This is a genomic window from Stenotrophomonas maltophilia group sp. msm4 (assembly GCF_032025605.1).
Lineage (GTDB): Bacteria > Pseudomonadota > Gammaproteobacteria > Xanthomonadales > Xanthomonadaceae > Stenotrophomonas > Stenotrophomonas sepilia.
The window spans coordinates 761,764-863,206 of sequence record NZ_JAVSKK010000003.1 but is presented as its reverse complement, the minus strand read 5'-3'; the positions used below and the strand labels follow the sequence as shown (position 1 = coordinate 863,206).

The following is a 101,443-nucleotide window of genomic DNA, read 5'->3' as shown; positions in this document are numbered from 1 at the left end:
GGCTGCTTTTCGTCAGCCGGGCATGGCTCGGCTCTGCAGGTCTGCAGTGGGCTCTCGTTATGCATGCCCCACCTCAATGCGTGATGTCGTCATGCGCCAGATCGCCCGGGCGGATGGTCGGCGGCGTGGTGAAGGTGTGCGCCGGTGCCGGCGATGGCAGCGTCCACTCCAGCCCGCGCGCGCCTTCCCAGCTGCGTGCTTCGGCCTTCTCACCATTGCGCAGCGAGGACAGCAGGATCGCGGCCATCATGAACGGCGTGACGAACATGCCGAACGCACCGATCGAGCTGATCAGGTTCCAGTCGGCAAACGCTACGCTGTAGTCCGGAATGCGACGCGGCATGCCGGCCAGGCCGAGGAAGTGCTGCGGGAAGAACAGCAGGTTGACGAACACGATCGACCACCAGAAGTGCACCTTGGCCCACTTCTCGCTGTACATGCGCCCGGTCCACTTCGGCCACCAGTAATACACCGCCGCGATCAGCGCGAACACCGCGCCGGTCACCAGCACGTAGTGGAAATGCGCAACCACGAAGTAGGTGTCGTGGTACTGGAAGTCGGCCGCCACGATCGCCAGCATCAGGCCGGAGAAGCCACCGATGGTGAACAGGATGACGAAGGCCACCGACCACAGCATCGGCGCCTCGAACGTCAGCGAGCCCCGCCACATGGTGCTGACCCAGTTGAACACCTTCACGCCGGTCGGGATCGAGATCAGCATGGTGGCGAACATGAAGTAGATCTCGCCGCCCAGCGGCATGCCCACGGTGAACATGTGGTGGGCCCAGACGATGAACGACAGGAACGCGATCGCGGCGGTGGCGTACACCATCGCCTGGTAGCCGAACAGCGGCTTGCGGCTGAAGGTCGGGATGATCTCGCTGACCACGCCGAAGGCGGGCAGGATCATGATGTAGACCTCGGGATGGCCGAAGAACCAGAAGATGTGCTGGTACATCACCGGGTCACCGCCACCGGCGGCGTTGAAGAAACTGGTGCCGAAGAACTTGTCGGTCAGCAGCATGGTCACCGCACCGGCCAGCACCGGCATCACCGCGATCAGCAGGAAGGCGGTGATCAGCCAGGCCCAGCAGAAGATCGGCATCTTCAGCAGGTCGATGCCCGGCGCGCGCATGTTCAGCACGGTGGCGATGATGTTGATCGCACCCATGATCGAGCTGATGCCGGCCACGTGGATGGCGAACACGCTGAAGGCCACGTTGTAGCCGCCCTGCAGCGACAGCGGCGGATACAGCGTCCAGCCACCGGCCGGTGCACCACCCGGCAGGAACAGCGTCAGCAGCAGCAGGCTGAAGGCCACCGGCAGCAGCCAGAACGACCAGTTGTTCATGCGCGGCAGCGCCATGTCCGGCGCACCGATCTGCAGCGGGATCATCCAGTTGGCCAGGCCGACGAACGCCGGCATCACGCCGCCGAAGATCATCACCAGCGCATGCACGGTGGTCATCTGGTTGAAGAACTCGGGCTTGACGAACTGCAGGCCCGGCTGCGCCAGCTCGGCGCGGATCACCACGCTCATCGCCGCACCGACGATGAACATGATGAAGCTGAAACCCAGGTACAGCGTGCCGATGTCCTTGTGGTTGGTCGAGAAGAACCAACGCTCGAAGAAGCTCTGGTGGTGATGGTGATCGTCGTGCCCAACTGCCGAGTGCGCCATTGCAAAACACCTCTCAGAATCGGTTGTCACCGCGGCCGCGAGCGGCCGCGGGCTTTACATCACGCGCCGCTGGCCGCAACCGCAGGTGCGCGGCCGGCTTCGGCAGCAGCAGGTGCCGCCGGTGCTTCGCCCGCAGGGGCAGCCGGTTCTGCAGGTGCCGCAGGGGGGGCGGGTTCGGCAGCCGGCGCCGGCTTGCGCTGCGCCAGCCACTGTTTGAAGTCCTCCTTGGACACCGCCTCGACCACGATCGGCATGAAGCCGTGGTCCTTGCCGCACAGCTCGGCGCACTGCCCGCGATACACCCCGGGCTGCTCGATGCTGGTCCAGGCTTCGTTGATGAAGCCGGGGATGGCGTCCTGCTTCCAGCCCAGCGCCGGTACCCACCAGGCGTGGATCACGTCGTCGGAGGTGATGACGAAACGCACCTTGGTATCGACCGGCAACACCAGCCGGTTGTCGACGTCCAGCAGGTAGTGCGGATGGCTTTCGCGGGTCGGCACGATGCCACTTTGCCGCACGCGGTCGGACTCGCGGTCCAGGCGGCTGGTGAAGGTGACGTTCTCGCCGAGGTATTCGTACTTCCACATCCACTGGTAGCCGGTGACCTTGACCGTCATCTCGGCATCGCGGGTGTCGTACATCTTGATCAGGTTGGCCGTGGCCGGCCACGCCATCACGATCAGGATGATCACCGGGATCACCGTCCAGATGATCTCGGCCTTGGTGTTATGGCTGAAGGTGGCGGCGACTGCGCCCTTGGATTTGCGGAACTTGAAGATGGCGTAGGCCATCGCCCCGAACACGATGACGCCGATCACCGTGCAGATGATCAACGACAGGTTGTTCGATTCCCAAGCCAGGCGCGAGGTCTGGGTCACCCCCTTGCCCATGTTCAGCTGCCACGGCTTGGGATCGGCCGCCTGGGCCCAGGCCGACGCCGGAATCAGTCCCCCGGTCGCCAGCATCGCGGCGACCGCGTTCACGCACTTCGTGCCCCACCTGCTGCTTTGCTTCATTGCCTAGACCCTTAGCGTCGTCGGTTGCCGCCATCGCTGGCGGCGAGCAAGCTTTCAAGTGTCTCTGCGAGCGTCTGGCGTTCGGCCGGCGCGAGGAAACTCCCCACCTCCACCTGCCGGCCGCTGGATGCCAGCCGGACCCTCTCATCGTCGGTGAGCAGGCGCACCCAGTGCGGGTGGGCCCGGAACACCGGCGATCCACCGGGTACGGGGATGACCTCCACGTACGCCGTCACTACCCGGATCTCCTCCTGCCGTTCACCGCTGCGCCACAAGGCACGCAGCGCCGCTGCCAGCACCAGGCTGTACAGCAGCGCGAACAGGGGGGCGAATGCATTGCCGGCCCACCACCCGAGGGCGGACACCAGCCACATCGCACCCGACAACACGGTGAACAACAGGACGAACTGCCGGGCATCGAGCGCCCGTGGGGGACGCAGCCGCAGCTGCGTACCTGACCCATCCGGAGCTGGAAGCACCTCGATCATGTCGCAACCGCGTTCCTGCCGCGGGAAACGTCTCGATGGTAGCCCCGCCCTCTCGCAGGTAGCAAGGGTGCATTCACACATTTTCCGATGCTGCAACACAGCATGAGGTCGGCGGCACGAATGACGAATTCAGCACAAATTTTTCCGGGTTTGCTGAACACGCCGAATCCACCACGGTTAATAGCTATCAGCCCTTCATGAAGGTGTCTGCGGGGCACTTCCGGAACCCGCAAAAATGATTAAAATCGCCAAGTTTTCCACTGGCCGGACCGGCATGAACGCACCTTCCTCCCTCCCTGCCGCCCACGACGCCCCGCGTCCGGGCGCGCTGCTGTCGCCGGAACTGCCGGCGCCCCCCAACCCGTTCCGCCAGGCCATCACCGATGCCTGGTTGAAGGACGAGGCCAACCACGTCCGCGAGCTGCTGGCGCAGGCGCGCCTGCCCGCCGAGGAACAGGCCAGGGTGCAGGCGCTGGCCGCCGACCTGGTCGGCCGCGTGCGCGTGCGTGCCAAGGACCAGGGCGCGATCGAAGCCTTCATGCGCCAGTACGACCTGGGCAGCGAAGAAGGCGTGCTGCTGATGTGCGTGGCCGAGGCCCTGCTGCGCATTCCGGACCAGGACACTGCCGACAAGCTGATCCGCGACAAGCTGGCCGATGCCGACTGGGAAAAGCACCTGGGTGGCAGCGACTCGGTGCTGGTCAATGCCTCCACCTGGGGCCTGATGCTGACCGGCAAGCTGGTGCAGATGAACGACGCCACGCGCGCCGATGCGCCCAGCGCATTCAAGCGCCTGGTCGGCCGCGTCGGTGAGCCGGTGGTGCGCCTGGCCGTGCGCCAGGCGATGAAGATCATGGGCCACCAGTTCGTCATGGGCCGCACCATCAGCGAAGCGCTGGCGCGCTCGCACAAGGGCGACAACGCCAGCTACCGCTACTCGTTCGACATGCTCGGCGAAGGCGCGCTGACCATGAAGGACGCGCTGCGCTATCTGGAAGACTACCGTCGTGCGATCCACGCCATCGGCGGCGATCACAAGGCCCGCGGTGGCCGTCCGGACGGCGACGTCAACAACGCTCCGGGCATCTCGATCAAGCTGTCGGCGCTGTACCCCCGCTACGAGCACGCCAAGCGCGAGCGCGTGCTGAAGGACCTGGTGCCGGGCGTGCTGGAACTGGCACAGCTGGCCAAGAGCTACGGCATCGGCTGCACCGTCGACGCCGAAGAGTCCGACCGCCTGGAACTGTCGCTGGACATCATCGAGCAGGTGTTCTCCGACGCCTCGCTGGCTGGCTGGGATGGCTTCGGTGTGGTCGTACAGGCCTACCAGAAGCGCACGCCGTACACGATCGACCACCTGGCCGACATGGCACGCCGTGCCGGTCGCCGCCTTCAGGTGCGCCTGGTCAAGGGCGCCTACTGGGATGCCGAGATCAAGCGTGCGCAGATCGAAGGCTACCCGGGCTACCCGGTGTTCACCCGCAAGCAGAACACCGACGTGTCCTACCTGGCCTGCGCCAAGCGGCTGTTCACCCATGCGGACGCGATCTACCCGATGTTCGCCACGCACAACGCGCACACGATCGCGGCCGTGCGCAGCATCGCCAACGGCGGCGTGTACGAGCACCAGAAGCTGCACGGCATGGGCGACGACCTGTACGCCGAAGTGGTGCCGGCCGACCGCTTGAACCTGCCCTGCCGCGTGTACGCCCCGGTCGGTTCGCACGAAGACCTGCTGCCGTACCTGGTGCGCCGCCTGCTGGAAAACGGCGCCAACTCCAGCTTCGTCAACCGCATCACCGACGAGCGCGTGCCGATCGCCGACCTGATCCGCGATCCGGTCGAGATGGTCGCCTCGTTCGAATCGATTCCGCATCCCAAGATCCCGCTGCCGGTTGACCTGCTGCGCAGCCAGAACCACGACAGGAAGAACTCCATGGGCGCCAACCTCGCCAACGACAACGAACTGCGCGCCCTGGCCGAGCAGCTCAACGCCGCCGTGAAGCCGTGGCAGGCCTCGCCGCTGGTACCGGGTGCCAACCCGGCCGGCGCCGCGCTGCCGGTGACCAACCCGGCCGACACCCGCGAGGTGGTCGGCCAGTGGCTGGCCGCCGATGCCGCCACCGTGCAGAAGGCCCTGGCCAACGCCGTGGCTGCGCAGCCGGCCTGGAACCGCACCCCGGCCGCCAGCCGCGCCGCCATCCTCGAGCACGCTGCCGACCAGCTGGAAGCGCGCATGCCGGAGTTCATGGCGCTGTGCGTGAAGGAAGCCGGCAAGAGCCTGCCCGACAGCATCGCCGAAGTGCGCGAAGCCGTGGATTTCCTGCGCTACTACGCCAAGCAGGCGCGCGAGCAGTTCAGCCACGCCGAGAAGCTGCCCAGCCCGACCGGTGAATCCAACGAGCTGCAGCTGCACGGCCGCGGCGTGTTCGTCTGCATCAGCCCGTGGAACTTCCCGCTGGCGATCTTCCTGGGCCAGGTCGCCGCTGCTCTGGCCGCCGGCAACAGCGTCATCGCCAAGCCGGCCGAGCAGACAAACCTGATCGGCTACTACGCGGTGAAGCTGCTGCACGATGCCGGCGTACCGGCCGAGGTGGTGCAGTTCCTGCCGGGCGACGGCGCCACCGTGGGTGCGGCGCTGACCGCCGACCCGCGCGTGGCCGGCGTGGCCTTCACCGGCTCCACCGAGACCGCCCGTGCGATCAACCGTGCGATGGCCGCGCGTGACGCCGCCATCGGCGTGCTGATCGCCGAGACCGGTGGCCAGAACGCCTTCATCGCCGACTCCTCGGCGCTGCCGGAACAGCTGGTCAAGGACGCGATCGGTTCGGCCTTCACCTCCGCCGGCCAGCGTTGCTCGGCCGCGCGCGTGCTGTTCGTGCAGGACGACATCGCCGACAAGGTGATGACCATGCTGGCCGGCGCGATGAAGGAGCTGAAGGTTGGCAACCCGGGCCTGCTGTCTACCGACGTCGGCCCGGTGATCGATGCCGACGCGCTGAAGATCCTGCAGGACCACGCCGAGCGCATGGACCGCGAAGCGCGCCTGATCGCCGCCGCCGAGCTGTCCGCCGAAGCCGCCAATGGCACCTTCTTCGCACCGCGCGCGTATGAACTGAAGGACCTGGGCCAGCTGCAGAAGGAAGTCTTCGGTCCGGTTCTGCACGTGTTCCGCTGGAAGGGCGACCAGCTCGACGCGGTGATCGACCAGATCAACGCCACCGGCTACGGCCTGACCCTGGGCGTGCATTCGCGCATCGACGAGACCGTTGACCGCATCAGCAACGGCGTCCATGTCGGCAACGTGTACGTCAACCGCAACCAGATCGGCGCGGTGGTCGGCGTGCAGCCGTTCGGCGGCCAGGGCCTGTCCGGCACCGGCCCGAAGGCCGGCGGCCCGCACTACCTGCTGCGCTTTGCCACCGAAAAGACGGTGACGGTGAACACCACCGCCGCCGGCGGCAACGCCTCGCTGCTGACCCTGGGCGACTGATCGCCTGCTTGGTGCGGCAAACAAGAAACCCCGCGAATGCGGGGTTTTTTGTGCTTTGCTTCCTGTAGAGCCGAGCCCACGCTCGGCTTTTCCGGCACAGCCGAGCGTGGGCTCGGCGCTACAGAGGCAGGGTCACACTGAACCGGTTGTCCGCCCGCTTCGCCAGCTCACGCTGTACGCGCGCGATGCGCGTCTCCAGATCGCCTTCCAGCAGCACGTATTCGACGCCCCGCGCCTGCAGCTCGCGCACGTACCACGCATGCTGCTGCGCCCGGAATGCTTCGCCCACCCGTGTGCCGTCCTGATCGAACGGAATATCCGGCGCGCACACGAACAGCAGGTCATATGGCCGCAATGCAGCCTGCCGCAGTGCCTCCGGCGCCGTACCAGACATCCAGCCGCTGTAGCCCAGCGTCACCAGCGGCGTGGTATCGCAGAACAGCCAGCGATGCGCCCGCCGCGCGCCCTCGTCTTCATGCTGCGGCTGGGTCATTGCGATGCGAAGCAGATCATCCGGCATCAGGTCGCCGCCCTGCTGCTCCCAGAGCGTGCGGCCATACTCCGGCACCCAGGCGGTCTGCAGGCGCTCGGCCATCACCCGCGCCAGCGTGGTCTTGCCACTGGACTCGCCACCAATGAAGGCCACGCGCTGCACGTATCCGGCGTACACCTCCGGTGCGAGACCATGGCGGTGCGCATGCGGATCGGCGCGCAGCTGGGTGCCACACGCCTGCCCGACGTCCAATGCGCGTTCGAGCCGCTCATGGCGTACCGGCGCACCGAAGTGCGTGGCCAGCGCCTGCGCGAAGCCGTCACCGTAGTCCTCGCCGGTGAATACCGCCTGCACCGGGCCACCAAACAGGTGCTGGCACAGCCAGGCGGTGAACTCGCGCTGCACGTGCTCGCTGTCGCTGTCGTGCGGCAACACGCGTGGCGGCACGCCATGTTCGGCACACAGCGCTGCCAACCGCGCATCATCCAGCACCGCCACCGTTGCCCGGGGGAAGCGCGCACGCAACCAGCGTTCGCGGCGAGCAGCGCTGTAACCGGCAAAACCCGGCTGCGACCAGCCGATCACCAGCAACTGCCGGCAGCGCGTGGCGGCGAAGTCGATCAGGCGTTCGTGGCCGAGGTGCAGCGGGCAGAACTTGCCCACCACCAACCCCCGCGCGACGCGCTCAGGCGGCGGCATCGGCTGCCTTGGCCTCGGTCCGCATCAGATGGCGCCAATGGCGCAGGGCGACCAGCGCGTTTATCCAGAAACCGATGTAGAGGATCGAGGTCAGATGCAGGCCACGGCTGTAGTACAGCGGCACTGCCACGGTGTTCACCAGCAGCCACACCCACCACGATTCCAGCTTGCGCCGCATCATCAGGATCTGCGCGATCACGCTCAGCACCAGCACCGCCGAATCGATGTAAGGCGCATAGGCGTTGGTCAGTCGGGTCAGCATCCAGCCGTAGCCGAACGTGGCCACCATCGCCAGCGGCGCCAGCCAGGCCCACGCACGCGGCCGCAGCGCAGTGATCGGCAGCGGCGCGCCATGGTCGCCGCGCAGCCACTGCCACCAGCCCAGCACGCTGATGGCGATGAAGAAGAACTGCAGCACCATGTCCGCATACAGGTGCGAGCGCTCGAACACGGCCGCAAACAATGCGCAGCCGACGATGCCCAGCCACCAGGTGTGCACGTTGTTGCGACCAGCCAGCAGGATCGAGCCGGCGACGGCGATATTGGCGGCCAGCTCCAGCTGGAAGTTCGGGTCGGACAGGTTCATCGCACCATTGTCGCGTAGATCCACGTCCTGCGTCGTCGGACCCGTAGATCCATGCCATGCGTGGATACCCTCCGCAAAAAGAAAGCCCCGCTTGCGCGGGGCTCTCCTCGTACTGCTTCAGGCAATCGCCCGAATCAGAACTTGTACTGCATCGACGCCGCCAGCACGTCGCCGCTCACCTTGTACTTGCCGGTCACGGTGTTGGCAGTGGCCGAGGTCGAGGTGATGTTCGGATCCTTGGTGAACAGGTGGGTGTAACCCACGCTGTATTCCATCTTGTCCGAAGCGGCGTAGGTCAGGCCCAGCGACAGCCACTTGCGGGTGGTGTCCGGCACGCGCACGTCACGGTGGGCGTCGGTGGTCGGGGTCTGGTCGTACGCCAGGCCGCCACGCAGGGTCAGCTTGTCGTTCACGCGGAAATCGGTACCGATCGACGCGAAGGTGGTGTCGCGGTAGTGGAACGGCAGCACGCTGTCCGGCTGGTTGGAGTCATAGTCGACGGTGACCTGGTCGAACTTGCTCCACGCCGTGCGCGTGACCTCGGCCATGATCTGCCACTGGTCGTTCACGCGGTGGGTGAAGCCCACGGTGGCGCTGGCCGGCAGGGTGATGGTGGCGCGGCCGTTGCTGTCGATGAAGGTACCCGGGGCGGCAGTGGCCAGGAAGGCGGCAGCGTTCTGCGGGATGGTGAAGTCGGCCTTGCCGTCGGTGATCTTGTGCTCGACCTTCGAGCGGTAGCTGAAGGCGATGTTGGTGCCTTCCACCGGGGTGACCGTCATGCCCAGGGTGTAGCCGACCGACACTTCGTCGCCCTTGATGCGCAGGTAGCCATCGGCGGTGCCCGGCGAGAAGCCGAGCTGGGCGGCCTGGCGTGCAGCGGCCTGCGACGCCGCCGCAGCCTGGGCTGCGGTGCCGCCTGCAGCCAGCACACGCGCCGCAGCGGTGCGCTGGGCCGTGGCGTTGATCGCGGTGCCGGTATCGACAGCGCTGGTCAGGTCGACGTTCAGGCGCTCGGCGAACACCGAAGCACCGAACGACAGGTACGGGTTGACGTCATAGGAGAACGCCACGCCCAGGTCGATGGCCTGCAGCTCGGTCTTGACGCCGTTGTAGCGGCCGACCCAGTCGCGGTCGTATTCGGTCTTGAAACCGAACGGCACGGTCAGCGAAGCACCGAAGTGCATGTTGTCGTTCTCGCCGAACGGCACGTGGAAGTACGCGGCCGGAACCGGGGCGATCATGCCGGCGTCGCCGCCGTTGCCACCGGAAATCGGCGCGCCGTTGCCGTACTGGCCCTGGCCGCGGAACTTGGCGCCGAAGCTGATGGCGCTGACGTCGCCCTGGACCAGGGTGCCGTCGAGCAGGCGCATGGAGGCCGGGTTGGTGGCGATGACCGAGGCGTCACCTTCGGTCGAGGTGGAGCCGGCGAACGCGCGGCCCAGGCCCTTGGCGCTGTTTTCCTTCAGCTGGAAGGCGGCAGCATTGGCATCGGCGGCGGCCAGCGCACCGGCAACGCCGACGGCCAGCAGGGTCAGTCGGGCAATGGTGGAAGCGGTTTGCATCGTAGTTCTCTCTCTCCGGTAAGCGGTGATGGTGCTCTGAGTGCGCCTGCGCCCGCCGGGTCCTGGGACCCATCGGAGCGCGCCGGATTCCCCTCCCGACATACGACGCCGTATGCGAGTATTACCCAGACCTGTTAATGAAACAATAACAGCGCAGGCGGTTTTTTCGTCTCAAAAGCTGAACAGGACCATCCCCACCGAAAGTGGCCGCACGCTAGGCTATTGGCATGTTCGTCTCGCTCCCGTCCCGCAAGAAGGCGGCCCTGCGCTGGGCCACGCCCGTGCTGTTCGCGTCATTGTGGCTGGCATTCCTGTGGTCGATCTCGCGTCCGGACGATGCCCGCGGCAGCCTCTGGCTGGACTGGGGCGCCCTGTCCACCGGTCTGACCCACCCGCTGGACTGGTGGGCGACCCTGCAGGACGGCAGCGTGCTGCGCCTGTTCACCGCCCTGTTCCTGCACGCCGACTGGTCACATCTGCTGGGCAACCTGGTGTTCCTGCTGATCTTCGGCCTGCCCGCCGAGCGGGTGCTGGGGCCGTGGCGGCTGCTGCTGCTGTTCCTGGTCGGCGGCGCAGTGTCGAACCTGGTCGCGATCTACACCATGGGCAGCCCGGACCAGATCATCATCGGCGCCAGCGGCGCGGTGTCGGCCCTGATCGGCGCCTATCTGGCCCTGTTCCCGGGCGCGCGGCTGGGCGTGGTGATCCCGCTCGGCCTGTTCCTGGAGTTCGTGCGCGCCCCGGCGTACCTGCTGATCGGCGTCTGGGCGGCGCTGCAAGTGGTGTTCGCCCACATCGGCCCAAGCTTCGGCATGGTGGCCTGGTGGGCGCACATCGGCGGCTTCGTGTTCGGCGTCGTGTACGGGGTCTATGTACGCGCCGCGATCGCGCGCCGCCTGCGCAAGCGGCACGGCTTCTGATCCAGGTAGAGCCGGCCGCTGGCCGGCTCCACGCTCACCCGCTCGTTCGTAGACCAGGAATCAAGGCTTGGCCGGCACAGGAGCGGGCTTGGCTTCCGGCGTGCTGTCTGCCTTCGGTTCGACCTTCGCCTCCGGCTTGGCTTCGGGCTTCACCGCAGCGGCCTTCGCGGCCTTGGCGGCATCCGCCTTCGCGGCCTCGGCCTTCAACCGTGCGGCCACCGAACCGGGGTTCTTCAGCTCGGCCAGCGCGTCGTTGATCGGGCCGTCGCCCGGCAGCACCGCACCGGCGTGGTAGCCCTCGGTGCCTTCGTCATCGCCGCGCAGATGGCCCGGCAGTGTCGCTTCGCTGTAATCGCTCAGGCTGGCCGGCAGGGCATCCTCCGCCGGAGTGGCGGCGGGCTTCAACTCAACATCCGGCACGATGCCGGTGGCCTGGATCGACTTGCCGCTGGGCGTGTAGTAGCGCGCGGTGGTCAGCTTCACCGAATCGCCGTTGTCCAGCGGCAGCACGGTCTGCACCGAGCCCTTGCCGAAGGTGCGGCTGCCCACCACGCGTGCGCGCTTGTTGTCGCGCAGCGCGCCAGCCAGCACTTCCGAGGCGCTGGCCGAACCGGCATCGGCCAGTACCACCACCGGTGCGCCCTTCAGCAGGTCGCCCGGGGTCGCGTCGAACCGGGCATCGCTGATGCTGATGCGGCCACGGGTGCTGACGATGTTGCCCTTGTCGAGCAGATCGTCGGCGACCTGCACGGCGGCCGTCAGCAGGCCACCCGGGTTGCTGCGCAGATCCAGCACCAGGCCCTTGAGCTGGCCACCGGACTGCTTCTGCAGCTGCTGCACGTGCTTCTGGAAGTCCGAGCCAGTATCGGCCTGGAAGGTGCTCAGGCGGATATAGCCATAGCCCGGCTCGAGCAGGCGGCTGCGCACGCTGGTCACGCGGATGGTCTGGCGGGTCAAGCTGACATCGAACGGCTTCGGCTTGCCGTCACGCACGATGGTCAGCACCACCTTGCTGCCGGCCGGGCCGCGCAGCGGTTCACTCGCATCGATCGCGCTGATCGGCTTGCCGTCGATGGCGATGATCAAATCGCCGGCAAGGATGCCGGCCTTGGCTGCCGGCGTGTCGTCGATCGGCGCGATCACCTTCATGCTGGCGTTGTCCGGCTGCTGCTGCAGCTCCACGCCGATGCCCTCGTAGGCACCGTTGGCCTGCTCGTCGAAGGCCTGCGCGTCTTCCTTGTTGAAGTAGGTGCTGTGCGGATCAAGGTCGAGCAGCAGGCCACGCACGGCTGACTGCATCAGCTTCTTGTCATCGACCGGGTCGACATAGGCGGCGCGCACCGCGTTGTACACGGCCACGAAACGGCGGATTTCCTCCAGCGGCACCTTCGAGGTCACCGCCTCCTCGCTGTTCGCTGCCTGCCCGCTGGTTTCCTGGCTTGGGGCGGGCGCGGTCTGCTGCGCCCAGGACAGCGCTGGCAACAGGGCCAGCAAGAGGGTGGCGGTACGGGCTGCGCGCATGGATCACTCCTGTCGACGGTGGCATGGTGCCCAAGGCACATGCACCGATTATGCGCGAAGCACAGCTAAATTCCCGTTGAATCCGGACCGCATCCGGCGGGCCAGGATTCAGCGCCGCTGCAGCCAGCTGTCCGGGTTGACCGGCTGCCCGCCACGGCGCAGCTCGAAGTACAGCGCGGTGACGCCCTGGCCGCCGGAATTGCCGACCTTGGCCACGGCATCGCCGCGGCTGACCCGCGCGCCAGCATCCTTCAGCAGGGTGTCGTTATGCGCGTAAAGGCTCATGTAGCCGTTGCCGTGGTCGACGATCAGGATCATGCCGTAGCCGGTCATCCAGTCGGAGAACACCACGGTGCCATCGGCCACGGCCGTGACCGTGCTGCCGGCTGGCGCGCCGATCAGCACACCGCTGCTGGTGCGCCCATCGGGCAGCTTGCCGCCATAGCGGGCCAGCAGGTTGCCGGACAACGGCCAACCCAGGCCGCCGACCTTCGGCGCCGGTGCCGACGCCACCGCAGGTGGAACCTTGGTGGGCGGCGGTGGACGGCCCTGCGCGGCGGCCTGGCGTGCGGCGCGCTCGGCAGCGGCTTTCTCGGCGGCGGCCCGGCGTGCAGCGGCGCGCCGCTCGGCTTCGGCCCGCGCGGCAGCGGCACGCAGGTTGGCCAGCAGCGTTTCCAGTGCTTTGGCGTCCTGGCCCAATGCCTGTTCCTTCTCGCGCTGGTCCTTGAAGCGCTCTTCCAGCGAGGCAACGGTCTTTGCGCGATCGCGGCGGTCCGCTTCCAGGGCGGCTGCCTGCTGTTTCTGGTCCTGCTGCGTCCCCTGCAGCTTCTGCTTGCGCTCGGCGATCTGCGCCTGCAGCGCTTCCAGTTCCTTCAGGTCGGCGGTCAGCGTGGTGATCCGCTGCGCACGCTCGCGCTGCAGGTAGCGATGGTAGGCCAGGGCGCGGTTGGCATCGGCCACCGTGTCCTGCGACAGCAGCAGCTTCAGCGGTGCGTGGTTGCCCAGCTGATACGCCGCGCGCAACAGCCCGGCCAGTTCGCGGTGCTGCTGGGCCAGGTTGCCCTGCAGCGTGCTGCGGCGCTGCTCGGCTTCGGCGAGGGCGCGGCCCTGCTCGCGCAGCGCGGCTTCCGTCTGCGCAAGTGCACGACCGGTGCGGGCTACCTTCTCGTCGGCCTCGCGCAGCTGCCGCGACGCCTGCCCGCGCTGGCCCTCGATCTGCCGTCGCTCCTGCGCCACGCCCTTCAGTTCGGTACGCAGTTTCTGCAGCTTGCGCTCGGTCTCGCGGGTGGTCTGCGCACCGCTGGGCAGCGGCAGGGCCAGCGCCAACGCCAGCCCCAGCAGCAGGCAGCGACCGCCGCGGGCAGCGGCGATGTGATGTCGGCGTGATGGGAAGGCGTTGTCGCGCAAGGGCTTTCCAGTGACTTCAGGCAGTTGCGGGGGCTACCGGGGAATGGTGACATCTCCGCACGCGGCCTGCCAGCCGCACATCCATCGAGGTCGCCATGAAAACTCTTTCCATTCCGCTGCTGTTGGGCGTACTGCTGGCCACCGGGCCGGTCTGTGCGCAGGAGAACATCAGCAAGGTCAACGGCAGCATCAGCGCCGAACCCGGGCAACGCTACGGCAAGCTGGACACCGTCAACGGCGGCATCCGCGTCGGCGAGGGCGTCGAGACCGGCAGCATCGACACCGTCAACGGCGGGGTGAAGGTCGCCGACCGCGCGCGCACCGGCAAGATCGAAACGGTCAACGGTGGTGTGCGCCTGGGTCGTGAAGTGATCGCCAGTGGCGGCGTCAGCACCGTCAACGGCAGCATCTTCACCGATCGCGGCAGCCAGATCGAAGGCGGCGTCGAGACCGTCAACGGCGGCATCGGCCTGGTCGAGAGCCGCGTCGGCAAGGACGTGGAGACCGTCAATGGTGACATCACCGTCGGTATCGGTTCGCAGGTCAGCGGCGGTGTGCATGTGCGCAAGCCGAACTTCAGTGTCTCGCTGACCGCCAGCCGCAAGCCGCGCGTGATCATCGGCCCGAATGCGGTGGTCACCGGCCCCCTGCAGTTCGAACGCGAAGTGGTGCTGTACGTGCATCGCTCCGCTCGCATCGGCCCGGTGACCGGTGCCGAGCCAATCCCGTTCGACACCGATACCGCCCCGGCGGACTGAACCCGCCGGACCTGCCGGTTCGGTAATACTCACTGTTACCGGTCGCGCATCAGGTGCGGCCGCCCTTTGTTCTCCAGGAATCGACGATGCCCCGCAAACTCCTCCTGTGCCTGGCCGCCGCGGCCGCGCTCAGTGCCTGCAAAGGCGAAAACACGCCCGCCGCCGCGCCGGCCACCGACACCGCTGCGGCGAAGCCGGCCGCCCATTCGTTCTCCCCGGAGATCAATGCCGGCGACTTCGCCGAGATGGTCAAGACGCTGGCCTCGGATGAGTTCGAAGGCCGCGCGCCGGGCAGCAAGGGCGAAGAGCTGACGGTCAACTACATCCGCGACCAGATGCAGCGCATCGGCCTGCAGCCCGGCAACGGCGACAGCTGGTTCCAGGATGTGCCGATGACCGAGACCACGGCCGACGAATCGACCGTGCTGAAGATCACCCAGGGCGGCAAGACCACCGAGCTGAAGTTCGGCACCGACATGGTGGTGGGTACCCGCACCGGCCAGGCCGAGGTAAAGGTCGATGCCAGCGACCTGGTGTTCGTCGGCTATGGCGTCGATGCGCCGGAGCAGAAGTGGAACGATTACGCCGGCCAGGACTGGAAAGGCAAGACGGTCGTCATGTTCGTCAACGACCCGGGCTTCCACGTCGAGGACGAGAAGCTGTTCGACGGCAAGCGCATGACCTACTACGGCCGCTGGACCTACAAGTTCGAGGAAGCCGCGCGCAAGGGCGCCGCTGCTGCACTGATCGTGCACGACACCGCCGGCGCCTCCTACGGCTGGGACGTGGTGAAGAACTCCTGGGCGGGCCCGCAGTACGACCTGCCGGCCAAGGATGACCCGGAAGCGCGCATTCCGGTGCAGGGCTGGCTGAGCGCCGACGCGGCCAAGGCACTGTTCGCCGGTGCCGGCCTGGACCTGGCGCAGGCCTACAAGGACGCCAGCAAGCGCGGTTTCAAGCCGGTGCCGCTGAAGGCCACCGCTGCGGTCGACCTGAAGAGCCAGATCGCACAGAAGCAGTCGCGCAACGTGGTGGGTGTGCTGCCGGGTAGCAAGCGCGCTGACGAGGCGGTGCTGTACATGGCGCACTGGGATCACCTGGGCAAGCATGAGGGCGAGACCGGCGACAACATCTACAACGGCGCCGTCGATAATGCGACCGGCGTCGCCGGTATTCTCGAAGTGGCCGAAGCCATGGCCCACCAGGACCCGAAGCCGGAGCGTTCGGTGGTGTTCCTGGCCGTGACCCTGGAAGAATCCGGCCTGCTGGGTTCGAAGTACTACGTCGCCCACCCGACCTTCCCGCTGGACAAGATCGCCGGCGTGATCAACATCGATGCCATGTCGGTGGCTGGCCGTGCCAAGGACGTGACCGTCACCGGGTTCGGCAGCTCGGAGCTGGAGGACATCCTCAAGCCGTTGGCCGCCGCCCAGGACCGTACGCTGCACGGTGAGACCTCGGTGCAAAGCGGCTTCTACTTCCGCTCGGATCACTTCAACTTCGCCAAGGCCGGTGTGCCAGCCCTGTACGCCGATGGCGGCGAGGACCTGCGCGAGGGTGGCGTGGAAGCGGGCCGCAAGGCCGCGGCGGACTACGGCGCCAACCGCTACCATGGCCCGAAGGACGAGTTCGACGCCGCCACCTGGAAGCTGGATGGCACCGTCGAAGACCTGCAGCTGATGTACGGCGTGGGCAAGGAACTGGCCGGTGGTGATCGTTGGCCGAACTGGTATGCAGGCAACCCGTTCAAGGCGGCCCGCGACGCGATGATGAAGGACAAGGCTTCGGCCAAGTAAAGTCGGGTCATGCTCGACTGAGGACTGTTGAGAGCAGAGCGGGGGCCCCCCCCGGGGGCGGGGGTTTTTTTTTGGGGGGGGGGGGGGGGGGGGGGGGGGGGGCGGGACACGCTGCAAGTACTTCCCTGTAAGCTCGATGGCGCCTTGCTCGTGTGCGCTGTCCTGCGCACACTGCAAGACCGGGGTTGGGCGTCCTGCCCAACCCGCCCGAGGCATGCCTCGGGCCCATGGCGCCAACGGTCCCGCCACCCCACCCCGGCCCGACCCAGCGCGTAGCAACACCGAGCCATGACCCGCTGTTGCTGTTGCTGTTGCTGTTGCTGTTGCTGTTGCTGTTGATTTCACAGCAGTCGCGGCCGCAGGCCGCGCGGACCACTCACAGATGCCGCAGTTCCTGCTTCAGCGTCGCCACGCACCGGCGGCTGACTTCCAGCGGCTGCTTGCCATGCCGCAATACCGCCTGCACCTGCCCGCCCGAGCCCCGACGCAGCTCCACCAGCTCGTGGCGTGCCACCAGGCAGTTGCGATGGATGCGGATGAAACGACTGGCGAACTCTTCTTCCAGCGACTTCAGCGATTCCTCGATCAGGTCCTCGCCGCGCGCGTGGTGCACCACCACGTACTTCTCCTCGGCCTGCAGGTAGTGGATATCGTCCAGCGGAATCAGGCGCAGGCTGCCGCGCAGGCGTGCGCACAGCACGCTGCGTGCCTGCTGCCCGCTGTGCTCCTGTGGCCGGCCACCGCGGCCGGCCAGGAACGTGCGCGCACGCGCGATCGCCGCCGCCAACCGTTCGGCACGCACTGGCTTCATCAGGTAGTCGATCGCTGCGGCCTCGAACGCCGACAGCGCATGCGCATCGTAGGCGGTGCAGAACACCACCGCTGGCCGGGGTTCGAAGCTGGCCAGGTGGCGGGCCGCTTCCAGGCCATCCAGCCCGGGCATCGCGATATCCAGCAGGACCAGGTCCGGCTGCAGCTCCGCGCACGCATGCAGGGCCTGCTCACCGTTGCCGGCCTCGGCCACCACGTCCACGCCGTCCTGTGCCGCCAACAGGCTGCGCAGGCGCTCGCGCGCCAGCGGTTCGTCGTCGGCGATGACTACCCTCACGATCGTTCCCTCACTGGATCGGCACTGTCACCTGGCAGGCATAGTAGCCCTCGCTCCAGCCAGCCGTCATCCGCGCGGCGCTGCCGAAGCGCCAGGCCAGCCGATGGCCGATGCTGTGCTGGGCATGGCCGGCGCCGCGTGCCAGCGCCAGCCCCGGCGCCTGCGGATCGGGTGCCGGGTTGCGTACGCGGATCTGCAGCTCATTGCCCTCGCGCGCCAGCTGCAGTTCGATGGTGCCGCCGTCGGGCAGGCGCGAGATGCCATGCAGCACGGCATTTTCCACCAGCGGCTGCAGTACCAGCCTTGGCAAGGGCAGGTCCCATGGCAGCGGCTCGTCGCGCTGCCAACGCACCTGCAGGCGTTCGCCCAGGCGCAGCGATTCGATCGACAGGTAGCGCTCTGCCAGTTCGCATTCGTCGCGCAGGGTGGAATCGCCCTCGCCCGCCCCCAGCGCGGCACGGAACAGATCGGACAGGTCCAGCACCGCGCGCTCGGCGACTGCCGGGTCACGATGCAGCAGGCTGGCGATCAGGTTCATGCTGTTGAACAGGAAATGCGGGCGGATACGCGCCTGCAGCGCGTCGGCCTGCGCGCGCGCGTTGGCCTGCACCTGCGCGGCCCAGCGATCGCTTACGTAGAAGTAGCGCAGCGCCAGCGCGGCGATCAGCGCCGTAGTTGCCGCGCTGCCGAGGGTGAAACGCCAGAAGCTGATGCCACTGGCGAAGTTGTCGCCCAGCACCGCGTACAGCGCGTGCACGATGCCGGCGCAGACCACCGCGATCAGGGTGGCCAGCACGGTCGCCGCAATGGCGCCCAGCACCGGCGGCAGCCGCGACAGGGTCTGCCGCAGCATGCACAGGCTGGCGGTCACCGCCAGCGCCAGCCACAGCGCGAATCCGCTGGCCGACAGCAGTTCGCCGAAGGTCCAGTGACGGCTGCCGTCCGGCGCCAGCGCCAGTACCACCACCACCAGCTCGGCCAGGCCGAGCATCGCCGCCAGCCGTGGCAGGCGGCACAGTTCCGGCATCCACGGCGGTGTGCTGGCCGGCGACATGGCTCAGGCGGCGCCCAGGCGTTCCTGCAGCCAGTCACCCAGTGCCTGGATCTCCTCGGCACAGACCTGGTGAGCCATCGGGTAACTGTGCCACGCCACATCCAGGCCCAGCGTACGCAGCGTCTGCGCGCTGTGCGCGGCGACGGCCTGCGGGATCACCGGGTCGCCACTGCCATGGGCCATGAACACCGGCACCTGCACCGCGCCGTCAACACGCGTGGCGCTGTCGGCTTCGGGCAGATAGGTGGACAGCGCGATCAGGCCGGCCAGTGGCGCGGTACGCGAGAGCGCGGCCGTCAGGATGATCGCCCCACCCTGCGAGAAGCCTGCCAGGAAGATCTTCTCCGGCGCGATGCCGCGCTCGATCTCGCGCGCGATCAGTGCGTCCAGATGCACCACCGATTCCTGCACGCCGGCCATGTCGGCGCGCGAACGGAAGTCCATGCCCACGATGTCGTACCAGCCGCGCATCGGCACGCCGTTGTTGATCGTGATCGGCCGCACGGGTGCGTGCGGGAACACGAAGCGCAGCGCCGGCCAGTGCGGCCGCACCAGTTCCGGCACGATCGACGCGAAATCATGGCCGTCGGCGCCGAGGCCGTGCAACCAGATCACCGACCACTGCGGCGAGGCGCCGGTTTCCTGTTCCACCGTTTGCAGCATGATGCGGCTCCTTCAAGTTCGAGCCGCATTATGCCGCTGGCGCGGGGCAATCAGTACAGCGGCGGTTGCTCGGCCGCTTCCCGCCGCAGCTGCGCGGCGCGTACCAGCACCGGTGGCGGAATGTTCTCTTCCGGAATATCGAGCAGGCCGAGGCGATGCAGGAAAGCACCGGGGCCGCGCGAGGAGGTCAGCGCCACCACCGGAACGGCCAGAACCATGCCGATCACCACCGGCGCCATCCAGGCCGCCAGCGACGGCGATACCGCCCAGGCCAGCACGCCCATGAAGGCGCCGAACACACCCAAGCCACCGTAGCCACGGATCAACGCCATCCACGAGATGCCGCCGTCGTCACGCTGCTGCGCGTCCCAGCCGGAATCGCGCCCGGACAACACTTCGGCCACGCCGCGTGACTGCACGTACATCACCACCGGCGCCATCAGCGCGGCGAGCACGGTTTCCACCAGCATCGATACGAAGGCACGGATCGGACCGCCACAACCGCGGCGGTCGACCGGGTCCAGCAGCATTGCCAGGTAGCCGAGCACCTTGGGCAGCAGCAGCACCGCCATGGTGGCGGCGAACAGGCGCACCACCTGCTCTTCATCCTGTGCGCGCCAGTACACGCTGGGCGACAGGTGCAGCAGGGCGTTGAAATCGATGCCTTCCTGGAACAGCGGGATGGCGATGCCGATCAGCATCAGCATGGCCCACATCGGTGCGGTGAAATAGTGGCCGATGCCGATCAGCATGTGCGTGCGGCTGATCCAGTGCAGCCCGCGGCTGCCGACCACCTTGCCGTGCTGCAGGTTGCCCTGGCACCAGCGACGGTCGCGCACCAGCAGGTCGGTCAGCGTCGGCGGGCCTTCCTCGTAACTGCCACCGAGGTAGGGCACCATGTGCGCGGCCCAGCCGCCACGACGCATCAGCGCCGCTTCGACGAAATCGTGGCTGAGCACGTGGCCGCCGAACGGCTTGCGCCCCGGCAGCGCCGGCAGGCCGGCGTGGTCGGCGAAGGCACGGGTACGGATGATGGCGTTGTGGCCCCAGTAATTGCTCTCGGCACCGTGCCACCAGGCCACGCCGCGGGCGATCACCGGCCCGTACACGCGGCCACCGAACTGCTGCATGCGCGCGAACAGGGTGCGGCCGCCGATCACCGACGGCAGGGTCTGGATCAGTCCGACGTCGGCGTTGTGTTCCATGCCGGCCACCAGGCGCACGATGCTGTCGCCGGTCATCAGGCTGTCGGCATCAAGGATCAGCATCTGCGGATAGGCACCGCCGAAGCGGCGGACCCAGTCAGCGATGTTGCCGGCCTTGCGCCCGCTGTTGTCACCACGTCGACGATAGAACAGGCGCGTCTGCCCCTCCGGCACACGCTCGCGCAGCTCGGCGAACACCTGTTCCTCGGCAGCGGCAATGTCCTCGCGGCGGGTGTCGCTGAGCACGAAGAAGTCGAAGCGGTCGAGCTGGCCGGTGGCCGCCACCGACTCGTAGATCGCCTGCAGGCCGGCCAGCAGGCGGCGCGGGTCTTCGTTGTAGGTCGGCATCAACAGCGCAGTACGGCTGTGCACGGCCGGCAACGGCTTGTCCGGGTCGATGCCGAGCCGATAGCCCCGGTCGAACACAGCGGTCAGGAAGCCGGCCAGGGCGCTGGCAAACGAGAGCGCGATCCAGGCAAACAGGCCGACGAACAGCACCAGCAGGCAGGCTTCGAGCACGCTGATGCCATTGGCCGACAGCACCCGCCACATCATCCGCGTAGCCACGGCGGTCATGCCGAGCGTGCCACCAAACAGGTACAGCCGGCGCAGGCCGATCAAGCGCGGCGAGGTGCGATGCCGCCGGACCTTCAGCGCGCCTTCGCGCAGGGTCTGTTCGGGCATCGGCAACGGCGATTCAGCGGGCAGCAGCGCCCAGCCGGCATCGAGCCGGGGCGTTCCTGCTTCCGCTTGGATGGTCTGCACCCCCATCGTCGCTTACTCCGCGCCGTCGGCACGGCCGGCCATCCCGGCCGGGCTGCATGCACCAAGGTTCCCGGCGCGCTTTCCCGGCGCCCGCACTTGTCCTGGCTGTGTCGGCCTCACGCCGCACAGTCGATGTCTGTCACTACCGGAACCCACACGATCTCCAACGGGGCGGAATCGAAAATGCGGCCCAGTCTAGGGCCCAGAATGTAAGCCGGGTGCGAAGGTCTACACCGGGATTTGTCCCCATTCAGCAAATAGCAGGCGATCACGCCAGGGCATGGCCAGATGTCACTGCATCGCCCCCGGTACTGGATCGTAACAAACGCGAACGGTTATCATTTAATTAACCAGGCAGGTCACCGTCCTCCGCACGGCCGCGACCCACCCAGCTGCGCCGGTCCAGACCGCGCACCCGACGACCCACGGAAGGGGGGGCTGCCTGCTGTCTGCCTGCGCCTGCTGCTTCCACCGGGTCACCCCACCTCCCATGGAAGCCGTCATGTCCCTGTCGTCCCGTTCCCGTTCCGCGCGCCTGCCGCGCACCCGCCTGGCCACCGCCTGCCTGCTGGCCCTGCCCGGCCTGGCCGCCGCAGAGGCCGCCGCAGAGGCCGCCGCCGATGCCTCCACCAAGGACCTGGATACCGTGGTGGTCACGGCTTCAGGCAGCCAGCAGTGGATCAAGGATGCCCCGGCCAGCATCAACGTGATCAGTCGTGAGGACATCGAGCGCCAGCCGGTACCGGACCTGGCCGCCCTGCTCAGCCGCGTACCGGGCGTGACCGGCGGCCTCAGCGCCGTCGGCGAGCAGTCCAAGATCAAGCTGCGTGGCATGCCGTCCAACTACACGCTGGTGCTGGTGGACGGCAAGCGCATGGGCAGCTCGGCCTCGACCAACTATCGCCCCGACCTCGGCCGCCAGGACCTGAACTGGATCTCGCCGGACCAGATCGAGCGCATCGAAGTGGTGCGCGGGCCGATGTCGTCGCTGTATGGCTCCGATGCGATGGGCGGGGTGATCAACATCATCACCCGGCGCATCGGCGACGAATGGAACGGCAGCGCCACCCACAGCTACACCCGCCCGGCTGACGGCAAGCGCGGCGATACCCAGCAGATCGGCGCCACGTTCTCCGGACCGCTGGGCGAACGCTTCGGCCTGCGCATCGGTGCCAACAGCATGCGCCGTGATTCGGACCGCTCCAACGGCGGTGTCTACGGCAACGCCTATGCCGGCGAGAAGGACCGCAACGCCGATGCGCTGCTGCAGTGGAAGCTGAGCGACGCACAGGAACTGTCGCTGGAAGCCGGGCACGGCGTGCAGCAGGCCTTCATCGATGCGTCGCTGGAAAAGCAGGACGAAGGTGCCTGGGGTGCCAGTGAGCTCAAGCGCAGCTCGCTGGCGCTCAACCACGATGGCAAGTGGCGCTTCGGCAATTCGAAGATCAGTGCGTACTGGACCGAGTACAGGAACGACATCGGTGCTGCCGGCCGTTCCGAAGCGACCGATACGATCATTGAGGGCAGCCTGACCACGCCGTTCACCCTCGGCGTTGAACACCAGTTCGCCGTAGGCGGCCAATGGAAGCGGCAGGAGCTGACCAACACCGACACCATCGGCCGCGCGCCGATCGACTATGCCGGCAACGCGGTCAGCGGCTCCACTCTGGACGTGGACACCTGGGCGCTGTTTGCCGAGGACGAGCTGAAACTGCACCGCACCCTGGCCCTGACCGTGGGCGCGCGCCTGGACCATCACGAGCAGTTCGGCGGCCACGTCAGCCCGCGTGCGTACCTGGTCTGGCACCCGGCCGAACAATGGACGATCCGCGGTGGCGTCTCCAAGGGCTTCCGTGCGCCCAGCCTGACCGAGAACTCGGCCAGTGCCGCTACCCAGTCCGGGGGCCGCGGCTGCACCTCGCTGATTCCGCTGGGCTATACCCGCGGCGGGTGCTACATGGCCGGCAACCCGGACCTCGATCCGGAGACCAGCACCAATCGCGAGATCGGCATCAGCTTCGACAATGACCTGATCGATGTCGGCGTGACCTATTTCCACACCGACTTCCGGAACAAGATCGAGTACGCACCGCTGGGCCGGTTCAACGGCATCTGGTGGACGCGCATGAGCAACGTACAGCGCGCGCGCACCCGCGGCATGGAAGGCAACCTCAACGTCCGCTTCGGCGAGCAGTGGCGCTGGCGCACCTCGGCGACCTGGATGAAGGAAGCCAGGAACCTGACCACCGGCCGCAACCTGATCGATACGCCGGAGTTCTCCGGCTATTCGTCGCTGGACTGGGCGCCCAGCACGGTGTTTTCCGGCAGCCTGTCGGCGCAGTACACCGGCAGGCAGACGGGCACCGCCACGACCTTCCTCAAGGCCTATACGCTGTATGACCTGACCGCGGCATGGAACGTCAACGAAGTGCTGACCCTGCGCGGTGGCGTCAGCAACCTGGCCGACAAGAAGCTGTATGCGGAAGGCTCCACCGACTACTTCGTCGCCGGGCGCAGCTACTTCCTGAGCATGACCGCGCGGTTCTGACCGGCGGCACGCACCGTGATCGCGCTGGCGACATGCCAGCGCGATCGACGGTGTTGCGGGTTACTCGCTTTCCAGCGCGGTCGGTGCCGCATCCCGCGTGGCGGCCGTGCGCGCACGGTCCATCGCCACCGCCAGTTGCTGGCGTGCGAGCAGTTGTTGTGCCTGCACCACTTCAGGTGTCGGCAGGAGCACCGGTCCCGGTGCGTTTTCCGGTGTAGCAGCTGTGGTCATGCAACCTCCATGGACTTCCCGCCGCCGCACGGGCTCAGCCGGGGCGGCAGCGGAACTGCGCACCCTATCCTAAAAACAAGGCGGGTGGGTGACGGCGCGGCGCTTGGCCGCAGGCGCGGGAACAAGGCAGGCGTCACATTCTTGACGCTAGCGCTTGGATCCTGAATAGGACTTGTCCTATCATGAAAACGTTTTCTCACAGGGATGTTTCCCAATGAATACCACTGACCTGTCCCAGTTCAGCCCGAAGTGGCAGTTCCGCTTCAACTTCTTCCGCCAGCACGGCGCCCCCAAGAACCCCGGCTTCAAGCAGGCCTGGAAGGCACTGTCCTTTGGTGACCGCCTGAAGATCAACCTGAACTTCTTCGCGTTGTTCTTCGGTGCCATCTACCTGCTGATTCTCGGCATGTGGCGCAAGGCACTGGTGGTGATCGGCATCAACATCGCGCTGGCCATCGTCAGCATGTTCCTGCCGGATGTCGTCGGGCGCATGCTGTTCATCGCCATGAACCTGCTGGTCGCCTCCAGCACCAACTACAGCTACTACCTGGAAAAGGTGGAAGGACGCGCCAGCTGGAATCCGTTTGAAGGAATGTTCTGAGCCATCAGACCTGCGCAGGATGCGCGGCAAGGATGCATGCGACGCCCGGCAGCCGCCGGGCGTCTTCGTTTCCGGCATCAGGCCGCGCGGCGGGCCATGCCCTCCGGCTCGGCCTGCAGGCGGAAGCGCGACACCGCCACTGCCAGCTGCTCGGCCTGCTCCTCCATCGCACGGGCGGCGGCACTGGCTTCCTCCACCAGCGCGGCGTTCTGCTGGGTGGTTTCGTCCATCTGCACTACGGTCTGGTTGACCTGCTCGATGCCGGCAGACTGTTCGCGCGACGCGGCCGAGATCTCGGCCATGATCTCGTTGACCCGGCCGACCTGACCGACGATGTCCTGCATGGTGCGCCCCGCACCGTGCACCAGCTGCGCGCCGGCACCGACCTCGGCCACCGAGGCGTCGATCAGCTCCTTGATCTCCTTGGCAGCACCCGCCGAGCGCTGCGCCAGCGCCCGCACTTCACTGGCCACCACTGCGAAGCCACGGCCCTGTTCACCGGCGCGCGCCGCTTCCACTGCGGCGTTCAACGCCAGGATGTTGGTCTGGAACGCAATGCCATCGATCACCGAGATGATCTCGGCGATGCGCTGCGAAGACGCCTCGATCTGCTCCATGGTGTGCACCACCTGGCTGACCACCTGGCCGCCTTCGCTGGCCACGCCCGCTGCGGAACCGGCCAGCGTATTTGCCTGCAGCGCATGGTCGGCGTTCTGGCGCACGGTGGAGGTCAGTTCTTCCATCGACGCGGCGGTTTCCTCCAGGTTGGCGGCCTGCTGCTCGGTGCGGCGCGACAGGTCGCTGTTGCCGGCGGCGATTTCACCGGCGGCCAGGCGGATGCTGGCCGCCGACTGCTGGATCTGGCCGACGATCTGGGTCAGCTGCTGCACGGTGCTGTTGGCATCGTCGCGCATCACCGCAAACACGCCGTGGAAGTCGCCCTGCATGCGGGCACTGAGGTCACCGGCGGCGATCGCGCGCAGCAGCGTCGACAGTGCCGCCAGGTTGTGGTCGCTGACCTGCATCATTGTGTTCAGGGTCTCCACCATGCGGCGGAAATCATGTTCGAAGCGCAGTGCATCACCGCGCACGGCGAAGTCACCGGCGGCGGCGGCGGCGGCCAGTTGCTGGATCTGCTCGTTGATCGCGGCCAGGTTGCGCTTGGTGGTCGCCATTGCGGCAGTGAACACCGCCTTCTCGCCCGGCAGCACTTCCATGTCCACGCTGAGGTCGCCCACGGCATAGCGCTGCATCACTTCAACCAGGCGCTGGGTGACCGCATTGCTGGAGGCCACCAGCTGGTTGCTGTCGGCCACCATGCGGCCGTACTCGCCCGGGAAGGCCGCAGCATCCATGCGATAGCTGAGTTCACCGGCATCGTGCCGGCGCGCCATTTCGGCCTGCGCAAACATCACCGACTGCAACTGCCCACGCATGCCCTGCATTGCGTCCAGCAGGCGCCCCACTTCGTCGTTGCTGCGCGCCGGCAGCGTGCTGTCCAGCTTGCCGGCGGCGACATCACCGGCCACGCGTACCGCTTCGGCCAACGGGCGGATCGCCAGGCGGCGCAGCAGCACGTAGACGCCGGCGCTGAGGGTCAGCGCGGCGATCACGCCGACCAGCAGGGTCAGCCACAGCAGCTGGCGTGCCTCAGACACGATCACCGCATGCGGCATCACCACGCCCAGCGCGAAGCGTTGCGGGGCGTCGCCCACGCGCAGCGGCACATACACGCGTACGTTGCCGGCCGCGTCGGGGCTGAAGGCCTCGAACGGACGGTCGGCGGCGATGTCGGCCAGCATGCTGCGGGTCAGGGCATCGTTGCGCGGCTTGCCGATCTCGGCGGCATTGGCCGAGGCCAGCACCACGCCCTTGGGCGACAGCAGTTCGACGCGGCCAGCCCCCATCGGCTTCAGCGTTGACAGGTGCTTCTGCAACGCTGCCAGCGAGAAGTCGACGGTGAACACGCCCAGGAATCTGCCGTTCTCGATGATCGGCGTGCTCAGGGTGCTCATGAGCACCTTCTGGCCGGCGATGTCATAGGCGTAAGGTTCGCTGACCTTGGGCAGCTTGTCGCGGCTGGGCACCATGTACCAGTCACCGGAACCGCTGGCAGTCTCGGTGTAGTCGGTCATCACCGACTGCTGCGGTTTGCCGTCTTGCCAGGCCCAGTAGCTCATGTAGCGGCCGGTGGCATCGTGTGCTTCGGAATTGACGAACTCCGCATCCTTGCCGTCGAAGGCATCGGCCTCCCACATGGTGCTCTTGCCCAGCCATTGAGGATGAGCACGCAGCTGTTCGCCGAGCACCGCCGCCAGGCTGGCGCGGTCGGGTATGTCACCACGGGCACGCTGGGCCAGCACGGCCTCGACCATGGCGTCATTGCTGGCGAAAGCCGTGCCCAGATCAGCCGCCACCTGGCGCGCCTCAGCGTTGGCCTCGCTGGTCATGGTCTGGCGCGAGGCGCTGATCAGACTGGCGCTGGCCTGCCGGTAGATCAGGAAGGCGGTCAGGCCGAAGCACAGCAGCGCGATCACGGCGGTGCCCAGCATCAACTTGTGGGCGATGCTGCCCGGGCGTTGGGCAGCGGCAGAGCGGGAAGAAGACATGGGAGGGTCCGCAAGGAAGTTCAGGACGACCGGTGTTCAGGGGTGAGATATATCAGGGGGGGCTGCGAGATATCTAGCCGGAAGACCCCGGAAGAAAGCTGGCAATGGCGGATCGAGATGGAAAGCCATTGCGCCTGGTGCAATCAGGGTGCTGTGCGGAACAGACTCATCTGATTGAGGTTACGATCCCGGAAGTTCGCCCTGGCGAGCAGCTTGCGGATCCCTTGCTCAGACATTCTGTATCGCTTCGCCAAGCCCGGAACTGTAGCCCCATTGCGGTGGGCGTCCAGTATCTCACGCTCGCGTGGGCTGAGCTTGAATGAGGCGTCCTGGGGAAAGTAGATGGTCTGGCCGCCCCAGTCTTCGGCCAAGGTGTCCGCCACCGCCGCGCCGATCTGCTCTGCGAAGTCGTCGCCGAGGCCGAGCGCACGCGCAGCCGTAGCCGCCGCCGAAGCGGCATTGGCCAAGAGCTCGTTGCGGCGGGCCTCCATCGACTTCATGCCGAAGGGGCCTCCCGCCGGGCGCGGCGATTGGCATCGATCTGAAGAGCGGCAATCACTTTGGACAACTGATCCGGGTTGCACCATTCCAGGCGTCCTACCTTGAACATGTGGCGGGCCACCGAATGGGCATATTCCCACTCGCGCCCCGAATCAGCCAACAGGGCTTCGATCTTGGACAGCTGAGGGGATAGGTCGCCCTTGGGGCGGCCTGCCCATCGTTTGGCTGCGTACGCCGCCTTGGCGGGAATTCCACCCAGGCGACGCAGCTCGTTGGCGATCGCATCGAGCTGCCGGCGATCGCACTTGCCGGCGCTTCGCTGGGCGGCCCCGTGCTCCTTGGAGACGCGCTCAACCAGGTCACGGTAGACGTCCTCGGGGAGGCCGAGCTTCTTGGCGCCGGCGTGGATCGCGGCCAGCACCCGGTTACGGCCGTCGCCGGCCTTGCGAACGCGCGTCATGCCTTGCTCCTTGCGCCCTGAGCGGTCCGGAGGGCGGTCTGCCATGCCGGCACTTCCTGACCGGCATGATCCAAGAGCCGCCGCAGCCCTTCGCGCGCACCAGGCACGATACGGCCGCCGTCCTTCAGGACGGCGGCCACCTGGGACTTCTTCGTCAGCGGATTGCGGCGGATCAGCGGCCCCTGGCTCGCGGCCAGCTCTGGCGGGAGCCGGAAAAGCGGGACGGTGTAGGTTGCCCGCATGGCCGGCCAGTGGCCGCGCTGGCTCTCACTGCCCATCTCCATGAGGTCCGCCGGCACTGCCCGCCGCAGTTCGCGGTCGGCGAAGAACGCTGGCGTCGAACCAGGCGGCATCAGGTAGCCAAGAACCGCATCCACCGCCGCTCGAACGGCTGAGCGTGACGGGCCGTTGGCCACGGCACGAGGCGCGGCCTTGTAGGCCCGCCATGCCGCGTCGTACACGGTCTCATCCATGAGACACCTCCACTTCCTCGACCTGCATGAGGCAGGAATCGAGATCGGGCCGGTCGTCCCAATCGACCAAGCGGATGCCGTGGGGCGACGGCCAGCCCTCCAGCTGATCGAACTCACGCTGCATACCCTCGGTCGAGTAGCTGGAGTTCACGTCCAGCACCCACCCCATGAACTCGGCACCCGCCATCCTGATGACGGCCAGTACCGCGTCGCCGTCGGCTTCTCCAAGGCGCTCATCGGCACCGGTCCAGAACTTGTTGATTTCCGTCGCCAGCTTCGGCGTCAAGATGCTGTGGTCGATCTCAAGCTGTACCTGGCCTTCGCCCCAGTCACGTTCAATCTTGTAGCGCTTGATGGTCATGCCGGGCCTCACGGGTTCGTTGAAAGGTGGAAGGCCTGTTCCAGCACCAGGAACAGGCGGCGAATCTCGCCGCTCTGCAGGGCAAAGCGGGCGTCGAACTCGGCGCGGCGGCCGTCGGCATCGGCCTGCTCCAGTTGGGAGAGCGCGCCGTCCAGGAACTTCAGCTTGCGCAACACCAGGTCATCGCCCAGCTCGAAGGACAGTGCGTCCTCCAGCACCAGGGCCAGCTTGGTGACCTGCTTGCCGGCATCCAGGTGCTTGTCGATCTCGTCGCTGCGCAGTTCCTGGTCGCTGCAGCGCACCTTGGCGCCACCCTCGACCGGATCGCGCAGCTCGGCGGACTCTCCAAGGGACAGTCCGTCCGGCAGCGCCTCGCCTGCGATCCAGCCGGTCAGGATCGAGCGCGGTGCCACCTGAGCATTCAGCGGGATTGCCGGGAAGCTGCCCAGCAGGCCACGGATATCGGACACGAAGGCCTCGCCCACCTTGCGGCTGGAGGTATCCACGGCCACATAGCCGTGGGTCAGGTCCAGGATCGCGTCGTGGCGAGTGTTCTTGACGAAGGCCTTGGGCAGCAGCTCGTGCAAGATGTCGTCCTTCATGCGCTTGCGCTCACGGCCACCCGGCCGACGCCCCTGTCCCTGTTCCATGACCTGAAGACGACTCTCCAGCGCACGGTTGACCACCGCGCTGGGCAGAATCTTGTCCTCGCCACCCACCGTCAGCCAGAGGAAGTCGCCCTGTCGGCACGACAGGCGCTCCTGCTCCTCGCGGCCGAAGGGGGAAATGAAGCCGCGCGAGTTCATTTCCAGCGGTCCAACCGGCTTCAGAACGCCATACGGCAGCACGGATTCGACTTCGGAGAAGTCAGTGCTGGTCGGAAAGCGGAACAGCACCAGGTTACGTACGAACATGGTCATTCTCCGAGGGATTGATGGAGTAACGGCCCTGCCACACCACCACCGGCGGATGGAGCAATAGCTTGAGAATGGCGTCGAGGGCCGCTTCCGCCTGTGCTTCACACTTCTCGGCCATGCCATGCCCGACCTGGCGAGCGATGGCCACGGCCACGTTCTGCTTTGTCTGCGGGTCGCGCAGGCCACAGATGAAGTCGAGTCCGTCCATTCGCCGGATCGTCTCGGCCGTGGTCGCAGCCATCGCGCCCACCGCCTGCTGAGCGCAGGGACCGCACATGGGCGACTCGGGCGCACCGGTGGGCATGTCGCAGTTGACGCACGCATGACGCGGCCCGGTGGTGGCCACCTCAGGGTCGGTGCGATCTTCGAAGAACAGCAGGGCCGGCTGCGAAATGTGCCGCTTCAGCCGCCAGGGGAACCCGTCGCCTCGGGCCTCGATGTACTGCAAAGCCAACTGGACACTGCCGCGAGCTGGCCCGCTTACGGAGCCGCAGGTCGAGTCGTAGCCGCGCACGCCATCCAGTTCAATGGACGGCGCGTGGATCTCCACGTTGGCACGTGCCGCCTGGTCGGCTATCAAGACAGCCAGGGCCAAGGCACGCACCGTCAGAGATCCGCGGACCCCGTCGATCCGGAAGGTACAGGTTTGCTGGAGCTGCGGCATGTCAGACCCCCGCCACGTCGAGGGAAATCGGCTGGTACTGACCCCGTGCATCGCGCTCGTAGAAGCGCACGTAGGTCTTGCTGCCCACCACCGTCACCGCATCACTGATCGCGGTCATTGCCCGCTGCCAGCGGGCGTCATCGAACTGCAGCCGGCGCAGTGACAGCACCTCTGCCGTCTTGATGCTGCCGTCCTGGCCCACCTTGAAGGCACTGTTGACCAGGGTGCGCAGCTCGGCGCGTGAGCCTTCGGTCCAGTCGTTCAGGCACTCATCGATGAGGGCCTTGGCGGCCTGCAGGCGCTCATCGAACTGGATGGTGTCCTGGCAGGCGCGCAGGATCTTGAAGCGGCCATCGTAGGAGTACAGGCTGACGTTGCCCTTGTCGCCGCCGATCTTGGCGCCGTACTGCTCGCCGCTGAGCTGCACGAACGCGCCGATATCGGCGAACGTATCCGCTTTGAAGGTGCGCAGGGCTTCGCGCAGCTGCAGGGCGCGCTGGATCTTCTCCTGCACCAGCTGGTCACGCGCCAGATCGATCGGCTTGATCTGTGCCTCGGGTACCAGCCGACCGTTACGGTCCTCGCGGTAGCCTTCGGGAATGGATGGGGTCATTGGGCGCCTCCTTGGGCGGCGGGGGTGACAAACGGTTGAGTGGGCCGAAGGACGTCGGGGACGCCTTCGACGTGGATAGGGCTGGTTGCGGTGAACCAGTCGGCGCGCCAGCGGCGGGCGGCATCCAGCGAGATGCCGAGCAGGCCGGAAATGCGCTGCGGGGTAAGCTGGCGCGGGTTCTGAGTACGAGCCCACAGCGCAAAGCGCATCGCGCGCAGGTGGTCGTAGCGCTGGCGGCCGGTGCGTGCCATCACTCCACCCCGCCGAAGATGCGATCGAAGTGGTTATGCAGCGAATCGACCAGGCGACCACCGAGGTAAGGCGGCAGCTCGCCTTCCAGATCCTCCTGGGACTGACACACGGTGCCGATGGAAGGCGTCAGCGGGTCTTTGTCGAAGGCGGGACCTTCGTAGCCCCCGGCAGCAGATCGGGCCTTCTGCGCCCCTGTCATACCCGGCCGGGTACCACGCACACGCTGCGCCTGCGCGGCCGCCAACGCCGCCTGGTCGATCTTCCAGTCGGGGTTGAGGCGGTAGTTGCGGGCCGGCCCTTCGCCGACGCGCAGGATCATTCCGCATCGCACCGCCTTGGCGACCGCGTTGGACACATAGCCGCGGTAGTGGAAGCCGTGCTCCATCACCCGATCGATCAGATCCGCAGAACGGACCACGCTGGCACCCAGTGACAGGGCGATAGCGTGCTGCATTGCGACGCTGGGGATGGCGCTCATGGCTGAACCACCTGCGGTTGGGTGATGCCGGCTTCCGTACGCGTCAGCACGATGACCGGTGCAGGGCTGGGCGTGGTGCGAGCGACCACGCAAACCACCGCGCGGTGCTTGCCGTCGACCTTGCTGCGGGCCTGGGCGTCTTCGATCGCCTTGGCCGAGTCGGTGAAGGTGTCGCCACCCACCCACTCAGCAGGGACCACCAGGAACTGGCCGCGCTCAGCCATGAGCCACCTCCCGCAGCACCGGAGGACGCTGGGTCCACTCCAGCTGCACGCCCTGGTACTCGGCGGCCATCACGCGGTCCTGCCCGCCGCTGCCGTTGGGCTGGCGGCGCTTGAGGTGGCCACCCACCATCGTGGGAGGGCGGTCCAGAATCAGCACCGCGCGACGGCCATTGCTGTGCAGGCCCAAGATCTCGATGCCGCTGTTCTCCAGCTCGCGGGCAGTGTTCGCGGCGGCATACAGCACATCGGAGTTACGTTCATGGTTCATGGTTGGATTCCTCGTCGGTAGCGGGCTTGTCCAGCCCGAGTTGTCCGTACAGATCCGGGAGCGCAACGCGCTTCATCGCGCTGACCTGCTCCAGGGAGGTCATGGCGCGCCCGACCAGGAAGGTGCAGGCGCGGTCCAGTTCGGCCGCACTGGCGGCAAGGTGGTAACCGTGAGCCGGGTGGGCGCAGATCGGGTGCCCCTCGCGCCGCAGCTGCTCGATGATCTGGCGCAGGCGGCGCTCGTCGGCGGTGCTGGTACGTGAGGTGATCTGCTGCACCAGGTCGCGGGCGGTGATGCCGTTGACGGCGCCGCGACGGCCCTGCAGCTGCAAAAGCACCGTCTGTGGGGACAGCTCTTGCGGTAGCAGGACCAGTTGCATATCAGATGGCCCCCCGATCAATGCCGGCGGCGATCGCCAGGTCCAGGATCTCGTCCAGTTCCAGTAGCCAGCGCTTGTCGGTGCTCTGCGAGATCACCAGCACGCCGCTGTGGATCCATACCTCGACCAGGTACTCACGCCTGGAGTCAGGGTCCTGCACCTGGACGGTTCCCACTCGCGATGCTGTTGGAAACATGTGGCAGTCCTGCACCAGCACCCCGATGGACTTCTTCCGCTGCGGGTGCTGGGCGCTGTGTCCGTTGCGGTTGCGCACCTGGCCAAGGCAACGCTGGAGAGTCGGAACGGCCATCATTCCTCCTCGTCGTCATCGCCGTCGCGCAGCTGGTCGACCAGCGCTCGCAGCTGCTGCAGGTTGAGGCTGTCCAGCAGCGAGGCCATGCTCTGGCCGTCGCGCCATTCGATGCCGGCACGGCGGAACAGGTCGCGGTGCATCACCGTTACCTGCCGGTCGGGCAGCTCGGCATCGCGCATCAAGTAGAAAGCGAAGCTGCGCAGGTACTGCGACCCAGAGGTGTTGAAATCAGTCATGAGCCACCCCTTCACGCCGCAGCACTTCAGCCGGCACATGGGCAGTGATGCGCTCCCAGTTGGTGCGCGGCACGATCACTACCTGCAGGATGTCCACGTTGATCGGCTCAGGCTTGTCCTGCATTTCGAATGGAATCAGGATGGCTTGGGTGGCGAACGGCCACACGTCGCCCTGCGGCGTCCTTACCATTGCTTCTACCGCCGGCCAGCCTTCAGTTCGAATGGCCATCTCACACCCCCCGCACGACGTCGGCGGTGACGGTCGGCACGCCCAGGTCAGCGGCGCGGTTCATCGCGGCGGTGAGCGCGTTCTGGACAGCCAGCGGGTAAAGCAGCGAGCCCGCACCGCGCGAGGGAACCAGCTTGGTGCGCAGCGCGTCGATGGCACTCTGTTCCACCACCTTGTCCAGCGGCACCTGGGCACGCTTGAAGCGGTGGGCCAGGTAGGCGCCCAGCTCATTGTCCAGCGGCGGCAGCGTGATGATTTCAATGCGCTGTACGACTTCGCGTACCTCCGGGTTGTGTTCGGAGAGCTTCACGCCCAGCTCGGGCTGGCCGATCAGGATCACCGACAGCAGCGGGCGCAGTCCGTCCTTCAGCTCGCGGAAGCGCTTGAGGTGCTTCAGGGTCGGCAGCGGCAGGCTGTGGGCCTCTTCAATCACCAGAACGTGGCTGTGACCGGCGCGGGCGCTGTCACGCAGCGATTCGTGCAGTTGGCGGAAGCGGGCTTCGGGGCTGCTCTTCGGCTTGGCCAGCGGCGCGACGGCGGCCATGATCGCCTCAGCGATGTGGTGGCTGCGCAGGGTCTTGCCGACCGCATCGCTGCCTTCGCTGGCCAGCACGTAGGGCTGGATCACGATGACCGCCTGCTCCTCGCGCTGGATGCGATCGACCAGGTCTTCGCGCAGCGTGCTCTTGCCGGCACCGCTCTCGCCGATCACCGCAGCGAAGCCGCCGTGCCGGGCCACCTGGTACATGCTCTCGCGGACATAGCGGATATCCGGGGAGAGGAACACCTCTTCGGCGCTGGCCGGATCGGCGAAAGGATTGGTGGTCAGGCCGAAGTGACGCTTGGCCTGTGGGGTCAATGCCTGAAAACGCAGTAGCATGGGATCTTCCTCGTCGTGAATGTCGTTGTCGTTATCGGTGTCTTGCGGTGGGGAAACCGGGGCCGGCGTGTTGGAGCACGTCGGCCCCTCCTTTTCATGCCAGTGGGCGTCGGTCACGCCGTGCTGGGTCAGGCAGGAACTGATGGCAGCGCGCACCGCTGCCGGATCGCAGCTGGTGGGCAGCTGGCCGTGATTGATCAGGGCATTGAGGGCCGGTCGGCTCAGGCCGGCGGCTGTGGCCAGCACGCCCTGCTTGATGCCGGCATCGGTGAGCAGGCGCTTCAGACGCAGCGTCATGCAGCACCTCCTTCCACCAGGCGCAGGCCGCCACGCTCAGGCGACGCCAAGGCCTGCGCCCAGGATTCGACCTGATCCACCGGCAGGCCTTCCGGCCAGCGCTGTGCGGTGCGGGCATAGTGGTCAGGCGACCAGGCCGAACCGGCTGCCTCCACCAGCGGTTTCAGGCGCATGGCCGCCTCCACATGGTTCAGTGGCGGCAGCTCGGCGCGGATCGGCGCAGGCTCGATGCGCTGGGCCGCCAGCACCTGTGGTGCATCGACCTGGGCGATGCGGCCCGAGCGCGGCAGGCTCGGCGTCACATTGGCTTCGCGCAGGTGCTTCATCGGATCCACCTGCCCCCCGAAGGCCACGCGCTTGGCCTTGCGTGCCACAGCGGCCTCAGCATCGGTGTGAACCTGCATGGCCAGCCGATCCAGTTCCTTGCGAGCTGCGTCGGCCGGCGTCTCCGGAGCGGTCCGGTACTCCGTGCCAACCCGGGCAGCGCTGTCCAGGAAGCCCCAGTCGTCGCGTCCGATGCGCGGTGCGATGTAGTGCACAGGCGCGCAGTCCTGTGTGCCCGGCATCAGCACGCGTACGCTGCCCTCCGGATCCAGAGCATTGACCACCACGTCTACGCGCTGACCGTTGATCAGTCCCGGCACCCCACGCACGTCGTACTGCTGTGCCCGGAAGCGGATCATGCAATCGCGTACGGTGCAGGCCTTGGGCGCGCTGGTGGCCAGCTGCCGCAGCACTTCCACGGCCGGTGCCAGGCGCAGCTGGTCCTGGGTGATGCGCAGCCACCCATCACGGCGCGTGTAGCCGGTGCGGCTGTGGATGCGGGTGGCGTTATAGGCCTGTGCCCACTGCTGGGCCAGGGTATTGATTTCCTCCAGACTGGTGACCGGTGCACGCAGCTTGAGCAGGGCCTCGAAGTGGGTTTCGATCAGGTAATTCGCGTTCTCGACCTGACCCTTGGCGCGTGCATTGCCGACTTCGTTGATGATCGTTTCGATGCCGCAGGCCGCCAGGAAGCTGCTGGTGCTGGTGGCCGTCATGGCACTGCCGGGATCCATCATCAGCAGCTTGGGAACGCCATGCATCGTGCCGATTTCGCGCCGTGTCATTGCGTGGATCAGGGCCGACAGCAGGTTGGCGCTGCTCTCGGCACCCAGCACGTAGAACAGCTCGATCGCACCGCTGGCGTGGTCGGTGATGGCATAGCGCCACAGGCGGCGTTCTGCGATCTTGGTGAAGTTGCCGGGCTTGCCGCGATAGAACTCGCGCTTGTCCATCACCCGCGTGCCGTCATCAGCCAGATAGAACTGGCGGCTGACCGAGGCGTCGATCTGCCACAGGTGATTGGGATGCGGGGAGGACAGCCGTGCAGCCGGTGTGGCCGCCGCCAGCTGGTCACGGTGGAAGCCGTAATGGCGGATGGCGCGACAGATCGCCGAGGTGCTCAGCGGGACAATCTCGCCCGTCGCCTTGTCCACGCGCATTGCCTCGATCCTGCCGTTGGCACGCAAGGCATCCACGGCCTCCTCGACCGGCAGCGCGCCGGTACCGGTCAGGCGACGGGTTTCCTCCACGATGGCCGCGATCGAGGCCGCTTCGTCACGGGTAAGTGACAGTTCGCCCGCATCGGACCTGCGTTTGCGGGGTTTGAGGGCCGCCGTCACCTTCGACAGGTGACGGTAGGCCGTCTGGACCGAGCATCCCAGCTGCTCGGCCAGCGCGGAGGCGATGCGCCCCTTGCTGCCGTGCGGCGCCGCCAGCAACTGGCTGGCCGCAGCCTGGATGAGGACCTCGGACACGTCAGATCCCCGCGTCGTTGGTGACAGGGATCGCGATGGCCAGTTCCTCATCGTCGCGGGCGATGCGCACCGAAGTGAGGAGGCGGCCGATCACGTCGCTCAGGAACCGCGCTGCATCTTCCTCGACGTGGTTGTCGCAGGCGAAGTCGGCCAGTGCTTGGATCGAGGCACGCAGGCCGCTGTTCGGGCTGCCGATGGCGGCCAACACGTTCTGCTCTGCCTCTGTGACCGACTTTTTGAGGGTGACCAGCTGCTCGTCAGGAGTGGCGGACTTCCAGCGACGCTGTGCCTTGAGGGTCTTTTCAGACTCTTTATTCAGATCCTCGCTCAACTTGTTGATGCGCTGATCTTTTGCGTCGGCATCTGCCCTGGATTCGCGCAAGGCGGCGCGCAACTGGCTGGCGCTCATGCGCTCCACATCGTCCACGGTGATGCCTGCAACCGAGTCGCCGGACTCCAGGGCTTGCAGGTCTTCGTCGTCCAGAACCGCCAGTTCCAGAACCTTTGCCTGGGTTCCCGCCGCCTTCAAAAGCGACATCGTGTCGCTTTTGGAGAATTTCAGCGCCACGCCCATCAGGCGTTGTGCTGCACGCGGGTGAATGTTTCGCGCTTGGAGCTGGCCTTCGAACTCTCCGTGCGCGGTCTGCTCTTTGATCAGGAGCAGGCCACGGCCCATTTCAAGAATGTCCTCCACTGAACGACGGTGGCGGTACTCCACCATGCTCCACAGCGAGTCAGTGTCCAAGGCGCCGACGTAGCCCAGCGTGGTCGCCAGGCTCTTCACCTGCGCCTCGGCCTGCGCCATGACCTGCAGTTCCTGGTTGCGCTCGACCAGCTTGCCCGTGTCCAGTTCCGTGCCTACCGGCTCGGCCTGCGCCAGCGGCTTGGCACCGCGCTTGGTGGGTTGCTTCTCTGCCATTTCGATCCTCGTCATCAGTTGGGGCTACGGCTGTAGCGGTTCTTGAAGTCGTCCAGCTGCCGTTCTTCACGGGCCACCTCGGCCTGATGGGCCAAGGCGATCTGGACAATTCGGGGGGACAGGCGCCAGTTGTCCTGGTCGAAGGGGGAGCGCTCGACCAGGCCGTCCTCGGCCAATCGCTGCAGGTTGCGCAGCGTGGTGCTGGGGGATTCGCCGATGCCGTCGGCAATGGGTTTCAGGCGCAAGCCGGTGCGGCTGTGCCCGGCCAAGGCGAACAGCAGGCGGGCGAAGATGCTTTGCTCACTCATGCCGCAGCTCCCTGCTGGCGGCGGGCCAGCTCCTTCAGGATGCGAGCGGCGCGGCGATCGGCCGCGTCCACGGCACCAGCCAGCGGCAGGGTGTGGGCCAGCGGCTCGTCCGATTCGACGGCGCACTGCCAGTTGTTCACAGCGGTGGCGTACTGGTCACGGGCCGAGGCAAGCAACAGCTCCAGTTCGCGGGTCGGGACTTCGTCCAGGGGGCGGCCGGCGGTGCTCATGCTGAGGCGCTCAGGCCTGCGGCCTTCAGCAGCCGGCGCCGCAGGGCCTGACCCTTCGGGCCATTCCAGCGTCCGATGAGGACGTCTCGGGCGTTCTGCGGCGGGACGCCGTTCTCCATGCACCAGCCGCGGAGACTGGTGCCCTTGCCAACGAAGGCGGTGCGGACCTTGAGGTGAAGATCCAGGCTGGGGGCGGGTTCGCTCATCGCGTGTATCCTTTGATCCTTGTTCCATTGGTTGGCTGCTTTGGGCGCTGCCAGTGGAAGTAATCATGGTACGGATTTCCGTGCCTGTCAACACATATGGCATGGAATTTCGTATGACGATCGGAACCCGTCTGAAGAGCGAGCGGGAACGCTTGGGCCTCACGCTGCCTGAGTTCGCAGAACTCGCTGGCGCGAAGAAGAACACCGTGATTGATTGGCAAAGAGATGCATCCAGCCCTCCTGCCGCCAAGCTGGCTGCGCTTGCTGATGCGGGAGTGGATCCGCTTTACGTGCTGACGGGGCAACGCAGCATCGCGCGCCCTGGCATGACGGACACTGAGATAGAGCAGTTCAATGACGTGGTGGATACGTTCTGGGCGCTGTCCGATCCCGGTCGCGTAATGGCCTTGAACATGCTGACTGCACTGCTGGCAAAGGAAACCCAAGAAGGGTCTTCTCGGGGACTGCGTAAGCCAAAGACCTGAGTCCGTAGATGACCTGCTGTTGAGCTTTAAAGGGCGCATTTTTCAATGCGCAGAATTCAAATCGGACAAGGAGGCGTCATGAAGAAGCTGGTTTTTTCGCTCGCGGTTCTGTTGGTCTTGCTCGGTGCAAAGGCGGTAATTGGCCAGGACTTCAAAGACCAGAATCTCAAGCATCTAGTCATCGGAAAAACAACGCTGAGCGAGGCGGCCGCCCTCTTGGAAGCGCCGCCACTGCGATCATCGGTTGGGGCAAGCGGCGCTACTGGCTACACCTGGCAATACATCCAGTCGAAAGCCAGTCTTTGGACTGGCAATGTGCGCAGCTCCAGTAAGCAGGTCATCCTGGTCTTCAATACGGATGGAACATTCCAGAGAATTTTCCAAATGGATGGCATCCAGCTCCCGCCTGAGGATCTCGAGAGGCTTTTCAGTCAGCCTGCTGCCGAGCACGCGCACAGGCAACAGAACCAAGTGAATTCACGAGCTGTTCCAGACTGACTCGGGGCGATCGAGATCTGACGGTCCGCCCGTTGTGATGTTGATCGCAATGAAAGGCCACACTCTCACGCGCGCGCGTGAGGTTCCTCGAAACCAGTTTCAAAGACGACGATCAGTCAAAGACTGAAACTCTGCCCATCGGTTTGGTGTGCGCATGGCGCACCTGGCCGACGGGCATCCTCGTCTGCCCGTCGGCCATCTTTCCCTGGAGATGGCGCATGGCAGCAGAGCAACCCGGTAACAAGGCACTGCCCATCGCGGGAGGAATGCTGGCGACCATGCTGGCGTTGTTGCTCGGGCTAGTACAGCCCTTTGAGGGCTACTCGGCCCAGCCCTACCGCGATGTAGTCGGCAAACTGACGGTTTGCTACGGCCATACGGCAAACGTCGAACAGCGCACCTACACCCGTGCCGAGTGCGAGCGCCTGCTCCAGTCGGACCTTGGTGTTGCCTGGAACACCGTGCAGAGCTGCATCAAGGTGCCGATGACGGACTACCAGGCAGCTGCCCTGACGTCGTTCGCATTCAACGTTGGCCCCGGCGGCGCTGGTGTCAAAGACGGCCTGTGCTCCCTGCGCAACGGCCAGCAGCCGCGCATCCGCGTCTACGCCAACCAGGGGCGCTGGGATCTGGCCTGTGCCCAGTTGAGCAACTGGGCCAATGCGGGGGGCAAGTCCTACAAGGGCCTGGAGCGCCGACGCACCGCTGAGCGCGCGATGTGCGAGGGCCGGTACTGATGATCCGCGCCCTGATCGCAACGGTCGCCCTGCTGCTGGTGCTCCTGCTGGTGGCCATTGCCGCAGCACTTCTCTACCGCGGCAATGCCCTGGATGCGCAGGCTCGTGACGCCACGGCGCAGCAGCGTCTGACCACGCTTGAATCGCAGCTTGAAGACGAGCGCAGCGCTCGTGGCATCGAGCACACCCAGGCCAAGGCGATGGCCCAGATCGGAGACGAACATGAAAATGATCGGGAGGCGTCCGCGTCCGTCCCTGCTGCCGTTGTGGCTGACGTGCGTACTGGCAATCTCAGGCTGCGCAACGACCTTGCCACCTGCCACACCGCCCGCTTGTCCGAAGCCGTCTCTGGCGCCGTCGAACGTGATGCGAGCGCCCAACTACGAGCAGAGGTCGCGGGCGATCTTGTTCGAGTCGGACGCGACGCCGACAACCACGTCCGGGCCTGCCAGCGCGTCATCGGTGTCCTCACCGGACAGCACCCTTCCGTCGAGGCCAACCCATGATCGTTGAAGTGCAGCCGCTCTACCTGGTGTGGTTCGCCGGCATCGGCATCACCCTGCTCGGCGGCCTGATCGCCGGCGGTCGCTGGCTGGTCAACCAACTGCAGCAACGCACTGATCAGCAGTTGGCCATCCTGATTAACGACAGCAAGCGCTGGCGCGAGGTTGAGAGCCACCTCACCGACTTCCGCCTGGAAGTTGCGAAGGAATACGTCCGCCGCGAGGACTATGCCCGCGGGCAGAGCGTCATCGAGGCAAAGCTCGATGCAGTGGCCTCGAAGATCACGAACATGCAAAGCAAGGGGAACACGCCGTGAGTCACGGAAATCAGGGCCCGGATCTGGGCAAATTGCGCCGGGAGCAGCTGCGCTGGCTGATGCTGCTGGTGCTGGATCGCTCTCGCCCGTATCCGATCGGCGAAGCCGTCTTGGCCGGCGCCGCCCAGGACATGTATCCCGATGCCACTGCGCTGGAGGTTCGCCGGGAGCTGGACTACCTGGACACCCGTCGCCTGATCGATATCACCAAATCCCCTTCGGGGCCGTGGTCGGCTGAGCTGACGCGCCACGGAGTGGACATTGTCGAGTACAGCATCGACTGCGGGCCGGGCATCGCGCGCCCACCGAAGTACTGGTGATCCCATGCCTCCCGTGAGCAAGATCGACCTATTGCCGGCCGAGGTACGCGACGAGCTGGATCGGCGCCTGGTCGCCAATGCCTTCGGCGGCAGCATCTCGCTGTCCGAATGGCTGGGCGAGCAGGGCTATGAGATCAGCAAGACCACCGTCAACGAGCGGGCCAAGCGGCTCAAGCGCCGCCTGGCCTCGATCAGTGCCAGCACCGAGGCCATGAAGCTGGTGGCCGAGCAGGCGCCGGATAATGCCGCCGAGCGCGGCAGTGCACTGCTGGGCCTGCTGCAGACCGACCTGTTCGAAGCGCTGCTGCAGTTCCAGGAAGCGGCCGACCAGGACGATGAGAGCATTTCCCCAGCCGATCGCATTGCGCTGTACAGCAAGGCGGCTAAGGCCATTGCAGAACTGACCCGCTCTTCCATCGTGCGCGAGAAATGGGCCGGCGAGATCCGCCAGAAGGCGCTGATCGACGCTGCCAGCCGGGTTGAGGAAGCGGCACGCGCACAGGGCCTGGACGCTGCCGGGGTGGATTTCTGGAAGAACCAAGTGCTGCATGGGGTCGGCTAAGTGAGCGCACTCGGTTCCCTGCCCGATACCGAGCGCATCCTGGACTGGGATGAGTTGCCCGAGAGCGTGCGCGCCATTTCGGCCAACTTCGACATCAGTAAGGCTGGCGTGCTGATGGCCCATCAGTCCGAATGGATCCGGATGCAGGAAGGGCTGGATATCGCGGTCTGCGAGAAGGGGCGCCGTACCGGCATCACCTTTGCCCAGGCCTTGGCCGACACCATCACTGCGGCTTCCGCTAAGGACGCCGGCGGCGACAACGTGTGGTATATGGCCGACACCAAGGAAAAGGGCCTGGAGTTCATTGGCTACGTGGCCAAGTTCGCGCCGATCATCGCTCGAGGCCAGGCCTCGCGGATCGAGCAGCATATCTTCCAGGACCAGCAGCCCGACGGCACCAGTCGGCAGATCCAGGCGTTCCGAGTTCGCTTCGCCAGTGGCTTCCGTATCACGGCACTGTCCTCGCGCCCGGAGAACATCCACGGCCTGCAGGGCGTGGTCGACCTGGACGAAGCGGCGCTGCACAAGGACGTGGCCAAGGTGCTCGAGTCGGCCACCGCGCTGCTGATCTGGGGTGGCCGCATCCGCGTGTGGTCCACCCACCGTGGCAAGAAGAACCCGTTCAATCAGCTGGTACAGGACGTCCAGGCAGGTCGCTACGGCAAGAAGGCCGGGGTCATCCGCATCAGCTTCGATGATGCGGTGTCCAATGGCCTGTACGAGCGGGTCTGCGCCATGCGTGGCAAGGTGGCCACCGCCGAGGGCAAAAAGGAGTGGTACACCGCCATCCGCTCGGCCTACGGCCCGCGCAAGGCCGCCATGCGCGAGGAGCTGGACGTCATCCCGCGCGATGGCGATGGCTCAGCCATCCCTTCGGTCTGGATCGATCGGGCCATGCCCGAGGTCCGGCCTGTGCTGCGCCTGGTCTTCGATGATGACTTCCCCAAGCGCTCTGAGAAGGAGCGCGAGATCTGGTGCTCGGTCTGGATTGCTACCACGTTGCTGCCAGTGCTCCGTGCTGCGGTGGCCGGGTTCACCGGGCGCTGGGCAATCGGCATGGACTTCGCGCGCCACCGTCACTTCTCGGTCATCAAGCCTGCCAAGGTCGGGCAGGATCTGCGCCGCGACGTGCCGTTCCTGATCGAGATGGCCAACGCGCCCACCCGCCAGCAGGAGCAGATCCTGTGGGCGCTGCTGGACGCGCTGAAGGAAGAATTCCCTGGTCGCTGGTCATTCGCCGGCGATGCCACTGGTCCCGGCCAGACCTTGATGGAGTACACCGGCGACCGCTACGGCCGGGCTGAGCTCGATACCGAGACGGGCCGCTACATCGGTGGCCCAATCCACGAGGTCACCCTGTCGCGCCCCTGGTACGGCGAATGGATGCCCAAGTACATCGCGCTGTTCGAAGACGGCTTCCTCAGCCTGCCCAGGGACGCGTCCCTGGAAGACGACCACCGCGCAGTGGAGTACGTCGACGGCATCCCGATGGTGCCGCGTCTGGAGCGCAAGGACCTGCAGGATCCGGAGCTGGTGCGCCACGGCGACGGCGCGATCGCCGGCGTGCTGATGCAGTTTGCCGCACTCAACCACGTCACCTCGGTGCCCATCGAGTTCCAGGCGGCCGGCGCGCGCGCCTACATCGGCGACGGCCGAGCAGACGGCGTGGCCACCGTCGTGACCGATGATGCCTTCGGCACGGTCAGCGGCGGCAATGATTTTGGAGGATATGCATGACCACCGCCCGCCCAGAGATCGGCCGCGAGATTGCCACCACTGCCGATGGCATCGACATCACCCGTGGTTACACCGGGCCACTGCTGCTGCCCTTTGACAGTGTCCTGCGCAACCGCGGCGGCTACGACCTTCAGATCTACGAACAGGTGCTGTCCGACCCGGAGGTGAAGACCACCTTCGGCTCTCGCCAGGATTCGGTGGTGGCCTGCGAATGGCAGGTGGAGCCCGGCGGCGAGAAGCGCATCGACCGCCAGGCGGCAGAGTATCTGCAGGAGCAGCTGCATGGCATCGGCTGGGACAACGTCACCCGCAAGATGCTCTTCGGCGTGTTCTACGGCTATGGCGTGGCGGAGATCCTGTACAAGGTCGACGGTACTCGCATCGGCCTGAAGGACATCAAGGTCCGTAACCGTCGGCGCTTCCGTTACGGCAAGGAAGGTGATCTGCGCCTGCTCACCCAGACCCAGATGACCGAGGGCGTGCCGGCGCACGCGCCCTATTTCTGGAACTTCTGCTCCGGTGCCGACCACGACGATGAGCCGTACGGCCTCGGCTTGGCGCACTGGCTGTACTGGCCGGTGCTGTTCAAGCGCAACGGGCTCAAGTTCTGGCTGATCTTCCTTGAGAAGTTCGGCATGCCCACCGCGGTGGGCAAGTACGACACCAACGCAACCGATCCGGAGAAGGCCAAGCTGCTGCAGGCCACCCGCGCGATCCAGACCGACAGCGGCATCATCATGCCCAAGGGAATGGAGCTGGCGTTGCTGGAGGCCGGACGTAGTGGCACGGCCGACTACAAGGCCCTGCAGGACTACATGGATGCCACCATCCAGAAGGTGGTGCTGGGCCAGACCGCCAGTACCCAAGGCACGCCAGGCAAGTTGGGCAACGACCAGCTGCAGCGCGAGGTGCGCCGCGACATCATCACCTCCGATGCCGACCTGGTGTGCGAGTCCTTCAACAAGGGGCCAGCGCGCTGGCTCACCGAATGGAACTTCCCTGGCGCGGCCATTCCTCGGGTCTATCGCGTCACGGAAGAGCCGGAGGATCTGGACGCTACCGCCAGCCGCGACAAGAAGATCCTCGACCTGGGCTACAAGCCCAAGCAGGTCTACATGGATCAGACCTATGGCGACAACTACGAGCCCGTCCGGGCGCCGCAGGATCCGCCTGCGGTACCGACGGCGATCGATGGCGCCCAGTTCGCCGACGCCGGCGGTGCGGTGATCAGCTTGCTGCGCAGGCACTATCCCGCCGCCTTTGCCGACGGCACCCCGAAGACGCCCGATCCCGCTGTCGAGCTGGGCCAGCAGCTCGATCGCCGGCTGTCGCCCATTGGTGCTGGATGGGTCGCGCAGATCCGCCAGCTGGTCGATGAGGTCGATTCGCTGGAGCAGTTGCGCGACCGGCTGTTCGAGCTGCATCCGAGTATGACCCTGGACGACTACGCCTCGGTGATGGCCGATGCGATGACGGCAGCGACGCTGGCTGGCCGTACAGACATCCAGGGCGCGGGAGACTGATCAATGGCCGGGGTCGCCTACGCTCAACTTCCGTTCCGGGAGCAGATCGAGTTCTTCCGTCGCAAAAAGAACGTGCTCACCGAGAGCTACCTCGACGTTTGGGAGTCGGAGCACGACTCCAGCTTCATGGTGGCCGGTGCGAACCGTGATGCTCTGCTGGCGGACTTCCGGCAATCCATCGATCGGGTCATTGCTGAGGGGCGGACTCTTCAGCAGTTCCGGGAGGACTTCGACCGGATCGTGGCCACGCATGGTTGGGACTACAACGGCGGTCGGAACTGGCGCTCACGGGTGATCTACGAGACCAACCTGCGTCAGAGCTACAACGCCGGACGCTGGGCCCAGCTGCAGCAGCTGATCAAGGTGCGGCCGTTCTGGCGCTACAACCACAACGACGCCGTCGAGCACCCTCGGCCGCTGCACGTGTCGTGGAATGGCCTGGTGCTGCGCCACGACGATCCGTGGTGGCGCTATCACTATCCAGCCAACGGCTGGGGCTGCCAGTGCTATGTCGATGCGCTCAACGAGCGCGACCTGCGCCGGTTGGGCAAGGATGGTCCTGACACGGCCCCCGAGATCGTGATGCAGTCGGTGACCATCGGGCAGCGCAGTCCTGGTGGGCCGCGCACTGTGCTGACGCCGGCAGGCGTCGATCCTGGGTTCGGCTACGCACCCGGCGCAACGGCCGATCACTGGCCCGGTGGGCGTGGTGGTCCGGTCACCCCGCCGTCATTGACTGGGCAACTGACCTCCGCTCTGCAGAACGCCCTGGAGACGGGAGCACGGTTGCCGGCGGCGCCAGCGGCTGCCAGCGCTGCTCAGGCCTTGGCGCGGCCGCGCGCCAGGGATGCGCTGCAGGCCGGCTATGCCAGCTGGCTGACCAGCATTGATGCCGATGCTGCCCACGCTGCCCGCTACCTGGCCGGAGCACTGTCGCCCGGACTGGTTTCGCAGCTGCAGCGTGCCGCCGTTCGCCCAGCGACGGCGGCCTTTGCTGTGTTGGCCGACCAGCTCCCCATCACTCGACCTGGCGCGGTGGCCATCGCCGCAGCCGAGCTGCCCATCCGCCTTCTCGATGCGGTGGCCATCCTGCTGGACGCTGCCGCAGGCCGCTTGCGCTATGTGCTGGCGGTGGGGCGTCCTGCCTTCATGGTGGTCGATGTGGCCATCTCGGAAACGGGCGTCAGCACGGTGCAGTCCCAGCTGCAGATGCTGATGCCCGCCGAACTCCAGCGCGGCGTTGCCGATGGCACGCTGCAGCTGCTGCAGGGAGAGATCTGATGGCGCAGTTTGAAGTCACCCTTGATTCGGCAACACCTGGTCTGGCCGATGCGCTGCGGCAGCTGGAGGGCGAGGCGCGCCAACTGATCTTGAAGGACTGGGGCGAGTACCTGCTGAGGTCCACGCGCGAGCGGGCCGCAAAGGAGCGGGACCCGACTGGACGTCGATGGCGCGCGCTTGAGCCCAGCTACAAACGCTGGAAACAGAAGAAGCGCCCCGGCGTGCCGATTCTGAAGTTCGATTTCCACATGCTCGGTGACATGGCTTCATGGCAAACGGACGGGAACGATGCCGTCCTGGTCGGTACCAATGCACCCTATGGCGCCATCCACCAATTCGGCGGCACCATCCAACGCGCCGCGCGTCCGGCCAATATCCACCTGAAGACGGGTAAGGGCGGCAGCCGGTTCGTCAAAGCCAGTCGTAGGAACGCGCGCTACAAGCGCTCGGTCACAATGCCCTCGTACACGAACACCATCGCTGCTCGTCCGTGGCTTGGTGTCAGTCGCGAGGATGAGAAGGAGTTGCTGGATATCGCCCAGGATCACGTGAGCGGCGCCTTCGAGTGATCATCGCGCAGGAGGCGCTGTGTACGCCTCCATGCTGGGGTCGCCACACTCGGACGTCATCGGCGGCTGCTTGGTGTCTGACACGCCTCTGAAGGCCACGTCGGCGCCTGCATCCGCGCAACAAGATCACTGCACGCGGATCGTCCATCTCTGTTAGACGTTTCTTGCAGGATGCGGTCCCAATGCGTGAGACGGCACTGCGGGAAAACTGGCGACATGAACCAATCTGTCGCTGCCCGGGAAAGTTGGAAACCAGTTTCAAAGACAGCGTGTTCTGACGCGGGAAAACTGGCGGCATGAACCAGCCCGCCGCCACCCTGCAGATCTTCAAAGCCGGCACGCACGTTGCCGAAGACGGCCGCACGCTGACCTTCAGCGAAGCGGATGTGCAGCAGATCGCCGATAGCTACGATCCGGCACTGCATGAAGCACCCATCGTGGTGGGCCATCCCAAGACCGACGATCCGGCCTATGGCTGGGGCAAAACCCTTCAGGCCAAGGACGGCCTCCTGATGGCCGAACCGCATCAGGTCGATCCTGCGTTCGCGGAGCTGGCCAACAACGGTCGCTTCAAGAAGATCAGCGCTTCGATCTTCATGCCCGATTCGCCGGGCAACCCGACGCCGGGCAAGTACTACCTGCGCCACATCGGCTTCCTGGGCGCGCAGCCGCCGGCAGTGAAAGGGCTCAAGTCGGCCTCGTTCGCTGAGGGCGACGATGCCGCCTGCTTTGCCATGTCGCTGGCCCCGCTGGGCTGGACGCTGACGGATCTGTTCCGCCGCTTCCGCGACTGGCTGATCGACACCCAAGGCCTTGAGACGGCCGACCAGGTCATTCCCGACTGGCAGATCCGTGGGATCGAGAGCAGCACACGCGATGACGACGGAGCGCGCAACTCGGCCCTCTTTGCGTCGCCATTGCTCACCCAGTTCCCGCGCAGCGCCATCGGCGCGCCTGCGCTCATTCCGGCAACGCCTCCTACTCGTGAACAGGTCAAATCGGAGATCGACCCCATGTCCCAGCAGAACAACCCCGAGCACGCCCAGCGCCAGCAGCAGCTCGACCAGCAGGCTTCCACCCTGGACGCTCGCGAGAAGGCCCTCGCTGCCCGTGAGCAGGCGGCCCGACGCGAAGACGCGGTGGCGTTCGCCGAAGGCCTGGTGAAGGAAGGCAAGCTGCTGCCCCGTCAGCAGCCGGCGGTGGTGGAGCTGCTGCTGGCCCAGCCCAATGGCAAGGAACCGCTGAACTTCGCCGAGGGCGAAACGACGGTGTCCAAGCCAGCTGAGTCGGTCCTGCGCGAGCTGCTGACCAGCCTGCCCAAGGCAGTGGACTTCGGCGAGAAGTCCGGTGGCGACGCACCCAACGCAGCGGCGAACTTCGCCGCGCCCCCGGGCACGCATGTCGATGCTGGCCGCGCGGATCTGTTCAACCAGGCCAAGGCCTACCAGCAGCAGCACCCCGGCACGTCCTGGGCGGCTGCAGTCGCCGCGGTCGGCGGCTGACCTTCCCATCCAGGAGCCCACCATGTCCCAGAACATCGCTCTGCTCACGCTGTCCGTGCTGGCCGCGGCAGCCCTCACCCACAACCGCTTCGTCTCGCCGACCGGTGAAGTCGCCGCTGCCGGCGGCAACGCCTGCGGGGTTGCGCGCTCGGATGCCGCCGTCGGGCAGTTGGCGCCGGTCGACGTCTTGGGCACCACGCAAGTGACCGCAGGTGGCGCAATCGCTGCCGGCGCCGCCCTCCAGGTGGGTGCCGATGGCAAGGCCATCACCGCCGACGCCGGCAAGGTCGTTGCCCGTGCGGCGCCTGGCGCCACGGCCACCGCCGATGGCGATGTCCTCGAAGTGATCCTCATCCCGAACTGACCGGCTAGTGCCGTAGGAGATTTAAATGTCTGGACAAATGACCCCCGGCCAGGTTCGCGTCGTTGACCCGATCCTTTCCGAACACGCCCGTGGCTACCGCCAGGCGCAGCTCGTGGCCACCGCGCTCTTCCCCTTCGCCGACGTCGCCGCCTATGGCGGCCAGGTGATCGAGTTCGGCAAGGAGTCCTTCAAGATCTACAACGCCAAGCGTGCCCCCGGTGCCAATACCAAGCGCATCCGCTTCGGCTATGAGGGCAAGCCGTACGCCATCGTCCCGAGCGCACTGGAAGCGCCGGTGCCGCGTGAACATATGCGAGATGCAAGCCAGGTGCCGGGGATCAACCTGAGCACCCGGGCCGTGAACATCGTGCTGCGCTCGCTGCTGCTGGAGTACGAGGTGGACAGCGCCAAGATCGCCACCAATGCAGCCAACTACGACAACGACCACAAAGTCGCGCTGGCTGGCAACAACGTGTGGTCCAACGCTGCTTCGAATCCTGCGCAGGACGTCGAAACCGGCAAGGAAGCTGTGCGTGACAGCATCGGTCTGTATCCCAACACCATGCTGTTGTCTGCCAAGGCGTTCAAGCAGCTCAAGCAGCATCCAAAGCTGATTGATCGCTCGGCCAGCACCGGCATTCGCAAGGTCACCTTGGATCTGCTCAAGCAGGTTTTCGAGATCGACAACATCGTCGTCGGCGGCGGTGTGGTGGCCGATGACAATGGCGCATTCGGTGATGTCTGGGGTACTTCGGCTGTTCTGGCCTACGTCAGCCCTGGCGCTGACGTGAACGCCAACGTCGAGGAGCCCAGCTACGGCTATGGCTATCGCATCGAAGGCATGCCCCTGGTCGAAGTTCCCTACTGGGACAACAGTGCCAAGAGCTGGATCTACGGGGTCAGCAACGATGCCACCCCGGTCCTGGCAGGCATGGCCGCCGGCTATCTGATCAGCGGCGCAGGCAACTGATGACCGGCGCCGGCGAAGGATAGTCGGCGCAGTTGCCGCCTTACCCGTACAACCCAGCGAGCGGCAGCACCAGGCAAACGCGGGCCTGGCCGTGCGGAGCACAGCAGAACCATGCGTGACAGCCGGAGAGCACGGCACCACACCTATTCGGAGAACTCGTCGTGGCCAAGCCCCGCACTGCGCCGCCCAGCGCACCCAAGACCGTCCAGGACGACCAGCCGGCCGACGTGCCAGTCGTCACGGAAGACAAGACTGCCGACGCACCGCCGGCGACGGACGGCTTGGTGCCGGAGCAAGGCCACAGTGAGCTGGAGACCGCCACGTTGGCGGCCTCCGCAGGCGATGGTGCTGCCGTCGACCCGCTGCAGGCTGACCATCCGGCAGCGGACCAGGACGCCGCCATCGACGCGGGTGCTCCGTCGCCGGAAGCCGACATCACCATTGGGGTTGCCGCCGGTGGAGGCGATTCGCCCAATGCACTGGTTTCTGATGGTCTCTGGCTGCCTATGTGCTTTGAAGTACTCAGCCCGTTCAAGCACAACGACGTCGTCGTCAAGCCGCCGGCGTGGATCGAGATGACGTGGGAAGAGGCGCAGGCCTACCAGGATGCCGGTGTCCTCGGTGACGACCCGGTCGCCCCGGAAGAGCTGGAGTAACCGGCCGTCATGTCCTACTGCACGCTCGCACTGCTGTCGGCGGCCAAGCTCGCCCAGGAGCTGGCGCAGGTGGCCACGCCGGAGCGCTATCCGGTTGTGGACGATGCGCTGATGGATGCCACGCTGCTCGGCAGCGATCGCAGCGCATTCGACCCGGCCGACGTGGCGATCGCCGATGAGGCGGCCGCGCACGTGCAGAGCGCCCTGGACGATGCCGATGGCGTGATCAACGGCTACCTGGTCATGCGCAAGCCCAAGCCCTATCCGGTACCGCTGCCAGCGCCGGTACCGGGGATCGTGTCCACCTGGGCCCGATGGATTGCGCGCTACCTGCTGCACAAGGACCGGGTCAACACCGAGGAACGCACCGATCCGGTGGTGCGCGACTACAAGGAAGCGCTGCGCTTTCTGGAGCTGGTGCGCGATGGCAAGTTCAGCCTCGGCGCCGATGACCCGCTGCCTGCGCCCAGCGGCGGTGCACCGGAGGTCTGTGCACCACCGCGAGAGTTCAGCCATCGAACCCTGCAGGACTACGGCCTGTGAGCACCCAGCCCTTCGACACTGGCCTGGTGCGCGATCGCATCCGACAGGGCGTCAGCGAGAAGGAGCTGCGCCAGGTGCAGGGCAGCGCCGACTACGCCGCCGTTACAGCGCTGCGCGACTTCCCCGCGCCGTGCTGCTACGTGCTGCTGGCCCGGGAGATGCCGCTGGAGACCAAAACCGGCGTTTCGATCCCCGGCCAGCAGTCGCGCCTGGCGCAGTTGGTCGAAGTGAACTTCGCGGTGGTGACCGTCTGCCGCAACTACCGCGAGCAGCGTGGGGCGCAGGTGATCGATGAGCTGCGCCTGCTGCTGGGCAAGGTTCGTCAGCCGCTGCTGGGCTGGACACCGCCCATTCCTGGTGGCCGTGCCTGCCAGCTCATCGAGGGCAACCTCGAGGACTACGACGCTGCCACCGCCCTGTGGGTCGACGTATGGAAGACCCAAGCCGTTCTTCAACCCGAGATTCCGCGATGACTACCCAGACCACTCAGAAGCACACGATCAAGAAGGCGGGCCTGACGCTTGCGAGCAAGCCCATTGCGGAAGGCGAAACGGTGGAGCTTCCTGCCGACCTGGTGCCCTGGGCGGTTGAGCGCGGCTTCATCGACGCTCCCGACGCCGATTCTTCCCCCAATCCGTCGCGCAAGGCCAACGGCCAGGCGACTCCTGCCATCGCCCAGGAGGCGAAGTAAGCCATGTCCGATACCGAGTATTTCTCCCTGCAGGGTCGTGTGTACCTGGGCCTGCGCAATGCCGACGGCAGCCGCGCACCGGCGCGTTGGGCGTATGACGCCAGCGTCCTCGAGTTGACCATGTCCAGCACTCGTGAAACCAAGAAGGAAAGCTGGTCCGGTGTGCGCGGTGTCGGCGCTACCATGACCACCGAGCGCAACCTCGGCGTCAATCTGACCCTGGGCCAGCTCAACACCGATCACCTGGCGCTGGCCACGGACGGCACCCGCATGGAGCTGGCTGCCGGCTCAGCAGCCAACGAGGCCATTGGTACGGTCAAGCCGGGCGATGTGGTCGCGCTGGAGTATGCGGCGATCAGTGCACTGGTTCTGGAGGGTGGCACCCCAGCCGCGCCGTTGGTGCTGGACACCGACTACACCGTCAACCTGACCACCGGCATCGTCACCTTCCTCACCGACAAGACGGCAGTGGTGGCCAAGACCTACGAGCACGCTGCGCACAGCCTGGTGAAGGTCTTCGAAAGCACCAAGTCCGAGTACTACGTGCTCTTCGACGGCGTCAACAGTGTTGATGGCACCACCATGCGCTTCCGCGGCGAGGTGCACCGCGTCACCTTCCCGGCCTCTGAGACGCTGTCGCTGATCAACGACACCTTCGGTGAGATTGCGCTCACCGGCGAAGCGAAGATCGACCCGGTGCGCCAGGCCGATCCGCGCTTTGGCCTGTACGCCCGTGCATTGCTGGTGGATGCAGCCTGATGGCCAAGGTGATCGGCAACGTCGGTCAGCAGCCCTCCGGATCCGGATCAACGGGTCCGGAGGCCGTAGCCAGCGAACTGGACGTCCTGGCCGGCCAGCAGCACGGTCAACTCGGCGGAAAGACCATCACGGTGCGCGAGTACGGCTTCTTTGAGGCCGCCCGCATCCTGCAGACCGCCGCACCGCTGGTTGCGGACCTGCAGCCGCTGTTCGAGGGCGCCGATCCGCCTTCCATGCTGCAAGTCATGGATGCACTGATGTCCCACCCGGATCTGATCCGGCATCTCCTGGCGTGCTCGATCGCGGCGCCGCCGGCTGATGCCAAGGATCACGCAGCGGAGGTTCAGGAGCAGGAAGCGTGGCTGGAGACACTCAACGAAACCGACGGCGAGCAGATGCTGCTTTTGTGGTGGCAGGCCAATAGCAGTTTTTTTCTCCGCCGCCTGCTTCGAAACGCCGTCAGTCAAAGGGAACCCCGGTCGGTTACGGGCGCGTCTTCACCGACCTGATCAACGCGGGCTACGGCCGCTGCTTCGGCGATATCGGTCGCATGACCAAGCGCCAGATATCCCTCGCTTGGGAGCACGTCCAGGCTCAGCAGCGGCGGGCGCGACGGGAGCGCATTACCGACGCCAACGCTGCTTATGCCGGCGGTAATCCGATGACCACCTTGCTGAAGGATCTGAAATAACAATGGCTTCCTCGCGCAACCTCGAACTGGCGATGCGTATCGCCCTGGACATCGAGCAGGTGCGCCAGGCGCTCCCAGTGGTCCAGAAAGGCCTGACTTCGGTCAAGGGCGCCGGCCAGGATGCCGGCGCCAGCCTGGGCGACGTCACGAAAGAGGCGAAGAAGGCTGCTGATGCCTTGGATAGGGCTGCCCGCAGCAGTGCCGCCTCGGGCAGCCAAATGGAGGATGCTGGCCAGAAGGCGGCCGCCGGCGCAGCGGGCATGGCAACGGCAGGAGAATCAGCCAAGGCCATGTCGGCGGATGTGGCCACCGCCGCAGATCGTGTCCGAACGTCCGGCGCGGCAGTGCAGAAAACAGTGGCCGATGAGATCCGTCTGATCTCCGAGCTCGATGCACGTCTGGAGCGCGGCGCGGCGAGTATGTCCGATCTGGCCGACACCGAGGCGATGCTTGATCGGGTGATGGCGCGCGGCCTGATCACCACCGAGGATTACAACAGCGCGCTCAAGGCGCTGGATAAGCAGGAAGCGGGCCTGGCTCGGTCGGAGCAACAGCGTCAGCGCGCTGTTGAGGGCGCCCTGGGCCGCTATGACAGTGCATCAGTAAAGCTGCAGAAGCTGGAGCGGGACGAGCAGGAGCTCAAGGCGGCGGTGGATGCCGGCCGCATCAGCCGCGAACAGTACAACCGCGCCCTGGCGGGCATCAACGTCCAGCGCAACGCCGTCAAGGTTGCCGAAGCGACCAGCCGCAGCCTGGGCGCCGGGGCGATCTCGGCCGGCCAGTACCAGATGGCCATGCGCCAGCTGCCGGCGCAGATCACCGATATCACCACCAGCATCGTCAGCGGCATGCCGATCTGGATGGTGGCCATCCAGCAGGGCGGCCAGCTGAAGGATTCCTTCGGCGGTGTCGTGCCCGCCGCGCGCGCGCTCACCAGTGCGCTCAATCCCGCGGTGGTCGTCCTAGGCGGTGTGGCTGCCGGGCTGGGTGTTGTTGGCTTCGCCGCGCTGCAGGGATACAAGCAGCTGCGAGCCTTCGACGCTGCTGTGATCTCGACCGGCCATTCACTTGGCGTGTCCAGCGGTCAGCTCTATGCCCAGGCGAATGCCGTCGGTGCGGTCACCGGTGAGTACTCCGATGCCACAGCGGCCGCCCAACAGTTGGCGGCCAGCGGGAAGCTAACCGCCAACACCCTGTCTACAGCGATCAGCGTCGCAGTCAACCTGGCCAAACTGACAGGCGATTCGATCGAGGGCACCACCGCCAAGGTGGTTGAGGTGTCCAAGGCCCCTTCGGCCACACTGGCCAAGCTCAACGAGCAGTATCACTTCCTCACTGCGGCGGTGTACGAACAGGTTCGGGCGCTCGAGGACCAGGGCAAGGCGACCGACGCCGCCAAGGTAGCGCTGGAGGCCATCGCAAATGTCAGCGACCAGCGTGTCAAAGAAATGGAGTCGCGGGCCGGCTCTCTGGAGCGGGCATGGGATGCTGTTGCTCGTACGCTCAAGCGCGTGTGGCAAGGTCTGAAGGACATCGGTCGCACCGACTCCGAAGCGATGCTCCGCGCAGAAACTGCGGCGATGCGTGGTACGACCGAGCAATTACAGCAGGCGCTGAAGAACGGCAATGCCCCGGCGATAGGGTACTACTACGACCTGCAGATCAAGCAGATCGACCGGCTTCGCAAGGCTCGGGCAGCCTACGATCGTGACGTCAATGCCGCCGAGAGTGCCGGCCAGGCTCAACGGATCCAGGATGCTGGTGTCGAGGCGGCCAAGGCGATCGCGTCGGGTCTGGAAGAGGGCGCCAGCAAGGCGGAGAAGCTGAAGAAGGCGACCGAAGAGGTCGCCAAGCAGTTCCGCGAGTTGCGCAAGGCCAATCCAGGAAGTGATCTCCTCAAAGGCGTGACCTTTGGCGACGATGGCAGCGTCAGCGGCGGCGCCTACGACAAGCGGATTGCGCAGCTGCAGGAGAAGTTCAAAGAGCGCACTCGGAAAACGCCGAAAACGGAGGGCCAGAAGGATGAGGCTGCAGCTCAGCGGGAGCTGGAGCGACTCAAGCAGCAGATCGACCTGGTCGGCACCTTGGACGAGAGCCGTAAGAAGGCGACCGAGACTGCCCGCATCCAGGCCGCTATTGCGGAAGGCAACTTCCAGAATGCTTCGGCGAAGACCAAGCAGGAGTTGCTGGACGAAGCCAAGAAGCTGGATCTGGCCAACCTGCGGGTCGAGGCCGACCGCAAGATGCTGGATATCCGTGACCGCATTGTTGCTTTGCAAGGAAGGGGGCCTGATGCAGAGCTGGCCAAGACCACACGTGAACTGACCAAGCTGAAGGAAGAACTGGAGGCCGCCGGGCGGGCCGCCGACGCCGCGGATGTGGCCAAGCTCCTCAATCTGAGCAAGGCAAGCACCGAACTGAAGAATCTTCAGGACACCTACAACCAGGTGATGGCGGGCATTGCGCTCGGGCAGCAGAGAATCCAGGTAGAACTGGAGGCGGGGCTGATTACCCAAGCTGATGCACAGCAGCGTGTGGTTGATCTGTATCAGCGTCAGAGCGTGGCTTTGCGGGATCTCGTTCCACAAATGCGGGCAGCAGCAACTGCACTCGGAACGCCGGAGGCGATTGCCGCGGTCGATCAGATCGACCTGAAGCTGAAAGAAATGGTTCAGACCACGAACCTACTTCAGCAAACCGTTAGGACCACGCTTCAGACCGGCTTCAAGGAAGCTTTCATGTCGCTGGCCAATGGGAGCGCCTCGTTGACCGACGCGGTTCGCGGGTTCTTCCTGTCCGTCTCCAGCGGCTTGGCTGAGTTTGTGGCCGATCAATGGTCACAGGCCTTGGCCAATCGAATCACCTCAATGGTGTTCGACAAGGGCGTCGATGTCGGAACTGAAGCGGCCGCCGCAGCTGCGACGCAGGCATCAGCCGCAGCCTTGTCGACTGCGGCCGCGGGTGTCACCGCTGGCGCCGCGGCAGTTACCACGAGCGCGGCCGCTCTTAATACCTCTGGTTCCGGCCTGATCACCGGAGCATCCGCAGTGACGGCAGCGGCCATCCAGATGCAGGCTGCCGCACAGGCAATGGCCGCGGCCTCGGCCGTGAAAGCGGCTGCAAGCTACGCGGTCGGCGGTTACACCGGTCCCGGCAGCAAGTATCAGGAGGCCGGCACGGTCCACGCAGGTGAATTCGTCCATCGCCAGGAAGTGGTGCGCCAGCCCGGTGCCCTGGCGTTCCTCTATGACTTCAATCGGGTGGGTATGGCAGCGCTTGAACGATGGCGCGGTTATGCCGACGGAGGACATGTGGCATCGATGCCCATGCTGCAGCGCTCCCCTGTGTTCACCAGCCCAGCCTCGGCGCCACCGAGCACCGCGGCGCAGTTGGGCCTACGTGTGATCAATCAGGTGTCGCCGGATCTTCTCGACCAGTACCTGGACGATCCCGGTAGCGACACCACCGTCATCAACAAGATCAACCGCAACTCTGCGGCGATCCGCCAAGTATTGGGACTCTGAACATGGCCTGGGCAACCGACACCGCAGCCAACATCACCGACCTCATGGCCCGCCTGCGGGACTTCCTGACCACCAACGCGGCCCTGGTGGCAGCGAACCAGCAGTGGCAGGTGGTGGGCGGCGTGGCCAGCGGCCCGATCGCGGCCAACGATTTCGTGTCACTGAAGGGGCGCGGGCTCGCTGGTGAAGATGAGATCTATCTGTCGCTGCTGGCGTGGGTGGTGCCGGCCAGCAACTACTACAACATGACCCTTCGCGGCCACGTTGCGTACAACCCCGCACTGCCTAGCATCGACCCGCCTGGCACCAATTCGAACTACATCTCGATCTTGGGCGTGAACTCGCCCATCAAGTACTGGTTCATCGCCAACGGTCGTTGCTTCAAGGTGATCACCCGCATCAATGGTCGCTACGACGCCATGTATGGCGGTTTCATCTTGCCTGAGCACCTTCCGGGGGATTGGAGCTATCCGCTGTTCATCGGTGCGTCCTTCCTGGGGAGGAACGCTCAGGCGTCACTGGACACCTACCAGCATTCGAACTTCTGGAACGCGAACGCGGACAGCAGCGGCAACCTGTCGTTTAGTCAGGCGTATCTGTTTAGTCCCGTCCAGGCGTGGATGCCGATTCGCAACTTCAACAGCGGCAGCACTCTGACCACCGCGCGCATGACCTTGCCGTGGTCACGCGGTGTCCGTCAGCAGAACTTCCGGAACTGCCTTGACGGTCAGCGCTGGCTGCAACGCGGCCAGCTCGTCGGCATTGGCTGGGTGCCTGGCAACTACGACCGAGGCGGGCAGGTCGGCGACATGCCCGAGCGCGGGCAGTTCTTCGGCAGCTTCGATGGCGTCTTCTACACACCATCCTTTGGCGCCACGGCAGAGCAGATCGTGACTGCGAATGGCGTGGACTACTTGCTGGTGCCGAACGTGTATCGAACCGGCGACGGCGAATACGCCGCCTTCGCTCTGGAGTGAAAAATGGCATACGCCGAGTTCAACAACATTCCGAACGTCCAAACGCTGATCGACCTGATTGTGCAGTTCGCGCAGGCCAATGGCTGGGTGGTCGAGCGAAACACGCTTGCCGGTGCCAACCGCACAGCCACGGTCCGCATTCCTGGGATCTCGGACTACGTGCACCTTTTCAATACCGACCAGCTGAGCCTGCGGTCACGAATCTCCATTGGCTACGATGGGAACGCGACTCCCGCGTTGCAACCGTTGGTGTCTCCACGCGACATTTCTTCCTATGAGCTGACTGGCCCCTTCCCGCGCCTGAAGCTCTTCTCTAACGGCACTGCAATCCACGTCGCGGTGGCCCAAGCCGTTGCCGGTGAGTATCGCCATCATGCCTTTGGCGTGCTGGAGAAGGCTGGTGCGTACGCGGGTGGAACCTATGTCGATGGGACCTACTGGGCGCGCACTGGCGGTTGGAGTGGCGTTCTCATTCCGAATGGAAACAATGTCGTGCTGTTTGGTAACAACTTCAACGGCACCGGCTGCGGCCACGTTCGCGCGGACTCTATTGAGGACAATCGGATCAATTGCTACCACCAGCTGTGCAACTACTTCGGTGGATCCTTGGGTGTGGAAGGTCAAGCTGGCAGCGGTGTGGGGTCGATTTACCAGGCAACAACATCCGACAGCTACGACAGCATGTGGCTCGGCTATGTTCTGGCCGGTGCAGATGACAACACGTTCTCTGGCCGCAGCGTCTTTCAACCCATCCATCTGACCGTCCGGCGCCCTGGCACCACACCTTATCTTTCTCCGATCGGTCAGGTCATCGGCCTGCGCGCCTGCTACATGGATAGGCTTGAGCCAGAGCAGGAAGTGACGATCGCGGACGAGACTTGGGTGGTGTTCCCTTGGCTGCGAAAGCTGGCGATGAACGACAGAATCGACTCACCGCCGGCGAGCGGCAACTACGGTTGGGCCGTGAGAAAGTCCTGATGACGGTCTTTCTCTCGACTCAGAGCAGCATGGGGCCAAACTGGCGCAGCGCCAACCTGGGTATCCCGCGCACCAGGATCCCGTTGCAGTTCCGCTCTGCGTTGGCCGGCGTTGGCTTCTACGTGGGGCCTGGCCATGAGGCCACGGTGGTGGAGCCAGAGCAGCGATCGGCTGGCCCGAACCTTCGTGCATCTTTCGATGACTGGTACTACCGTCTCCACATCCTGCCCCTGCGCATCGACCTCGGCAACTTGGTCACCAACCAGGTGCGCTTTGTTCAAGTCTGGAACTCTTACCTCCAGCAGCAGACGCTAACTTCGGTGACCCTTGAGAGCGGCGAAGGCGTCGAGCTGGTGGGACCTGGCGCCCCACCGCTGGCGTTTTCAGCGCTGCAGCTGCGCCGTTGGCAGCTATCGGTCACGACAGAAGGCCCACCGGTGATCGCGGCGACGCTGTCTTACGACTTCGTAGCCTTGGGCCGCCGCACCGTCACGATTACCGGCAATCGCATGTCGGCATGGATGCTGCCACCGGATTGGGAACGTCCTGTCACCGAAACGCTGGCCTGGGCGACCGACGTCCAGCAGTCGGTCGGCGGTGGCGAAGCCAGGTTCCCGTTGCGTGGTTCGCCAAGACGCTCGTGGGAGTTCAGCGTGCTGGCCGATCGGCGCGAGCGCCAGGTGCTTGAACATGCCCTGTTCGACTGGTCGGCACGGACCTGGGCGCTGCCGGTCTGGAACGACGTATCGTGGCTCGGGTCGAACCTTGCGCTGGGCGTGCAAACCATTCCGGTGCAGGCCGCCACCCAGCGCGACTACCGCCCCGGCGGCCTTGCCATGCTCTGGAAGGACGTCACCACCTACGAGCTGGTCGAGGTATCGGGCATCAACGCGGACGGCCTGCAGCTGGCTCGCCCCACGGCCAATGCCTGGGCGTCTGGTACCCGTGTACTGCCTTGCCGAACGGCTCGTATCGCCGAGACCCCCAGCCTGGAACGCGTAACCGACCGGATCATGCGGTCGACCGTGCGCCTGGCTGCGGTGGAGACCTGCGACTGGCCAGCAGTGGCGCCGGCGGCGATCTATCGCGGTCGACCTGTGCTGGAGCAGCGTCCCGACCTCGACCAGGCGCAGACGGCCGAGTTCGGTCGACAGCTGGTGGTGGTCGACGGTGACATCGGTCCGGTGGCGGTCGATGACATCACCGGCAAGGCGTGGCCCCTGCAGTCGCACGCCTGGCAGACCTGGGGACGCACGGAGCAGGCCAACCTGCGCAGCTTGCTGTACTGGTTGCAAGGCAGAGCGGCCGCTCTGTGGGTACCATCCTGGGCCGACGACCTGGAGCTGGTCGAGCCAGCCCTGACCACCTCCAGCGGCATTGTGGTCGCCTGGGCGGGTGTGGCCCGCTTCGGGCGTGCGCAGCCCGGCCGGCGGCATCTACGCATCGAGCTATTCAGCGGCCAAGTGCTTTACCGGCAGTTGGTTGAGGCCACGGAACTGGATCCACAGCGGGAGTTGCTGCAGTTGGACGTGTCCCACGGCATCGCCCTGCAGCCGAGTGCCGTTCGCCTGATCAGCTGGATGGTGCTGGGCCGCCTCAGTTCCGACACCGTGGAGCTGTCCCATGAGACCGATGGCGAAGGGGTGGCGCGATGCCGGGTGTCCTTCGCCGGCATCGGTGCCGAGGAAAGCGAACCATGAGCCTGTTCTCACGCCACGTCGAACTGTACGAGTTCGGCCGCGGATCGCAGCGCTGGCGCTACACGTCAAGCGATCGACCTGAGACCTACGACGCCCAGGCGTTCGACCCGGTGGCGATCAAGCGCGGCCGCATCGGCCAGTCGGCCCAGGAAGCCCGTTCAAATCTGGAGCTGACGGTGCCGTTGTCGCTGACATTGGCGTCGGTTCTGCGCCCGTATCCACCCACCGAGCGAATCATCGTACGCTGGCGCCGGGTCCGGAAGAGCGACAACGCGATCCGGGGAACATGGAACGGCGTGCTGAGCGACGTCACGGAACGCCAGAACGACCTGGTCCTGACCTGCCAAAGCAACGCCGGCGCTGCTGCAACCAACGGTCTGCGCCGGTGCTGGCAGGGGCAGTGCCCCTTCGCCTTGTTCGACTCGGACTGCGGTCTGAATTCGGAGTTGTTCCGCGTTGACGGTGTTCTGTCGGCCGCCACTTCTCAGACCGTGTCGTCCAGTGCCTTCGCAGCCAAGCCTGATGGCTGGTTCGTGGGTGGCTTCGTCAGGTGGGTGAAAGGCACCTCTACCGAGCATCGCTTCGTCGTTGGCCATGCCGGCCCAACGCTGACGCTGCTGACCGCAGCGCCGCTCGCTGCTGGGGAGCTGGTTTCGGCCTATCCGGGCTGCGGGCACTCGCTGTCGATCTGCCACGAGAAGTTCAACAACGCGCTGAGATACGGCGGACAGCACACCATTCCACCGAAGAACCCCTTCGGTCCTGATCCCATCTTCTAAAGGAGCTGCCCATGTGGGTTCAAATCGTCATCATGATCGTGGCGCTGGTCATCAGCTATGTGATGCGCCCGAAGCCGACGGTTCCGAAACCGGCCGCTCTTGAGGACTTCAACGTCCCGACCGCCGAGGATGGCCGCGAATGCAGCATGGTCTTCGGCACGGTGTGGATCGATGATCCGAACGTTCTCTATTACGGCGACCTGCGCACCACGCCGATCAAGGTCAAGGGCGGCAAGAAGTGATGGATCGTCCTGTTCTGGTCACCGTTGAACACGCGCGTGCCGCCAAGCTGGGTGAGCGCAGTGGAGTACTGTGCGCTGCCGGCATCCGCACTTGGATGGACCGGCATGGGCTGGACCTTCGCCAGTTCCTGGACGAAGGACTGCCAGTGGAGAAGTTCGAAGCCTTGGACGACGCGTTTGCGCAACGCCTGGCCGCTATTGCCCGCGAGGAGGCCAGCCGTGGGTAGTGGCAAGAAGCAAACCGTCGGCTACCGCTACTACATGGCCCTGTACATGGGCGAGTGCCTTGGCCCGGTGGATTCGTTGCGGGAGATCCGCGCCGGCGATCGCAGGATCTGGGACGGCAGTGCTCAGACCGCCTACATCACCTGGATGGGCGTGAAGGTGCCCATTACGATTCCAGCCACGGGGGTGATCACCGAATCGCGCTCAATCCGCATCATGGCGCCTGACGTGTTCGGTGGCGACAAGGGTGAGGGCGGCATCGACGGAACGCTTGAGGTTCGCATGGGCGAGCCCACACAGATGCCGAGCGCCTATTTGCAGTCGCTGGTGCCGGGCCCGTGGCCAGCCGCTCGCGGCCTGTTTACCACGGTGTTCAACGGCCAAGTCGCGGCAATGAACCCGTACATCAAGAACTGGACGAAGAAGATCTCGCGTTGGCGGCAGGGCTGGAAGAACGGTCTCTGGCGGGGCGACCTGGTCCAGGTCGACGAAGGCATGAACCCGGCGCACATCATCTACCAGGTGCGCACCGAGGGTATGGGTCATCCGGTCGACGTCATCAACGACGAGAGCTTCCGCCAGGCCGCGCAGACGCTGAAGGACGAAGGATTCGGACTGTGCTTGAAGTGGTCCCGGTCCGTTCCTGCAGGCGAATTCATGGACATGGTGTGCGATCACATCGGTGGCATGCGCATCGAGGATCCGGTGACCGGCCTGACCGAGTTGGTGCTGGTACGGCCGGACTATGACCCGGCCGCCCTTGCGGAGATCGGCCCGGCAAACATCATCGAGCTGATGGAGTGGCAGCAGCCGATGCTGGAAGGCAGCGTCAATGAGGTCACGGTCGTCTACCGAGATATCGCCACCAACAAGGATGCCGCCGTCACGTATCAGAACCTGGCCAGCGTCCAGGCCCAAGGCCGGGTGGTCAGCACCCGAAAGAACTATCCGGGCCTGTGGAACGCCGCGCTCGCGGGGCGAGTGGCGGCGCGCGAGGTGGCTGCGGTAAGCAGCTTGCCCTGTAGGGTCAAGGTTCGGGTGCGGCAGGACGCCGGCCCGTTCAAACGCGGGCAGGTTCGCGCTCTGTCGTGGCCACGTCGCGGCGTCGCCCGGATGCCGGTTCGCATCCTGGACATCGACGAAGGAACGCAAACTGAAACGGCCGTGGTACTGACCGTTGTCCAGGACGTCAGCGGCATGGCCGCAGCAAGCTACATCCAGCCCTCGGACAGTGCTTGGGTAGAACCCGACACCAAGCCCAAGCCCGTCACCCTGCAGCGTCTGCAGGAGGCCAGCTACCGCGACCTCGCGTCGACCCTGGGGCCGTCGGATCTGGCGGCCGTGCCGGCGGACGCCGGCTACCTGACCTCAATCGGCGTGCGGCCGTCCTCCGTGGCCTTCGGATACACGCTACAGACGCGGCTGGGTGGCGCTGCATTCGCCGAGGCGGGCACGGCCGACTTTGCCCCGACCGGCCTACTGATTACGGCAATGACGGCCACCACCACGGCCATTGGGCTGTCTGCCGGCGTCAGCCTGGACACGGTCGAGGTCGGCAGCGAGGCACTGATCGATGATGAGCTGGTCCGAGTAGTGTCGATCGACCCGGTGGCGGCAACACTTACCGTGGCCCGTGGCTGTGTGGATACAGTGCCGGTGCCGCATGCCGTTGGTGCGCGGGTGTGGTTCACAGATGAGTACGTGGGTTTCGACGGTCGGGAGTACATGACCAACGAATCTCCGCAAGCCAAACTGCTCACCCGAACCAGCCAGGGCGAGCTGAACCCAGATCTGGCCACGGCGATCGCGCTGACGATGCGCCGTCGCCAGATCCGGCCGTACCCACCGGGACGGCTGCGCATCAATGGCGACACTTATCCTGCCGAAGCCTGGGGCACTGGCGGGACCGTGGTGGCCACCTGGTCACATCGCGATCGCATCCTGCAGGCCGACCAGCTGATCGACTCCGAGCAGTCCAGCATCGGCCCAGAGCCAGGCACCACGTACACCGCCCGCTGGTACCTGCAGGACGCCCTGGTTCGCACGCAGACGGGCATCACGGCCGCAACCGACAGTTACCTGCCGCCGGTCGGCAGCGGCGGCAAGACCCTGCGGGTTGAGATCGAGGCTGTCCGCGACGGCTTCACCAGCTGGCAGCGGCTGCAGCACACCTTCCTCTACCGCGCCCAGCTGGTGACCGAAGCGGGCGACCGCATCGTCACCGAAGCCGGCGACCCGATCATCTTGGAGTAACCCCAATGCCTGACGTCAAACTCTCCCAGCTCGCCGCAGCCAGTGCCGCCTCGGTCGCCGCCGGGGCCGGCCTGTGGACGATGGCTGGCCACATCCTCGGCCTGCGCATGGAGTACGTGGGGCCGGCTTCCATTCGCGTTTCCAGCGGCAGCGCCTGGATTCCGTCGTTGCAGCAGGCCATTGAGGTGCCTGCCGCGCTGACCCTCAGCGGTCTGACGCTTGCGGCGAACACCTGGTACCACCTCTATCTGTACCTCAACGGCTCGACACCGGCGATCGAAGCTGTCACGGATGCTCCGGCTGCTCCTTACAGCGGGACTGCTCGTAGCAAGGCTGGAGCGCCTTCGCGGCGGTATGTCGGCAGCTTCCGGACCGATGCGGGCGGCGTCATCGCCAAGTTCAAACATGTCCCAGCAGCTGGCGCCGTCGTCTATCTCGGGATCCGACCGCTGTCGCTCAACGCTGGAGTGTCAACCACCACTACGAGCGTCAGCCTCGGCGCGGCGGTACCGACGACGGCCGCCGCTGCCGCGCTCATCATCAGCTTGGACGCGGCTGGCGCTGCGCTGTTCACCGGTAACTCGGAGATGCCCGACCCAGTCCTTTCTAACGGCAACTTCCTTGGGTACACAGAATCCTCCACCCAGGTCTCAGTGAGTCGGATGGATGGGCACCCGGTCGACGCGAATCAGAGCATCAGCTACCGGCTGAGCCAGACGCCGTCGTCCGGAACGGGGGCCTACGTTCGTGTAATGGCATACACCTATGAACGCTGAGGGCATCATTGTGGAAGCTTTTGCAGTCACGCAACGCGGGTACCGATCGATCAAGAAGGGCGACCCGCTGGTAGCTGGGGAGCGTGAGGTTGACGAGATCCCGGCATCACTAATGGAGGCTATTCGGTTAGCACAGGCACGGGGGCAGCGCACCACGCTCCTTCGCGGATGCGATTGGACCCAGACGCCTGATAGTCCGCTGGGATCTGACGCCAGGCTGGCATGGGGTGTCTATCGCCAGGAGCTTCGCGATCTGCCGGAGAAGCCCGGTTTCCCTGACTGTGACTGGCCGGTGCCGCCGGCGCTGCCGAATGGAGCTGCCAGCGTGTCCTTGCCAGGCGTCAGCACCAACTAGAACAGGGCGCCAGGCTGGCAGCTGGAACTGCCAACCTGGCACCGCAACACACGCGTACAGCCCGCGTGCTATTGGCCGAGGCCCTGCTCCCCGCGCGGGGGAGACGAGCCTCGCCTAGACCTATCGCAGAGGCTGAGAATGAAGACGACCACGCTGTTCCCCTGGCCGGGCGGGAAGACCCGCCTGCTGCCCCACCTGCTGCCCCTGGTGGCCGATATCCCACACCGCACCTACGTCGAGGCCTTCGCCGGTGGCGCTGCTCTTCTGTTCGCGAGGGAGCCAGCCAAGGCCGAGGTGCTGAATGACTGTCACGGCGAACTGGTGCGTCTCTACAGGGTGGTGGCCAACCACCTGGAGGAGTTCGTGCGTCAGTTCAAATGGGCGCTGACAAGCCGGGAAATGTTCCGGTGGTGCCAGCTCCAGCACCCCGATACCCTCACGGATATCCAGCGCGCTGCGCGCTTCTACTATCTCCAGCGCCTGGCTTGGGGCGGCAAGGCCACTGGTCAGACCCCCGGCTTCGGCAGGGGAGGCAAGGGCCTGAACCTGCTGCGCATTGAGGAAGACCTGAGCGCAGCACACCTTCGGCTCCACAAGGTCACCGTGGAGCATCTGGCCTGGCAGCAGTGCATGGCCAAGTACGACGCCGCCGACACCCTGTTCTTCCTCGACCCGCCGTACTGGGAGACCGAGGGTTACGGCACCCCCTTTGGGATGGAGCAGTACCAAGAGCTGGCCGGTCAGATGGCCGGGCTGCGGGGTGCGGCCATCCTGACGATCAACGACCACCCGGCCATGCGGAAGGTCTTCGGTCAGTTCAGGGACAGAGTGGTTCCGATCAGGTACACGATCGGCCGGCAGGCGGTGCAGCGGCGGGAGTTGATCTACACGACCTGGTAGCCCGGCCGGGCCACGGGGCGGTTTCCGCCCCGTGCAATTTCATTCCCGTGGGCGCAACATGGGCGCCCCACCGTTTATCTCACGTGTGGCGGGCGATTTATCGCGCGCCGTTACAGACCGGCACCACGAGGGCACCGCGCAGGCGCGCGATCCGTCGCGCAGGCCACCGGCCGCCGGGGCGCGCCCGGCGCTGGAAGCGCACTGGGTTAGCGGCCGCCCGCCAACGAGGTTGAGGCGGTCGGCCTGCACATTCCTGAATCCGCTCAGGGTCGGCTCAACGCTCCCCCTCTGCGATGCCCTCACTCGGCCACGCGGTCCTTGATCCACTGTGCCCGCGGCAGTACCTCGATGCTGCCGACGGCATACTGCTGAAGCACGTCGTCGGGCCCGAAGCACGGTTTCCAGCCCAGCGCGCCGCGCAGGCGGGCACTGTCGTAGACACGGTCGATGCTCAATGGCAGCGGCCAGCCACGGCGTTCGAATTCGGCCAGCAGCTGTGGCGCGCGACGGGCCAGCACGCTACGCGGGTGGGTGGCCAGCTCCAGGCAGTCCTCGCGCCGGAACGGCGTCGGGGCACAGGCGAGGTAGCGCGCGAACCGGGCGCCTTCGTCGAGCAGCAGTGCAGCATGTGCGCTGGCCACATCGCGGGCGTCGATGCCGCGATGCAGGCGGAACATCGCCATCCGTTCGGGCGGTTCCGGGAAACACCGGCCCATGCGCAGCACGCGAACGCTGAAGCCCGGCGTGGCGGCGGCTTCGGCCAGGGTCTCTGCCTGCAGCTTGGTACGGTGGTAGATCGTGCGCGGCAGCGGCTCGGTGTCTTCGTCGATCCAACGGCAGCCACCGGCCACCACGGCATGGCCATACAACGCAGTGGTGCTGGTCAGCACGAAGCGCCGTGCACCGGCTTCGCGTGCCGCCTGCAGCAGGTGTGCGGTGGCCTCCACGTTGATCTGCTGGAACACCGCATCCGGCACCAGGCCGACATGCGGGGCATGCAGGGCCGCGGTATGGATGACCGCATCCACGCCCTGCACCGCGCGCGCGACGGCCTGCCGATCGCTGACATCGGCAATGATGCGCGTGGTGGCAAACGGACTGCGGTCCAGCCCCACCACTTCGTGGGCAGCCGCCAACGCACCGAAGATCGCGCGCCCGATGCGGCCGGAACTGCCGGTCAACAGAATCTTCATTGAGTCCATTCACTCGAAGCGCCCGGGAACTACCGGGATGCTTCGATTCTAGGCATGCAATCGCGCATCCGCGATAGGACAGCCATGCAATCGTGCGTTCATCTTGACGACTTCGCAGGCGCCAGCAGTTGCCGCGCGATGAACAGCGGATCGTCGCCGCCGGCCACATCAGGCCTCACGCCAGTACGTTCCCAGTTTCCACCGGTGCGCAGATTGATGGGTTGCCGGTCGGGAATACTGACCTGATAGCCATCGGGCAGCAGCACAGGATCACCAAACATATGCGCGGCACCGCCACTGCGCGTACCGACAATCCGCGCACGGCCCAGTGCCTGCAGCGAATAGGCGACGAACTCGGCCGCCGAACCGGTGCGGCGGTCGATCAGCACCACCAGCGGTTTCAGGTACGCAGGCAGGCTGGCAGGCGGCAGCGGGACCGGCGTGCGCCGGCCGCGCTGGTCCAGCTGCTGCACCGCGTCGATCTTCGCGTCCAGCAGCGTGCGTACCAGCAGGTCGGCACTTGCATCGTCGCCGCCCCCGTTCTGGCGCAGATCCAGCACCAGGCCATCGGTGTCGGCCAGCAGGGCAAGGGCCGCAGCGAACTTCGGGCGCGCCAGATCCAGCGGATAGAAGGTACTCAGGCGCAGGTAGCCAATGTTGCCCTCCATCACCCGCACCTCGCGCACGCCGGCACCATTGCCGCGGGCATCGGCGCGCCAGGCCATCAACCAATCGTCCTGGCCGGCCGCTGCGTCCACGCGTTCAACATGGAAGTGGCCATCGAACATGTCCAGGTCCTGGTTCAGGCGTGCGCTGAACGCAACCGGATCCGAACAGCTGTCCGCATAGCGCTGCTGCACCGACCAGGTGCGCAGGGCATCGGCGATACGGGCGCCCTCCGCCTCGTCAAGGTACTGCGCCTGCACGGCGGTGGCCGCCGCGCGCAGCACTCCGTCCTGCGCCGGGCAGGCCCCTGCCAGCAACGCAGCGAGCATCCAGGACACGGCCATCAACCACCTCCGCGTTGAAGATATATAAGCGCTTATATATCATCCTGGTCATGGATCTCCAACACGCCACGCTCGGCACGTTGCTGCGCGCCCTGCTCGACCAGCTGGACCCGGCGGTCGAGCAGGCCTACCGGGACCTGCAACTGGACTACCGGCCCCGCTACACACCGGTGCTGCGCACGCTGATGGCGCAGGGCCCCTGCCGGATCAAGGACCTGGCATCGGCCTGCGGGCTCAGCCATTCGGCGCTCAGCCAGACCGTGGCGGCGATGGTGCGCGATGGCTGGCTGCACGCGTCCAGCGGCGACGATGGTCGTGAACGCATCCTGCAGTTGAGCCCCCGCGCACAGCGCGCGATGCCTGCGCTGCAGGCGCAATGGCAGGCCACTGCCGTAGCGGCGCGCAGCCTCGATGCCGATCTGGGCCAGCCGCTGGAGCAGGTACTGCGCGACGCCCTTGCAGCGCTCGCACAGCGGCCCTTCGCGCAGCGCCTGCAGGACGCCCGCCGGCGCTGAAGCCTTACTGCTCTGCGGCCATTTCGATTTCGCTGGGGAAGGTCCAGCCGCCGTTGCCCAGGCGCAGCTCCATCGTGCGGCACTGCGCGGCCAAAGGGGCTGTATTGCCGAGCACGTACTCCTCTTCGGTCGAGCCCATCACGCCGGCCTGGGTGAAGGGTGCAGTTCGTCCTAGCCACTCAGGGCGATGCGCGCAGCGGCGTACCTGCGCCGTGAAAAGCAGTACGGTGCGGCGTGAAGGCAGCCGCACCGGTGCGGACACTCCGTTAGCCGGGCACCGGCAAGGATGAGCTTCCCTTCCATGCAACGGGAGCCTTCCCATGGCCGACCAGCACCACGGCACTTCCCATCGTGGCTTCGCCTCGATGGACCAGGACAAGCAGCGCGCGATCGCCGCAAAGGGAGGACGCGCCGCGCATGCGTCCGGCAATGCACACGAGTTCAGCCCGGCCGAGGCACGCGTGGCCGGCCGCAAGGGCGGCGAGGCGATCAGCCGCAACCGACAGCACATGGCAGCGATCGGCCGCGAAGGCGGGCACGCTCGCCACGCCAATGCACGGCAGCAGCGGCAAGCGGCCGAAGCGACGCCAACGAGGGACGGTTCACAACGCCAGCAGGGCTGACCGCGGCGCGTTCAGGCGCGCCTGGGCTGCCGGAGCAGCCCGGATGCCGCGAGCAGGGCCAGCACGCCGGTAGACGGTCATCGTCCCGCGCGCACCGTCAGGCGTGGCGAGGCACCATCCACCGCTCAGGCGTGGGCGAGGATGTTCAACAGCCGACCGAACGGATCGCGGACGAAGAAGCGCCGCACGCCCCAGGGTTCGTCGGCCGGGCCATATTCCAGCGCGATGCCGGCCGCGCGCATGCGCTGCAGCACGTCCTGCAGATTGTCCACTTCGATCGACAGGTCCGGCACCGGCGTGCCCGAGCCCCCTTCGCTGGCGAAGCTGACCTGCGCTTGCGCACTGCCCTGCCCGCCGTGGGTGACGATCCAACCATGGTCCATCACCACCGGCATGCCGAGCAGCTCGCCATAGAACGCAGCGGCACGTGAGGGATCGGGCGTGGCGATGTTGGCGACGACACGCTTGACGGCCATGTTCCACTCCACCAGGAAGAATGTGTCGAGACTGCCCGACCTTGCGCATGAACAGAAGAGCCCCGTCACGGACGGGGCCCGTCTTCAGCCGAGCATGGCTGGGCTTACACCGCGCCGCAGCGCTCCATGACACATCGATCGTATTCGTACTGGCATTCCATGGCATCACCACCACCGGACACACATGCCTGGTAAGCCTTCCAGCAGGGTAGATCGCAGGGCTGGACCGGTCCGGCCAGGGCCACCGAGCCGCTGCAGGCCAACGCGAACACAACACCGGCGATCACTTTCCCGAAAGTACGCATCGACATCGCTCCTTGATAAGCCCGGTGATCCCAGGCCGGGCCACCTTAGCGCTGCACACGGGACGCTGGGTGAAGGCCGATGCCGCTCGACTCAGCGGTGCAGCAACCCCAGCACACGCAGCTGCCCGGCCAGCTCATCAATGTTGCGCCACGGCAGGATCGGCGAATTGCCGCGCTCGTCCGGCGGGTTGTCCGGCAGCGCATCGGACCAGCCACCGGCCCCGACAAGCGGCAGCAGCGGCCGCTTGTGCAGCCAGGCCAGGCAAACCTCCGAGATCGTACCGGCGCGCCCGCCGATCACGATGCAGGCATCACCGGCCAGGGCCATGATCAGGTTGCGCGCATCGCCCATGCCACAGGGCACCACCACCGTGGCGGGCCAATCGGCTGCCGGCATGCCGCTTTCCGGGATCACGCTGAGCACTTGGCCACCGGCGGCTACCGCCTGCTCGGCAGCTACCCGCGTAGCGGCACTGCCACAGCCGCTGACCAGCGTGATGCCCTGCACGGCCAGGAAACGCCCTGCTTCAGCTGCGCGCTCGAACGCGTCGCTGCCAGGATCGGAACTACCCAATATCGCCAACTGTGGTTTACGCAATGCGTTACGCATGGACGGCTCCAAGGCCTCGGAAAGAAAGGTCGCGGTGCCCGGCCCGGCGGAACCACGTCATGCACCGATCACAAATCATTAACGCGTTCATAAAATTCCTTTCACATTGCTGGGGGATATCGCCACGCCTTGACGTTAACGGCCTTGATGTCCGTCAACCAAGGAAGTTGTCCGATGAATCACCCGCTGTACGGCCGTTCGTCCCGCTCCCTGTCGCACCGCCCGCTGGCGCTTGCCGTCGCCAGCTCGCTGCTGCTGGCCACCGCACTGCCAGCCATAGCCAGCGAATCACTCGAGGCCTGGCAGCAGCAGCGCCAGCTGCAGGCCGCGTGGGCGCAGCCCGCTGCCAGCACGGCACCCGCAGCGACAACCGCTGCGCCTGCCGCCAGCAGCACCGCCGTTCTTGGCAACCCGGGCGATCCCGCCAGCTGGCGCAGCGATGAATTCAACGCCGATTGGGGCCTGGCTGCGATGGGCGCGGATTACGCCTATGCACGCGGCCTGACCGGCAAGGGCGTACGCCTGGCGCTTTTCGATTCGGGCTCCGCGCTGGCGCATCCGGAGTTTGCAGGACGCAATACCTCCAGCATCACTATCGGTGCCCACTGCGCGACGCCGGGTGTGGTCGCGGGGACCGGTGCCTGCGGGCAGACCCGCGGCGAACAGCCCGGCTACAACTACTACGGCCTCGGTGCCGGCGTTCCGGCCGCACTCGCGGCACGCCTCATCGCGGCCGGCCAGCCCTATGGCTTCAGCTACGCCGACCACGGAACGCATGTACTTGGCACCATCGGCGCCAACCGCAATGGCACCGGCATGCATGGCGTGGCCTTTGGTGCGGATCTCACCGCCGCCCGCGTGTTCGGCGACACCTACTATGAGTGGCGCCTGGATCCGGACAAGTACTATCGCCCGCGCGCGGTGTACCGCACCGATCCGGATGACGCCGCCACGCTGGACATGTATGCACAGATCCAGGCGCAGGGCGTGCGTGCCATCAACCACAGCTGGGGCATCTCCACGCGCAACATGACCGCCGCCGCGCTGGACCAGCAGTACGCCAACATCGGGGCCGACTACGGCGTGTACGGCAGCATCTACGCCAGCAATGGCGATACCCCGGGCTCCACCCTCATCCAGGTGTGGTCGGCTGGCAACGGCAGCGGCGCGGTCGCCGGAATCACGGCCGCCATGCCGCGCTGGAAGCCCGAACTGGAACCGTACTGGCTTGCCGTGGCCAACGTCCGCCGGCCCAACGCCGCTGCGGGCGAAACCGACTATGTGATCGATGGCAGTTCTAGCATCTGCGGCGTTGCCGCCAACTGGTGCATCTCGGCACCCGGCACCGACATCGTCAGCACCATCGTGTCCGGCGATATCCAGGGCCGCGTCGAGAACACCTCCGCCTATGTGCGGCTGATCATCGACAGCGAGAACACTCAGTACGTCTATGGCACCAAGACCGGCACGTCGATGGCGGCGCCGCACATCACCGGCGCGCTCGGCCTGCTGATGGAGCGCTTCCCCTATCTGGACAACGCGCAGGTGCGCGACGTGCTGCTGACCACCGCACGCGACCTGGGTGCAGCAGGCATCGATCCGATCTACGGCTGGGGCATGGTGGACCTGAAGAAGGCCATCGAGGGCTACGGCTCGCTGCGCGTGGACACCAACGTGGTGATGAACCAGAAGGCCGGCGGCCTGAAAGTCTGGGAAGGCGATGCCTGGGACAACTGGACCAACGACATCGGTGGCCCTGGCAAGCTGACCAAATCCGGTATCGGCTGGCTGCGCCTGAGCGGCAACAACAGCTTCAACGGCGCGGTACTGCAGGACGGTACGCTGGAATTGAACGGCGCCAACACGCTTGCATCGGCGGTCGAAGTACAGGGCGGCCAGTTGCTGCTCAACGGCAGCCTGGTCTCCACCGCACTGACCACTACCGGTGGCGTGAGCACGGTCAGCGCCAGCGGCGTGCTGAACAACAGCAACCTGGTGATCAACGGCGGCGTGGTGTCCTTCAACGGCACGCAGACCGGCGGCACCACCACGGTCGGCGCCAATGGCCTGCTGAAGGGCGTCGGCACGCTCGGCAATACCCGCGTGGACGGCCTCATCGCGCCGGGCAACTCGATCGGCACGCTGACCATCAACGGCAACTACGTGCAGGGCGCCACCGGCGTCTATGCCGCCGAGCTGGCCCCGGGTGGCCGCAGTGACCAGTTGCACGTGACCGGCACCGCCACCCTTGGCGGCACGCTGGTCGCGCTGCCGGAGCCGGGTGTGTACTACCTCGGCGAGCAGTTCAACTTCCTGCGTGCCGACGGAGGCATCAACGGCCAGTTCGCCAAGACCGACTTCAGCGCGTTCTCCCCATTCCTGCAGTTCAGCCTGGCCTACGGCACCAACGGCACGCGCATCGACGTCGCCCGTGGCGCTTCACTGACCACCGCCGCGCACACGCCCAACCAGCGTGCCGTGGCGGCCGCCGCCGACCTGCTGCCGATCGCCCAGGGCCTGCCCAAACCACTGACCCAGCTGTTCCCGCAGCAGGTTGGAGGCGTGCTCGATGGCCTCAGCGGCGAGCTGCATCCGGCCACGGCCATCGCCTTGGTCGAGGGCAGCCGCTACGTGCGCGATGCCGCGTTGTCACGCCGTGCCGGCGCCGCCGCACCCGGTAGCGACGTGGGTGACGCGACGGGTGCATGGGTGCAGGCCATCGGTGGCAACAGCAAGCTGGACGGTGACGTCAACACTGCCCGCACCGAAGCCAACAGCAACGGCCTGCTGGTCGGCATCGACCGCGAGTTCTCCGGCTGGCAGGTCGGCGTGCTGGCCGGTACGGGCCGAACCGACGTGAAGCAGCAGGACCGTCGCGCCAAGTCGAAGATCGACAACACGCACTTCGGTGCCTACGCCAGCCACAACTGGGGCGGTTTCGGCCTGCGCGGTGGTGTGGCGTGGAGCAAGCACGAGGTGAAGAGCACGCGTGATGTCGCCTTCGCAGGCTTCAGCGACAGCCTGAGCGCACGCTACGACGCCCGCACCCGCCAAGCCTTCATCGAAGCCGGCTACCGCTTCGGTGGCCCGGAAGCCGGGCTGGAGCCCTACCTGCAGGTCGCACGTGTCGAAGTGGACCTCAAGCGCGTCAACGAACGCGGTGGAGCAGCGGCACTGCAGGGCAAGGTGGACGATACCGGAACCACGATTGCCACTGCCGGTCTGCGCTTCGACAAGGGACTGAAGGCTTCGTTCCAGCAGGAGAGCTGGCTGCACCTGCGTGGTGGCGTCGGCTATCGCCGCGCTTCCGGTGATCGCAGCCAGGTCGCCAACCTGGCCTTCGCCAACGGAAGCGCGACGTTCGCGGTCAACGGCGCACCGATCGCCGACAACGCGGTGGTGGCCGAACTGGGCCTGTCGGCCTGGCTGACCGAGCGCCAGCAGCTGGAACTGGGCTACAACGGCCAGTACGGCAGTGAAAGCCGCGACCACAGTGCGAATGTGCGCTGGTCGGTGCGCTTCTAGTTCCCGTCACGTGTTCTCATGAAGGATTGGGCGGCCTGATGGCCGCCCTTTTTTTATCACCGGCCGAGGCTAGCGGCAGCCGCGCAACATCGCCGCGGCGACCAGGCTGGCCACTGGCAGCAACAGCCCATAGGCCACCAGCGGCCATACCGTATCGCCCGGCAGCAGCACCGTAGCCAGTGTTCCGAAGCAGGCCACGATCAGGCTCTGCATCGCGTAGTAGAGCGCCACCGCCATACCCGACGCATCGGCAAACTCACTCAACGCGCCGTTGGCAGCCACCGAAACCACCATCACCAGCCCCGCCGCGATGCCCCACATGGGCAGCACGACGCTGGCGAATGACAGTGGCAACTCCGCAGCGAGCGCCATCAACAACACACCCCCCACCATCACGCACAGGCCACGCACGAATGTGCCAGGCACCGCCCAGCGCGCGATGAACGTCTTCGCCATGCGCGACGTGAGGATCATCATCAGTGCCACCGTCGCGAACGCCAGGCTGAACGTGATCTGGGAGTACTGCATGCGCTCGACCAGCACGCGCGGTGCGATCGAGAAGAACACGAAGAACGCGCCCATCGCGGCACTGAATCCCAGCGTGTAGACCCAGAAGGCACCACTGCGAAGAATTCTCTGCAGTGCCGGTCCAGCGTCTCTGCGCCCTGCGGGTCGGGTTTCCTGCCACAGGCGTTGCGCGCGCAGGACGGCGACCAGGCCAAGCACACCCAGCAGCACGAAGATCGCACGCCAGCCTGCTGCCGCAGCCACCAGTGCACCCAGCATCGGCCCCAGCGCCGGTACGAAGGCCAGCATCGAAGCGAACAGTCCATACAAGGACGCCCCCTGCGGTGTATCCGCGTATACGTCGCGGACCGTGGCAAATGTCGCTACCAGCGCTGCCGACGCGCCAATCGCCTGCACTGTGCGCCAGGCCAGGAAGAACCCGCTATTGCTGGACAGCGCCAGCGCGAACGAGGCAACGGTGAACAGCAGCGCCCCCAGCAACAGCACGGGGCGGCGCCCGATCCGGTCGGACAACGGGCCGAACAACAGTTGGCCGACGCCGAGCACCAGCAGGTAGATGCTCAGCGTCAATTGCACCCGCGCAGGCGATGTTCCCAACGCGCCGGGCATCAAGGGCACTACAGGCAGATAGATATCCATGGCCAGCGAGGCCAAGAGGTCGAACGGCGCCATCAGCGCAATGGCCGATGGCAGAGTATGGGCCCAACGCGGGGCCTGTCGATTGAACATGGGGAGTCTCCGCCCAGAGTGAGTCCGGCGGTGATCCATCCACTTCGCATGCATCGCAGGGATGTTCACCGCAACAACGTCTGCGTCGTTGTTGCGGCTCAGCGAACTGTCTGCGGACCGTTCCCGTAGTTCATGGTGCTCATTGTTGGCAGTGCGGAACCGGCAAGAGTGTAGCAGCGACCGATTCAGGGTGGCCGGGGCAGCGGTGCCGCCCCGGCCGCGGCGTCCCTGGGGAGTGGGACGCCGCTGATCGTCAGGCCGCCTTCATCGCATGCTTGCGCGCGCGCATCACGTTGTGGCACTCCTGCACTTCCGGCAACAGCTGGGTGACTTCCTGGCGGACCGCCGGCGGAAGCTCGTTGTCCTTCAGCACGTCCTTGAACGCGCCCAGCAGGCGGTCCTCCGATTCTTCCAGCTCGGCCACATAGCCATAGTTGGTGTCACCGAAGGCTGCACGCACCTTGCCGTAGAACTGCTGCATCGAGCCGACCACGGTGCCGTGCTCAGCCGGCTTGCCGCCGCTGGCGGCCACCGAGCCACTCAATGCGGCCACGATGCGACCCTTGACACCGGCAATGCGGGTGAACAGCGCCGACAGCTCGGCATCCTTCACCTTGGTTGCGGCTTCTTCATAGAACGACTTGCCGTCACGGGCGATCTCGATCAGGTCGTTGAGACGGTGTTCGATGGTGGACTGGGTGCTCATGGCGTTGCTCCTGTGTCGTCGTTTCGGGGGAGAAAAGCAGCCTCGACTGCGCTGCCTGTGGATCCACTCTGGACACGCTCGTGTGGTTCGCAGGTGAGCAACGATTGATACGTACATCACTTCACCCAACCCGCACTGACTTTTTCACGCGGCGGTGGCGCGTGGATCACATCGAGCGATCCTGGGCAGGGTCACCAAGGAACAAAGAGGATGATCAGCACGATCACCAGGACCGCAACGAGTGCTCCCATCAGCACGTTTCTCTGGCGCCAACTGGGCTTGGGTTTTCCGGGGGTATTCATGCCTGTTACCTGTCTCTGCGGATGACCCCGGCAGACTGATGTATCCAGGACAGTGCGTGCGTGCAGAGCACGTGCAGGCAACGTGCAGGGCACCGCCCGCATGTCGATTTACGGCGCACTCGCTCGTCAGATCATCAAAGCCCTCCTTGACCGCGGACCGCTCCCATGCCTCCCATCCTCACCGCCTTCGCCACCTCCCCCGACCGCGGCCAGGGCTTGGCCCGTGACATGCGCGTGCGCTGGGCACTGGAGGAACTGTCGGTAGCCTATGACGTACAACTGCTCACCTTCACCGAGATGAAGCAGCCCGCTCACCTGGCACGGAATCCGTTCGGGCAGATTCCCACCTGGCAGGAGGGCGACCGGACCCTGTTCGAATCCGGCGCCATCGTCCTGCACCTGGCCGAACAGCACCCCGGCCTGCTGCTGCGCGATCCGGACGCCCGCATGCGCGCGATCATGTGGGTGTTCGCTGCGCTGAACACGGTGGAACCGCCCATCGTTGAGCGCTCCATGGCCTGGGTGCTGGAGCGCGAGCAGCCGTGGTACGCACAGCGGCTGCCAATGCTGGATGAGCGGGTTCGGGCGCGGCTGGCGCAACTGTCGACATGGCTGGCCAAGGCGCCGTGGCTGGATGGCGATTTCAGCGTGGGCGACCTGATGATGGTCTCGGTGCTGCTGCGCCTGAAGAGCAGCGGGCTGCTCGACGAGTATCCGACGGTGGCCGCCTATGTGGCCCGCGCGACGCAGCGGCCCGCCTACCAGCGCGCCTTCGCCGCGCAGCTGGCCGTATTTCAGAACGGGTAGTTCCACGCCATGCGTGGAAACACTCAGCGCAAGCTGCGCCGGCAGGCGGCCTGCACCAGCATCAGCTGCGCCACCAGGATCAGCATCGCGCAGCCCGACAACAGCCAAGGGTTGATGTACCACTGCTCATTGAAACTGAAGTCGCCTGCGGAAATGCGCTTCCAACCGTTGAAGTGCTGCATCGCTGCGACCACGAAGGCGAAGCCACCCGCTGTGTACGACAACCAGGGCACGGTGAGGCTCCCCGGGCGCGCGAACAGCGTCAGCAGGCCGAGCACGCCGATGACCGTGCGCTGCACGCGGCAGTACGGGCAGACATAGGCCATCCCGCTCCATTCCACCGCCCAGGCCAGCAGGCTGACCAGCACGGCCGCGCCTGCGGCGGCGTGCAGGACTTTCGGCGTGATCGTCATGCCACTCGCGTGTGCCATCCCCTGCTCCTTGGTTGAAAGACCCGGGCAGGGTAGCAGTGCTGCAGCCTCATCCCTTCTTGATGACGGTCCGCTTGCCGATGGTGCTGGTCTTGCCAGCGGTCGGCCTGGCCAAACCAGGAATCAGGAAATCGGTGACCTTGTGGCCCATCGACACCTTGGACGCCAACCAGCGCGGCATGCGCCCGCGACCGGTCCAGGTCAGGCGCTTGTACTCCGGGTCGCGATACTTGGGCGCGACTTTGCCGGATTTACGGCGGGCGGGTTTGCGGGCGGGCGCAGGTGTTTCCGAGGCTTGGCCGCCAAAGAGTTCTTCGAGGGTGTAGCCGGCTTCGGCGGCGGCGGCCTTCAGCATCCGCCGCACCGCACTGGCCGGACGGCGGCTGGAAATGAGCTGTTTCCGCTGTTCAGCGGCAACCACCAGGGCACCCAGCTCGCGAAGGCTGAGCGATTCAATATCGATCGTCATGCGGGAAAGGTCTACTGCAGCGCGGCAGCTGTCAAGGCGCCTTGCCCGGCGCGTAGACACGGGCTTCACTGCCGGTGGGCTCCGATCGCCTGCGTCGGCCATCTCCGAGGACCTCGACGTGAGCACTTCATCGCATTCGCTCGCCTACCTGCTTGCACGCATCCTGCTGATGGCCCTGTTCCTGGTCTCCGGGCTGGGCAAGCTCGGCGATCTCAGCGGTACCCAGGGCTACATGGAGGCAATGGGAGTACCCGGCATCCTGCTCTGGCCGACCATCGCGTTCGAAATCGGCAGCGGCCTGTGCATCCTGCTCGGCTTCCAGACCCGGCTGGTGGCGGTCGTGCTCGCAGGCTTCAGCCTGGTCACCGCTTTCATCTTCCACCACAACTTCGCCGACCAGACCCAGCAGATCATGTTCCTGAAGAACCTGGGCCTCGCCGGCGGCTTCCTGCTGCTGGCGTGCACCGGGGCGGGACGTTACAGCATCGATGGGCGTGGGCGGCGCGGATGAGCGCGCGGCATGCCGCCATCACCCCTGGCCCATGGGCGCGACGCGCCGCAGGCGCAGGTTGCGCCATGTCGGCTGGGAGCCGCGAAAATCCACCGCTTCGCCATCGCTGGTGAACAACAATCCTGGCTCCACCTCAGCAACCAGGCGGATGCCATCGATGTACAGCCAGCCGTGTCGTTGCTCCAGCACAACGAACATCGATGGTTTGCCCCATTGGTCAACGCGATAGCGTCCCAGCCAGGGTTGCCAATGGGGCGCCTGCGGCCCGGTGGGCCCATCGATGGGATCGTTCTGGTCCAGGCCATCCTCGCCGTTGCTGCATTCCAGGTACGCCGGCAGCATGTCCGTCGCCGCATGGTAACGGTACGTCGCAACCTCTCCATCGGTGTCCACAGTGAAAAGTTGATCGCCGTCGATGGCCGCAAAGCGGGTACCCTCGGCGTGCGCCCCTCGATGCAGTTGCAGCTCCCCGTTTCCGGCAACCCCGATCTTCGCCTTGCCGCTGCGCCCGATCCAGCTTCCCGCCATCTGCTGCATCTGGTCCTGGGTCAACCTGATCGGCGCCAGGCTTGATAGGGGCACACGCGGCTGACGGGGCCCGAAACGCGCCGACAACAGCTGATCGAGCAGACGCTCGCCGATGCCGTACCCCGCAGACGTCGCGCGATTGAACATCGCGGCAAATCCAGCGTTTGCCTGCCTGCAGTAGGTGAACACGCACCCGAATCCGAAGCCCCCCGCCGCGGTGGTGCAGCAGCCTCACCGGTGTACTGCCGTAGAGGCGTTCGCTGCGCATCACACCGAGCCCGTAGTCACCGCCCAAGCCGAAACCATGCATCTCGTCCCAAAGGTGAGGCTCGAGCAGTTGCTGCGCACCGGATCGGCCGCCACCGAGCAGGAAGCCAAGATACTTCGCCATGTCGGCGGCACTGGTCCAGACGCCTCCCGACACCACCAGCGGCGTCACCGGCGGTACCTGCGCATGGCCTTCCTGGGTTCCCAGTGCCCGCCCCTTGCTTGCCAGGTAGATCGAGGCATCGGCCGTACTGTCGCGCATTCCCAGCGGCTCGAAGATCCGGCGCTGCAGCCAGGCCGGATAGCTGATGCCCGCAACCTGCTCAAGGACATGACCGGCAAGGTCGAAGCCCAGGTTGGAGTAGCGATAGCGCGTACCCACCGGAAAGCGCAGCCATGTCTGCGAGATGCTGCGGACGTGCGCATCAAAGCCCGGCGACGCCGGTTCGTAGTTGTTGCCCAGTGGCGCCTCGTGCGTGAATCCCGCGCGATTGGCAAGCAGCAGGCGCAGGCTGATGCGCTCCTGTGGAGCATGCTCGAAGCGGCTGCGCACCGTGAACGACGGCAGATAGCGGGTAATGGGCGCGTCCAGATCAAGGATGCCGTCCTGCACGGCCAACAGCACCGCCACCGCCGCGAAATTCTTCGAGGTGGACTGGATGCTGAACATCGTGCTGGCGTCTACGGGCACGCTGCCCTGGCCTGATACGTGACCGAAGCCTTCAGTCCAGCGCACCTGCCCGCCTTCGACCAGGCAGACGGCAGCGGCACCGATGCCGCTGCCGTCCATGGCCGAGCGGATCACGCCGCGTTCCGCGTCGATCAGGCTCGCGGTGGTGACGCTTGGCCGCGCCGGGGTGGCAACACCGGTGGGAATGAGCGTGGCCGCCGGAACAGCCGCGGCATTGACCAGGAAGGTGCGACGACTGAGCGTAACAGGCATCAGATCACTCCACTTCAGGATGCCGCCATCTTCCCGCCAGCAGAAATGGCAGGGCATGTGTCATTCGGCACAGAGTGCGGTGATCGATGGAGCTGCGCCTTCGCTGGCTGAGCAGGCCTCAGCCCGGAGGGTCCGGCAAGCGGATTCCCTGCGCCAAAACAAAGGCGCGGGACTCGCTCCAATAGGCCTGTGGCGGTTCCCGCAGCTCGGGTCGCGCCCAGTAGTCGTTGCCATGCAACGCGCTCATCACATGGCACCAGCCGTCACGCGGATCGTGAACCTGAAATCGCCCGCGATGATGGCGCGGATGATACGCATAGTGGCCAAGCGCCTCCTGGCGCGCTTCATCCGGCGAACGACCCGCCTGATGGACCAGCGTCCATGCACGCATGTGGCGTGCATGCGCAAGCGCGCCAAGGTACTCGTCCTCATCCAGCAGCGGCACCTGCTCACCGCGGGCCAGGCACAGTGCGTCCGATTCGGCTTCGTAGTCCAGCGACGGATGCGCCAGTTCCGGGTGCTGCTGCCAATACCCTTCGCCCTTCACGTGCAGCATCGCCCAGTGCCAGGGCTCGTCGTGGAAGATCAGCGCGTGTTCGTATTCGCGGCCGGGGCTCTGGTCGGGATAGCGCTTCCGTGCCTGTTCGAGCGCCTGCGCCTCGGGCACCTGGCCATGGTGGACCAGACACCAGGCGAACAGGTGCCGGCTGTCTTCGATTTCGGTGGTGAAGTCTTCCACCGGCATATCGGTGTTGGGCATGGTCGATCCCTGTGTGCGGATCAGATGATACCGACGCCGCAGGTCGCGCGGGGGGAGCGATGAGGCCTGCGACCGGTCATGCGAGGTCGGTTGGTGGCCCACCAGCAACCACAAAACCTCCAGGAACCCAGCATTCAATGGGCGAATCTGAATTGCTCCTCTTGAGTTACCGCCATAGTTACCGCCATTGAGTATGCACATGACAGTAGACATCGATCTGGCGAGCCGCGTCTCACTACCTGATCGGCTCACCGCCATACCATCGTCTCTCAGTCTTGAAGCACCTCATCCACTAGAGCGCCTGCAACCTTTTGCGACAGCTCTACCAGACTTAGCTGCTCAAGGTTTCCGTCACATTTTCGAACAATCCATTCGTCGCCTTTGCCCACGTCAGATGTAATTTCCGCAGCGTATGGCGAGCGATTTCCGTCTGCCTTCCATTTTGGATATGCCTCGGGATTTCGATGGGACCAGAACAGCGACGGCCCACCACTTCCAAGCCGCGCCTTAACCAAGTCCGTCCGATATCCGATCCATGCGAGATGCTCGACACGTGGTAACCCAGGCAGGTCCACTCTCACCTCAAAAGCCCAACTCTGCGAAACAGGCCTTCCGTCACAGATATCAAGATAGTCCTCAAGATCGAGGGGCGTTTCATAGAGACGAATGAAGCACTTTCCTCCAACAGGCTCCAGCAACTGAGACAAGTGCAGTTCCACGCTTGAAGCCAGCAGCTTGACACTCGTTTCCCATATCTGAAGCAGACGCTGCTGCCTATGGCGAACTTTCTGCGCAACCGCGTCGTAGCCCTGCTTAGCGTTTGCAGCGAGTTCAAGTCCTCGGAGGCTGCCGTCAACCTTTCGGAGAATAAGCTCCAAAAATCCAGAAATGTCTCCGCCAATGTCTGAGTCAGCTAGTGCGTTTATATAGAGGTCTCGCTCCGTCTTCTTAATGATGATCGAAGGGTAACCCGCACGAATGAGCTCTAGATTCCCAATTGCTCTAGCGGTCCGCCCGTTTCCATCGAGGTATGGATGGACATGCGTCAGCCATGCATGTAGTACTGCAGCCCGGATTGGTGCGGGTGCAAGGGCATTCTCCCTAGACCATGCTTGCCAGCCCTCCATCCCCGACATAACGCCGGCCCAGTCACGCGGTGGGCGATGTGAGGATCCGCTTATGATCACCTCTTCACGCCGGAACAGTCCTGCACTCGGCCGGCCGCCCAAAACCAGCTCATGAACGGTCCTCAGCTGTTCAATATCCGTCGGCCTGTCTCTATCCGTGGCAAGCAACGAGATACGATCAAGGGCTTCGTTTAAGGCGATAGCATCACGGACATATGCTGGGTCATGGCCAGTGAGCGTGAATGTGACACCACGCATCAGGGCGAGCTGGGTCTCACCCACACTAAGCGTACTACCCTCCAGTGCGTTCGACTGCGCAACCTCTTCGAAACGTCGTTGACCATAGTAGTTCTGCAGAGTCTCGGCGGTTAGTGTCCCGATGGACCGAAGCAAGGCTACCCGGCTTTCGATTTCCTCCAGCTTCTTCCGTACAGCGGCCTCACCGGACGCATCCAGAACGTATGGTGTTGCTTTCAAGTTGAACATCAGCCTCTCCTTACGAATCTCAGCAAGCGTGACCGTTTGCCCCTGCTCTTACAACTCTCAGGCACCACGCCGGTGGGCGCCCCGCCCGCGCCATTGTTCCACGCGCGCGCGCACTCGTCTCCCCGCCACGCCTGCGCACTTCATAGGGTGCTTTTTCTGCACTACCTGCGCACGGGCCAGCAGCAGGCCCAGCAAGGCTGTCGGGGGCGCTGAGGGGTCATGCCGCCACCTGCGAATCCCTGCACCAAATGGGGGTGATTGGTGAGGAGTTGAGCGGTCGTATGGATGCCAGACGTGCAGTCGCCAAAGAATGGAGGCAAGAGGGCATCCAATAGCGTCCAAGAAGAACGCACCACTACTTACAGTGTTTCAGGAAAGCTATGAAATGGGGTTGTGGAACACTTTTTTGGTTACAGCCCCTGTCCGGGCACTGTCGCCCCTCTCCCGCTGCCGCTTCTCCTGTCTCCCAACGGTCTTGCCGATATCACTGCTGCCTTGCCGCCTGCCGTTTCCTGCTTGAGAATTCTGACTCACTGTTTTTGCTGGTTACATTGGTACGCTGGTTACAGTGCGCCTCGAATCCATACATATCAACGACTTGCGTATGATTTTGGTGCGTACCAGTCATGGGGGAAGACTGGTTACACCGGTTACATCTAGCGTCGTAGTAGCGCATGACCCACTGCTGCTGCCCAGGCATCGCACCGCTGACGGGCTTACGTGACGAGCCGCTCACCGCCACAACGTCACTACGGCCGCACCCACCACGGATACTCCCTCGAAACGCAAGTAGGCCGCCCCTGGGCGGCCTACTTGGTCGGCTCGGCTCGGCTCGGCTCGGCACCGGCTCACCGGGCAAGCCGTCAGGGTGCTACGGGCGCCAGGTCAAACGGGGCGAAGGTAATGACTTCCTCGCCGAGCCACTCGTTGACCATGGCCATACGCGACTGTAGGGGTGCCAGTTCCATCGACGCCCAAACCGTGGCCGCATCCCGAATCGAACCGAATCCACCGGCATTCTGCGGAACGATACCGAGCAGCTGCGGGGGGATGCGCAGCGCCGCCAGTATGTCATCACGGGTCACGCGCTTGATTCCAGTGAACTCATCCTTTGCGGCAACTTCGCTGATAGGAATCAGCTGCAACCCGTCCTTCTTGCCATTGGGCGAATGCACGAACAGGTTGCGGAAATTGCCTGGCCCACGCGAGTCTCGCAGCGCCTCACGCAAAGCGTCCACGTCCATACCCTCCGGCTGCGGGTCGGTCATGTAAAGGATGAACCCGGCGTGCGAACCGTTGGTGTAATACCGGCGACGGAACAACGTTGCCGATTCGTTGAGCAGCGCCGACTGCACCACGGCGAGCCACTCCGGCATCCCGTAGATTTCCTGATCGGTATCGGCCTCGCGCAGCTGGTACACCGAGCCAAGTGCAAATTCGTGCTCGACTCGCCCGGCGCGCACCTGGAAGAACTCACCCGGCTGCACGCCACGGCGCAGGTACTGCGCCATCAACGTTTCCAGCTGCAACAGCCGCCCGGAGTGCGAGAGTTGCCGCCCCAGGTAGGCCATGCCGAAGACCAGGTAGTCCAAGGCCAGCTGCGAAAACGCGGTGCGGTCCAGCAATCGATGCGGCACAAAGGTGCGCACCAGCATGTTGCGCTTGAAGATCAGGCCACTGTGCAGGAACGGATTGGAGCGCGTGGTGCGCGACAGACCACTGAGGGTGATCGGCGGTTCGTAATAGCGACCGCTGCGCCAGCATTCCAGATAGTCGAACAACCCGCGCGAGTCCAGCACGGGCGTTGGCTCACCAAAGGAAAAGGCCGTCACTGTCCCGGCTTTGCCCGCGCTGAGTGCGGGCAGAACCTCACCGATAGCGGCATCGGCAGGAATATCATTCACGCCGAACCCTCTGCGTTGAGTTCAGCCCGCCGCCGGATACGGGCGGCGATACTACCCGCCAGCTGCATATTCACCTCGCCCATATCCATCGGCGGCAACGCCAAGCGCTTCGCAACCTGCTCAGTAACTGTGGCATCGTCCAAACGATGGCGTACCGCGTTGCCGAGGCGACCGAAGAACTTGCTGGCCAGTTCGTCGGCATTGGTTGCCTGCCGATGGTTCACGCCCCCGTTCTCCGCCTTCGAGAACAGCTTGAAAGCCACCGCTAGGCTTTCGCCAACGTTTGTCAGCAATTGCTCATAGGCCTGATTGGCAGCCTCACTGATGACACCGTTCGTTGTGCTGAGGCAACGATCCGCAGCCTCAGCCAACTCCAGCTCCAGATGCGGCAAGGCGGCCGCAACCTCGCCCTCCATTGCCTCATATTCCTCTGCCAGCGAGAGCGCAGAGCGCTCGCTAGCGCGCAGCTTCTGAATATCGCGAGTAAGGTTGCCATCGGCATCACGCAGCTTTGCACTCCATTGCTGGCGAGCAGCGGCGGCATCGCCCTGTGCTGCCAGCTTGGCGCGCTGCAGCGTATCGACCTTGGCCACCAGTGCGCGCTTGCGCTGCACTGCACTGGCCAACTGCTGTGCCAGCTCATTCAGCCGCTGCCTGTTCTCCGATACCGGCGCAGCCTCGCTCCCTTCGCTGAATTGAATGGCCGGTTCGGAAGTAGTGGTGTTGATGCTCTGGTTGTCGTTCATGTTGAATCTCCATTGAAAAGATCTGGCGGGGGTAGGCTCACCCGACACTGTGTCGGCGAGCTGTATGAAAGACAGCGCCGCTCACAGGCCGCTGTCGTGAACCTTGCGAGGGTCGAAGACGAAGACGCGGACGGCGCCCAAGCCTGGGACACGTACGGTTTGGGAGGGCCTGCCGTCAGCGCTGCGCTTAAGCCATCCGGCCTCAGCCAGCGTGCGTGCGGCCAAGCGCACATCGAAGCCCGCACATAGCTCCCGTCTGAACGCTTCCTGCAGCACCAGGTATTCCGTCAATCCAACTTCATCGAAGCGCCGGAAACCTACGCGATCGCGCACCGGCACAGTGCCTTCAGGGCTGCGCAGCGGCTCAAGACGGCTTTCGCCGTGTGCCTCAAAGAACGCACGCACGCGCGAGAGCAGTTCGTCGGTGTCGGCGCTGCCGGAACCGCCCCGACGTTGCAGCCAAGCCTGGAAGCACGCGGCGACACCGCGTGTGGCCTCTCCCTTTGGCCAGCCGGTGATGCGGTGGCGGCAGCTGCTGGCCAATTCCCCGGCAAAGGCGACAACAGCAAAGCGCTCGGCCACCCGGCGCACCTCGCCCGAGGCATCCTCAGGTACATAGTTGGCCAGGAATCGGTCGGTCGATTCGCGCAGCGCGGCGGTCAGCGTCGGGCTATCCTGCTGGGTGAGGTAGTCCATCCAGAGCGGCCAAGGTGCGCCGTAGGTGCGCGCGGCGGCGTCCTTGAGCAGAGCCGACAGCGCCGCGCCGTCGCTGGCATCGTGCAGACGCTCAAACACGCCGTGTCCGCCCTCGGTCTCGGCGGGTACGTCGGCCAGGCGCACGGACTGACCAGCCCGTGCCTGCTTGCCCACCTCGGCCATGTGCTGGGCCAACCCGACCTCCCCGGCCGACAAGATCAGCACCCGCCATCGTGCCGCCGCACGGGCCTCGCCGGCCCGGTTGGCGCGGCTCTTACCGTTGCCATTGGCCAGGAGATAGGCCGCATCACCGGCCTGCTTGGGATCGATCTGCGCCAGTTCGTCCAGAATCAGCGTGGCGTCGTTGTGCAGCACCGCTACGCCTTCCAGACCGTTGGCTGTACTGCGCCATTCGCGGGCATATTCCGGAGGACCGACCACACTGGCCGCCACGCGCAGCGCCGTGCTCTTGCCGCTACTGCTGCCGCCTACCAAGTGGAAGCCACCGCCTGTAGCGCCGGTGAAGTGCAGCAATGGACCGGCAAACATTGCCGAAACTGCCAGCACCAGACGCGAATTGTCCTGGCAGCGCCGAGCCACGTCGCGTCGCCAGTCTTCCAGCGAGCCAACGGCCGCGTAGTGATGCTGCAATCCGCCACTGTGCTGGTAGACCAGCCGCTCAGTGCCATTGCCGTAGCTTTCGCCATTGGGCAAGACATAGCGGCCGTCATGCCAGCCCGGCACAGCGACGTTGCGGGCGCGGGTATCGATGCGCTCTTGAATGATGTAGGCCAACAGGCGTTGCATGGTGTTGCGGTGGGCCGACATTTCCACGCCACCAGCGGCCAGCTGTCGCACGAACTCGCGCGGATCGCCTACCAGCATTTCCGCAGGTGCCGCCCACTGATGAGGATGTCCATCGGCATCGGTCCAGGTCAGCAACCGCCCCCATTCCTCGCTCTGACTGTTGCGGGTCTTGGCCTCGACCTTCAACGGCGAGCACACAAACACCGGCTCGGCCAGGTCACCGTCCTCGGTGACTCCGACGTAGTACACGCCGGTCTCGCTGAGTTGGTAGTGGGCGCGCACAGCGCTGCCACTGTCGTTGTCGGCGACGCGCTTTTCACCCTTGGTCTTGCCCTTTGTGCCTTTGCGCACGGCGCGTTGAATAGATCCGCGTACGGCACCGGTACCGGCGCTCTTGGCGGCATCATTGAAATCGACGGAAGTGACGTTGTTCATGCACGGGGCTCCGGTGCCGCGTCGGCGCTACGCGCCTTCGGGATAAAGAGGAAAATCATCAGGAAGTAGCCTCATGGCGTGGCCGCGGCGGCATGGCCACCACCCCGCCCACGGCATCGGCGGCGCGCTGGGCGTTGGCCACGCCCGGATTGATGCCAAGCCGCGCGGCAGTGGCCGCATCGTCATCGGCGCACACCACGATCACTGCCGTGGGGAATTTGGCGCGCAGCGCACAGGCCACCGGCTCGAGGTTCCCGGCATCGAAGGCCACAGCGGTGGGGTGACCAGTGGCCTCATGGATGCTGGCGGCGGTGGCATAGCCTTCGGCGATACACACCACGTCGCTAATCGTGCGGCCCACGGCGTAGTACAAGCCGCGCTTACGGCCACCGGCCAGGAAGCGCTTGCTGCCATCGGCGGCGATGGTTTGCAGGCTCCACAGCCGTCCCTGTGCATCGCGCAAGGGCACCAAGAGCAGGCCATCCAGCTGCCGCAGACCGTGAGTGCCCACGCCCTTGGCCACCAGGTAGGGATGATCGGGGGCAGCGGCGCTGGCGCGCTGCCAGCGCTCTCGCGCCTGCTGCCGAGCCACAGCCTGGCGTTGGGCACGCTCGGCCTGCTGCTGCCGCTGTGCGCGCACCACGGCCTCGCGAAGCGTCCCGCGATCGGCCTCGCTCAGCGCCTCGCTTCCAACTTCGCACCAGGACTCATTAAGTCCGGTCTTCCAGTTGCCGTAAGCACCAGCCTGCGGCGGGCCTGCGTGCAGCACATACCAGCCGCTGCGCTGACCGTTGCCATCGCCCTCGGCCCGTACACGCCGCAGACGGCCATCTGCCACCGCCCTATCCAGCATCAGCCCCGCCGAGCGCAGGGTGGCCAGGAAGCTGTCAGGCCGCATCATCGTCGGCCTCCAGCTGGCTGCGGTGCTTGGCGCTGGCCACCACAGTGGCCAGATCCTCATGCACATAGGCGGCGCTGAATGCTACAGCGTCAAACGGCACAGCCATGCGCTCATCAACGCTGGCCAGCAGCAGCGCGGCCGAACGCGCGCGCTCCAGGCGATTGAAGCTGTCCTCGCTGATCCAGTAGCCAAAGGGCATGCGTGCGGCCCTGGGCGCGGGCGCTTGCGGCGGCTCGGCAGCAGCCGGCTTTGCTTGCAGATCCTCCAGCTGCAAGGCCATGCCTCGATCAAACTGCTCCTGCGACTGCGCAGGTGCAAACAACGACAGGCGCACGCGCACCCGCGCCGCAACGGTGGCCAGCTCCACGCAATCGCGCTCCAGCGGCCACAGCAGACGTTCGCGCAGGCGGTCCTCCAACGGATGGCCTTCCAGCGCTTGATCCAATTCGTCACTGAGAGCGGCAAGACGACGCGACGCCTTGCTGTGGAGCCGCTCAATGCGACGGGCTACCTCGACAATAGTGGCGGTTCGCTCGGCATCGAACCAGCCATCGGTGATAGTGGCGCTTAGCGCGCCGTCGGCCACGCCCGGCACGCGGGAAACACTCACGGTATCAACGTTCATGCAGCCACCTCCGCATCACGGACCATGGCCAGCAACTGCCCCACGGTCAGGGATTCCAGTGCACCAGGGCAGCGTTCCAGCGCGGTGACCAGCTGCGACAGCGCAGCCATAGGCATCGTGTGGATACGCTGCAACTGGCGCGCAGCGCTGAACAAGTCATGCGTGGCCGCATCGTCATTGATGGCGGCAGCATTTAGGGAGAGAGCGTTCATCGCGCAGCTTCCTGCACGGTTGCCGCAATGGCCTGCTGCACCTCGCCCAGCGTCAGCGCATCAGGCGTTTTGCCGGTGGCCTCCAAGCGCGCAGTCAGCGTCAGCCAGCGGCAATGGTCCCAATCAAGGGTGTCGGCGATTTCGCCGAGGTGGTGAGCAATACGGGCGGCAAAGCGCGACGGCGCGGCCAGGGTGTCATGAGACATGGCAGGGTCCTCAGGTAAGTTGAGGTCCACCACCGCGCTGTCAAACGAGGTGGCGAACGGTACGCGGTTGACAGACCGGCCTGAGGACCGGCAGGCCTTGCGGCCTCCGCGCACCGCCCGCCATAGAACTGGCAAGCAATCGCCCGCGACGACACAGCAGGCAATAAAAAAGCGCCGTGCATCGGTCGATGGGCGCTGGTGCGCCTCAGGGTTCGGGCTGTCAAACCCGGTCGCCGATTGTGCGGCGACGGGACAATGCTGCGCCGGTTGTGCTGGCGCTGTCAATAGGTGAGTCATCGCCGTGCCTTGCCAGGCGTCACGGGTTCTTGCGCGACCTGTGCACTGAGCGCGGCACGCTCTGCGGGGCTGCTGATGGGCAGGCAGACGTCTCCGCTCGGGCAGGCACTCTGCGCGTGCGTACGCACGATCTCGGTGTAGGCCGAGAACGTATGGCCACACAGCGCGTTGCGGCACTGAAGCAGCGATTCACGCAGCAGTTTGGAATGCAGCACGCTGGTACGCACGATGGCGGGCGTATCGCAATGCGGGCAACGCAGGAAAGCCTTGGAACCGGTCATCGCAGCACCTCAGCAATCGGTGGTGGTACGGCTAGCGGCGACACAGCGCGAGAGCGAGATGCGGCCGCCCTGCCCAGTTCGCTGCTGTGAGAAGTTCAAGCCGAGATTCGGCTGTGCCACAGCCGTGCGCAGATGCTCAGCCAGGAACTTGGCCTCTGCCGGGCTGAGGCTAAATTTCTGGTTGGAGATGGTCAGGATGAGGGTGTCTTTCATGGCTGCACTCGCAGGTGGGTATCGGGAATGTGGGTGGCAATCCACGCGTCCACGTCCGACTCCAACCAGACAGTCACGCGCGGGGAAAGGGGGATCGATGCGGGGAACCGGCCGCGCTTCATCAGCCAGTACAGGTGCGAGCGGGAAATGCCGGTGCGGCTGAGTACTTCGGGCTTGCGCAGGAAGCGCTCACCGCGTACGGCGTCAGGCCGGGAATGATCGGCAGGCTGACCAGGTGCGGTCGCCGAAGGGGCGGAGGAACCAAGCATGTGAGAGGTCGCGGGGCTGACGTTTCGTCAACCGCCGCCCTGTGTTGTGGGCTTGGTTAGAAGGCTAGAGACAGCTGCCGCTCAACTCACGCAGCTCGGTGTGTAAGGAAAATTTCTACAGTATTTTGTAAAATTACACATGACCAATTCCCCTTGACACCTCAACCTTGCGACGTGCCAGACAACTGGCGGGAGCTGCAAGCGAGCGCAGCAGTCAGGCCGCCACGACTGGTTGCGCAGGACAAACGGACGCGCCCTGGCAACCTGCTGCTGCAGGCCAACGGCGCAAAATGTGCGGCGAGCGAACTATCGATTACCGGCGGGTTGGGTCTGGTAATCGGCCGTCATGGCGACAACTCGGCGGCCCTCAAAGCCACCCGCTGGCCGGAAAGGCTGCGGCAGAGCAATTCAACCGGCGCGCGCCATCGATCCACATACGTCCAATGTGGATCGATAGGGCGCCGCTGTAACCAGCGTAACCAGCTGTAACCAGTGAATGCGGCGCTCCGAAAATGGACGCAACCGACTGATTTAGAAGACGTTTGGCGGCGGTGTAACCAGCGTTACCACTGTAACCAGCAAAAACAGCAAGTCAGAAATAATAGATGAAAGAACGGGAGGTCAGTGGGTGCTTCTAAGGCCGTCCAGATAGTCCGCCCAGGCCTGCATCATTTTCGCCCGTTCGACCAAGTGAGCCGTACGGTTGTATGCCCGTCCGTTTGGATCACGCACAGCGTGTGCGAGCTGGTGCTCGATGTAGTCCGGACGGAAACCCAGCACCTCATCCAGCACCGTTCGTGCCATCGCGCGGAAGCCGTGCCCGGTCATCGTGTCAGAGTCGTAGCCAAGGCGACGTAGCGCTGCGTTGATCGTGTTCTCGCTCATCGGGCGCCCCTTGCCGCGAACACTGGGGAACACGAACTCTTTCCGTCCCGTCAGCGGGTGCACCGATCTAAGAATCGCCACAGACTGCGAAGCCAGAGGAACAACGTGCGATTGGCCAGTCTTGCTCGCCGTAAAACGCCATTCGCAACTTTCAAGGTCGATATCCGCCCATCGCGCACGACGAAGCTCACCGGGGCGCACGAAGACCAAGGGTGCCAGACGCAACGCAGCCATGACAATCGGCGAACCTTGGTAGCCGTCCATTGAACGCAACAGGTCAGCAATCAGCTTGGGCTCCGTCATGCTTGCGAAGTGACGCCCCTCGGGTGGAGCAAGGGCCCCTTTCAGATCTTCCGCCACGTTCCTGTCGGCACGGCCCGTCGCTATCGCGTATCGGAATACCTGGCTGACCAGCAGCCGCGCCCGATGTGCGGTCTCGACAGCCCCTCGCCCTTCGATCTTGCGCAGCGTCTCCAACAGTTCACGTGCTGTGATCGCTGCAATGGGTCGTTGGCCGATGTACGGCGTCAGATCCTTTTCGATCAAGCGCGTCTCTCGCTTCACCGACCCGGCAGACAGCTTCTTGGCTCTCATCGCCAGATGCTCACGTGCCAGCGCCTCAAACGTGTTGGTGGCCAGTTCCAGGCTGGCCACCTTCTGCGCCTTGCGCTGCTCACCGGGATCAACACCTTCAGCCAACAGCTTTCGCACAGCAGCATGGCGCTCGCGCGCAGATGCCAAGCTCACCTCTGGATAGGTGCCGAGAGACAGCGTGTTGCGTTTGCCGGTCACAGGACGCCGATAGTCCCAGCGCCACCATCTGGCGCCATCAGGTTTCAGCAGGAGGTACAGGCCTCCGCCGTCTCGTAGCTTCTGCACGACAGCGGTGGGCTTGGTCTTGCGAATGGCGGTGTCGGTCAATGGCATGTTGGCGGTAACTGACTTGGCGGTAACAAGTGTGGAGCGGGTGGAGGTTACCGCCAAAGATACCGCCAGAGAAGTCTGGATTCTGCCGGATCGCATAGGACGCAATCAGACGCAAAAAAGGCCGAAACACCTGATTTTTCAGGATATTTCAGCCTTCATCGGACAACATAGGATCATCAATTGGTGGGCCCATCAGGATTCGAACCTGAAACCAAGGGATTATGAGGCTCCACATTTTAGCCATGGATTCAACTACATAGGCCCGCGATTTTTCCCGAGCCTATGCCGTGGAACGCCTGCCGCGCCGGGTGCAGAAAGTTGAATTTCCCGATGCGAGGCCGGGTCAAGCGGCTATTGCGAAGGGCTCTACGAGCGCGGCCAGCAGATCCATGGCCGCTGGATTTGCATGCTCGGCGTCGCCGCGCTGATTGAATCGGGTCCAGTCGGCTTGAGCTAATCGTTTCAGTTCCGCTGGTTCGACTGGAAGCCACTTCATCGGCCAGAACGGCAGGCGGCGTTGCCCCACCCGGCCCCGCTGCAGCTCCACTAGCCCGTTGTGGCTGCTGGCGCCCAACACGCGGGAGTACGCCACCGACAACCCGTCTTCCGGCCCCTCCAGGTACTGGAGGAAGCGATCGCCATCGAAGAGGAGCACCCCCGTAACCCCAGCATTACGGTTAAACCGGGCCGCGTCGTCCACAATCTGATCCAGCTTTCCGTTGGACAGGCCCAGCTTGTCGCCGGCGATTCCCTCGCCCGCACCACTCACGTATACAACCGCCCTGATGGGCATGCCGCACCTCCTTGATGAGTCACGACCCTATCAGCAGCGGGCTCAGGCGAGCGTGAGGTAGCGACGATCTGCGCAACAGTTCAGGAAATCGTGATGCTGAATGCGGACGACCATCACAAGATGGAGGCATCGTTCGGGAGAACATCCGCCAAAATTTCTTGGTACGCCCCAATGCCCGATACAGGCCTTTTCTACGTTCTAGACCTTGATGCAGTACGCAACCGCGATGGCAACCTCGACCGCGTGACCGCAATCAGCGTCCGCTGCAACCACTGCAAGCACATCACGCATGCCAAGGCGCCGAATCTCGAGACCATGCAAGGGGGCACCCTACTCGCGTGCGCCGGATGCGGCGAGCGCCAGGCCGTCAGCAACGCCCGCCTAGTCGAATGCGACCATGTGCTGGGGCACACCTTACCCTTCGCGATGCCAGCCTGATCCGCCCATGTGCGGCCGGTTCGTCCAGCTCCCCGTTGTCGACTTCGGCCAGCCGGGGCTGGCTGACCTTGCCCTCGGCCTGGCCGAGATCCAGCCCAGCTACAACCTGGCGCCGACGCAGCGCGCATCGGTGATCCTAGACCGGGGCGAGGGCCGACAGGTCACACGGTTGGCTTGGGGTCTGCTGCCGTTCTGGGCCAAGGCCAAGGGCCTGCAGGGCTCGACCATCAACGCCCGGATCGAGACGGTGGCCACCAAGCCAGCGTTCCGGTCGGCCTTCAAGAAGCGCCGCTGCGTGATTCCCATGGCCGGCTACTACGAGTGGTGGGTGAACCCCGAGGACGGGAAGAAAGACCCCTGGTTCATCCACACAACCGGGCCGCTGCTGGCCGCTGGCCTGTGGGAGGACACCAGCCCGCTGTTGCCCGACGGCAACCTGGGCACCTTCACTGTTATCACCGGCGACAGCAGCGGCGTATCCGCCGACATCCACGACCGCATGCCGGTATGGCTGCACGCCGACCAGCTCGATGACTGGACGGCCGGGAGCCCCGACGACGCCATGGCAATGCTGCTGGCCAGCGAGCCGCCAGCGATGGAGGCTTTTCGCGTCAGCCGAGCGGTGAACACCCCGCGCAACAACACCGAGCAGCTGCTGCAGCCCGTCGGCTGAGCGGATGCCGTCAGGTGTCTACTCGCCCCAGCCGAAGGGCGGCTTGATGTGCAGCTTGGCCAACCTGTTCGCCCGCACCGCCTCTCGATAGGCCTGGATCTTGGCCACGTCCTCGCGCAGGCGGGTCTCGTGCCTGGTCACCCACATCTCGGCGCCGGCGCGACCCTGCTCGTAGCTGGTACACCAGCGGAATGGCCCGCCGGGACCATGCCGGTGCCGGTCGAGACTTGCGATCCAGATCCCGTCGTTCACGCGTTGCATCAGTACGACCACCCACACGCCGCTGCAGGCGATGACCGTGGGGGCATCGTCGGGGAGGCTGGCAGATCGCGTCGTCCAGCAGAAGTCGGGGGGCAGCGGCATGGCCGGAAGCATACGGCTGAGCGTCGCAATGGCTGCGACGGGTCGATGGTGGCCAGACAGCTGAGAAGGAGAGCGACGGCGGAGCGAGGATAGGACTCGGGTTGCCGTCTTCCCCTTAATTGGGAATTTATGCCGCGCCCATCGGAACACCGCAATTTCTGCAACCCGACATTTCAAGTGAAGATTAATTCAATAAAAACAATCACTTAATTAGATTTCTCAATAGCAACAATACGGCAACCTTAGGGCAACTAGATTGCTCAATCTGACCGCAACCGGACGGCAGAAAAATGTCCTTATAAATCAACGACATTGCATCGCACCCTCCAGAAAATTGCCCTAAATTATCATCCACTGCAATCTCTCTTTCCCCATAAATTCAAACACTTACACGGCATGCGAAAGTGAGGTCGCAGAAATTGCCATTTTCCGGACACCCCCCATCCCCTAAACGGGAAGCACGGGTGACGCAACGCCCTCATGGCGCTGCGGAATCGCCCCGTTCCGCGCAGGGAACCGCAGGGCCAGCAGGTGCCTGGGAACCCCGGAGAACGCCATACAGGGCCGAGGCTGGGTCGCTCCGCAGGGAGTGCAGAAAAAACACCCTATGAAGTGCGCAGGCGTGGCGGGGAGACGAGTGCGCACACTAGGTGGTAGAGGGCAAAATGGGGCATGACCGGTACCGATCAGCGACTCCACCCGGCTGACCGCTTGCCAGAGACGCGCTGAATCTGTCTTGCTCCCCTCTGTCCGGCGGCCCGCCGGGCCTCGGTCGCGCTGAGTTTGTCTTGCTCGCCTTTACCTAGCACCCCGCCCCCCCCGGGACCAAGGTCGCGCTGAATCTGTCTTGCCCCCCTCTACCTCGCGCCCCCGCCGGGCTTCGGCTGCGCTGAATCTGTCTTGTGCCTCTGCGGCGGGCGTGGGGAGACGAGTGCGCTCGCGCGGCGTCGTGGCGCGTCGCAAGGTCCAGGCGCCTTGGTGCTGGGTACGTGCAACTGTCGGCTAGACTTGGCTGAATGGAGGGTCCCAATGCATTTCTTCACGCTAAACCCCGCCGACCCGAAGATATTCGGCTTCGCCGAGTACATCGCAGCGCTGGCATTGATGGTCTTGGCATGGACCACGGTGGACTACCGCTATCGATTCAGAGTCGAAACCGCTCGATATGACATCCGGCGTATGGCTTTCGCGGCTGTCTGGATCATTGGGGTGCTGACCCTCGTCACCGACGTGTGGCGCGCTTCTGGCTGGCCTGTTTGGGAGTGGGGTCCTATCACACCGGTGGTCTGGCAGGGGCTGCTGGGCTTGGCATTTCTCGCCACATTCATGACCTGGGCATTGGTGGCATTCGTTCGCCCTCCAAAATTCAACGAAGGAAACGCAGACCGGTTCCAGCGGGCGGTTCTCCTGGAGATCAAGGGAGGCGACAAAGCCCATATCGCCCTGATGGCGGACGCGCTGGTACCCTCAGCGCCGTCGATAGTGCGGCTATTGAGCCTCCGACGACCAAGCGCCGAGCAGCTGCTATCGCTCCTATCCGACCCGGTCGTCTGCTCAGTGCTTGTCACTCGATCCCCAGCGCTGCTCGCGGCGTTGTATGAGGAACTTCACCGCCTGCCGGTGAACAGTCGCGCGACGTACTCTCTTACTACCAACGTCCTAAGCGCGGCCGTAGCGGAGGGTGACTCGTTCCTACACCGCGAGGTACGAGACTGGACCCGTGGCGCGGCCTCTTCCACCCAACCGGTAACAAGAACCGTCTTCCGTAACCTTGTCCTGCTTGATCAGATGCCCGGCATCTTCAACGCCCCAGACGCTTCTCAGTGGCAACTGCCTCAATGGCGCGCTTTCTTCCGCGCTGCCGGCATGACCCTCGGGCACTACATCACATTGGCCGATACAGGTCGCCTAACGCATTCCTTCGCTGTCGACAACATCTTTGAAGTGCTGAAGGCGGCGCCTGGCCACGTACGCCTAAATCTGGCCTCCGGTCAGATTGGACGCCAGGAAGCGGCAGCCGTACTGCGGGAGCTTATTCTGCTGGTTAAAGAGGTCAGTGACAGGATTAGTGACACAACTGTAGAAATGTCCGCTTGGCGCGGTCTAGGCGAGTATCACAATCCGATCCAACACTTGGCTCGCGTCGCCTATCACATCCTGCTGGCGGCGTCTTACGTGAAGGCGCCTGCGGGTGAGGCGTGGCACTTTGGTTATGGGATAGCTTGGTCGGGAATCTTTGACCCCTTCAAACGCAAGGCACCCGAAAAAGCGTTCACAGAAGTGCAGGAGCTAGTCGCGAGAATGGTCTGGCTGACGATCACCGAGTTGGACCGAACACCAAACTTTTATGGCGCACAGCTGCTAGCGCTGTGCATCAACATCGGCCTCATCACCGAAGCCCCCCCATCTCGAGATAAGGGTCAGATCAAGCCCAGCGATGCGCTATTGCGACTCGTCACGGGATGGCTGCGTAGGCGATTTGCGTGGCTCTACAATTACAATCCCACACTGGCCGTCGCTGGATTTGCAGATGGCGTCTCGTACAACAAGGAACGACGGCTGATTATCCGCGAGCGAGCCGCAACCGCTTTCGACCAAGGGCCTAGACATACCAGCTTCGCCGTTAGAGCTGCGCCCAGGGGCAGCGCGGCCGGTCATTTGCTCGGGAAGCGTACGCGACCATTCTCGCCCCCCAACAACAGGCGCAAGATCCCTGATTGGCCCTGGTTCTGAAGAAGGTAGGACTGAGCCTGTGCCCCATCCTTACTCTGGCTTTAGCTCCCGGCCTGCGGCATGACGAACGCGTCGAAGCGGATCACCTCCTGCCCCAGCCACTCGTTGATCGCGGTCATGCGCGTCTGCAGCGGGGCAAGCTCCATCGCCGCCCACACCGCCGCTGCGTCCCGGATGGAGCCAAAGCCGCCGCTGTTCTGCGGAACGATGCCGAGCAACTGCGGAGGCACGCGCAGCGCTGCCAGCATGTCATCGCGGGTCACGCTCTTGATGCCGGTGAATTCATCCCTTGCCGCCACCTCGCTGACCGGGATCACCTGCAGTCCGTCCTTCTTCCCGTTGGGCGAATGCACGAACAGGTTCTTGAAATTGCCCGGCCCCCGCGACTGCCGCAGTGCGTCTCGCAACGCATCCACGTCCATGCCCTCGGGTTGGGGGTCGGTCATGTAGAGGATGTAGCCGGCGTGCGAACCGTTGTTGTAGTACTTCCTGCGGAACAGCGTGGCCGACTCGTTCAGCAGCGCGGCCTGTACGGCTGGCATCCATTCTGGCAGGCCGTAGATCTCCTGATCGGCATCCGCCTCCCGCAGCTGGAACACCTCACCGGCGGGAAACTCATGCTCTACCCGTCCGGCGCGCACCTGAAAGAACTCACCGGGCTGGACACCACGGCGCACGTACTGCGCCAGCGGCACGGCCAGGCTGTGTGCGGCGCCTGACATGGCACGGCGTCGCTCGACATACCCCATGCCGAAGGTGGTGTAGTCCAGCGCCAGCTGCGAGAACGCCTCGCGGCTCAGCAGCCGGTGCGGCCGGAACGTGCGCACCAGCATGTTGCGTTTGAACGTCAGGCCACTGTGCAGGTACGGGTTGGAGCGCGTGGTGCGCGACAGCCCTTGCAGATCCACCGGCGGCTCGAAGTAGCGGCCATTGCGCCAGCATTCGAGGTAGTCAAGGAAGCCACGCGATTCCAGCACCGGGCTGGCCTCGCCAAAGGTGAACGCCTCGATACTCGCCGGCGGCGCGCTGGGTGCCCGTCTGCTGCTGGCGCGTGGACGCAGCCTGCTGGCCACCGATACCGAGGCTGCGCCGCTGAGCGCCGACGCAGTCGCCCAGGCCATCGAAGACCTGCGCACCGCCATCCAGCTGCATGACAGCTGCGGCGGCAAGGAAGACCTCAAGCGCGCCGAGCGCCTGCAGAAGAAGTTCGAGGCCAGCCAGTCCAACGACTGACCTCACACCGAGCGTACCCCGCGACCCCGCCGGCTCGGGGCTGATCACCAAGACCTCTCTCCCTTGGCGTGACGCCCCGACCACCGGCGACCTACGGACACACCATGAGCGCCTTCACCGCCAACGCATCGCCCGCACCCAAGCTCGCCCCCGTCACCGCCGGTGCATTCTGGCCGGAGATCGACGTGGAGGCACTGCGGGAAGCCATCCGGGTTCCGGGTGACGTGCTGCCGGCACGGCTGCGCAACACCGTGGTGCTGGCCGTGGCTTCGGTCACGCGGGAGCTGGCGTTGTGGCAGGCCCGCAAGGAAGCGGACGGCTTTGCTGCGCTGGCAGACATACCGGCACAGCAGCTCGACGGAGAGTCGGTGCTGCTGCAGCTGTACCGGCGCGCAGTGCAGTGCTGCACCGCCGTGGAGCTGCACGAACGCTACCGTTCCTATGACGCTACCGGCCAGGGCAATCAACGCGCCGACGATCTGACCCCGACCATTGATGAACTGCGGCGCGATTACCGCAACACCATCAGTGATCTGCAGGGGTTGCGCCGGGTCACGGTGGAGCTGATCTGATGCGCGTCATTGCCCTGCAGGGCGACACGCTCGATGCGCTCTGCCATCGCCACTTGGGCGCAACGGCCGGCATGGTCGAGAAGACCCTGGCATTGAACTACGGCATCAGCCTGCTCGGGCCGGTGCTTCCCATGGGCACCGAGGTGGAACTGCCCGACGTGCCCGCATCGCCCACCGGCGCAGCCACGCGCCCACTTGTCCAGCTATGGGATTGAAGATGACCGAACCAACCTCTACCGGCAGCATGGTGGCCCTGGCCACCGGCGTTGGCCTTGCCTCGCTGCTGCCGGGCATCGAAACCGACGCATTCATCGGCGCATTCGCCGGCGGGACGCTGTTCGTCGTCTCGGCCAAGGATCTGTCGCTGTGGAAGCGCCTGATCTATCTGGCCATCAGTGTGGTGGCTGGCTACATGGGCGGTACCGAGGTCATGCGCCGGTTCGACGTGGCTTCCAGCGGCCTGGCTGCGTTCCTGTGCGCGGCAACCATCATCACCCTGACCCTGACCCTGATCGAGCGCAGCCGCACCACGGTGCCGACTACGACCCGGTACTCACGGGAGAACGTCGATGACTGAATTCCTGACCGCCGCCACGCTCCTGTGCAGCGTAGCGATCTGCATTCGCCTGCTGACCTACCGGCCCATGCCCGGCGCCAATCATCGCCACGGCATCGCCTGGTGCGCGTGGCTGCTGACCACGGCCACCGGCGGCCAAGCCCTGCAGATCCTGCTGCAGGGACCGCGCGCCACCGTCAGCGTCTGGCAGCTGGTGGTGCTGATCGTGCTCCTGGTGGCCACCTACCGCTCGCGCGGCAACGTCGCCCATCTGTTCGGGAGCCGATGACATGCTCACCCCCACCCTGCTCGCCCAGATCATGCAGTGCCCTCAGCAGCGCGCCCAGCGCTGGGCCGAGCCGCTCAATGCCGCCATGAAGCGTTTCGGCATCAACACGCCGGTACGTGCAGCCTACTTCCTCGCACAGCTGGGCCACGAAAGCCTGAGCCTGGCCCGCACTGAGGAATCACTCAGCTACAGCCGCGAACGGCTACTGGAAGTGTTCGGCAGGTACATCACCGGCCCCGAGGCGGCGGCGTTCGTTCACCAACCGGCCAAGCTCGGCAACCGCGTGTATGCCAACCGCAACGGCAACGGCAACCAGGCCAGTGGCGATGGCTACCTGTTCCGCGGCCGTGGCCCGATGCAGCACACCGGCCGTGGGAACTACCGCAGCATGGGTCAGCTGATCGGCCAGCCGTTGGAAGAGCAGCCGGGTCTGCTGATCGAGCCGGAAATCGGCGCCATGGCAGCGGCGGCGTTCTGGCAGGTGAACGGCCTCAACGCCTATGCCGACCAGCGCGACGTACTGGCCGTCAGCCGCATCATCAACCTGGGCAACGCCCGCAGCCGCGCCACGCCCAATGGCATGGCCGACCGCACCGCCCGCACCAACCGCGCCCTGGCGGCGCTGGGGGCGCGCTGATGCTCTACCGCGCCCTTGCATTGGCCGCATTGGTACTGGCCACCGCCGGTCTTTTCAGCTGCCAGCAGGGGCGCGTCAGTCGCGCCACCGCCGCGCTGGACAAGGCCAATCGCGCCTTGACCACTGCCAACGCCGAGAAGTCCGATCTGGCCGGCAAGCTGGAGCTGGCCCAAGGCACTACCCGCGTCGTGACCGAGTACGTGGACCGCGTACAGCTGGTGCGCGAGCGCGGGCACACCATCACCAAAGAGGTTCCCGTCTATGTCACTGCGTCTGCTGATTCTGCCTGCGCTGTTACTGCTGGCTTCGTGCAGCTCCACGACGCCGCCGCGAGCGGCGACCCCGCCGCCGGCCCTGCCGGAGATCCTGATGCGCCCGCCACCGGCACTCCGCTCTCTGCCGTCGCCGAAACCGTCGCCGGCAACTACGCCATCTGCCACGCCACCGTCGAGCAGGTAGTGGCCCTGCAGGAGCTGGCACGCAATCTGCACGCCGAGCTTGAGCGACAGGCGGGTGGACAGTGAAGAAGCCGCAGCTGCTGCGGCAGCACCTGGTCGCGGCCATCCCCGCGCTGACCAGCGACCCGGACAAGCTGCTGATCTTCGTGGACAGCGGTGGGCTGGCCGGCACCTACCGGCCGGGCCTGGCATTCGAGTACCGCTACACCCTCGACCTGGTGCTGACCGACTTCGGCAGCGCACCCGAGGCGGTCATGGTGCCGCTGCTGCAGTGGCTGACCCGTCACCAGCCCGAGCTGCTGGCCAACCCTGCCAACCGCGAGAAGCTGACCTTCGAGGTGGACGTGCTGGGCGACAACCTGGTGGATCTGGCCATCAAGATGCCGCTCACCGAACGCGTGCTGGTCACCCGCACCGCCGATGGCACCGTGCAGCTGCAGCACCTGGCCGAGCCGCCCACCGAGGACGCCCACTCCGATACGCTGGTCGGAGGCGTCCTGGTGGCCGACGGCGTGCAGATCGCCACCCTGCCGGCAATCACCGAATGAGCGAGGATCTGCAGCGGCTGGAAGCCTGGGCGGCACCGCTCCTGCGGCGTCTGCAGCCGGCCGAACGCGGCAAGCTGGCACGCAAGGTAGGTACGGCCCTGCGCCGGGCGCAGCAGCGGCGCATTGCCACCCAGAAGAACCCCGACGGTACGCCCTACACGGCCCGGCGCAATCCACCGCTGCGCCGCGCGAAGGCCGGTCGAATCAAACGAGGGGTCATGTTCGCCAAGATTCGACAGGCCCGGCACCTGCGCGTGCGTGTCACCC

The 101,443-nt window shown here is 65.3% G+C and carries 117 protein-coding genes and 1 tRNA gene (1 of these 118 cut by a window edge); 54 read left to right on the top strand and 64 right to left on the bottom strand.

Going from position 1 to position 101,443, the window contains the following annotated elements; translation table 11 throughout:
- Window positions 1-73: 73 nt before the first annotated feature.
- Genes ctaD through ROV93_RS18395 form a run of 3 tightly spaced genes read right to left on the bottom strand, consistent with a single transcriptional unit; the run spans window position 74 to window position 3,185 of the window.
- Window positions 74-1,681: a cytochrome c oxidase subunit I gene (ctaD, locus tag ROV93_RS18405; protein ID WP_072169019.1), complete on the bottom strand. Its 1,608-nt coding sequence runs from the start codon at window positions 1,679-1,681 to the stop codon at window positions 74-76.
- Between the two features lie 59 nt (window positions 1,682-1,740).
- Complete coding sequence (gene coxB / locus ROV93_RS18400) at window positions 1,741-2,697, bottom strand: cytochrome c oxidase subunit II (protein WP_072169018.1); 957 nt, start codon at window positions 2,695-2,697, stop codon at window positions 1,741-1,743.
- Between the two features lie 11 nt (window positions 2,698-2,708).
- The gene (locus tag ROV93_RS18395) at window positions 2,709-3,185 is read right to left on the bottom strand and encodes a DUF2244 domain-containing protein (protein WP_072169017.1); all 477 of its coding nucleotides are present in this window, start codon (window positions 3,183-3,185) and stop codon (window positions 2,709-2,711) included.
- Between the two features lie 274 nt (window positions 3,186-3,459).
- Between ROV93_RS18395 and putA the strand changes: the two genes are divergently transcribed.
- Window positions 3,460-6,678, top strand: a complete 3,219-nt coding sequence (gene putA / locus ROV93_RS18390) for a bifunctional proline dehydrogenase/L-glutamate gamma-semialdehyde dehydrogenase PutA (protein ID WP_180890712.1) — start codon at window positions 3,460-3,462, stop codon at window positions 6,676-6,678.
- A gap of 118 nt (window positions 6,679-6,796) precedes the next feature.
- On the opposite strand, the gene ROV93_RS18385 is transcribed toward putA, so the two are convergent.
- From ROV93_RS18385 to ROV93_RS18375, 3 genes are all read right to left on the bottom strand, one after another.
- Window positions 6,797-7,870 (bottom strand): AAA family ATPase, encoded by a 1,074-nt coding sequence (locus tag ROV93_RS18385; RefSeq protein ID WP_072169015.1) that lies wholly within the window; start codon window positions 7,868-7,870, stop codon window positions 6,797-6,799.
- The gene (gene pnuC, locus ROV93_RS18380; RefSeq protein ID WP_072169014.1) at window positions 7,857-8,456 is read right to left on the bottom strand and encodes a nicotinamide riboside transporter PnuC; all 600 of its coding nucleotides are present in this window, start codon (window positions 8,454-8,456) and stop codon (window positions 7,857-7,859) included. Before pnuC ends, ROV93_RS18385 begins: the two co-directional genes overlap by 14 nt.
- A gap of 134 nt (window positions 8,457-8,590) precedes the next feature.
- Window positions 8,591-10,018: an outer membrane protein transport protein gene (locus tag ROV93_RS18375; protein WP_005414995.1), complete on the bottom strand. Its 1,428-nt coding sequence runs from the start codon at window positions 10,016-10,018 to the stop codon at window positions 8,591-8,593.
- A 227-nt stretch (window positions 10,019-10,245) separates the two neighbouring features.
- Here ROV93_RS18375 and ROV93_RS18370 point away from each other — a divergent pair, with 227 nt between their 5' ends.
- On the top strand, window positions 10,246-10,938 hold the full coding sequence (locus tag ROV93_RS18370) for a rhomboid family intramembrane serine protease (RefSeq protein WP_053498727.1): 693 nt from the start codon (window positions 10,246-10,248) through the stop codon (window positions 10,936-10,938).
- 60 nt (window positions 10,939-10,998) lie between these two features.
- On the opposite strand, the gene ROV93_RS18365 is transcribed toward ROV93_RS18370, so the two are convergent.
- On the bottom strand, window positions 10,999-12,459 hold the full coding sequence (locus ROV93_RS18365; protein ID WP_072169013.1) for a S41 family peptidase: 1,461 nt from the start codon (window positions 12,457-12,459) through the stop codon (window positions 10,999-11,001).
- Between the two features lie 108 nt (window positions 12,460-12,567).
- Window positions 12,568-13,866 carry a peptidoglycan DD-metalloendopeptidase family protein gene (locus ROV93_RS18360; protein ID WP_111201303.1) on the bottom strand — a complete coding sequence of 433 codons (1,299 nt, stop codon included), beginning with the start codon at window positions 13,864-13,866 and terminating at the stop codon, window positions 12,568-12,570.
- Between the two features lie 95 nt (window positions 13,867-13,961).
- Between ROV93_RS18360 and ROV93_RS18355 the strand changes: the two genes are divergently transcribed.
- The gene (locus tag ROV93_RS18355; RefSeq protein ID WP_072169012.1) at window positions 13,962-14,624 is read left to right on the top strand and encodes a hypothetical protein; all 663 of its coding nucleotides are present in this window, start codon (window positions 13,962-13,964) and stop codon (window positions 14,622-14,624) included.
- 86 nt (window positions 14,625-14,710) lie between these two features.
- A complete protein-coding gene (locus ROV93_RS18350) occupies window positions 14,711-16,420 on the top strand; it encodes a M28 family metallopeptidase (protein WP_072169011.1) in 1,710 nt (569 codons plus the stop codon).
- Window positions 16,421-16,796: 376 nt separating this feature from the next.
- On the opposite strand, the gene ROV93_RS18345 is transcribed toward ROV93_RS18350, so the two are convergent.
- Genes ROV93_RS18345 through mdoH form a run of 4 tightly spaced genes read right to left on the bottom strand, consistent with a single transcriptional unit; the run spans window position 16,797 to window position 21,221 of the window.
- Complete coding sequence (locus tag ROV93_RS18345) at window positions 16,797-17,528, bottom strand: LytTR family DNA-binding domain-containing protein (protein WP_061478104.1); 732 nt, start codon at window positions 17,526-17,528, stop codon at window positions 16,797-16,799.
- A gap of 10 nt (window positions 17,529-17,538) precedes the next feature.
- Complete coding sequence (locus ROV93_RS18340) at window positions 17,539-18,582, bottom strand: sensor histidine kinase (protein ID WP_072167228.1); 1,044 nt, start codon at window positions 18,580-18,582, stop codon at window positions 17,539-17,541.
- A gap of 3 nt (window positions 18,583-18,585) precedes the next feature.
- Entirely contained in the window at window positions 18,586-19,245 is a 660-nt protein-coding gene (locus ROV93_RS18335) for an alpha/beta hydrolase (RefSeq protein WP_080376908.1), read from the bottom strand.
- A gap of 50 nt (window positions 19,246-19,295) precedes the next feature.
- Complete coding sequence (gene mdoH / locus ROV93_RS18330) at window positions 19,296-21,221, bottom strand: glucans biosynthesis glucosyltransferase MdoH (protein ID WP_072167230.1); 1,926 nt, start codon at window positions 21,219-21,221, stop codon at window positions 19,296-19,298.
- Between the two features lie 496 nt (window positions 21,222-21,717).
- Between mdoH and ROV93_RS18325 the strand changes: the two genes are divergently transcribed.
- Entirely contained in the window at window positions 21,718-23,763 is a 2,046-nt protein-coding gene (locus ROV93_RS18325) for a TonB-dependent receptor (RefSeq protein ID WP_072167232.1), read from the top strand.
- Window positions 23,764-23,823: 60 nt separating this feature from the next.
- On the opposite strand, the gene ROV93_RS18320 is transcribed toward ROV93_RS18325, so the two are convergent.
- The gene (locus ROV93_RS18320) at window positions 23,824-23,994 is read right to left on the bottom strand and encodes a hypothetical protein (RefSeq protein WP_172412093.1); all 171 of its coding nucleotides are present in this window, start codon (window positions 23,992-23,994) and stop codon (window positions 23,824-23,826) included.
- Between the two features lie 214 nt (window positions 23,995-24,208).
- On the opposite strand from ROV93_RS18320, the gene ROV93_RS18315 reads away from it, so the two are divergent.
- The gene (locus ROV93_RS18315; protein ID WP_014648516.1) at window positions 24,209-24,595 is read left to right on the top strand and encodes a DUF2628 domain-containing protein; all 387 of its coding nucleotides are present in this window, start codon (window positions 24,209-24,211) and stop codon (window positions 24,593-24,595) included.
- A gap of 77 nt (window positions 24,596-24,672) precedes the next feature.
- Here the strand turns inward: ROV93_RS18315 and ROV93_RS18310 are convergent, their stop codons facing one another.
- The 22 genes from ROV93_RS18310 to ROV93_RS18205 form a co-directional block, all read right to left on the bottom strand.
- Window positions 24,673-27,204, bottom strand: coding sequence for a methyl-accepting chemotaxis protein (locus ROV93_RS18310; protein ID WP_072167233.1), 2,532 nt, complete (start codon window positions 27,202-27,204; stop codon window positions 24,673-24,675).
- 143 nt (window positions 27,205-27,347) lie between these two features.
- On the bottom strand, window positions 27,348-27,704 hold the full coding sequence (locus ROV93_RS18305) for a Mor transcription activator family protein (RefSeq protein ID WP_152907779.1): 357 nt from the start codon (window positions 27,702-27,704) through the stop codon (window positions 27,348-27,350).
- Window positions 27,701-28,165, bottom strand: coding sequence for a regulatory protein GemA (locus ROV93_RS18300; protein WP_180859039.1), 465 nt, complete (start codon window positions 28,163-28,165; stop codon window positions 27,701-27,703). The genes ROV93_RS18305 and ROV93_RS18300 overlap by 4 nt, the downstream gene beginning before the upstream one ends.
- On the bottom strand, window positions 28,162-28,638 hold the full coding sequence (locus ROV93_RS18295) for a hypothetical protein (RefSeq protein ID WP_312540682.1): 477 nt from the start codon (window positions 28,636-28,638) through the stop codon (window positions 28,162-28,164). The genes ROV93_RS18300 and ROV93_RS18295 overlap by 4 nt, the downstream gene beginning before the upstream one ends.
- Complete coding sequence (locus ROV93_RS18290; protein WP_180859037.1) at window positions 28,631-28,999, bottom strand: DUF2528 family protein; 369 nt, start codon at window positions 28,997-28,999, stop codon at window positions 28,631-28,633. Before ROV93_RS18290 ends, ROV93_RS18295 begins: the two co-directional genes overlap by 8 nt.
- An 8-nt stretch (window positions 29,000-29,007) precedes the next feature.
- A complete protein-coding gene (locus ROV93_RS18285) occupies window positions 29,008-29,913 on the bottom strand; it encodes a recombination-associated protein RdgC (RefSeq protein WP_180859036.1) in 906 nt (301 codons plus the stop codon).
- Entirely contained in the window at window positions 29,900-30,580 is a 681-nt protein-coding gene (locus ROV93_RS18280; protein WP_180859035.1) for a hypothetical protein, read from the bottom strand. The genes ROV93_RS18285 and ROV93_RS18280 overlap by 14 nt, the downstream gene beginning before the upstream one ends.
- A 1-nt stretch (window position 30,581) precedes the next feature.
- Window positions 30,582-31,193, bottom strand: a complete 612-nt coding sequence (locus ROV93_RS18275; protein ID WP_049397738.1) for a DUF3164 family protein — start codon at window positions 31,191-31,193, stop codon at window positions 30,582-30,584.
- On the bottom strand, window positions 31,190-31,444 hold the full coding sequence (locus ROV93_RS18270) for a hypothetical protein (RefSeq protein WP_049397737.1): 255 nt from the start codon (window positions 31,442-31,444) through the stop codon (window positions 31,190-31,192). The genes ROV93_RS18275 and ROV93_RS18270 overlap by 4 nt, the downstream gene beginning before the upstream one ends.
- Window positions 31,444-31,923 (bottom strand): hypothetical protein, encoded by a 480-nt coding sequence (locus ROV93_RS18265; protein ID WP_049442575.1) that lies wholly within the window; start codon window positions 31,921-31,923, stop codon window positions 31,444-31,446. The genes ROV93_RS18270 and ROV93_RS18265 overlap by 1 nt, the downstream gene beginning before the upstream one ends.
- A complete protein-coding gene (locus tag ROV93_RS18260) occupies window positions 31,920-32,147 on the bottom strand; it encodes a hypothetical protein (protein ID WP_049397735.1) in 228 nt (75 codons plus the stop codon). The genes ROV93_RS18265 and ROV93_RS18260 overlap by 4 nt, the downstream gene beginning before the upstream one ends.
- Window positions 32,140-32,415, bottom strand: coding sequence for a hypothetical protein (locus ROV93_RS18255; protein WP_024957595.1), 276 nt, complete (start codon window positions 32,413-32,415; stop codon window positions 32,140-32,142). Before ROV93_RS18255 ends, ROV93_RS18260 begins: the two co-directional genes overlap by 8 nt.
- Window positions 32,405-32,794: a hypothetical protein gene (locus ROV93_RS18250; RefSeq protein WP_180859034.1), complete on the bottom strand. Its 390-nt coding sequence runs from the start codon at window positions 32,792-32,794 to the stop codon at window positions 32,405-32,407. Before ROV93_RS18250 ends, ROV93_RS18255 begins: the two co-directional genes overlap by 11 nt.
- 1 nt (window position 32,795) lies before the next feature.
- Window positions 32,796-32,954, bottom strand: coding sequence for a hypothetical protein (locus tag ROV93_RS18245; protein ID WP_158233997.1), 159 nt, complete (start codon window positions 32,952-32,954; stop codon window positions 32,796-32,798).
- Window positions 32,955-33,103: 149 nt separating this feature from the next.
- Complete coding sequence (locus ROV93_RS18240; RefSeq protein WP_180859033.1) at window positions 33,104-33,343, bottom strand: hypothetical protein; 240 nt, start codon at window positions 33,341-33,343, stop codon at window positions 33,104-33,106.
- Window positions 33,336-33,533 (bottom strand): hypothetical protein, encoded by a 198-nt coding sequence (locus ROV93_RS18235; RefSeq protein WP_197618497.1) that lies wholly within the window; start codon window positions 33,531-33,533, stop codon window positions 33,336-33,338. The genes ROV93_RS18240 and ROV93_RS18235 overlap by 8 nt, the downstream gene beginning before the upstream one ends.
- A gap of 40 nt (window positions 33,534-33,573) precedes the next feature.
- A complete protein-coding gene (locus tag ROV93_RS18230) occupies window positions 33,574-34,749 on the bottom strand; it encodes an AAA family ATPase (RefSeq protein WP_180859031.1) in 1,176 nt (391 codons plus the stop codon).
- Entirely contained in the window at window positions 34,746-36,548 is a 1,803-nt protein-coding gene (locus ROV93_RS18225) for a DDE-type integrase/transposase/recombinase (protein WP_180859030.1), read from the bottom strand. Before ROV93_RS18225 ends, ROV93_RS18230 begins: the two co-directional genes overlap by 4 nt.
- Window position 36,549: 1 nt before the next feature.
- Entirely contained in the window at window positions 36,550-37,482 is a 933-nt protein-coding gene (locus ROV93_RS18220) for a hypothetical protein (RefSeq protein WP_180859029.1), read from the bottom strand.
- Window positions 37,482-37,775, bottom strand: a complete 294-nt coding sequence (locus tag ROV93_RS18215; protein ID WP_008267142.1) for a helix-turn-helix domain-containing protein — start codon at window positions 37,773-37,775, stop codon at window positions 37,482-37,484. Before ROV93_RS18215 ends, ROV93_RS18220 begins: the two co-directional genes overlap by 1 nt.
- Window positions 37,772-38,005: a hypothetical protein gene (locus ROV93_RS18210; protein WP_180859028.1), complete on the bottom strand. Its 234-nt coding sequence runs from the start codon at window positions 38,003-38,005 to the stop codon at window positions 37,772-37,774. Before ROV93_RS18210 ends, ROV93_RS18215 begins: the two co-directional genes overlap by 4 nt.
- Entirely contained in the window at window positions 38,002-38,211 is a 210-nt protein-coding gene (locus tag ROV93_RS18205; protein WP_024957605.1) for a hypothetical protein, read from the bottom strand. Before ROV93_RS18205 ends, ROV93_RS18210 begins: the two co-directional genes overlap by 4 nt.
- A 113-nt stretch (window positions 38,212-38,324) precedes the next feature.
- On the opposite strand from ROV93_RS18205, the gene ROV93_RS18200 reads away from it, so the two are divergent.
- The 31 genes from ROV93_RS18200 to ROV93_RS18050 all read left to right on the top strand — a co-directional run bounded on the left by ROV93_RS18200 (window position 38,325) and on the right by ROV93_RS18050 (window position 65,628).
- On the top strand, window positions 38,325-38,696 hold the full coding sequence (locus ROV93_RS18200) for a helix-turn-helix domain-containing protein (RefSeq protein WP_024957606.1): 372 nt from the start codon (window positions 38,325-38,327) through the stop codon (window positions 38,694-38,696).
- Between the two features lie 78 nt (window positions 38,697-38,774).
- Entirely contained in the window at window positions 38,775-39,194 is a 420-nt protein-coding gene (locus tag ROV93_RS18195; RefSeq protein ID WP_049403063.1) for a hypothetical protein, read from the top strand.
- 77 nt (window positions 39,195-39,271) lie between these two features.
- Entirely contained in the window at window positions 39,272-39,931 is a 660-nt protein-coding gene (locus ROV93_RS18190) for a lysozyme (RefSeq protein WP_312540655.1), read from the top strand.
- On the top strand, window positions 39,931-40,437 hold the full coding sequence (locus tag ROV93_RS18185; RefSeq protein WP_180859026.1) for a lysis system i-spanin subunit Rz: 507 nt from the start codon (window positions 39,931-39,933) through the stop codon (window positions 40,435-40,437). The genes ROV93_RS18190 and ROV93_RS18185 overlap by 1 nt, the downstream gene beginning before the upstream one ends.
- Complete coding sequence (locus ROV93_RS18180) at window positions 40,434-40,751, top strand: hypothetical protein (RefSeq protein WP_049397725.1); 318 nt, start codon at window positions 40,434-40,436, stop codon at window positions 40,749-40,751. Before ROV93_RS18185 ends, ROV93_RS18180 begins: the two co-directional genes overlap by 4 nt.
- Window positions 40,748-41,071 (top strand): hypothetical protein, encoded by a 324-nt coding sequence (locus ROV93_RS18175; RefSeq protein WP_024957611.1) that lies wholly within the window; start codon window positions 40,748-40,750, stop codon window positions 41,069-41,071. Before ROV93_RS18180 ends, ROV93_RS18175 begins: the two co-directional genes overlap by 4 nt.
- Window positions 41,072-41,084: 13 nt before the next feature.
- Window positions 41,085-41,633, top strand: a complete 549-nt coding sequence (locus tag ROV93_RS18170) for a phage protein Gp27 family protein (RefSeq protein ID WP_049397724.1) — start codon at window positions 41,085-41,087, stop codon at window positions 41,631-41,633.
- Window positions 41,634-43,370: a hypothetical protein gene (locus tag ROV93_RS18165; protein WP_180859025.1), complete on the top strand. Its 1,737-nt coding sequence runs from the start codon at window positions 41,634-41,636 to the stop codon at window positions 43,368-43,370.
- Window positions 43,367-44,893 (top strand): DUF935 family protein, encoded by a 1,527-nt coding sequence (locus ROV93_RS18160; RefSeq protein WP_279923409.1) that lies wholly within the window; start codon window positions 43,367-43,369, stop codon window positions 44,891-44,893. Before ROV93_RS18165 ends, ROV93_RS18160 begins: the two co-directional genes overlap by 4 nt.
- 3 nt (window positions 44,894-44,896) lie before the next feature.
- Window positions 44,897-46,174 carry a phage minor head protein gene (locus ROV93_RS18155; RefSeq protein ID WP_312540648.1) on the top strand — a complete coding sequence of 426 codons (1,278 nt, stop codon included), beginning with the start codon at window positions 44,897-44,899 and terminating at the stop codon, window positions 46,172-46,174.
- On the top strand, window positions 46,174-46,743 hold the full coding sequence (locus tag ROV93_RS18150; RefSeq protein ID WP_180859023.1) for a phage virion morphogenesis protein: 570 nt from the start codon (window positions 46,174-46,176) through the stop codon (window positions 46,741-46,743). Before ROV93_RS18155 ends, ROV93_RS18150 begins: the two co-directional genes overlap by 1 nt.
- Window positions 46,744-47,039: 296 nt before the next feature.
- Window positions 47,040-48,245 carry a hypothetical protein gene (locus tag ROV93_RS18145; RefSeq protein WP_057503422.1) on the top strand — a complete coding sequence of 402 codons (1,206 nt, stop codon included), beginning with the start codon at window positions 47,040-47,042 and terminating at the stop codon, window positions 48,243-48,245.
- 22 nt (window positions 48,246-48,267) lie between these two features.
- Window positions 48,268-48,609 (top strand): capsid cement protein, encoded by a 342-nt coding sequence (locus ROV93_RS18140; protein WP_024957618.1) that lies wholly within the window; start codon window positions 48,268-48,270, stop codon window positions 48,607-48,609.
- Window positions 48,610-48,634: 25 nt separating this feature from the next.
- The gene (locus ROV93_RS18135) at window positions 48,635-49,579 is read left to right on the top strand and encodes a hypothetical protein (RefSeq protein WP_024957619.1); all 945 of its coding nucleotides are present in this window, start codon (window positions 48,635-48,637) and stop codon (window positions 49,577-49,579) included.
- A 161-nt stretch (window positions 49,580-49,740) separates the two neighbouring features.
- Window positions 49,741-50,235, top strand: a complete 495-nt coding sequence (locus ROV93_RS18130) for a hypothetical protein (protein WP_180859022.1) — start codon at window positions 49,741-49,743, stop codon at window positions 50,233-50,235.
- 9 nt (window positions 50,236-50,244) lie between these two features.
- Window positions 50,245-50,778, top strand: coding sequence for a DUF1320 domain-containing protein (locus ROV93_RS18125; protein ID WP_180838804.1), 534 nt, complete (start codon window positions 50,245-50,247; stop codon window positions 50,776-50,778).
- Window positions 50,775-51,251, top strand: coding sequence for a hypothetical protein (locus ROV93_RS18120; RefSeq protein ID WP_064968315.1), 477 nt, complete (start codon window positions 50,775-50,777; stop codon window positions 51,249-51,251). Before ROV93_RS18125 ends, ROV93_RS18120 begins: the two co-directional genes overlap by 4 nt.
- Window positions 51,248-51,469: a hypothetical protein gene (locus ROV93_RS18115; protein ID WP_049403053.1), complete on the top strand. Its 222-nt coding sequence runs from the start codon at window positions 51,248-51,250 to the stop codon at window positions 51,467-51,469. The genes ROV93_RS18120 and ROV93_RS18115 overlap by 4 nt, the downstream gene beginning before the upstream one ends.
- Window positions 51,470-51,472: 3 nt before the next feature.
- The gene (locus tag ROV93_RS18110; protein WP_180859020.1) at window positions 51,473-52,228 is read left to right on the top strand and encodes a hypothetical protein; all 756 of its coding nucleotides are present in this window, start codon (window positions 51,473-51,475) and stop codon (window positions 52,226-52,228) included.
- A complete protein-coding gene (locus ROV93_RS18105; protein ID WP_180859019.1) occupies window positions 52,228-52,737 on the top strand; it encodes a DUF6631 family protein in 510 nt (169 codons plus the stop codon). The genes ROV93_RS18110 and ROV93_RS18105 overlap by 1 nt, the downstream gene beginning before the upstream one ends.
- A gap of 41 nt (window positions 52,738-52,778) precedes the next feature.
- On the top strand, window positions 52,779-52,919 hold the full coding sequence (locus tag ROV93_RS18100; protein ID WP_157806635.1) for a hypothetical protein: 141 nt from the start codon (window positions 52,779-52,781) through the stop codon (window positions 52,917-52,919).
- 2 nt (window positions 52,920-52,921) lie between these two features.
- Entirely contained in the window at window positions 52,922-56,443 is a 3,522-nt protein-coding gene (locus tag ROV93_RS18095) for a phage tail length tape measure family protein (RefSeq protein WP_180859018.1), read from the top strand.
- Between the two features lie 2 nt (window positions 56,444-56,445).
- Window positions 56,446-57,420, top strand: a complete 975-nt coding sequence (locus ROV93_RS18090; protein ID WP_312392436.1) for a hypothetical protein — start codon at window positions 56,446-56,448, stop codon at window positions 57,418-57,420.
- A gap of 3 nt (window positions 57,421-57,423) precedes the next feature.
- Window positions 57,424-58,398, top strand: coding sequence for a hypothetical protein (locus ROV93_RS18085; protein ID WP_312540634.1), 975 nt, complete (start codon window positions 57,424-57,426; stop codon window positions 58,396-58,398).
- On the top strand, window positions 58,398-60,098 hold the full coding sequence (locus tag ROV93_RS18080) for a hypothetical protein (protein WP_312540632.1): 1,701 nt from the start codon (window positions 58,398-58,400) through the stop codon (window positions 60,096-60,098). Before ROV93_RS18085 ends, ROV93_RS18080 begins: the two co-directional genes overlap by 1 nt.
- Complete coding sequence (locus ROV93_RS18075; RefSeq protein ID WP_312540630.1) at window positions 60,095-60,877, top strand: phage BR0599 family protein; 783 nt, start codon at window positions 60,095-60,097, stop codon at window positions 60,875-60,877. Before ROV93_RS18080 ends, ROV93_RS18075 begins: the two co-directional genes overlap by 4 nt.
- An 11-nt stretch (window positions 60,878-60,888) precedes the next feature.
- Window positions 60,889-61,119 (top strand): hypothetical protein, encoded by a 231-nt coding sequence (locus ROV93_RS18070; protein WP_312540628.1) that lies wholly within the window; start codon window positions 60,889-60,891, stop codon window positions 61,117-61,119.
- On the top strand, window positions 61,119-61,346 hold the full coding sequence (locus ROV93_RS18065) for a hypothetical protein (protein WP_312540625.1): 228 nt from the start codon (window positions 61,119-61,121) through the stop codon (window positions 61,344-61,346). The genes ROV93_RS18070 and ROV93_RS18065 overlap by 1 nt, the downstream gene beginning before the upstream one ends.
- Window positions 61,339-63,597 (top strand): hypothetical protein, encoded by a 2,259-nt coding sequence (locus tag ROV93_RS18060; RefSeq protein ID WP_312540624.1) that lies wholly within the window; start codon window positions 61,339-61,341, stop codon window positions 63,595-63,597. The genes ROV93_RS18065 and ROV93_RS18060 overlap by 8 nt, the downstream gene beginning before the upstream one ends.
- Window positions 63,598-63,602: 5 nt before the next feature.
- Complete coding sequence (locus ROV93_RS18055; RefSeq protein WP_312540622.1) at window positions 63,603-64,373, top strand: hypothetical protein; 771 nt, start codon at window positions 63,603-63,605, stop codon at window positions 64,371-64,373.
- A gap of 493 nt (window positions 64,374-64,866) precedes the next feature.
- Window positions 64,867-65,628: a DNA adenine methylase gene (locus ROV93_RS18050; protein ID WP_312540620.1), complete on the top strand. Its 762-nt coding sequence runs from the start codon at window positions 64,867-64,869 to the stop codon at window positions 65,626-65,628.
- Between the two features lie 299 nt (window positions 65,629-65,927).
- Here ROV93_RS18050 and ROV93_RS18045 read toward each other — a convergent pair whose 3' ends face one another.
- Window positions 65,928-66,821 carry an NAD(P)-dependent oxidoreductase gene (locus tag ROV93_RS18045; RefSeq protein ID WP_072167234.1) on the bottom strand — a complete coding sequence of 298 codons (894 nt, stop codon included), beginning with the start codon at window positions 66,819-66,821 and terminating at the stop codon, window positions 65,928-65,930.
- 98 nt (window positions 66,822-66,919) lie between these two features.
- Window positions 66,920-67,831 (bottom strand): S41 family peptidase, encoded by a 912-nt coding sequence (locus ROV93_RS18040; protein WP_072167235.1) that lies wholly within the window; start codon window positions 67,829-67,831, stop codon window positions 66,920-66,922.
- A gap of 50 nt (window positions 67,832-67,881) precedes the next feature.
- Here ROV93_RS18040 and ROV93_RS18035 point away from each other — a divergent pair, with 50 nt between their 5' ends.
- Complete coding sequence (locus tag ROV93_RS18035; RefSeq protein ID WP_072167236.1) at window positions 67,882-68,346, top strand: MarR family transcriptional regulator; 465 nt, start codon at window positions 67,882-67,884, stop codon at window positions 68,344-68,346.
- Window positions 68,347-68,350: 4 nt separating this feature from the next.
- Here the strand turns inward: ROV93_RS18035 and ROV93_RS18030 are convergent, their stop codons facing one another.
- Entirely contained in the window at window positions 68,351-68,485 is a 135-nt protein-coding gene (locus ROV93_RS18030; protein WP_255299123.1) for a hypothetical protein, read from the bottom strand.
- Window positions 68,486-68,666: 181 nt separating this feature from the next.
- Here ROV93_RS18030 and ROV93_RS18025 point away from each other — a divergent pair, with 181 nt between their 5' ends.
- Window positions 68,667-68,969: a KGG domain-containing protein gene (locus ROV93_RS18025; protein WP_072167238.1), complete on the top strand. Its 303-nt coding sequence runs from the start codon at window positions 68,667-68,669 to the stop codon at window positions 68,967-68,969.
- 125 nt (window positions 68,970-69,094) lie between these two features.
- Here the strand turns inward: ROV93_RS18025 and ROV93_RS18020 are convergent, their stop codons facing one another.
- The 3 genes from ROV93_RS18020 to ROV93_RS18010 form a co-directional block, all read right to left on the bottom strand.
- Window positions 69,095-69,445: a VOC family protein gene (locus tag ROV93_RS18020; RefSeq protein ID WP_072167239.1), complete on the bottom strand. Its 351-nt coding sequence runs from the start codon at window positions 69,443-69,445 to the stop codon at window positions 69,095-69,097.
- Window positions 69,446-69,549: 104 nt separating this feature from the next.
- On the bottom strand, window positions 69,550-69,750 hold the full coding sequence (locus ROV93_RS18015; RefSeq protein ID WP_072167240.1) for a hypothetical protein: 201 nt from the start codon (window positions 69,748-69,750) through the stop codon (window positions 69,550-69,552).
- Window positions 69,751-69,841: 91 nt separating this feature from the next.
- On the bottom strand, window positions 69,842-70,360 hold the full coding sequence (locus tag ROV93_RS18010) for a Rossmann fold nucleotide-binding protein (protein ID WP_072167241.1): 519 nt from the start codon (window positions 70,358-70,360) through the stop codon (window positions 69,842-69,844).
- Between the two features lie 174 nt (window positions 70,361-70,534).
- Between ROV93_RS18010 and ROV93_RS18005 the strand changes: the two genes are divergently transcribed.
- Window positions 70,535-73,885, top strand: a complete 3,351-nt coding sequence (locus ROV93_RS18005) for an autotransporter serine protease (RefSeq protein WP_072167242.1) — start codon at window positions 70,535-70,537, stop codon at window positions 73,883-73,885.
- Between the two features lie 69 nt (window positions 73,886-73,954).
- Here the strand turns inward: ROV93_RS18005 and cml are convergent, their stop codons facing one another.
- A complete protein-coding gene (cml, locus tag ROV93_RS18000; RefSeq protein ID WP_072167243.1) occupies window positions 73,955-75,142 on the bottom strand; it encodes a CmlA/FloR family chloramphenicol efflux MFS transporter in 1,188 nt (395 codons plus the stop codon).
- A gap of 253 nt (window positions 75,143-75,395) precedes the next feature.
- Window positions 75,396-75,848, bottom strand: a complete 453-nt coding sequence (locus ROV93_RS17995; RefSeq protein ID WP_005419568.1) for a PA2169 family four-helix-bundle protein — start codon at window positions 75,846-75,848, stop codon at window positions 75,396-75,398.
- A gap of 467 nt (window positions 75,849-76,315) precedes the next feature.
- On the opposite strand from ROV93_RS17995, the gene ROV93_RS17990 reads away from it, so the two are divergent.
- On the top strand, window positions 76,316-76,957 hold the full coding sequence (locus ROV93_RS17990) for a glutathione S-transferase family protein (protein ID WP_072167244.1): 642 nt from the start codon (window positions 76,316-76,318) through the stop codon (window positions 76,955-76,957).
- A 23-nt stretch (window positions 76,958-76,980) separates the two neighbouring features.
- Here the strand turns inward: ROV93_RS17990 and ROV93_RS17985 are convergent, their stop codons facing one another.
- Together ROV93_RS17985 and ROV93_RS17980 are read right to left on the bottom strand one after the other, a co-directional pair.
- The gene (locus tag ROV93_RS17985; protein ID WP_072167245.1) at window positions 76,981-77,388 is read right to left on the bottom strand and encodes a hypothetical protein; all 408 of its coding nucleotides are present in this window, start codon (window positions 77,386-77,388) and stop codon (window positions 76,981-76,983) included.
- Window positions 77,389-77,437: 49 nt separating this feature from the next.
- Window positions 77,438-77,857 carry an H-NS histone family protein gene (locus ROV93_RS17980; RefSeq protein ID WP_005419573.1) on the bottom strand — a complete coding sequence of 140 codons (420 nt, stop codon included), beginning with the start codon at window positions 77,855-77,857 and terminating at the stop codon, window positions 77,438-77,440.
- Between the two features lie 118 nt (window positions 77,858-77,975).
- Here ROV93_RS17980 and ROV93_RS17975 point away from each other — a divergent pair, with 118 nt between their 5' ends.
- Complete coding sequence (locus tag ROV93_RS17975) at window positions 77,976-78,368, top strand: DoxX family protein (protein WP_019660763.1); 393 nt, start codon at window positions 77,976-77,978, stop codon at window positions 78,366-78,368.
- Window positions 78,369-78,386: 18 nt separating this feature from the next.
- On the opposite strand, the gene ROV93_RS17970 is transcribed toward ROV93_RS17975, so the two are convergent.
- The 17 genes from ROV93_RS17970 to ROV93_RS17890 form a co-directional block, all read right to left on the bottom strand.
- Window positions 78,387-78,566, bottom strand: a complete 180-nt coding sequence (locus tag ROV93_RS17970; RefSeq protein ID WP_258012533.1) for a hypothetical protein — start codon at window positions 78,564-78,566, stop codon at window positions 78,387-78,389.
- Between the two features lie 19 nt (window positions 78,567-78,585).
- Window positions 78,586-80,163, bottom strand: a complete 1,578-nt coding sequence (locus ROV93_RS17965) for a serine hydrolase domain-containing protein (protein ID WP_258012534.1) — start codon at window positions 80,161-80,163, stop codon at window positions 78,586-78,588.
- Window positions 80,164-80,224: 61 nt separating this feature from the next.
- The gene (locus ROV93_RS17960) at window positions 80,225-80,866 is read right to left on the bottom strand and encodes a hypothetical protein (RefSeq protein WP_072167246.1); all 642 of its coding nucleotides are present in this window, start codon (window positions 80,864-80,866) and stop codon (window positions 80,225-80,227) included.
- Between the two features lie 269 nt (window positions 80,867-81,135).
- Window positions 81,136-82,479, bottom strand: a complete 1,344-nt coding sequence (locus ROV93_RS17955; protein WP_308304662.1) for a Fic family protein — start codon at window positions 82,477-82,479, stop codon at window positions 81,136-81,138.
- An 863-nt stretch (window positions 82,480-83,342) separates the two neighbouring features.
- A complete protein-coding gene (locus ROV93_RS17950) occupies window positions 83,343-84,344 on the bottom strand; it encodes a phage portal protein (protein ID WP_308304665.1) in 1,002 nt (333 codons plus the stop codon).
- A 35-nt stretch (window positions 84,345-84,379) separates the two neighbouring features.
- Window positions 84,380-85,129, bottom strand: coding sequence for a hypothetical protein (locus ROV93_RS17945; protein WP_308304661.1), 750 nt, complete (start codon window positions 85,127-85,129; stop codon window positions 84,380-84,382).
- Between the two features lie 81 nt (window positions 85,130-85,210).
- Window positions 85,211-87,067: a DUF927 domain-containing protein gene (locus ROV93_RS17940; protein ID WP_308304660.1), complete on the bottom strand. Its 1,857-nt coding sequence runs from the start codon at window positions 87,065-87,067 to the stop codon at window positions 85,211-85,213.
- Window positions 87,068-87,125: 58 nt separating this feature from the next.
- Window positions 87,126-87,968, bottom strand: a complete 843-nt coding sequence (locus ROV93_RS17935; RefSeq protein WP_312540602.1) for a toprim domain-containing protein — start codon at window positions 87,966-87,968, stop codon at window positions 87,126-87,128.
- The gene (locus tag ROV93_RS17930) at window positions 87,955-88,593 is read right to left on the bottom strand and encodes a hypothetical protein (RefSeq protein WP_308304658.1); all 639 of its coding nucleotides are present in this window, start codon (window positions 88,591-88,593) and stop codon (window positions 87,955-87,957) included. Before ROV93_RS17930 ends, ROV93_RS17935 begins: the two co-directional genes overlap by 14 nt.
- Window positions 88,590-88,805 (bottom strand): hypothetical protein, encoded by a 216-nt coding sequence (locus ROV93_RS17925; RefSeq protein ID WP_308304657.1) that lies wholly within the window; start codon window positions 88,803-88,805, stop codon window positions 88,590-88,592. Before ROV93_RS17925 ends, ROV93_RS17930 begins: the two co-directional genes overlap by 4 nt.
- Complete coding sequence (locus tag ROV93_RS17920) at window positions 88,802-89,011, bottom strand: hypothetical protein (protein WP_308304664.1); 210 nt, start codon at window positions 89,009-89,011, stop codon at window positions 88,802-88,804. Before ROV93_RS17920 ends, ROV93_RS17925 begins: the two co-directional genes overlap by 4 nt.
- 293 nt (window positions 89,012-89,304) lie before the next feature.
- Window positions 89,305-89,589 (bottom strand): ogr/Delta-like zinc finger family protein, encoded by a 285-nt coding sequence (locus tag ROV93_RS17915; RefSeq protein WP_235651450.1) that lies wholly within the window; start codon window positions 89,587-89,589, stop codon window positions 89,305-89,307.
- A 9-nt stretch (window positions 89,590-89,598) separates the two neighbouring features.
- Window positions 89,599-89,802: a hypothetical protein gene (locus ROV93_RS17910; RefSeq protein ID WP_235651451.1), complete on the bottom strand. Its 204-nt coding sequence runs from the start codon at window positions 89,800-89,802 to the stop codon at window positions 89,599-89,601.
- Window positions 89,799-90,071, bottom strand: a complete 273-nt coding sequence (locus ROV93_RS17905) for an AlpA family transcriptional regulator (RefSeq protein WP_308304656.1) — start codon at window positions 90,069-90,071, stop codon at window positions 89,799-89,801. The genes ROV93_RS17910 and ROV93_RS17905 overlap by 4 nt, the downstream gene beginning before the upstream one ends.
- A 621-nt stretch (window positions 90,072-90,692) precedes the next feature.
- Window positions 90,693-91,883: an integrase arm-type DNA-binding domain-containing protein gene (locus ROV93_RS17900; protein WP_227860004.1), complete on the bottom strand. Its 1,191-nt coding sequence runs from the start codon at window positions 91,881-91,883 to the stop codon at window positions 90,693-90,695.
- A 181-nt stretch (window positions 91,884-92,064) separates the two neighbouring features.
- A tRNA-Met gene (locus ROV93_RS17895) sits at window positions 92,065-92,147 on the bottom strand.
- A gap of 79 nt (window positions 92,148-92,226) precedes the next feature.
- Complete coding sequence (locus ROV93_RS17890) at window positions 92,227-92,676, bottom strand: BLUF domain-containing protein (protein WP_312540593.1); 450 nt, start codon at window positions 92,674-92,676, stop codon at window positions 92,227-92,229.
- 93 nt (window positions 92,677-92,769) lie between these two features.
- On the opposite strand from ROV93_RS17890, the gene ROV93_RS17885 reads away from it, so the two are divergent.
- Window positions 92,770-93,114, top strand: a complete 345-nt coding sequence (locus tag ROV93_RS17885) for a hypothetical protein (RefSeq protein ID WP_312540591.1) — start codon at window positions 92,770-92,772, stop codon at window positions 93,112-93,114.
- Window positions 93,115-93,121: 7 nt separating this feature from the next.
- Window positions 93,122-93,787, top strand: a complete 666-nt coding sequence (locus ROV93_RS17880; RefSeq protein ID WP_312540589.1) for an SOS response-associated peptidase — start codon at window positions 93,122-93,124, stop codon at window positions 93,785-93,787.
- Between the two features lie 18 nt (window positions 93,788-93,805).
- Here the strand turns inward: ROV93_RS17880 and ROV93_RS17875 are convergent, their stop codons facing one another.
- Entirely contained in the window at window positions 93,806-94,150 is a 345-nt protein-coding gene (locus tag ROV93_RS17875; protein ID WP_312540587.1) for a hypothetical protein, read from the bottom strand.
- Window positions 94,151-95,179: 1,029 nt separating this feature from the next.
- Between ROV93_RS17875 and ROV93_RS17870 the strand changes: the two genes are divergently transcribed.
- Window positions 95,180-96,883, top strand: coding sequence for a hypothetical protein (locus ROV93_RS17870; RefSeq protein WP_312540585.1), 1,704 nt, complete (start codon window positions 95,180-95,182; stop codon window positions 96,881-96,883).
- A 41-nt stretch (window positions 96,884-96,924) separates the two neighbouring features.
- On the opposite strand, the gene ROV93_RS17865 is transcribed toward ROV93_RS17870, so the two are convergent.
- A complete protein-coding gene (locus tag ROV93_RS17865; RefSeq protein ID WP_312540717.1) occupies window positions 96,925-97,944 on the bottom strand; it encodes a phage portal protein in 1,020 nt (339 codons plus the stop codon).
- Between ROV93_RS17865 and ROV93_RS17860 the strand changes: the two genes are divergently transcribed.
- From ROV93_RS17860 to ROV93_RS17820, 9 genes are all read left to right on the top strand, one after another.
- Complete coding sequence (locus tag ROV93_RS17860; RefSeq protein ID WP_312540583.1) at window positions 97,880-98,116, top strand: hypothetical protein; 237 nt, start codon at window positions 97,880-97,882, stop codon at window positions 98,114-98,116. The genes ROV93_RS17865 and ROV93_RS17860 overlap by 65 nt on opposite strands.
- Window positions 98,117-98,220: 104 nt before the next feature.
- Entirely contained in the window at window positions 98,221-98,688 is a 468-nt protein-coding gene (locus ROV93_RS17855; protein WP_312540581.1) for a head completion/stabilization protein, read from the top strand.
- Entirely contained in the window at window positions 98,688-98,903 is a 216-nt protein-coding gene (locus ROV93_RS17850) for a tail protein X (protein WP_111105487.1), read from the top strand. Before ROV93_RS17855 ends, ROV93_RS17850 begins: the two co-directional genes overlap by 1 nt.
- A 2-nt stretch (window positions 98,904-98,905) precedes the next feature.
- Entirely contained in the window at window positions 98,906-99,265 is a 360-nt protein-coding gene (locus ROV93_RS17845) for a putative holin (RefSeq protein WP_024956180.1), read from the top strand.
- Window positions 99,258-99,533, top strand: a complete 276-nt coding sequence (locus ROV93_RS17840) for a phage holin family protein (protein ID WP_024956181.1) — start codon at window positions 99,258-99,260, stop codon at window positions 99,531-99,533. The genes ROV93_RS17845 and ROV93_RS17840 overlap by 8 nt, the downstream gene beginning before the upstream one ends.
- A gap of 1 nt (window position 99,534) precedes the next feature.
- On the top strand, window positions 99,535-100,170 hold the full coding sequence (locus ROV93_RS17835) for a glycoside hydrolase family 19 protein (protein WP_312540576.1): 636 nt from the start codon (window positions 99,535-99,537) through the stop codon (window positions 100,168-100,170).
- Window positions 100,170-100,694 carry a hypothetical protein gene (locus ROV93_RS17830; RefSeq protein ID WP_312540573.1) on the top strand — a complete coding sequence of 175 codons (525 nt, stop codon included), beginning with the start codon at window positions 100,170-100,172 and terminating at the stop codon, window positions 100,692-100,694. The genes ROV93_RS17835 and ROV93_RS17830 overlap by 1 nt, the downstream gene beginning before the upstream one ends.
- Complete coding sequence (locus ROV93_RS17825) at window positions 100,691-101,176, top strand: phage tail protein (RefSeq protein ID WP_312540570.1); 486 nt, start codon at window positions 100,691-100,693, stop codon at window positions 101,174-101,176. Before ROV93_RS17830 ends, ROV93_RS17825 begins: the two co-directional genes overlap by 4 nt.
- Window positions 101,173-101,443 carry the 5' portion of a phage virion morphogenesis protein gene (locus tag ROV93_RS17820; protein ID WP_099561485.1) on the top strand. It continues 191 nt past the right edge of the window, so 271 of the gene's 462 nt are visible here — the first part of the coding sequence; it begins with the start codon at window positions 101,173-101,175; the stop codon falls past the right edge of the window. The genes ROV93_RS17825 and ROV93_RS17820 overlap by 4 nt, the downstream gene beginning before the upstream one ends.

Excerpts from the sequence above, each read along its gene's own strand:
- ctaD (WP_072169019.1), bottom strand. The coding sequence starts at position 1,681 with ATGGCGCACTCGGCAGTTGGGCACGACGATCACCATCACCACCAGAGC.
- coxB (WP_072169018.1), bottom strand. The coding sequence starts at position 2,697 with ATGAAGCAAAGCAGCAGGTGGGGCACGAAGTGCGTGAACGCGGTCGCC.
- ROV93_RS18395 (WP_072169017.1), bottom strand. The coding sequence starts at position 3,185 with ATGATCGAGGTGCTTCCAGCTCCGGATGGGTCAGGTACGCAGCTGCGG.
- putA (WP_180890712.1), top strand. The coding sequence starts at position 3,460 with ATGAACGCACCTTCCTCCCTCCCTGCCGCCCACGACGCCCCGCGTCCG.
- ROV93_RS18385 (WP_072169015.1), bottom strand. The coding sequence starts at position 7,870 with ATGCCGCCGCCTGAGCGCGTCGCGCGGGGGTTGGTGGTGGGCAAGTTC.
- pnuC (WP_072169014.1), bottom strand. The coding sequence starts at position 8,456 with ATGAACCTGTCCGACCCGAACTTCCAGCTGGAGCTGGCCGCCAATATC.
- ROV93_RS18375 (WP_005414995.1), bottom strand. The coding sequence starts at position 10,018 with ATGCAAACCGCTTCCACCATTGCCCGACTGACCCTGCTGGCCGTCGGC.
- ROV93_RS18370 (WP_053498727.1), top strand. The coding sequence starts at position 10,246 with ATGTTCGTCTCGCTCCCGTCCCGCAAGAAGGCGGCCCTGCGCTGGGCC.
- ROV93_RS18365 (WP_072169013.1), bottom strand. The coding sequence starts at position 12,459 with ATGCGCGCAGCCCGTACCGCCACCCTCTTGCTGGCCCTGTTGCCAGCG.
- ROV93_RS18355 (WP_072169012.1), top strand. The coding sequence starts at position 13,962 with ATGAAAACTCTTTCCATTCCGCTGCTGTTGGGCGTACTGCTGGCCACC.
- ROV93_RS18350 (WP_072169011.1), top strand. The coding sequence starts at position 14,711 with ATGCCCCGCAAACTCCTCCTGTGCCTGGCCGCCGCGGCCGCGCTCAGT.
- ROV93_RS18340 (WP_072167228.1), bottom strand. The coding sequence starts at position 18,582 with ATGTCGCCGGCCAGCACACCGCCGTGGATGCCGGAACTGTGCCGCCTG.
- ROV93_RS18335 (WP_080376908.1), bottom strand. The coding sequence starts at position 19,245 with ATGCTGCAAACGGTGGAACAGGAAACCGGCGCCTCGCCGCAGTGGTCG.
- mdoH (WP_072167230.1), bottom strand. The coding sequence starts at position 21,221 with ATGGGGGTGCAGACCATCCAAGCGGAAGCAGGAACGCCCCGGCTCGAT.
- ROV93_RS18325 (WP_072167232.1), top strand. The coding sequence starts at position 21,718 with ATGTCCCTGTCGTCCCGTTCCCGTTCCGCGCGCCTGCCGCGCACCCGC.
- ROV93_RS18320 (WP_172412093.1), bottom strand. The coding sequence starts at position 23,994 with ATGACCACAGCTGCTACACCGGAAAACGCACCGGGACCGGTGCTCCTG.
- ROV93_RS18315 (WP_014648516.1), top strand. The coding sequence starts at position 24,209 with ATGAATACCACTGACCTGTCCCAGTTCAGCCCGAAGTGGCAGTTCCGC.
- ROV93_RS18310 (WP_072167233.1), bottom strand. The coding sequence starts at position 27,204 with ATGTCTTCTTCCCGCTCTGCCGCTGCCCAACGCCCGGGCAGCATCGCC.
- ROV93_RS18305 (WP_152907779.1), bottom strand. The coding sequence starts at position 27,704 with ATGAAGTCGATGGAGGCCCGCCGCAACGAGCTCTTGGCCAATGCCGCT.
- ROV93_RS18300 (WP_180859039.1), bottom strand. The coding sequence starts at position 28,165 with ATGACGCGCGTTCGCAAGGCCGGCGACGGCCGTAACCGGGTGCTGGCC.
- ROV93_RS18295 (WP_312540682.1), bottom strand. The coding sequence starts at position 28,638 with ATGGATGAGACCGTGTACGACGCGGCATGGCGGGCCTACAAGGCCGCG.
- ROV93_RS18290 (WP_180859037.1), bottom strand. The coding sequence starts at position 28,999 with ATGACCATCAAGCGCTACAAGATTGAACGTGACTGGGGCGAAGGCCAG.
- ROV93_RS18285 (WP_180859036.1), bottom strand. The coding sequence starts at position 29,913 with ATGTTCGTACGTAACCTGGTGCTGTTCCGCTTTCCGACCAGCACTGAC.
- ROV93_RS18280 (WP_180859035.1), bottom strand. The coding sequence starts at position 30,580 with ATGCCGCAGCTCCAGCAAACCTGTACCTTCCGGATCGACGGGGTCCGC.
- ROV93_RS18275 (WP_049397738.1), bottom strand. The coding sequence starts at position 31,193 with ATGACCCCATCCATTCCCGAAGGCTACCGCGAGGACCGTAACGGTCGG.
- ROV93_RS18270 (WP_049397737.1), bottom strand. The coding sequence starts at position 31,444 with ATGGCACGCACCGGCCGCCAGCGCTACGACCACCTGCGCGCGATGCGC.
- ROV93_RS18265 (WP_049442575.1), bottom strand. The coding sequence starts at position 31,923 with ATGAGCGCCATCCCCAGCGTCGCAATGCAGCACGCTATCGCCCTGTCA.
- ROV93_RS18260 (WP_049397735.1), bottom strand. The coding sequence starts at position 32,147 with ATGGCTGAGCGCGGCCAGTTCCTGGTGGTCCCTGCTGAGTGGGTGGGT.
- ROV93_RS18255 (WP_024957595.1), bottom strand. The coding sequence starts at position 32,415 with ATGAACCATGAACGTAACTCCGATGTGCTGTATGCCGCCGCGAACACT.
- ROV93_RS18250 (WP_180859034.1), bottom strand. The coding sequence starts at position 32,794 with ATGCAACTGGTCCTGCTACCGCAAGAGCTGTCCCCACAGACGGTGCTT.
- ROV93_RS18240 (WP_180859033.1), bottom strand. The coding sequence starts at position 33,343 with ATGACTGATTTCAACACCTCTGGGTCGCAGTACCTGCGCAGCTTCGCT.
- ROV93_RS18235 (WP_197618497.1), bottom strand. The coding sequence starts at position 33,533 with ATGGTAAGGACGCCGCAGGGCGACGTGTGGCCGTTCGCCACCCAAGCC.
- ROV93_RS18230 (WP_180859031.1), bottom strand. The coding sequence starts at position 34,749 with ATGACGCTGCGTCTGAAGCGCCTGCTCACCGATGCCGGCATCAAGCAG.
- ROV93_RS18220 (WP_180859029.1), bottom strand. The coding sequence starts at position 37,482 with ATGACGAGGATCGAAATGGCAGAGAAGCAACCCACCAAGCGCGGTGCC.
- ROV93_RS18215 (WP_008267142.1), bottom strand. The coding sequence starts at position 37,775 with ATGAGTGAGCAAAGCATCTTCGCCCGCCTGCTGTTCGCCTTGGCCGGG.
- ROV93_RS18210 (WP_180859028.1), bottom strand. The coding sequence starts at position 38,005 with ATGAGCACCGCCGGCCGCCCCCTGGACGAAGTCCCGACCCGCGAACTG.
- ROV93_RS18205 (WP_024957605.1), bottom strand. The coding sequence starts at position 38,211 with ATGAGCGAACCCGCCCCCAGCCTGGATCTTCACCTCAAGGTCCGCACC.
- ROV93_RS18200 (WP_024957606.1), top strand. The coding sequence starts at position 38,325 with ATGACGATCGGAACCCGTCTGAAGAGCGAGCGGGAACGCTTGGGCCTC.
- ROV93_RS18195 (WP_049403063.1), top strand. The coding sequence starts at position 38,775 with ATGAAGAAGCTGGTTTTTTCGCTCGCGGTTCTGTTGGTCTTGCTCGGT.
- ROV93_RS18185 (WP_180859026.1), top strand. The coding sequence starts at position 39,931 with ATGATCCGCGCCCTGATCGCAACGGTCGCCCTGCTGCTGGTGCTCCTG.
- ROV93_RS18180 (WP_049397725.1), top strand. The coding sequence starts at position 40,434 with ATGATCGTTGAAGTGCAGCCGCTCTACCTGGTGTGGTTCGCCGGCATC.
- ROV93_RS18160 (WP_279923409.1), top strand. The coding sequence starts at position 43,367 with ATGACCACCGCCCGCCCAGAGATCGGCCGCGAGATTGCCACCACTGCC.
- ROV93_RS18155 (WP_312540648.1), top strand. The coding sequence starts at position 44,897 with ATGGCCGGGGTCGCCTACGCTCAACTTCCGTTCCGGGAGCAGATCGAG.
- ROV93_RS18150 (WP_180859023.1), top strand. The coding sequence starts at position 46,174 with ATGGCGCAGTTTGAAGTCACCCTTGATTCGGCAACACCTGGTCTGGCC.
- ROV93_RS18145 (WP_057503422.1), top strand. The coding sequence starts at position 47,040 with ATGAACCAGCCCGCCGCCACCCTGCAGATCTTCAAAGCCGGCACGCAC.
- ROV93_RS18140 (WP_024957618.1), top strand. The coding sequence starts at position 48,268 with ATGTCCCAGAACATCGCTCTGCTCACGCTGTCCGTGCTGGCCGCGGCA.
- ROV93_RS18135 (WP_024957619.1), top strand. The coding sequence starts at position 48,635 with ATGTCTGGACAAATGACCCCCGGCCAGGTTCGCGTCGTTGACCCGATC.
- ROV93_RS18125 (WP_180838804.1), top strand. The coding sequence starts at position 50,245 with ATGTCCTACTGCACGCTCGCACTGCTGTCGGCGGCCAAGCTCGCCCAG.
- ROV93_RS18115 (WP_049403053.1), top strand. The coding sequence starts at position 51,248 with ATGACTACCCAGACCACTCAGAAGCACACGATCAAGAAGGCGGGCCTG.
- ROV93_RS18110 (WP_180859020.1), top strand. The coding sequence starts at position 51,473 with ATGTCCGATACCGAGTATTTCTCCCTGCAGGGTCGTGTGTACCTGGGC.
- ROV93_RS18105 (WP_180859019.1), top strand. The coding sequence starts at position 52,228 with ATGGCCAAGGTGATCGGCAACGTCGGTCAGCAGCCCTCCGGATCCGGA.
- ROV93_RS18100 (WP_157806635.1), top strand. The coding sequence starts at position 52,779 with ATGACCAAGCGCCAGATATCCCTCGCTTGGGAGCACGTCCAGGCTCAG.
- ROV93_RS18095 (WP_180859018.1), top strand. The coding sequence starts at position 52,922 with ATGGCTTCCTCGCGCAACCTCGAACTGGCGATGCGTATCGCCCTGGAC.
- ROV93_RS18090 (WP_312392436.1), top strand. The coding sequence starts at position 56,446 with ATGGCCTGGGCAACCGACACCGCAGCCAACATCACCGACCTCATGGCC.
- ROV93_RS18085 (WP_312540634.1), top strand. The coding sequence starts at position 57,424 with ATGGCATACGCCGAGTTCAACAACATTCCGAACGTCCAAACGCTGATC.
- ROV93_RS18080 (WP_312540632.1), top strand. The coding sequence starts at position 58,398 with ATGACGGTCTTTCTCTCGACTCAGAGCAGCATGGGGCCAAACTGGCGC.
- ROV93_RS18075 (WP_312540630.1), top strand. The coding sequence starts at position 60,095 with ATGAGCCTGTTCTCACGCCACGTCGAACTGTACGAGTTCGGCCGCGGA.
- ROV93_RS18070 (WP_312540628.1), top strand. The coding sequence starts at position 60,889 with ATGTGGGTTCAAATCGTCATCATGATCGTGGCGCTGGTCATCAGCTAT.
- ROV93_RS18065 (WP_312540625.1), top strand. The coding sequence starts at position 61,119 with ATGGATCGTCCTGTTCTGGTCACCGTTGAACACGCGCGTGCCGCCAAG.
- ROV93_RS18055 (WP_312540622.1), top strand. The coding sequence starts at position 63,603 with ATGCCTGACGTCAAACTCTCCCAGCTCGCCGCAGCCAGTGCCGCCTCG.
- ROV93_RS18050 (WP_312540620.1), top strand. The coding sequence starts at position 64,867 with ATGAAGACGACCACGCTGTTCCCCTGGCCGGGCGGGAAGACCCGCCTG.
- ROV93_RS18045 (WP_072167234.1), bottom strand. The coding sequence starts at position 66,821 with ATGAAGATTCTGTTGACCGGCAGTTCCGGCCGCATCGGGCGCGCGATC.
- ROV93_RS18040 (WP_072167235.1), bottom strand. The coding sequence starts at position 67,831 with ATGGCCGTGTCCTGGATGCTCGCTGCGTTGCTGGCAGGGGCCTGCCCG.
- ROV93_RS18035 (WP_072167236.1), top strand. The coding sequence starts at position 67,882 with ATGGATCTCCAACACGCCACGCTCGGCACGTTGCTGCGCGCCCTGCTC.
- ROV93_RS18030 (WP_255299123.1), bottom strand. The coding sequence starts at position 68,485 with ATGGGCTCGACCGAAGAGGAGTACGTGCTCGGCAATACAGCCCCTTTG.
- ROV93_RS18025 (WP_072167238.1), top strand. The coding sequence starts at position 68,667 with ATGGCCGACCAGCACCACGGCACTTCCCATCGTGGCTTCGCCTCGATG.
- ROV93_RS18020 (WP_072167239.1), bottom strand. The coding sequence starts at position 69,445 with ATGGCCGTCAAGCGTGTCGTCGCCAACATCGCCACGCCCGATCCCTCA.
- ROV93_RS18015 (WP_072167240.1), bottom strand. The coding sequence starts at position 69,750 with ATGCGTACTTTCGGGAAAGTGATCGCCGGTGTTGTGTTCGCGTTGGCC.
- ROV93_RS18010 (WP_072167241.1), bottom strand. The coding sequence starts at position 70,360 with ATGCGTAACGCATTGCGTAAACCACAGTTGGCGATATTGGGTAGTTCC.
- ROV93_RS18005 (WP_072167242.1), top strand. The coding sequence starts at position 70,535 with ATGAATCACCCGCTGTACGGCCGTTCGTCCCGCTCCCTGTCGCACCGC.
- cml (WP_072167243.1), bottom strand. The coding sequence starts at position 75,142 with ATGTTCAATCGACAGGCCCCGCGTTGGGCCCATACTCTGCCATCGGCC.
- ROV93_RS17995 (WP_005419568.1), bottom strand. The coding sequence starts at position 75,848 with ATGAGCACCCAGTCCACCATCGAACACCGTCTCAACGACCTGATCGAG.
- ROV93_RS17990 (WP_072167244.1), top strand. The coding sequence starts at position 76,316 with ATGCCTCCCATCCTCACCGCCTTCGCCACCTCCCCCGACCGCGGCCAG.
- ROV93_RS17985 (WP_072167245.1), bottom strand. The coding sequence starts at position 77,388 with ATGGCACACGCGAGTGGCATGACGATCACGCCGAAAGTCCTGCACGCC.
- ROV93_RS17980 (WP_005419573.1), bottom strand. The coding sequence starts at position 77,857 with ATGACGATCGATATTGAATCGCTCAGCCTTCGCGAGCTGGGTGCCCTG.
- ROV93_RS17970 (WP_258012533.1), bottom strand. The coding sequence starts at position 78,566 with ATGTTCGTTGTGCTGGAGCAACGACACGGCTGGCTGTACATCGATGGC.
- ROV93_RS17965 (WP_258012534.1), bottom strand. The coding sequence starts at position 80,163 with ATGCCCTGCCATTTCTGCTGGCGGGAAGATGGCGGCATCCTGAAGTGG.
- ROV93_RS17960 (WP_072167246.1), bottom strand. The coding sequence starts at position 80,866 with ATGCCCAACACCGATATGCCGGTGGAAGACTTCACCACCGAAATCGAA.
- ROV93_RS17955 (WP_308304662.1), bottom strand. The coding sequence starts at position 82,479 with ATGTTCAACTTGAAAGCAACACCATACGTTCTGGATGCGTCCGGTGAG.
- ROV93_RS17945 (WP_308304661.1), bottom strand. The coding sequence starts at position 85,129 with ATGAACGACAACCAGAGCATCAACACCACTACTTCCGAACCGGCCATT.
- ROV93_RS17940 (WP_308304660.1), bottom strand. The coding sequence starts at position 87,067 with ATGAACAACGTCACTTCCGTCGATTTCAATGATGCCGCCAAGAGCGCC.
- ROV93_RS17935 (WP_312540602.1), bottom strand. The coding sequence starts at position 87,968 with ATGATGCGGCCTGACAGCTTCCTGGCCACCCTGCGCTCGGCGGGGCTG.
- ROV93_RS17930 (WP_308304658.1), bottom strand. The coding sequence starts at position 88,593 with ATGAACGTTGATACCGTGAGTGTTTCCCGCGTGCCGGGCGTGGCCGAC.
- ROV93_RS17925 (WP_308304657.1), bottom strand. The coding sequence starts at position 88,805 with ATGAACGCTCTCTCCCTAAATGCTGCCGCCATCAATGACGATGCGGCC.
- ROV93_RS17920 (WP_308304664.1), bottom strand. The coding sequence starts at position 89,011 with ATGTCTCATGACACCCTGGCCGCGCCGTCGCGCTTTGCCGCCCGTATT.
- ROV93_RS17915 (WP_235651450.1), bottom strand. The coding sequence starts at position 89,589 with ATGACCGGTTCCAAGGCTTTCCTGCGTTGCCCGCATTGCGATACGCCC.
- ROV93_RS17910 (WP_235651451.1), bottom strand. The coding sequence starts at position 89,802 with ATGAAAGACACCCTCATCCTGACCATCTCCAACCAGAAATTTAGCCTC.
- ROV93_RS17905 (WP_308304656.1), bottom strand. The coding sequence starts at position 90,071 with ATGCTTGGTTCCTCCGCCCCTTCGGCGACCGCACCTGGTCAGCCTGCC.
- ROV93_RS17900 (WP_227860004.1), bottom strand. The coding sequence starts at position 91,883 with ATGCCATTGACCGACACCGCCATTCGCAAGACCAAGCCCACCGCTGTC.
- ROV93_RS17890 (WP_312540593.1), bottom strand. The coding sequence starts at position 92,676 with ATGCCCATCAGGGCGGTTGTATACGTGAGTGGTGCGGGCGAGGGAATC.
- ROV93_RS17885 (WP_312540591.1), top strand. The coding sequence starts at position 92,770 with ATGCTGAATGCGGACGACCATCACAAGATGGAGGCATCGTTCGGGAGA.
- ROV93_RS17880 (WP_312540589.1), top strand. The coding sequence starts at position 93,122 with ATGTGCGGCCGGTTCGTCCAGCTCCCCGTTGTCGACTTCGGCCAGCCG.
- ROV93_RS17875 (WP_312540587.1), bottom strand. The coding sequence starts at position 94,150 with ATGCCGCTGCCCCCCGACTTCTGCTGGACGACGCGATCTGCCAGCCTC.
- ROV93_RS17870 (WP_312540585.1), top strand. The coding sequence starts at position 95,180 with ATGCATTTCTTCACGCTAAACCCCGCCGACCCGAAGATATTCGGCTTC.
- ROV93_RS17855 (WP_312540581.1), top strand. The coding sequence starts at position 98,221 with ATGAGCGCCTTCACCGCCAACGCATCGCCCGCACCCAAGCTCGCCCCC.
- ROV93_RS17850 (WP_111105487.1), top strand. The coding sequence starts at position 98,688 with ATGCGCGTCATTGCCCTGCAGGGCGACACGCTCGATGCGCTCTGCCAT.
- ROV93_RS17845 (WP_024956180.1), top strand. The coding sequence starts at position 98,906 with ATGACCGAACCAACCTCTACCGGCAGCATGGTGGCCCTGGCCACCGGC.
- ROV93_RS17840 (WP_024956181.1), top strand. The coding sequence starts at position 99,258 with ATGACTGAATTCCTGACCGCCGCCACGCTCCTGTGCAGCGTAGCGATC.
- ROV93_RS17835 (WP_312540576.1), top strand. The coding sequence starts at position 99,535 with ATGCTCACCCCCACCCTGCTCGCCCAGATCATGCAGTGCCCTCAGCAG.
- ROV93_RS17830 (WP_312540573.1), top strand. The coding sequence starts at position 100,170 with ATGCTCTACCGCGCCCTTGCATTGGCCGCATTGGTACTGGCCACCGCC.